The sequence below is a fragment of the Paenibacillus sp. FSL P2-0089 genome, assembly GCF_038595095.1.
Lineage (GTDB): Bacteria > Bacillota > Bacilli > Paenibacillales > Paenibacillaceae > Paenibacillus_AQ > Paenibacillus_AQ silagei.
Genome location: NZ_CP152006.1, coordinates 6976329 through 7091671 on the forward strand (window position 1 = coordinate 6976329; position 115343 = coordinate 7091671).

At 53.8% G+C, this 115343-nt stretch carries 105 protein-coding genes and 1 riboswitch (2 of these 106 cut by a window edge); of the genes, 28 read left to right on the forward strand and 77 right to left on the reverse strand.

The features are described from left to right. From NST69_RS29635 to NST69_RS29650, 4 genes are all read right to left on the reverse strand, one after another. Window positions 1-724, reverse strand: the 5' portion of a protein-coding gene (locus NST69_RS29635) for a carbohydrate ABC transporter permease (RefSeq protein ID WP_036728111.1). 368 nt of this gene lie to the left of the window's left edge; only the first 724 of its 1092 coding nucleotides appear in the window; its start codon is at window positions 722-724; its stop codon lies beyond the left edge, outside the window. After that, on the reverse strand, window positions 724-1839 hold the full coding sequence (locus tag NST69_RS29640; RefSeq protein WP_051478249.1) for a sugar ABC transporter permease: 1116 nt from the start codon (window positions 1837-1839) through the stop codon (window positions 724-726). Before NST69_RS29640 ends, NST69_RS29635 begins: the two co-directional genes overlap by 1 nt. A 136-nt stretch (window positions 1840-1975) precedes the next feature. Further along, the gene (locus NST69_RS29645) at window positions 1976-3406 is read right to left on the reverse strand and encodes an ABC transporter substrate-binding protein (RefSeq protein ID WP_036728110.1); all 1431 of its coding nucleotides are present in this window, start codon (window positions 3404-3406) and stop codon (window positions 1976-1978) included. A gap of 367 nt (window positions 3407-3773) precedes the next feature. Next, window positions 3774-4778, reverse strand: a complete 1005-nt coding sequence (locus NST69_RS29650; RefSeq protein ID WP_036728109.1) for a LacI family DNA-binding transcriptional regulator — start codon at window positions 4776-4778, stop codon at window positions 3774-3776. Between the two features lie 381 nt (window positions 4779-5159). Between NST69_RS29650 and NST69_RS29655 the strand changes: the two genes are divergently transcribed. The 4 genes from NST69_RS29655 (at window position 5160) to pepT (ending at window position 10035) form a co-directional block, all read left to right on the forward strand. Then, window positions 5160-6170 carry an LLM class flavin-dependent oxidoreductase gene (locus tag NST69_RS29655; RefSeq protein WP_339311967.1) on the forward strand — a complete coding sequence of 337 codons (1011 nt, stop codon included), beginning with the start codon at window positions 5160-5162 and terminating at the stop codon, window positions 6168-6170. 890 nt (window positions 6171-7060) lie between these two features. Beyond that, the gene (locus NST69_RS29660) at window positions 7061-8035 is read left to right on the forward strand and encodes a hypothetical protein (RefSeq protein ID WP_342547878.1); all 975 of its coding nucleotides are present in this window, start codon (window positions 7061-7063) and stop codon (window positions 8033-8035) included. A gap of 28 nt (window positions 8036-8063) precedes the next feature. Continuing rightward, the gene (locus tag NST69_RS29665) at window positions 8064-8744 is read left to right on the forward strand and encodes a sortase (protein ID WP_340957362.1); all 681 of its coding nucleotides are present in this window, start codon (window positions 8064-8066) and stop codon (window positions 8742-8744) included. 58 nt (window positions 8745-8802) lie between these two features. Further along, window positions 8803-10035 (forward strand): peptidase T, encoded by a 1233-nt coding sequence (pepT, locus tag NST69_RS29670; protein ID WP_342547879.1) that lies wholly within the window; start codon window positions 8803-8805, stop codon window positions 10033-10035. Window positions 10036-10140: 105 nt separating this feature from the next. Here the strand turns inward: pepT and NST69_RS29675 are convergent, their stop codons facing one another. The 4 genes from NST69_RS29675 to hxlA all read right to left on the reverse strand — a co-directional run bounded on the left by NST69_RS29675 (window position 10141) and on the right by hxlA (window position 13084). Next, window positions 10141-11277: an NADH-dependent flavin oxidoreductase gene (locus NST69_RS29675; RefSeq protein WP_036728102.1), complete on the reverse strand. Its 1137-nt coding sequence runs from the start codon at window positions 11275-11277 to the stop codon at window positions 10141-10143. Window positions 11278-11369: 92 nt separating this feature from the next. Next, entirely contained in the window at window positions 11370-11744 is a 375-nt protein-coding gene (locus NST69_RS29680) for a helix-turn-helix domain-containing protein (protein WP_036728101.1), read from the reverse strand. A 143-nt stretch (window positions 11745-11887) separates the two neighbouring features. Further along, entirely contained in the window at window positions 11888-12445 is a 558-nt protein-coding gene (hxlB, locus tag NST69_RS29685) for a 6-phospho-3-hexuloisomerase (protein ID WP_342547880.1), read from the reverse strand. A 6-nt stretch (window positions 12446-12451) separates the two neighbouring features. Beyond that, window positions 12452-13084, reverse strand: coding sequence for a 3-hexulose-6-phosphate synthase (hxlA, locus tag NST69_RS29690; RefSeq protein WP_036728098.1), 633 nt, complete (start codon window positions 13082-13084; stop codon window positions 12452-12454). A gap of 246 nt (window positions 13085-13330) precedes the next feature. On the opposite strand from hxlA, the gene NST69_RS29695 reads away from it, so the two are divergent. Continuing rightward, on the forward strand, window positions 13331-14710 hold the full coding sequence (locus NST69_RS29695) for an MATE family efflux transporter (RefSeq protein ID WP_342547881.1): 1380 nt from the start codon (window positions 13331-13333) through the stop codon (window positions 14708-14710). Window positions 14711-14804: 94 nt separating this feature from the next. Here NST69_RS29695 and NST69_RS29700 read toward each other — a convergent pair whose 3' ends face one another. From NST69_RS29700 to NST69_RS29745, 10 genes are all read right to left on the reverse strand, one after another. Then, complete coding sequence (locus NST69_RS29700; RefSeq protein ID WP_342547882.1) at window positions 14805-16130, reverse strand: extracellular solute-binding protein; 1326 nt, start codon at window positions 16128-16130, stop codon at window positions 14805-14807. Between the two features lie 123 nt (window positions 16131-16253). Further along, window positions 16254-17054 carry a response regulator gene (locus NST69_RS29705; RefSeq protein WP_036728093.1) on the reverse strand — a complete coding sequence of 267 codons (801 nt, stop codon included), beginning with the start codon at window positions 17052-17054 and terminating at the stop codon, window positions 16254-16256. Then, the gene (locus NST69_RS29710; RefSeq protein ID WP_036728290.1) at window positions 17017-18813 is read right to left on the reverse strand and encodes a sensor histidine kinase; all 1797 of its coding nucleotides are present in this window, start codon (window positions 18811-18813) and stop codon (window positions 17017-17019) included. Before NST69_RS29710 ends, NST69_RS29705 begins: the two co-directional genes overlap by 38 nt. A gap of 188 nt (window positions 18814-19001) precedes the next feature. After that, window positions 19002-19244: a hypothetical protein gene (locus tag NST69_RS29715; RefSeq protein WP_209868683.1), complete on the reverse strand. Its 243-nt coding sequence runs from the start codon at window positions 19242-19244 to the stop codon at window positions 19002-19004. 417 nt (window positions 19245-19661) lie between these two features. Beyond that, the gene (locus NST69_RS29720; protein WP_036722714.1) at window positions 19662-19892 is read right to left on the reverse strand and encodes a cold-shock protein; all 231 of its coding nucleotides are present in this window, start codon (window positions 19890-19892) and stop codon (window positions 19662-19664) included. Window positions 19893-20022: 130 nt separating this feature from the next. Next, on the reverse strand, window positions 20023-20223 hold the full coding sequence (locus tag NST69_RS29725; RefSeq protein ID WP_036722718.1) for a cold-shock protein: 201 nt from the start codon (window positions 20221-20223) through the stop codon (window positions 20023-20025). A 278-nt stretch (window positions 20224-20501) separates the two neighbouring features. Next, the gene (locus NST69_RS29730; protein WP_036722720.1) at window positions 20502-20780 is read right to left on the reverse strand and encodes a hypothetical protein; all 279 of its coding nucleotides are present in this window, start codon (window positions 20778-20780) and stop codon (window positions 20502-20504) included. Between the two features lie 69 nt (window positions 20781-20849). After that, window positions 20850-21956 (reverse strand): MBL fold metallo-hydrolase, encoded by a 1107-nt coding sequence (locus NST69_RS29735; RefSeq protein WP_342547883.1) that lies wholly within the window; start codon window positions 21954-21956, stop codon window positions 20850-20852. Between the two features lie 38 nt (window positions 21957-21994). Next, a complete protein-coding gene (locus NST69_RS29740) occupies window positions 21995-23308 on the reverse strand; it encodes a DUF3999 family protein (RefSeq protein WP_342547884.1) in 1314 nt (437 codons plus the stop codon). Continuing rightward, window positions 23274-25844, reverse strand: coding sequence for a DUF2339 domain-containing protein (locus tag NST69_RS29745; RefSeq protein WP_342547885.1), 2571 nt, complete (start codon window positions 25842-25844; stop codon window positions 23274-23276). The genes NST69_RS29740 and NST69_RS29745 overlap by 35 nt, the downstream gene beginning before the upstream one ends. 184 nt (window positions 25845-26028) lie before the next feature. On the opposite strand from NST69_RS29745, the gene NST69_RS29750 reads away from it, so the two are divergent. Further along, window positions 26029-27219, forward strand: coding sequence for a polysaccharide deacetylase family protein (locus tag NST69_RS29750; RefSeq protein ID WP_342547886.1), 1191 nt, complete (start codon window positions 26029-26031; stop codon window positions 27217-27219). Here the strand turns inward: NST69_RS29750 and NST69_RS29755 are convergent. The 18 genes from NST69_RS29755 to NST69_RS29840 form a co-directional block, all read right to left on the reverse strand. Then, a complete protein-coding gene (locus NST69_RS29755; RefSeq protein ID WP_036722726.1) occupies window positions 27209-28783 on the reverse strand; it encodes a diguanylate cyclase in 1575 nt (524 codons plus the stop codon). The two genes, NST69_RS29750 and NST69_RS29755, sit on opposite strands and share 11 nt — an antisense overlap. A gap of 172 nt (window positions 28784-28955) precedes the next feature. Next, window positions 28956-29204 carry a type B 50S ribosomal protein L31 gene (locus NST69_RS29760; RefSeq protein WP_036722727.1) on the reverse strand — a complete coding sequence of 83 codons (249 nt, stop codon included), beginning with the start codon at window positions 29202-29204 and terminating at the stop codon, window positions 28956-28958. A gap of 277 nt (window positions 29205-29481) precedes the next feature. Then, window positions 29482-30336, reverse strand: a complete 855-nt coding sequence (locus tag NST69_RS29765; protein ID WP_036722728.1) for a diguanylate cyclase — start codon at window positions 30334-30336, stop codon at window positions 29482-29484. Continuing rightward, window positions 30333-32417, reverse strand: coding sequence for a cellulose biosynthesis cyclic di-GMP-binding regulatory protein BcsB (locus NST69_RS29770; protein WP_342547887.1), 2085 nt, complete (start codon window positions 32415-32417; stop codon window positions 30333-30335). The genes NST69_RS29765 and NST69_RS29770 overlap by 4 nt, the downstream gene beginning before the upstream one ends. A gap of 42 nt (window positions 32418-32459) precedes the next feature. Next, entirely contained in the window at window positions 32460-33710 is a 1251-nt protein-coding gene (locus NST69_RS29775) for a glycosyltransferase (RefSeq protein ID WP_342547888.1), read from the reverse strand. A 34-nt stretch (window positions 33711-33744) separates the two neighbouring features. Further along, entirely contained in the window at window positions 33745-35301 is a 1557-nt protein-coding gene (locus NST69_RS29780) for a hypothetical protein (RefSeq protein ID WP_342547889.1), read from the reverse strand. Continuing rightward, window positions 35298-36845, reverse strand: a complete 1548-nt coding sequence (locus NST69_RS29785) for a hypothetical protein (protein ID WP_342547890.1) — start codon at window positions 36843-36845, stop codon at window positions 35298-35300. The genes NST69_RS29780 and NST69_RS29785 overlap by 4 nt, the downstream gene beginning before the upstream one ends. A 23-nt stretch (window positions 36846-36868) precedes the next feature. After that, the gene (locus NST69_RS29790) at window positions 36869-38029 is read right to left on the reverse strand and encodes a hypothetical protein (protein ID WP_342547891.1); all 1161 of its coding nucleotides are present in this window, start codon (window positions 38027-38029) and stop codon (window positions 36869-36871) included. A 189-nt stretch (window positions 38030-38218) separates the two neighbouring features. Next, complete coding sequence (locus NST69_RS29795) at window positions 38219-39235, reverse strand: ion channel (protein ID WP_342547892.1); 1017 nt, start codon at window positions 39233-39235, stop codon at window positions 38219-38221. Window positions 39236-39335: 100 nt separating this feature from the next. After that, window positions 39336-39728, reverse strand: a complete 393-nt coding sequence (locus tag NST69_RS29800; RefSeq protein WP_036722734.1) for a DUF350 domain-containing protein — start codon at window positions 39726-39728, stop codon at window positions 39336-39338. Then, the gene (locus NST69_RS29805) at window positions 39725-40378 is read right to left on the reverse strand and encodes a hypothetical protein (RefSeq protein WP_209868705.1); all 654 of its coding nucleotides are present in this window, start codon (window positions 40376-40378) and stop codon (window positions 39725-39727) included. The genes NST69_RS29800 and NST69_RS29805 overlap by 4 nt, the downstream gene beginning before the upstream one ends. Continuing rightward, window positions 40365-41588 carry a glutathionylspermidine synthase family protein gene (locus NST69_RS29810; protein WP_036722738.1) on the reverse strand — a complete coding sequence of 408 codons (1224 nt, stop codon included), beginning with the start codon at window positions 41586-41588 and terminating at the stop codon, window positions 40365-40367. Before NST69_RS29810 ends, NST69_RS29805 begins: the two co-directional genes overlap by 14 nt. Continuing rightward, window positions 41585-42268 carry a hypothetical protein gene (locus NST69_RS29815; protein WP_342547893.1) on the reverse strand — a complete coding sequence of 228 codons (684 nt, stop codon included), beginning with the start codon at window positions 42266-42268 and terminating at the stop codon, window positions 41585-41587. The genes NST69_RS29810 and NST69_RS29815 overlap by 4 nt, the downstream gene beginning before the upstream one ends. A 29-nt stretch (window positions 42269-42297) precedes the next feature. Continuing rightward, complete coding sequence (locus NST69_RS29820; RefSeq protein ID WP_036691939.1) at window positions 42298-42516, reverse strand: hypothetical protein; 219 nt, start codon at window positions 42514-42516, stop codon at window positions 42298-42300. Between the two features lie 146 nt (window positions 42517-42662). Further along, a complete protein-coding gene (locus NST69_RS29825) occupies window positions 42663-43799 on the reverse strand; it encodes a response regulator (RefSeq protein ID WP_209868709.1) in 1137 nt (378 codons plus the stop codon). A gap of 43 nt (window positions 43800-43842) precedes the next feature. After that, a complete protein-coding gene (locus tag NST69_RS29830; RefSeq protein ID WP_342547894.1) occupies window positions 43843-46914 on the reverse strand; it encodes an ATP-binding protein in 3072 nt (1023 codons plus the stop codon). Window positions 46915-47051: 137 nt separating this feature from the next. Continuing rightward, on the reverse strand, window positions 47052-48350 hold the full coding sequence (locus tag NST69_RS29835) for a nucleobase:cation symporter-2 family protein (RefSeq protein ID WP_209868711.1): 1299 nt from the start codon (window positions 48348-48350) through the stop codon (window positions 47052-47054). Then, window positions 48344-48949 carry a xanthine phosphoribosyltransferase gene (locus tag NST69_RS29840; RefSeq protein ID WP_341166668.1) on the reverse strand — a complete coding sequence of 202 codons (606 nt, stop codon included), beginning with the start codon at window positions 48947-48949 and terminating at the stop codon, window positions 48344-48346. Before NST69_RS29840 ends, NST69_RS29835 begins: the two co-directional genes overlap by 7 nt. 183 nt (window positions 48950-49132) lie before the next feature. After that, window positions 49133-49236, reverse strand: a riboswitch (purine riboswitch). Between the two features lie 245 nt (window positions 49237-49481). On the opposite strand from NST69_RS29840, the gene NST69_RS29845 reads away from it, so the two are divergent. From NST69_RS29845 to NST69_RS29860, 4 genes are all read left to right on the forward strand, one after another. Next, window positions 49482-53087: a response regulator gene (locus NST69_RS29845; protein ID WP_342547895.1), complete on the forward strand. Its 3606-nt coding sequence runs from the start codon at window positions 49482-49484 to the stop codon at window positions 53085-53087. An 8-nt stretch (window positions 53088-53095) separates the two neighbouring features. Then, window positions 53096-54271, forward strand: a complete 1176-nt coding sequence (locus NST69_RS29850) for an ATP-binding protein (protein WP_076081452.1) — start codon at window positions 53096-53098, stop codon at window positions 54269-54271. Between the two features lie 146 nt (window positions 54272-54417). After that, window positions 54418-55278 carry an AraC family transcriptional regulator gene (locus NST69_RS29855; protein ID WP_342547896.1) on the forward strand — a complete coding sequence of 287 codons (861 nt, stop codon included), beginning with the start codon at window positions 54418-54420 and terminating at the stop codon, window positions 55276-55278. A gap of 80 nt (window positions 55279-55358) precedes the next feature. Next, window positions 55359-55742, forward strand: coding sequence for a VOC family protein (locus NST69_RS29860; protein ID WP_342547897.1), 384 nt, complete (start codon window positions 55359-55361; stop codon window positions 55740-55742). Window positions 55743-56176: 434 nt separating this feature from the next. Here the strand turns inward: NST69_RS29860 and NST69_RS29865 are convergent, their stop codons facing one another. The 4 genes from NST69_RS29865 to NST69_RS29880 form a co-directional block, all read right to left on the reverse strand. Then, window positions 56177-57394 carry an Abi family protein gene (locus NST69_RS29865; RefSeq protein WP_342547898.1) on the reverse strand — a complete coding sequence of 406 codons (1218 nt, stop codon included), beginning with the start codon at window positions 57392-57394 and terminating at the stop codon, window positions 56177-56179. A 122-nt stretch (window positions 57395-57516) separates the two neighbouring features. Further along, the gene (locus tag NST69_RS29870; RefSeq protein WP_342547899.1) at window positions 57517-58443 is read right to left on the reverse strand and encodes an AEC family transporter; all 927 of its coding nucleotides are present in this window, start codon (window positions 58441-58443) and stop codon (window positions 57517-57519) included. 248 nt (window positions 58444-58691) lie between these two features. After that, the gene (gene greA, locus NST69_RS29875; protein ID WP_036691918.1) at window positions 58692-59174 is read right to left on the reverse strand and encodes a transcription elongation factor GreA; all 483 of its coding nucleotides are present in this window, start codon (window positions 59172-59174) and stop codon (window positions 58692-58694) included. 116 nt (window positions 59175-59290) lie between these two features. Beyond that, complete coding sequence (locus NST69_RS29880; protein ID WP_342547900.1) at window positions 59291-60757, reverse strand: MDR family MFS transporter; 1467 nt, start codon at window positions 60755-60757, stop codon at window positions 59291-59293. 226 nt (window positions 60758-60983) lie between these two features. Between NST69_RS29880 and NST69_RS29885 the strand changes: the two genes are divergently transcribed. The 3 genes from NST69_RS29885 (at window position 60984) to NST69_RS29895 (ending at window position 63447) form a co-directional block, all read left to right on the forward strand. Then, window positions 60984-61415, forward strand: a complete 432-nt coding sequence (locus NST69_RS29885; protein WP_342547901.1) for a MarR family transcriptional regulator — start codon at window positions 60984-60986, stop codon at window positions 61413-61415. Between the two features lie 96 nt (window positions 61416-61511). Further along, complete coding sequence (locus NST69_RS29890; protein WP_342547902.1) at window positions 61512-62681, forward strand: ATP-grasp domain-containing protein; 1170 nt, start codon at window positions 61512-61514, stop codon at window positions 62679-62681. A gap of 13 nt (window positions 62682-62694) precedes the next feature. Next, window positions 62695-63447: an alpha/beta hydrolase-fold protein gene (locus tag NST69_RS29895; protein ID WP_339252193.1), complete on the forward strand. Its 753-nt coding sequence runs from the start codon at window positions 62695-62697 to the stop codon at window positions 63445-63447. A 99-nt stretch (window positions 63448-63546) separates the two neighbouring features. Here the strand turns inward: NST69_RS29895 and NST69_RS29900 are convergent, their stop codons facing one another. The 10 genes from NST69_RS29900 to NST69_RS29945 form a co-directional block, all read right to left on the reverse strand. After that, window positions 63547-63834: a DUF6509 family protein gene (locus tag NST69_RS29900; RefSeq protein WP_340980682.1), complete on the reverse strand. Its 288-nt coding sequence runs from the start codon at window positions 63832-63834 to the stop codon at window positions 63547-63549. Window positions 63835-63867: 33 nt separating this feature from the next. Further along, window positions 63868-64956, reverse strand: coding sequence for a 23S rRNA (adenine(2503)-C(2))-methyltransferase RlmN (gene rlmN, locus NST69_RS29905; protein ID WP_036722765.1), 1089 nt, complete (start codon window positions 64954-64956; stop codon window positions 63868-63870). Window positions 64957-65147: 191 nt separating this feature from the next. Then, on the reverse strand, window positions 65148-65504 hold the full coding sequence (locus tag NST69_RS29910; protein WP_036722768.1) for a nucleotide excision repair endonuclease: 357 nt from the start codon (window positions 65502-65504) through the stop codon (window positions 65148-65150). A 211-nt stretch (window positions 65505-65715) separates the two neighbouring features. Continuing rightward, the gene (locus tag NST69_RS29915) at window positions 65716-66903 is read right to left on the reverse strand and encodes a nitric oxide synthase oxygenase (RefSeq protein ID WP_340980684.1); all 1188 of its coding nucleotides are present in this window, start codon (window positions 66901-66903) and stop codon (window positions 65716-65718) included. A 47-nt stretch (window positions 66904-66950) separates the two neighbouring features. Continuing rightward, a complete protein-coding gene (locus NST69_RS29920) occupies window positions 66951-67799 on the reverse strand; it encodes an EcsC family protein (protein ID WP_340980685.1) in 849 nt (282 codons plus the stop codon). Between the two features lie 162 nt (window positions 67800-67961). Continuing rightward, the gene (locus NST69_RS29925) at window positions 67962-68243 is read right to left on the reverse strand and encodes a hypothetical protein (protein WP_036722771.1); all 282 of its coding nucleotides are present in this window, start codon (window positions 68241-68243) and stop codon (window positions 67962-67964) included. Between the two features lie 572 nt (window positions 68244-68815). Beyond that, window positions 68816-70237 (reverse strand): hypothetical protein, encoded by a 1422-nt coding sequence (locus tag NST69_RS29930; protein ID WP_340980686.1) that lies wholly within the window; start codon window positions 70235-70237, stop codon window positions 68816-68818. Window positions 70238-70398: 161 nt separating this feature from the next. Continuing rightward, window positions 70399-70944 carry a hypothetical protein gene (locus NST69_RS29935; protein WP_340980687.1) on the reverse strand — a complete coding sequence of 182 codons (546 nt, stop codon included), beginning with the start codon at window positions 70942-70944 and terminating at the stop codon, window positions 70399-70401. Window positions 70945-71020: 76 nt separating this feature from the next. Further along, a complete protein-coding gene (locus tag NST69_RS29940; protein ID WP_340980688.1) occupies window positions 71021-73012 on the reverse strand; it encodes an FAD-dependent oxidoreductase in 1992 nt (663 codons plus the stop codon). Between the two features lie 139 nt (window positions 73013-73151). Next, window positions 73152-73973: a MerR family transcriptional regulator gene (locus tag NST69_RS29945; RefSeq protein ID WP_340980689.1), complete on the reverse strand. Its 822-nt coding sequence runs from the start codon at window positions 73971-73973 to the stop codon at window positions 73152-73154. 85 nt (window positions 73974-74058) lie between these two features. Here NST69_RS29945 and NST69_RS29950 point away from each other — a divergent pair, with 85 nt between their 5' ends. Both NST69_RS29950 and NST69_RS29955 read left to right on the forward strand, forming a co-directional pair. After that, on the forward strand, window positions 74059-75282 hold the full coding sequence (locus tag NST69_RS29950; RefSeq protein WP_340980690.1) for a UvrB/UvrC motif-containing protein: 1224 nt from the start codon (window positions 74059-74061) through the stop codon (window positions 75280-75282). A gap of 96 nt (window positions 75283-75378) precedes the next feature. Beyond that, window positions 75379-76206, forward strand: coding sequence for a GNAT family N-acetyltransferase (locus NST69_RS29955; protein WP_340980691.1), 828 nt, complete (start codon window positions 75379-75381; stop codon window positions 76204-76206). A gap of 17 nt (window positions 76207-76223) precedes the next feature. On the opposite strand, the gene NST69_RS29960 is transcribed toward NST69_RS29955, so the two are convergent. The 10 genes from NST69_RS29960 to NST69_RS30005 all read right to left on the reverse strand — a co-directional run bounded on the left by NST69_RS29960 (window position 76224) and on the right by NST69_RS30005 (window position 86394). Then, a complete protein-coding gene (locus tag NST69_RS29960) occupies window positions 76224-77459 on the reverse strand; it encodes an alpha/beta hydrolase (protein WP_340980692.1) in 1236 nt (411 codons plus the stop codon). A gap of 132 nt (window positions 77460-77591) precedes the next feature. Next, window positions 77592-78026 (reverse strand): DUF3021 family protein, encoded by a 435-nt coding sequence (locus tag NST69_RS29965; protein WP_340980693.1) that lies wholly within the window; start codon window positions 78024-78026, stop codon window positions 77592-77594. Window positions 78027-78042: 16 nt separating this feature from the next. After that, window positions 78043-78498, reverse strand: a complete 456-nt coding sequence (locus tag NST69_RS29970; protein ID WP_340980892.1) for a LytTR family DNA-binding domain-containing protein — start codon at window positions 78496-78498, stop codon at window positions 78043-78045. A 181-nt stretch (window positions 78499-78679) separates the two neighbouring features. Then, complete coding sequence (locus tag NST69_RS29975) at window positions 78680-79480, reverse strand: ABC transporter ATP-binding protein (RefSeq protein WP_340980694.1); 801 nt, start codon at window positions 79478-79480, stop codon at window positions 78680-78682. Further along, window positions 79480-80511, reverse strand: a complete 1032-nt coding sequence (locus NST69_RS29980) for an iron chelate uptake ABC transporter family permease subunit (protein ID WP_340957281.1) — start codon at window positions 80509-80511, stop codon at window positions 79480-79482. The genes NST69_RS29975 and NST69_RS29980 overlap by 1 nt, the downstream gene beginning before the upstream one ends. Beyond that, on the reverse strand, window positions 80508-81548 hold the full coding sequence (locus NST69_RS29985; protein WP_036722784.1) for an iron ABC transporter permease: 1041 nt from the start codon (window positions 81546-81548) through the stop codon (window positions 80508-80510). Before NST69_RS29985 ends, NST69_RS29980 begins: the two co-directional genes overlap by 4 nt. Next, on the reverse strand, window positions 81545-82636 hold the full coding sequence (locus NST69_RS29990) for an iron-siderophore ABC transporter substrate-binding protein (RefSeq protein ID WP_209868755.1): 1092 nt from the start codon (window positions 82634-82636) through the stop codon (window positions 81545-81547). The genes NST69_RS29985 and NST69_RS29990 overlap by 4 nt, the downstream gene beginning before the upstream one ends. Window positions 82637-82843: 207 nt before the next feature. Then, a complete protein-coding gene (locus tag NST69_RS29995; protein WP_340957277.1) occupies window positions 82844-84472 on the reverse strand; it encodes a copper amine oxidase N-terminal domain-containing protein in 1629 nt (542 codons plus the stop codon). Window positions 84473-84826: 354 nt separating this feature from the next. Next, window positions 84827-85681 carry an SDR family oxidoreductase gene (locus NST69_RS30000; RefSeq protein ID WP_036722790.1) on the reverse strand — a complete coding sequence of 285 codons (855 nt, stop codon included), beginning with the start codon at window positions 85679-85681 and terminating at the stop codon, window positions 84827-84829. Window positions 85682-85809: 128 nt separating this feature from the next. Then, window positions 85810-86394: an NAD(P)H-dependent oxidoreductase gene (locus NST69_RS30005; protein WP_036722791.1), complete on the reverse strand. Its 585-nt coding sequence runs from the start codon at window positions 86392-86394 to the stop codon at window positions 85810-85812. Between the two features lie 121 nt (window positions 86395-86515). Between NST69_RS30005 and NST69_RS30010 the strand changes: the two genes are divergently transcribed. Next, a complete protein-coding gene (locus NST69_RS30010) occupies window positions 86516-86950 on the forward strand; it encodes a MarR family transcriptional regulator (RefSeq protein WP_076081387.1) in 435 nt (144 codons plus the stop codon). Between the two features lie 29 nt (window positions 86951-86979). On the opposite strand, the gene NST69_RS30015 is transcribed toward NST69_RS30010, so the two are convergent. From NST69_RS30015 to NST69_RS30030, 4 genes are all read right to left on the reverse strand, one after another. Continuing rightward, a complete protein-coding gene (locus NST69_RS30015) occupies window positions 86980-88401 on the reverse strand; it encodes a DHA2 family efflux MFS transporter permease subunit (RefSeq protein ID WP_340957275.1) in 1422 nt (473 codons plus the stop codon). A 59-nt stretch (window positions 88402-88460) separates the two neighbouring features. Next, window positions 88461-89210, reverse strand: a complete 750-nt coding sequence (locus NST69_RS30020; protein WP_051477816.1) for an ABC transporter permease — start codon at window positions 89208-89210, stop codon at window positions 88461-88463. Beyond that, window positions 89207-90133, reverse strand: coding sequence for an ABC transporter ATP-binding protein (locus tag NST69_RS30025; protein ID WP_340957272.1), 927 nt, complete (start codon window positions 90131-90133; stop codon window positions 89207-89209). The genes NST69_RS30020 and NST69_RS30025 overlap by 4 nt, the downstream gene beginning before the upstream one ends. A 69-nt stretch (window positions 90134-90202) precedes the next feature. Beyond that, entirely contained in the window at window positions 90203-90673 is a 471-nt protein-coding gene (locus tag NST69_RS30030) for a hypothetical protein (protein WP_340957271.1), read from the reverse strand. 379 nt (window positions 90674-91052) lie between these two features. Here NST69_RS30030 and NST69_RS30035 point away from each other — a divergent pair, with 379 nt between their 5' ends. Beyond that, on the forward strand, window positions 91053-92087 hold the full coding sequence (locus NST69_RS30035; protein WP_342547903.1) for a stalk domain-containing protein: 1035 nt from the start codon (window positions 91053-91055) through the stop codon (window positions 92085-92087). A gap of 65 nt (window positions 92088-92152) precedes the next feature. Here NST69_RS30035 and NST69_RS30040 read toward each other — a convergent pair whose 3' ends face one another. After that, window positions 92153-92494: a zinc ribbon domain-containing protein YjdM gene (locus NST69_RS30040; RefSeq protein WP_076081365.1), complete on the reverse strand. Its 342-nt coding sequence runs from the start codon at window positions 92492-92494 to the stop codon at window positions 92153-92155. Between the two features lie 214 nt (window positions 92495-92708). On the opposite strand from NST69_RS30040, the gene NST69_RS30045 reads away from it, so the two are divergent. Next, a complete protein-coding gene (locus NST69_RS30045; protein WP_342547904.1) occupies window positions 92709-93671 on the forward strand; it encodes a catalase family peroxidase in 963 nt (320 codons plus the stop codon). A gap of 128 nt (window positions 93672-93799) precedes the next feature. Continuing rightward, complete coding sequence (locus NST69_RS30050; RefSeq protein WP_076081359.1) at window positions 93800-94687, forward strand: diacylglycerol kinase family protein; 888 nt, start codon at window positions 93800-93802, stop codon at window positions 94685-94687. 63 nt (window positions 94688-94750) lie between these two features. Here NST69_RS30050 and NST69_RS30055 read toward each other — a convergent pair whose 3' ends face one another. The 3 genes from NST69_RS30055 to NST69_RS30065 all read right to left on the reverse strand — a co-directional run bounded on the left by NST69_RS30055 (window position 94751) and on the right by NST69_RS30065 (window position 97046). Continuing rightward, on the reverse strand, window positions 94751-95626 hold the full coding sequence (locus NST69_RS30055; protein ID WP_036722806.1) for a phosphotransferase: 876 nt from the start codon (window positions 95624-95626) through the stop codon (window positions 94751-94753). Window positions 95627-95940: 314 nt separating this feature from the next. Continuing rightward, a complete protein-coding gene (locus NST69_RS30060; protein WP_339252243.1) occupies window positions 95941-96423 on the reverse strand; it encodes a DinB family protein in 483 nt (160 codons plus the stop codon). Between the two features lie 77 nt (window positions 96424-96500). Further along, window positions 96501-97046 carry a hypothetical protein gene (locus tag NST69_RS30065; RefSeq protein ID WP_036691837.1) on the reverse strand — a complete coding sequence of 182 codons (546 nt, stop codon included), beginning with the start codon at window positions 97044-97046 and terminating at the stop codon, window positions 96501-96503. Between the two features lie 118 nt (window positions 97047-97164). Between NST69_RS30065 and NST69_RS30070 the strand changes: the two genes are divergently transcribed. Beyond that, a complete protein-coding gene (locus tag NST69_RS30070) occupies window positions 97165-98079 on the forward strand; it encodes a phosphatidate cytidylyltransferase (RefSeq protein ID WP_036722812.1) in 915 nt (304 codons plus the stop codon). A gap of 74 nt (window positions 98080-98153) precedes the next feature. Here the strand turns inward: NST69_RS30070 and NST69_RS30075 are convergent, their stop codons facing one another. From NST69_RS30075 to NST69_RS30085, 3 genes are read right to left on the reverse strand one after another with little or no spacing between them, the layout of a single operon-like run. Further along, window positions 98154-100367, reverse strand: a complete 2214-nt coding sequence (locus tag NST69_RS30075; protein ID WP_342547905.1) for a carbohydrate-binding domain-containing protein — start codon at window positions 100365-100367, stop codon at window positions 98154-98156. Window positions 100368-100394: 27 nt separating this feature from the next. Beyond that, window positions 100395-101078: a DUF4956 domain-containing protein gene (locus NST69_RS30080; RefSeq protein WP_339252248.1), complete on the reverse strand. Its 684-nt coding sequence runs from the start codon at window positions 101076-101078 to the stop codon at window positions 100395-100397. Continuing rightward, window positions 101071-101814, reverse strand: a complete 744-nt coding sequence (locus NST69_RS30085; RefSeq protein ID WP_339252250.1) for a polyphosphate polymerase domain-containing protein — start codon at window positions 101812-101814, stop codon at window positions 101071-101073. Before NST69_RS30085 ends, NST69_RS30080 begins: the two co-directional genes overlap by 8 nt. A gap of 165 nt (window positions 101815-101979) precedes the next feature. On the opposite strand from NST69_RS30085, the gene NST69_RS30090 reads away from it, so the two are divergent. After that, window positions 101980-102657, forward strand: coding sequence for a response regulator transcription factor (locus NST69_RS30090; RefSeq protein ID WP_036722818.1), 678 nt, complete (start codon window positions 101980-101982; stop codon window positions 102655-102657). Further along, entirely contained in the window at window positions 102657-103940 is a 1284-nt protein-coding gene (locus tag NST69_RS30095) for a HAMP domain-containing sensor histidine kinase (protein WP_339252253.1), read from the forward strand. The genes NST69_RS30090 and NST69_RS30095 overlap by 1 nt, the downstream gene beginning before the upstream one ends. 62 nt (window positions 103941-104002) lie before the next feature. Here NST69_RS30095 and NST69_RS30100 read toward each other — a convergent pair whose 3' ends face one another. After that, on the reverse strand, window positions 104003-104221 hold the full coding sequence (locus NST69_RS30100) for a hypothetical protein (protein WP_342547906.1): 219 nt from the start codon (window positions 104219-104221) through the stop codon (window positions 104003-104005). A gap of 71 nt (window positions 104222-104292) precedes the next feature. Continuing rightward, window positions 104293-105558, reverse strand: coding sequence for a YncE family protein (locus NST69_RS30105; protein ID WP_036722822.1), 1266 nt, complete (start codon window positions 105556-105558; stop codon window positions 104293-104295). A gap of 146 nt (window positions 105559-105704) precedes the next feature. On the opposite strand from NST69_RS30105, the gene NST69_RS30110 reads away from it, so the two are divergent. Next, window positions 105705-106352: a Vat family streptogramin A O-acetyltransferase gene (locus tag NST69_RS30110; protein WP_339252256.1), complete on the forward strand. Its 648-nt coding sequence runs from the start codon at window positions 105705-105707 to the stop codon at window positions 106350-106352. A 68-nt stretch (window positions 106353-106420) separates the two neighbouring features. Here the strand turns inward: NST69_RS30110 and NST69_RS30115 are convergent, their stop codons facing one another. Next, entirely contained in the window at window positions 106421-107488 is a 1068-nt protein-coding gene (locus NST69_RS30115; protein ID WP_342547907.1) for a polysaccharide deacetylase family protein, read from the reverse strand. 540 nt (window positions 107489-108028) lie between these two features. Here NST69_RS30115 and NST69_RS30120 point away from each other — a divergent pair. Continuing rightward, window positions 108029-109684, forward strand: a complete 1656-nt coding sequence (locus NST69_RS30120; protein WP_342547908.1) for a cellulase family glycosylhydrolase — start codon at window positions 108029-108031, stop codon at window positions 109682-109684. 138 nt (window positions 109685-109822) lie between these two features. Here NST69_RS30120 and NST69_RS30125 read toward each other — a convergent pair whose 3' ends face one another. Next, window positions 109823-110407 (reverse strand): TetR/AcrR family transcriptional regulator, encoded by a 585-nt coding sequence (locus tag NST69_RS30125; protein ID WP_342547909.1) that lies wholly within the window; start codon window positions 110405-110407, stop codon window positions 109823-109825. A 219-nt stretch (window positions 110408-110626) separates the two neighbouring features. Here NST69_RS30125 and NST69_RS30130 point away from each other — a divergent pair, with 219 nt between their 5' ends. Next, the gene (locus NST69_RS30130; RefSeq protein WP_342547910.1) at window positions 110627-111736 is read left to right on the forward strand and encodes an NADH:flavin oxidoreductase; all 1110 of its coding nucleotides are present in this window, start codon (window positions 110627-110629) and stop codon (window positions 111734-111736) included. Between the two features lie 192 nt (window positions 111737-111928). Here NST69_RS30130 and NST69_RS30135 read toward each other — a convergent pair whose 3' ends face one another. Both NST69_RS30135 and NST69_RS30140 read right to left on the reverse strand, forming a co-directional pair. After that, window positions 111929-112675, reverse strand: coding sequence for a sugar phosphate nucleotidyltransferase (locus NST69_RS30135; RefSeq protein WP_342547911.1), 747 nt, complete (start codon window positions 112673-112675; stop codon window positions 111929-111931). Then, window positions 112672-113367 carry a TetR/AcrR family transcriptional regulator gene (locus NST69_RS30140; RefSeq protein ID WP_342547912.1) on the reverse strand — a complete coding sequence of 232 codons (696 nt, stop codon included), beginning with the start codon at window positions 113365-113367 and terminating at the stop codon, window positions 112672-112674. The genes NST69_RS30135 and NST69_RS30140 overlap by 4 nt, the downstream gene beginning before the upstream one ends. Before the next feature lie 311 nt (window positions 113368-113678). Here NST69_RS30140 and NST69_RS30145 point away from each other — a divergent pair, with 311 nt between their 5' ends. The 3 genes from NST69_RS30145 to NST69_RS30155 form a co-directional block, all read left to right on the forward strand. Continuing rightward, entirely contained in the window at window positions 113679-114476 is a 798-nt protein-coding gene (locus tag NST69_RS30145; protein WP_342547913.1) for an SDR family oxidoreductase, read from the forward strand. A 236-nt stretch (window positions 114477-114712) separates the two neighbouring features. Next, window positions 114713-114970: a hypothetical protein gene (locus NST69_RS30150; protein WP_076080793.1), complete on the forward strand. Its 258-nt coding sequence runs from the start codon at window positions 114713-114715 to the stop codon at window positions 114968-114970. An 8-nt stretch (window positions 114971-114978) separates the two neighbouring features. Then, window positions 114979-115343, forward strand: the 5' portion of a protein-coding gene (locus tag NST69_RS30155; RefSeq protein WP_340827684.1) for a retropepsin-like aspartic protease. 7 nt of this gene lie beyond the right edge of the window; the window shows 365 of its 372 coding nt (coding positions 1-365); it begins with the start codon at window positions 114979-114981; its stop codon lies beyond the right edge, outside the window.

Genomic DNA, 115343 nt, shown 5'->3' on the forward strand with positions numbered 1-115343 from the left:
AGTACGTAACCAGCGGCAGCCCGAAGGCCGTATGTGCCAGCCAGATTCCAAGATAACTGCCGTTCAGCCCAAGCGCCGTGTAATCCTTGAGTACCGGAATGAGCGCAACCTGAATCGGAATGACCAGCATCGCAATAATAATGACGAACAGCGTCTTGCGTCCGGGAAACCGTAACCAGGCGAAGGCATAGGCGGCAAAAGAGGCGATCAGCACAGGAATCACCGTCGCCGGAACAGCAATCGTCAGTGTATTCCAGAACGCCTGCGACAATCCGCTCCCCTTTTGCACCGTTTCACTGCCGTCCGCTTCCTTGAGTGTGTACTCCTTGCCGGACAGCACATTCTTATAGTTGTCGAGCGTGAGGTCAGGCACCGCCTGCCAGCCCTGCTCTTGCATATTCACCGTGCGTGCCCTGCGGTTCTCCCACATCAGGCGGCTGCCATCCGCCTTCACCCCTGCCTTGAGCTGTTCATCCGTATAGGTCTTGCCGTTCACCTCAATCGGCTCCCGCAGATCAACCTCCTTGGGAAGCTGCACCGTCCCGCCCGCTTTCCATTCCTGATGGGGGAACACCTTCCACCAGCCCGTCTGCAAAATATCCGCTGCGGGACGGAAGGAGGAGGCGAAGAGTCCGAAGGTCGGCAGAATCCAGAGGAAGCAGATGACGCCCAGAATCAGATTGACGGCCGTTTTGCTGCCCTTTTTTTTCTTGGTGCCCACCATTAGAATCCCCCCTGCTTGCGGAACTGCCGCAGATTAATAAGGATAACAGGCAATACCGCGATCAGGAGCACGATAGCCAGCGTAGAGCCGTAGCCGAAGTTGCGGTACATGAAGAATTGCCGGTAGAACTGCGTCGCTACAACCTCTGTATCGTATTGACCGCCTGTCATCACCATGACAACGTCAAATATTTTCAGCGTAAAGACAATAATCGTGGTGGTCACCGTCAGAATCGTCGTAGAGATGTAAGGAATCATGATGCCAAAAAAGATCTTCACCTCACCCGCACCATCCACCCGTGCAGCTTCCAGAATATCCTCGGGCACTCCTTTGATGGCCGCTGAGAAAATAACCATCGCAAACCCCGTCTGCATCCAGATCAGAATGATAATAAGGAAGAAGTTGTTCCACGGCTGCAGCATACTCGTCCAGGCCTGCGGTTCACCGCCGAAATAGGTCACAATCGCATTCAAGAGTCCAATCTGCTCATCGCCCGGCTGATAATAATAGACGAACTTCCAGATGACCCCGGCGGCAACAAAGGAAATAGCCATCGGCATGAAAATAATCGATTTGGCGATCCGCTCATAGCTGCTCCGGTCGGCAAGAATGGCAATCAGCAGCCCGAAGCAGACACAGGCCAGCGTGCCCACGAACACCCAGAGCAGGTTGTTGCGCAGAGCCGTAGCCATCAGACGGTCGCTGAAGATCGCGGCGTAATTGCTGAGTCCGACGAACTTCTCGGAGGAAGCGTTGAAGAAGCTTAAGTACAGCGTCCGCAGGGCAGGCAGAATCAGCAGCCAACCGAGAATAAGGACAGCCGGTCCGACAAAAACATATGGCAGCACCTTCCTGCGGACATGGTCCGGGTACTGCTCCACGGCCCAGGTCAAGGTGTAGTAGATCAGATATACGCCCAGCACGCCCCACAACACTGCGAGCACCGCTGTCAGCAGCGGTTGAAGCGTTGAATCGCGGAAAAACAGGAAAATCAGCCCGTTGACCACAATATTCGCAAGCAAAACGCCCAGCGATAGCAGGACTGCCCTGCCGCTGATTCTCTGATTGGCCTGCGCCCCGGCGGCACCCGGCTCCGGCCTTATTTGTGCATCCATATCGGTTCCTCCTATAGGCTCTGTTAGAGCAGAGCCCTCTTCATAAGCACCCTTTACCACCAGCTGAGGGGCAGGCCTGATTGCTCAAGACCGCCCCTTCAACCTCTTGGTGTCTAAGCCCCGTGCTGCCTGCTTCTTAGTTCTTCCAGCCTGACTGAATCTGCTCCAGGGCCTGATCCAGCGTAGCGGTTCCGCTCACATAGTCAGTCATGCCCTTCCAGAAGGTACCTGCACCCACCTTGCCTGGCATCAGGTCCGAGCCATCGAAGCGCAGGGTCGAAGCGTCCTGCACCAGCTTCGCCATCCGGCGGTCGGATTCGGACTGGTACCAATCCAGGGAAGCATCATTCATCGGGGCAATGACACCGCCGGATTGCACCCAGCTTTTGATCGATTCGCCAGTAGTGAAGAACTCCATTACAGCGCGTACTTCAGGGCGGTCATTGAACATAGCGTAGATGTCGCCTGCCACCAGGACCGGCTTGCCGTACTGCTCATCAATCGGCGGAAGATAGAACCAGTCATAGTCTGTATCCACCTTAGCCGTTTCCGGGAAAAAGCTGGTAATGAAGTTCCCCATCAGGTTGAACCAGGCTTTGGGCGGATTCTCGAACATCGGCTTCGGAGCATCGCCAAATGCAGTAGTGACAATGGATTTAGCACCGCCGTAGACATAATCCTTATTCAGCCAGATCTTGGACATCACTTCCACCGCGTTCTTCACTTCAGGAGAAGTGAACGGCAGCTCACCGCTTACCCACTTATCGTAATTCTCAGGCGTCGTGGTCCGCAGCATGATGTTCTCTACCCAGTCGGTTGCCGCCCAGCCGGTTGCCGCGCCGCTCTCAATACCGATTGCCCAGGCTGGATCACCGTCTTTGGCGATTTGCTCCGTCAGGGCCATCATTTCATCCCAGGTCTGCGGAACCGTGTATCCCGCTTCGTCAAATTGCTTCTTCGGATACCAGACCAGGCTCTTCACATTGCTGCGGTTCCAGATCCCGGCCATAATCTTGCCATCCTTGCCGTCCATGGTGGACATATCCAGCCAACTCTTATTGTAATTGGCCGTCAGCTTCGCCTGATCCAGCACCCCGGTCAGATCGATGACCTTGCCGGTCTTGGCAATAGAGGCCAGCAGGCCCGGCTGCGGGAAGTCCGCGATATCCGGCGCATTGCCGCCATCGACCCGGATATTAATCGTAGCTTCGAATTCCTTGGAGCCTTCGTATTGAATATCAATGCCGGTTTTCTCTTCAAATTCCTTAATGCTGCTCTCGAACTTCACCTGGTCCGCATCGACAAACGGGCCGAACATCGTGACCTTCGTGCCTTTATATTCACCCTTCATTGCCAAATCCAACGGGCTTCCTGCCGCAGCGGGATCTGGACTATCTGTTGATTCTGCGTTGTTATCTGCCGATGGTGCTGCTGTGGGAGCTTCTGTAACCGCCGGGGCCTTCGTTGGCGCAGCGGTGTTATTGCCGCCGCAGCCGCTGAGCATCATGGTGAAGGATAGACACAACACCATCGCAAGTGACAGTTTACGTGCTGGAGCTTTCTTCATTGTTTCATACATCCCCTTTAATTGTTTTTAGAGACTGCATTGAACCAGCTTCATTACCGGAACCCCTTCCGGCAGAGCAGTAACTCACCCCCTTATAGTAATTCACAGACAACAGGCACCCACACCCATTAACAACGCTAATTCAAACGTACATTCTCCATATCCCACAATAATGTATGCGCTTCCAATAGTCAGTTAGTACCTTCTTCTGTGGATAAGGTTTCTGAAACAGTTCCTGAAACGGTTCCCGAAACGATTCGCTCACATTCCTCTAACGCGTCACTCTGAAAAGCTTTTCAGAAGAGCGTGAAGAAACCGTGCTGCCCTATCCCCAGGCAGCCGTGCTTCAGCCCGCAGGAACTACATCTCATTTCTCACGCGAGGATTCTCTTACGATTAGCTTATGCTCCATCTTCTCTTTCATGACAGCCACCTTGCCGGTGGTCAGCAATTCATGCAGCTTCTCGGCCGCCCGGTACCCCAGCTGATAGATAGGCTGTGCGATTGTTGTCAGCTTCGGAATGAACATCCCCGACATCCGCAGATTATCGAAGCCGATGACCGACACTTGCCCGGGAACCAGAATATTGCGGTCCTTTAAGTAAGAGATCGTTCCCATGGCGAACTCATCCGCTACACAGAATACAGCTGTTAATTCCGGATATTCAGTGAACAGCTCGTGCGTTGCCTGATAGGCCTGCTCAAAGCGGTGGTTAGCGTACTTGATTTTCCCGATATTACGCTCCAGCCCCGATTCGCTCAAGGCTCTCACGAACCCCGCCATCCGCGGTGGCCCGGACACCGAATTATCATGATTGAAACCAATCATCCCAATCTCTTGGTGCCCCAGCTCAATCAGGAATTTCACAGCATCATACGCCGCCTTCTCATCATCCACCTCGACCGACGCTACCTCATACTCATCGGAATGGGAAGAGACCAGCACGAATGGAATTCTGCAGCCTATTAGCTTCTCATAATACTCAGGGTGCAGAATATCACTGGCGAACACAACACCATCCACCTGCTTCTCATGAAAAGTATCCATATAGGACAATGTCCGCTCCTTGTCACGGTCTGTATTGCAGATCATCAGACTGTAACCGAGCTTAATGCAGGCATCCTGCATTCCCCGGATCACCCCTGCGAAATACAGGTTCTCAATATCGGGAATGAGTAGCCCGAGAGTAAATGACTTCCTGTAAATTAACCCCCGTGCGAATGCATTAGGCTGATACTTGAGCGCTTCTATCGCTTCAATGACCCGGCTGCGCTTACTCTCCACGACCGTATCCGGGGCATTCATTACACGGGACACAGTGCTGATGGATACTCCGGCCATCTTGGCAACATCTCTGATTGTTGGCTTCATAGTCTGACTTCCTTCTTGATTCTTTTAGCCCGAAACGTGTGCCCTCCTTATCAGGATTGGCCTAGCCGCTTAAGTTAGAAAAGCTTTTCAAAGCGATTATAGCAAGGCTCCCTTAAATTGGCAAGCAAATTGTTATGCGCTTACATCTCTGCCTGCGGAGCCCTTGCAGTACGGTTGTAAGCGTCCAAATTCAGTCCAAATACTCCAAATTCATCCCTTCAGTAACTGGACCTTTCTCCCTTCACACTCCCTCTCCCCGTCATGCCGCTTACTTAAAGTGTGTAAATTATATTATTTCATGTTATAATTGGCGGGTATATTGATTCATGGCTGCAAATAATGCTACTGATGCGGAATGCATCTACTATAGGAGGGATTCATGTGAAGCAATTGCACGACATACCATTCTCCGTACTGGATTTAGCCCCTATCCGGGAGGGCGGAACGGCGGCGGATTCTTTTCATAACACCCTTGATTTGGCTCGTCATGCTGAGAAATGGGGGTATAACCGTTACTGGCTGGCAGAGCATCATAATATGACCGGCATTGCCAGCTCCGCCACCTCCGTTGTTATCGGACATGTTGCAGCTGGAACTAACACCATCCGCGTAGGTTCAGGCGGCATCATGCTCTCCAACCATGCCCCGCTGGTGATTGCCGAGCAATTCGGCACGCTGGAGTCCCTGTATCCGGGACGGATAGATCTGGGTCTGGGCAGAGCCCCCGGCTCCGACCAGGCAGCCGCCAGAGCACTGCGCCGCAGTCTCGGCAGCGATGGCAGTGAATTCCCTGAGCAGCTTAGCGAGCTGCGGGCGTATTTCGACCCCGAAGGATCAGGCTCCCGTCCGGCCGGTGTCCGCGCCGTCCCCGGTGAAGGACTGAACATCCCGATCTGGCTGCTCGGCTCCAGCGGCTTCAGCGCCCAGCTTGCGGGCCAGCTGGGTCTGCCTTTTGCTTTTGCCAGCCACTTCGCACCGGATTATCTGCTGCCGGCTCTGCATCTGTACCGTACCAGCTTCAAGCCATCAGCAGTACTCGACAAGCCTTATGTTATGGTGGGTCTGGGAATTACGGCAGCGGATACGGTGGAGGAAGCGCGCAGACTTGCCACTTCCCAGCAGCAGCAATTCCTGAACATTATTCGTGGCCGCACCGGCAAGCTCCAGCCGCCTGTAGACAGTCTGGACGGAATCTGGACCTCCCAGGAGAAAGCATTGCTTATGAGTAAACAGCAATACTCCATTGCGGGCGACCAGGCCTTGATCGAAGAACGGCTGCTCCAGATTCTCGAAGAGACGGGTGCCGATGAGTGGATTATCGCTTCACAGATCTATGATCACTCTGCCCGCCTGCATTCGTATGAGCTTGTGGCCGACCTGTTGAAGAAGTAATAAGGCCGTAGTAGTTCATCAGATTTAAAATAGTGGAGCAGAAGCAATTACCCTTCAAATTACATCTTTTCCAAGCGGGGATTGTTCTTCAGGGGCGTTTGGCTTAGCGTAACGGACTGAGGTGCTCTTATTTGGGAAGAAAGTCGCCAACTGGGCGAGTAACGGACTCCATGGGCCTTATCCTTTACACTTCGGCTCCAAAACGTCTCGTAGGGAGACAATAAGGCCGCCTGAGTCCGTTACGCTGCAAAAAGTGGCGTTTTCGTGGGGATAAGATCTCTCCGGTCCGTTAGATTTCGGGGTGGAGTTTAACAAGCTTATCCACCCTTTTAAACCTGACACTGTACTAGTCTGATTACAAGCCAGTCTATATAATTAGCCCATTTAACTACCTATGGAGAACTCCATTGAGGTAGCTGAATGGGCTATTTTAGTCTTGCAGCAAAAGACGAATGTGTTCGGAGTAGAAATGATGGAGCCGGGCCTTTACAGCCCAAATCGTTCTTTATAAAATACAAAATCCAGTAATATACAGAGAAATAATGAGTTAACCGCAGTAAATATTAAATAAATGCCGTTAAGTTATAATAAACGCCCCAATTCATTCACTTAAAGTATCTTTTCCGGTTTTTCTTTATGCCCATTTGAGATTATACTGTAATTAATATTCGTTATAACGAACGTCAGTGTATTTTTACCATTCCGCCTCATTCACGCACGTTCAGGCTCATCCAGATCCGTTCATGCTCGTTCTGATTTATACTATCGTTTTAATGTGTAGTAGTTCTTCAAGAAACCACTTTATTCGACAAACTATGATTCAGAAGGGCGAACCGGGGCGGATTGTGGCTGGTGGCTGCCGAAGGTCTGCACAGGAAGGGGCGGGGAGAGTGAAGAAGAGACATACATCTATAATTGGCGCGTATATGTTGGCCGTTCTGGCAGGTGTAATCTGGCATGCCGGAGGGGTCAGCGCTGAGGATACGATCAAGCTCACTGTCAACTCACATACGACCAGTACGGCAACCATGAACAACATGCAGCCGGGAGATACGATGGCTTCGGATTATAAGATTATCAATGACGGAAATGATCCGTTCGATTATGCAGTAGCCTTTCAGTTCCGCTCCGGGGACGCAGATCTGTACAATATCCTGCAAATGACCCTGCAAAAAGAGGGAGTAATCCTCTACTCAGGGGTAATGAGCGAGGCCCCGGGGGTAGTGACCATCGGCTCGCTTGCCGGAGGGGAAGAGGAAGCTATCGAAATGAAGGTATTGTTCCCGCCGGAGGCAGGCAACGAGTTCCAGGAGAAGACGGTAAGTGTCGCCTTTGAATTCACGGCAACTGCTGCGCCTGCGCCGACAGCCAGTCCGACCTCTACACCGCAATCCACAGAGGAGCCAACGGCTACAATAACGCCTATGCCTACGTCAACGCCGGGGTCCACCAGCAGCCCTGGCAGTACGCCGCCTGCTGCAACAACAGTCCCTACAGCCTCACCGGCCGGCAGTGCATCGCCTGGCAGTTCAGCAGCGCCATCACAGGCACCGGCAACTGCTACGGCAGCACCGGATGGAGTGAGCGTAAGCGAAGAGCCTGTTCCGCTAGGGGCAGGAGAGGAAGACGGCGGCAACCGTCCGTCCGCGACGCCGGATTCCGGAGCCGCTTCACTTGGCAGCACACCAGCCCCTTCACCAGGGAAGGAGGTCAACCTCACTGATGACGCGCTTCCGCTGGGCGGGCCGGAGGAAGACGGCAGACTGCCCGACACAGCCAGCCCTTGGTACAATCTGATTGCGGCCAGCCTGGTTGTCGCCATGATTAGTGTGCTTGTACTCCGCAGGCTGGGCCAGAAGAAGTAACTTTATGTATATGTAAGGAGGAGAGAGCATGAAGATACGCAGCGGGTTCACTTTAGCCGTCAAGCTGATCTTCCTGCTCTCCTTGTGCGTTATGCTATATTCCGCCTTCCAGATCCTCAAAGCGCCCGCCGAAGCCCGCGAAGCCCTGAGTATCTGGGACAAAAAGAGGGAGGAAGCCCAGCTTCCCGTAAGTTCCGAAGAAGAAACGCCCCTTCCTGAAGGTATGGTCAGCAGCGCAGAATCACCAACAGGCGACAAACCTGCTTATATAGCAGGAGAGGTAATCGGGGAGATCTATTTTCCGAAGCTTAAAAAGCGGGTCGCCATTCTGGAGGGAACCGGACGGGCGGAGCTTAAGCGGGGCGCCGGACACGATGAGGCAAGCGCCGCCCCGGGCGCCTCAGGCAACAGCGTGCTGGCCGGACATCGCGATACCGTCTTCCGAAGTCTCGGCGAGCTGGAGACCGGAGACCGGCTTGAGCTTGCGACAGCGGAAGGCACTTTTACCTATGAAGTCACCGGGAGCCGGATTGTTGACGGAGATACGCGGGGAGCGATTAAGCCCAGCAGAGACCCCGTACTCACCTTGATTACCTGTTACCCATTCTCTTATGTAGGCGCAGCGCCCGAGCGCTACCTGCTCTCGGCCAAGCTAGTCTCCAGCCAGCCCCCATCCCCTTTCACTCCTCACCCTCCGCCTAAAGTATGAGACCCGGGCCGGATCGTGATAATATAGACATACGAAGCTGAAGAGGAGATGACCCGCATTGAAGGAAGAATTAATTAGACGTTTTGTATCGTATGCTGAAATGGATACCCAATCCAGCGAGGACAGCGAGAGCTGCCCGTCCACTCCAGGCCAAATGGTACTGGCGCATAAGCTGGCAGAGGAGCTGCAGGAGCTGGGACTGACGGAGATTACGGTGGACGAGCATGCCTATGTCATGGCCTCGCTGCCCGCCAACACAGATAAAGAGGTTCCGGTGATTGGCTTCCTGGCCCATCTGGATACCGCTACGGATTTCACCGGCACGAATGTGAAGCCGCAGATTGTAGAGAACTATGACGGGCAGGATCTGGTGCTGAATGGAACCCAGAATATTATCATGTCCACGAAGAGCTTCCCGGAGCTGAGCGGTTACAAGGGGCATACGCTGATTACGACCGACGGCACCACCCTGCTGGGGGCAGACAACAAGGCAGGCATCGCTGAGATCATGACGGCTATGGCCCATCTGCTGGCGCATCCGGAGATTAAGCATGGCAAGATCCGGGTCGCTTTTACCCCCGATGAAGAAATCGGACGCGGCCCGCATAAGTTCGACGTTGCCGCCTTCGGTGCTTCCTATGCCTACACCGTGGACGGAGGCCCGCTTGGAGAGCTGGAATATGAGAGCTTCAATGCCGCCGCCGCCAAAATCACCTTCCACGGAGTCAATGTCCATCCCGGTACAGCCAAGGGCAAGATGATCCATTCGTCCAAAATCGCCATGGCCTTCCATCTCCGTCTGCCCGCCGGTGAAGCCCCTGAATTCACAGACGGCTACGAGGGGTTCTACCACCTGATCTCCATGCAAGGCAGTGCCGAGCACAGCAAGCTGCATTACATTATCCGCGATTTTGACCGCGGGCAGTTCGAGAACCGCAAATCGAATATCGCCGCAATTGTGGAGGAATTCAAATCTACATACGGGGCGGACAACATCATCCTGGAGATGAATGACCAATACTATAACATGCGCGAGAAAATCGAGCCCGTCCGGCATATCGTCGATATCGCCCGGGAAGCGATGGAGGGCCTCGGAATCACGCCGGTTATCCGTCCAATCCGCGGAGGGACTGACGGCTCACAGCTCTCTTATATGGGGCTGCCTACACCGAATATTTTCACCGGAGGCGAGAATTTCCACGGCAAATTTGAATACGCCTCTGTAGACGTAATGCTGAAGGCTGTACAGGTTATCGTTGAGATTGCCCGTCTGGCGGAACATAAAGCGTAAATAAGATTATATTAAAAACAGCAAAAACCCCGTGCCGCCCTGGAAACAGGGGCGCACGGGGTTCTTATATTGCTTTGGTCACAGACCGTTATCCGTCTGCCTGCTTTATTGCTTAACCGGCAGCCAGCCCGGTGTATGGATCAATGCTCTCCAGAGCGGGTCCGGAATCACAAGCTCTGCCTGGGCAGCCGGATCAAGCTCTGTCTTAATCTCATCGGCCCGGCCCCCGGCCAGCTTCTGCACCCAGTCCGGTTCAATCAGAAGCGGACGGCCCAGCGCCACCAGGCTGATGCCGCTGTCCAGACTCTTTAGGGCATCGGCGGCAGAGTAGAGCGAGCCTACGCCAATTACCGGAGCTTTGTCTCCCGCCCGGTCTACGATCTGCTCAATACGCGGACGGCTGTCCTCCGTTCCCCGGCGTGGCAGTGACCACAGCTCCATGAGGGAGGCGTGCAGGTAATCCAGCCCCTCCGCTGTCAGCGCATCGATTAGGGCAAACGTGTCAGCCATCGTAATCCCCGGCGTTTCCGGCTCTTCAGGCGAGAAGCGGTAGCCTACAAGGAATGCACCCTCTGCATGCTGCTTCACCGCAGCCTTGACACTGCGCAGAACGGCCAGCGGGAAGGCGAGACGCTTCTGCAGATCCCCGCCCCAGCGGTCTTCGCGTCTGTTGGAATGCGGCGAGAAGAACTGCTGCAGCAGATATCCGTTCGCACCGTGAATCTCGACGCCATCGAAACCGGCCTCGATCGCCCGGCGCGTCGCTTCACCGAAATCAGCGATAATTCCGGTAATCTCTTCGTCTGTCAGCGGGCGCGGAACCGCCCCCTGTCCGCCGCCCGGCAGCTCAGCCGGCACATCGCTTGCACTGACAGGCTGTCCGTCAACCAGCTGCTCCGGCGGGCATTGGCGTCCGCCATGGAAGATCTGGAGCACGGCCTTCGCTCCTTCGCCCTTGATGGCCTCCGCCAGCTCACGCAGGCTTGGAATCAGCCCGTCATGGTCAGCTCCGAATTCACCCGGGAAGCCCTTCCCGCCGCGTGAGACATAGACACACGCGGTAATGACCATCCCCGCCCCGCCCGAACGGCGGATATAATAATCCAGCTCCGGCCGGGAGACAGTTCCATCCTCATTGGAGGAGAAATTAGTCATCGGCGCCATGACCACACGGTTCTTCAGTTCAATCCCGTTCTTGAATTTGAACGTCTCCAGCAGCGGGCTATATTCTGTCTTCAGCATACCTATCAGCCTCCATTTATTTAAATCTTCACAAATGTTAGTATACAACTTAATTTTGCACAATACAAATAGAACGACTTCGTTTACAGTTGCTACCTATCACAGTGAGGTGCATCTTTCCAGATCACCTTGTCCCCGTAATTCTTGCCCCAGTCATACATCATGCGCAGCACCGGCATCAGAGTATGTCCATACTCTGTCAGGGAGTACTCTACCCGCGGAGGAACCTCCGCATATACCTGCCTGAATACCAGCTGATCCTCCTCCAGCTCGCGGAGCTGGTTGGTCAGCATTTTCTGGGTGATATGGGGGATCAGCTTCTTGAGTTCACTGAACCGCTTAGTCCCTTCCAGACCCAGGTGCCACAGTATAATCAGCTTCCACTTGCCGCCGATCACAGCGAGCGTAAGCTCCTTCTCGCAGTTGATCTCCTTCAGGTTGATACGGTCTTTAATTTCAGTCGCCAATATTTAGCCCCCTTCCGGCTATCATCATAATACAAATCCATCGCCCACCGCACATAAGCAGCAAAGGATGCCCTCCCGTCAAGGAAAGCATCCGTGTGATAGCTTTATTGTATTCCAAGCTCTATTCTATTCCAAATCGTATGCTATTCCAAATTGGCATGCTTGCCGAACATCCGGCCGGAGGTCTGCCCCGTCTGCTCCATGATCCGCAGAATAACTGCATCATAGAATACAAGCAGCGTCTGTTCAAACAAGGAGGCCATCGGCTGCAGCGTAGTATAGCCGCCGTCCGGCCGTTCCTTGGGAGCGCCAGGCAGCTTGACTTTATAATCTGCGAGACGTCCGATCGTCGAATCCGGCTGAATGGTTACGAGGACTACAGCTGCTCCGATTGCCTTGGCTTTCTCAGCCATGGAGACCAGTCCCTTCGTCTCGCCTGAGCCGGAACCCAGTACAAGCACATCGCCGGGGCCAATGCCCGGCGTTACTGTCTCTCCGACCACATAAGCTGTCCGCCCGGCCTGCATCAGCCGCATGGCGAAGGCCCGGCCCATCAGGCCGGAACGACCGGCACCGGCCACGAAGATCTGCCCTGCGCGCAGCAGCTCCTCCGTCAGCGCCTCACCTTCTCCGGCATTCAGCCCGGAGACGGAGCCCTCCAGCTCCTTCACAATTTCCTGTGCGTATTGCTGCGTGTCCATGGCTGCTTAAGCCTGGCTTACAAGGCGCTTCATTTCCGCAGCAGTTGCCTTCATGTCGGCTTCGCTAGTAATACCGCCGCCCACGATTACCAAATCAGGCTGCGCAGCAATCACTTCAGGCAGCGTACTCAGCTTAATGCCGCCGGCAATTGCAGTTTTGGCCCGGGTAACCACGCTCTTAATATCTCTCAGATCTGCGAAGGAATTCTTGCCCTCAGCCTGATGGTCATAGCCGGAATGCACGCAGACATAATCCACGCCCAGCGCATCCACTTCAGCGGCTCTGGCCTTGAGATCCTTCACGTTAATCAGATCGACCAGGATCTCTGCACCTGTCTTCTTCGCTTCCTCCACCGCACCGCGGATCGTTGAATCATCAGATACACCCAGCACAGTTACGATGCCCGCGCCTGCTTCCACTGCCTTCATGACCTCATATCCGCCAGCATCCATGATTTTGAGATCGGCCAGCACCGTAAGCGCCGGAAAAGCTTCCTTGATCGCTTTCACCGCATGCAGCCCCTCATTAATAACGACCGGTGTTCCAATCTCAACGATATCTATAGATTCGGCAACCTCTGCAACAACCGCCTTGGCTCCGGCAATATCCACCAGATCGAGTGCTAACTGTAATTTCATATGTGTAAGTTCTCCTTATCCGTAATATATTTTAGGAAGTGCTGCTTCTCAGTTTAGGGATATACTGCCGATTAGGGAAGTAGGCACTTTAAAGTGAGGTAGTCACCTGGAGGATACTATTGGGCGACGCCGGCGGATTTTCAGGCAGCATGTCTTAAATCCTACTGCATTTTCACAACAGCTGTGCTACCATACATTTGATTCAAAGATTCACAGCCGCAAGGAATCCTAATAAGAAGGTGTATGATGGAAACAAGCAAGCCCAAGACATTCAACTTAATGAAGCTGACCTGGCCGATCTTCCTGGAGCTGTTCCTGTTCATGCTCATGGGCAGTATGGATACCTTCATGATCAGCTCGGTGTCCGATGATGCGGTCTCCGGTGTCGGAGCAGCCAATCAGATTATTGCCATAGCTATTCTGGCGCTTAGTGTCATCGGTAACGGCGCGGCGATCGTCGTGTCGCAGTACCTCGGCTCCAAGCAGCCCAAAGAAGCCGCCAGAGTGATCGGCAATGCAGTTACCCTGAATCTTGCGGTAGGGATCATACTTAGTACAGTGATGCTGCTGCTCGGAGGCCACCTGCTGCAGGCGCTGAACGTGAAGGGTGACATTCTCGCCTACGCCCGCTCGTATATCAACATTGTCGGAGGCGCGATCTTCCTGCAGGCCCTCATCAACGCGCTGGCGGCCACCATCCGGACCCATGGCTTCACCAAGCAGACGATGGCGGTATCGCTGCTGATGAACGTTATCCATGTCGGCGGTAACTATCTGCTGATCTTCGGCCATTTCGGACTGCCTGCGCTCGGCGTGGAGGGTGCGGCCGTGTCAACCGTAATCAGCCGCTCCATCGCTCTCTTGATCTTCTTCCTGCTGCTCTACCGGATTATGGAGGTACGCGTGAAATGGAGCTATTACGTTCACCTCTCCAAGAAATACGTGCTGCAGATTCTCAAAATCGGTATTCCGTCCGCCTTCGAATCCGTAATGTACCAGTGCTGCCAGCTCGTCTTCACCCTGTACATCACCTATTTGGGGGCCGAGGCCATGGCTACCCGCCAGTATGCGGTTAATATCTCGAACTACATCTTCCTGTTCAGCGTAGCGGTAGCGATGGGGACCTCGATTATTGTCGGGCACCTTGTTGGCGCAAGACGGACGCAGGAGGCTTACTCACGGGTGTTCACCAGTGTGAAGTGGGCGCTGCTGGTCACAGTCATCATGGACCTGATCGTCATTCTGTTCCGCAAGCCGCTGCTGGGCCTGTTCACGGATAATGAGCTGATTATCACCATGGGCGCCCAGGTCATCCTGCTCAGCTTCTTCCTGGAGACCGGACGGACCTGCAATCTGGTCATTATCAACTCGCTGCGCGCGTCGGGCGATGCCAAGTTCCCGGTCTACATGGGCATGATATCCATGGTGTGCATGAGTCTGCCGCTGGGCTACTTCCTGGTGTTCACACTTGATCTGGGTCTGGCCGGGGTATGGCTGGCCACAGCGTTCGACGAATGGGTGCGGGCAGTCATTATGTACTTCCGCTGGAAAAGCAGAGCCTGGGAGAAGCATGGCCTGATCCAGCACGAACCGCCGGAAGCCGCTCCGGCCGCTCCGGCGCACTAATTCTGCGGCAGCTCCTCACACAAATAAGGGATGCTAATCAGCCACCGGAAATACGGCTGATTAGCATCCCTTTGTCTGTGCGCTTGTCCCATGCTCAGTTCCCCGTGGCTACTGCAACCTTATGTCTGGCTGCGAACTGCTCCGGCGTGACTGCTTTGCCGAACAGCGCCTGGATCATATCCAGATGGACCTGGGCAGCATGCGGCTTCATCTCCACATCCGCGAACAGGGTAATACTGCTGGCATTGTTCAATTCATTCAGCAGATCCACGTATAGCTGCGGCAGCTCCTCATTCGTGGTATCGACCTTGGTCGCCGGAATCACCCCCGCACTCGTCACTGAAGCCTCGCCCCATTTGAAGACGAAGTATTCGACAAAAGCCTTGGCCTCCTCCTTCACCCTGGACGATTCCGCTACGAACAGTCCGACACCCGGACCGCCTACCCAGTCGCCCGAATTCCCCTTCCCGCCTTCAACCGTAGGGAATTTGAAGAAGCCGACCTTGTCCTTGAAGGCCTGCGGAATCTCCGGGTTGGTCGTGAAGTTGGGCAACTCCCAGGTACCGGTCAGGTACATGGCCGCCTTTTCTTCCATGAATTCCGATTTGCCCTCATCATACGACAAGCCGTTGAAGCCGTTGTTGAAGGCGTTCATATCGACAAGGTTCTGCACTTCCGCTGCAGCCTGCACCAGTCCGGGATCATCGAAATAGCCCGTCCCCTTCGTTGCCCGCTTGAGCGTCTCACTTCCGGCAATACGGTCCGCCAGATACATATACCAGAGCGAGCCTGTCCACCGGTCCTTATTGCCCAGCCCCACCGGAGGCACACCATGACTGGAGAGCGCTCTCACAACTGCCTTGAACTCCTCATACGTTGAAGGCACCTGAAGATTATATTGGGCGAAGATCTCTTTATTATAAAAGATCGGAGAGATGTTCATCTCCAGCGGCAGCGCATAGGTCTTGTTATCGACAACATAAGACTCTGTAGTACTCTTCAGGAACTTATCCTTAAGCTGCCCGCCATGCAGGATGTCATCCAGCGGAGCGAATAATCCGCCTCTTACATAAGGCTCCATGAAGCCGGCTGCCCAGGTTATGCCCACATCGGGAAGGTCATTGGAAGCGGAGAGCACCTTGAGCTTGCTTTTATACTGCTCATTCTCCAGCACGTCCTGCCTGATGATGATACCCGGATGCTCCTTCTCATATTCTGCGATAATCTGGCTGACCAGCTTATACTGCTGCGCGGAGAGTCCGGCGGGCCAGATGTGCATCATATGAATGGTTATTTTGGGGGAAGAGGCACCGGTAGCTGCAAGCTCACTATTATTCTCTGCCGCAGAGCTGCAGCCTGTCAGAACAAGCAGCCAGATGCAGGCCAGGAGCAGCCCCTTGGTCATGTGATTCCTTCGCATTGCCATTGCCTCCCCATCTCACATTGCAAAAGGCCGTAATTATCCATGTAATCGCTATCATTCAAATTCTAGCATCGTACTCTGAGGCAGATAAGGGCACATTTATTGGCTAAAATACCACATTTATTGGATTTCCTGCGCTCCGCCCTTCATCTGCTGACGGTACCGGCTCGGGCTTATCGCCTCCAAGGACTTGAAAACCTTAATGAAATATTTATCCGTCCGATACCCTACACGCTCTCCAATCTCCCCGACCGGCAGCGCGGTCTGGAGCAATAACTCCTTCGCCCGCTGAATCCGCAGACGGGACAGATATTCAGTGAAGGAGACCCCGGCCTGCTCCTTGAACAGCACGCTGAAATAGCTGGCATTCAGGTGAATCATCCCCGCTACCTCAGCCATCGTCAGCTGTTCGTGCAAATGCTGCTCCACATAGGCAATGGCCTCCTTAACCGGCTGCCCCATCCCGGCCTGCTCCGGGTCAATCTCCAGCAGCTTGTGATCCACCAGCTTCTCCAGCTTCACATGGCGCTGCTGCTCCTCCTCCCGCTTCAGCGCATCCTCGACCACTGTCAGCAGCTCGGACTTGTCCAGCGGCTTCAGCAGATAATTGACTGCCCCCAGCCGCATCGCCTGCTGCACATAATCGAACTCCGCATAGCCGGAGATGACAATGATCACCGGCTTCCGGGGAGCTTCCTGCAGCGAATGGATCAGATCCAGCCCGCTCACCTCCGGCATGCGCACATCTGTGATCAGCAGATGGACGCGCTCCTGCCGCAGCCGCTCGCGCGCTTCCACCCCGTTGTCGCAGGTCTCCACGATATACCGGCCTGCCGCCCATACTTCCAGCGTCTGCTTAATCCCCTGACGCGTTCTTGGTTCATCATCTACGATTAGAATCGTCTTGTTGCCCAGACTCATAGGTATCTCCTCCATTGCTTGGAATCTCAAACCTTATTACAGTCCCTTCAGACCGCCGGCTCTCTACGATCAGCCCCTCCGTCTTCATGCCCGCTTCCGCATAGTACAGCTTCAGCCGCCGCTGCACATTCACCAGCCCGACTCCGCTGCCCTTGGCAGAGACCGGGGGCCCGCCATCCAGCGCATCACGCAGCGCCAGCAGCGTGGCCTCATCCATACCCGGCCCGTTGTCCGACACCTCCACTGAGGTCCAACCCTTGCGGGAGGAGGGGGTGATGATTACTTCAATCACGCCCTTGCCGACGCGGCTCTCCACTCCATGCAGAATTGCGTTCTCGACAATCGGCTGAATCAGCAGCTTAGGTACCGGTACAGCAGCCTCATGCGGGTCAAGCCTGATGTCCCAGGACAGCCGCTCTCCCATCCGCATCTCCATAATCCGCAGATACCGCCTGATCTGCTCCACCTCTTCACTCAGCGTGACCCATTCATCCTTGTTGTGCGGGCTGCCCATAATGTAGCGGAATAGCCTGGACATCATGACCACTAATCCGGCCAGCTCCTCCTCTCCCTTCTCCTCCAGTGACCAGTTGAAGGCCTCCAGCGTATTGAACAGGAAATGGGGATTGATCTGCGCCTGCAAGGCTTTAAGCTCGGTCCGGCTCTGCAGGACCTCCTTCTCATAGACCACCCTGATCAAATCATTAATATTAGCCACCATACCGTTGTAGGTATTATTCAGCTCCCGGAGCTCCATGGTCGATACCTTCTGCGAATTGGGGGTCAGCACCCCCATACGGGATTTGCGCATCGCCCGGATCAGGTGAATAATCGGCCGGGTAATCATTGTCGACAACAGAAAGGATATAATCAGGAACAGCAGGGTTCCGATTCCGCCTGAGACCAGCAGCACCGTCCGCAGCACGGACAGTCCCTTGGTGACATAGCTGACAGGTGTCAGCACCAGCAGCGTCCAGGAGGTCTTGTCCGAGCGCAGCTTGACCTGCACATACTCCTTGCCCCGGAAGCTCACCGTCTGATCCCCACTCTCCAGCAGCGGCAGCAGATCCTCCTGCGGCGTTCCGCTGCTCCCAAGGAGCTGTCCTTCATCATTCACGAGCAGCACAGACTCCCCGCTGTCACTGCCGGAGAACGGATCGTCGAGCTGGAAGTAGCTGCGCTGGATGCGGGCCATCAGGTAGCCGCCCCGCGAGAACCAGCGGTCCATCAGGCTGACCTGGCGAATCGCCAGCAGGCTCTGATCATCATGCGGATCAACGCCGATCCAGACCAGCCGCCCCTTCTGGGCATTAGCCTCACTGATATGCTGCTCGTTAATTCTGCTCTCCAGGCTGCCTTCCTTAATCGGGAACAGCAGCCTGTAATCAGCGGTATATAGCTCCAGCGAGCCTACACTCGGCATGTACGCCTGATAGCTGGAGACAATTTGCAGCAGCGACTGGCGCTGATTGAAGGACACCTCATTGCCGTCCAGCTCCTCCAGCAGCAGCTGTTGAACGGTAGGATGATTGGCCACCTGCTCCATCAGACCGTCAATCTGGCCGGTCAGCGCATCCAGCCTTCCGTTGGCCTGAACCGCCGTCTGCTGGATGTGCCGCTCGGCATTATTTTTGAGCAGAATCGAGACACGGTCATACACAAATGCCCCGGACACCAGAATAATAATGAGCATCACCAGCAAAAAACCGATGAATATCTGATTGCGCAGTGTGTTGAGCTCTCTGAACCTCTGAAGCATCAGAATTCCCTCTTTCGTTGGCAGCGTTTCCAACTCTATTCTCCAAACCCCGGGAGTTTTGTCAAGATAAATCATTGCCCGCAGTGGAGAGACGGCTACGAAGTCCCCAAGGATACCAGCAACAAAAAACCCTTAGCACAGTTCTCCCGGTTCGAGGAGCTGCCCTAAGGGCTTACACAGAAGACTACTTAGATGAACATTAACGGAGTGATCCATTCGAAATGCAGGGCCGCCCACAGCAGAGCCAGCAATACCGCGCCGATGCAGTAGCTTATCACCTTGCGGCGGGTTGGCTCCAGATAAATATCCAGCGGAATCAAGATCAGAATCAGACCAATCGCGATAATGTTAAGCATAGGCTTATGATAAAAAATCCCCGCTGCATTCAAGGCAACCGCAAGTAACGTCAGGAGCAGAAAATATTTTCTCATAGCTCCATCATCCCTGTATTATCCATTATTGTCAACCCGCTGATTCGCCGGCGTTTAAGAATGGCTTTGCCGTCTTTTTCATGGATAGTACCCTTTTATAAAAGAGGTACTAAAGAAATTAACGAAAAGCAAAAAGAAACGGAGGGGAAATTTGGAACTGTAGGAGCGATAGCGTCCGCCTTTGTCACCGGATTTCCACCGCGATTAGCGGTTAAAATCAAGAAATCTGGTGACAACAGCGGCCGGAAGTCCAGATGTTCACCGCAGTGACGACCAAGCTTCGAGTTCAAACTTTAAATGCCTTTTATATATAGAGGTAAAAATCCAAAAAAAATAGCCCATTGCGGGCAAGAAACGGACAGCGGTATAGGGTTACTCTCCTCTAATTTCGTATAAACCGGTCAAAGAGCGACAGCCTTAGTGGATAGTCACACTCTTCTTAATAGCCTTCGCGTCCAAATTCTTATTAACGAGCGTAGGCAGCATCTTCATGCTCCGGGTCATGGGCGAATTACATTGCCAGCAGGTAGGCACATGTTGAAAGGCAAAGTTGTCGCGTATCCATCCGGTGCATTCTTCCTTGGTGCAGGACCAGATAGCCGTCTCTTCCTGCGGAAGATCTACCATTGCTTTTTTACGAAAATACATAAGTACCCCTCCTAATAGCTTGGTTAGTGCGTCCAACGGACTGTTATGGCAGAACGGAAGCTTGTTCTCTACTACATGGTCATAAAAAAAACTACCCTCAACTGGTGTTAAGGGCAGCTTATTTGTGGAATTACAGTTTTACAACGTTCTCAGCCTGTGGTCCACGAGCGCCTTGAGTTACGTTGAACTCAACGCGTTGGCCTTCGTCCAAAGACTTGAAGCCTTCGCCAGTGATTGCGGAGAAGTGTACGAATACGTCGCTTCCGCCTTCAACCTCGATAAAACCGAAACCTTTGTCTGCGTTGAACCATTTTACTGTACCTGTTTGCATGATATTACCTCCAAAGTTTATTTAACACATGTCCTTTTATTCCTACGTATTGTACGAACAAATAAAAATTCACACATTGGAAAAGGCTTCATACACAAATGCTAACCTTTTACAATATGTGAATTAAGGGTTAAATTTATGATTAACTTCATTGTAGCACACTATTTTCCCAAATGCAAAGGGTTACTGCCAATAACACAAAATAAATTTTAAATTTTAGAGAACCTTTGCCAGGGGCACGGCTTTGGGGGATCAGCCGCGCACCACCGGCTAAGGCTTCAGTCGATATATCCGGCCAGTCCCTTGTCCATCAGGTAATCCATTTCCGCATCCAGAATGGTCTCCACCGTCAGCTCGTCCAGCTTCACATCGCGCTGCGCAGTCACATAGTCAACCAGATCATCATTATCGATATCAACCTCGCCTTTGGCATTGGCCTTGGCCTTATTAATAAACGTCTGCTCATGCTTCAGCACCAGCCGGATAACGGCCGGGTCCACCTTCGTCTGTGCAGACAATACCTCCACCAGTTCCTGCTCGTTCACTTCATTGCTCATCTTCGTTCGTCAGCTCCTTGGTATATATGAACCCTGATTGTACCACAAGTCCCCTTCAGGCGGGCAGCCTCATCTCCACCAGGGAAGAACCGGATATCCGGCGGCCCCCGCGGTTACAGTCTCCCCGATTCTCGGCGTGGCCAGCCGTACCCCTCTCAGCGCCGCAGCAGCCGAGATCCGTTCTGCCGGATCAGTCCAGTCATGCATCGACAGGGTGAATGCGCCCCAATGGATGGGAATCAGCAGACCTCCCTGCACATCGATGTGCGCCTCTACAGTCTGTTCCGGCAGCATATGGATATCCGCCCAGCGCGGATCATATTGGCCGCATTCCATCAGCGTGAGATCGAAGGGTCCATGGGTACGTCCGATCTCGGCAAAATGCGGACCATACCCGCTGTCTCCGCTGAAGAAGACCTTGGTCTTCTCCCCTTGAATAATCCAGGAGCACCACAGCGTGGTGTTGCGGTCCAGCAGACTCCGCCCCGAGAAATGCCGCGCCGGAGCGCAGGTGAAGGTTATCCCCTCATAGGTAAGCGTATCTCCCCAGTCCTGCTCGCGGATCTTATCTGCGGCCACCCCCCAGCGGCGCAGATGAGCGCCGACACCCAGCGGTACAATGAACAGTCCTACCTTATCCTTCAGCTGGCGGATGGTTCCATAGTCCAGATGATCATAATGATCATGGGAGAGCAGAACCGCATCCAGCTGCGGCAGGAGGGCAGCCTCCAGCGGAAGCTGCTTGCTGTAGCGGCGGCCGCCGATGAACGGAAACGGGGATGGGGCACGGCCCAGCATAGGGTCGAGGAACAGAGTCAAGCCGTCCATCTCCAGCAGCACCGCTGAATGCCCGAACCAGGTAACCCGGGTGTCGCGTCCTGCTCCTATAGAGGACGGCAACAGCGGCTGCGGCTGAAGAGGCTCGGCAGGTCTGGAGTGGGGGTTACCCTTAATGAAGTCCTTCAGAATGGAGAGTCCGCTGCTTCCAGCCTTGTCACCGCTCAGTTCCGCAGTCTGCGGATAAGCAAATTTGCCCTTGCTGTAATGGGCGGAGCCGAGGTTACGGGCCCTCTCCTGCTCCCCGGCCCTGCGCCCGAACGCCGGATAGACAGTCATGATAAGATACGCAGCAGCAATAAGCAGGAGCAGTATAACGAAAATGGTAATCAGGGTCATGCAGTAATCCTTCTTTCTGCGGACTTGTGCCGCATCTCCTATTTCGCCTGGCCCAGCTTGCGGGCTACGATAAGAATAAGCAATAGCGAGACTACAATAATAATGGCATTGAAGCCCCAGCGGCCCTGAAGCCACCAGCTTGTGCCGGGCGGCTCTGCTGCCATTACCGGTACCCGGGTCTCTGCGCCAAGCGCAGCCTGCACAAGCTTCTCCCCGCTGATCCGGTCTTTGAAATTAATAATATCATACTGCGGAGCGGTTGCCAGCGTGTTGCCATAGCGCAAGGAATACGGCGTCCTCTCCCCTCCCGCAAATACAAGCCGGTCTACCAGATATTCGATCTTAAGGTCCGTGATGGAGATGGGGGCATCGTCCAGATTGTAGATAACCACCCGCAGGGAATCCGAAGAGGCTGGCGTAACCGGCTGAATCTCTGTCCGGGAGATCCGGGTATCCTTGAAATCCAGCCGGTACAGCTCCCCGCTTCCGGTGACCGGGAGCTTGCTCCCGGCACTGTCATACAACTCATAGCGCCGCAGGAAATTCCCGGTGCTGCCGAGCATCACCTTCCCAATCTTCAGCCGGTCCGTGTTGCTTATCATGATCTCGGTACGGTTCTCCACCTGCGTAATCTCCGTCTGCGGTGTCTTCTGCCGCATGAATGCAGCCGTGCTCCACTCCCGGCTGCTGTCCACCAGCGTCAGGCCGGGGAACTCCAGCCCCTCCGGGTTGTTCTTCACTACAAGCCGGTAATAGCCGAACTTGTAGCTGCGCTCCAGCGTAATGCTGTCCGCACTTAACCCGTTCGTGGCATACAGATCCCCAGTGCCGAGCTTCTCCCAGGCCTGCCCGTCATAACCGCCCCACACCTCCACATGCTTCAGGAAGGATTCTGCGGGCAATTCGAACACCAGGCGGTTCCCCTGAATATCGACATGCTCGGCAAGCGGCTTAATCTGATAATCCAGCAGGGTATCCGTCCCTTTCACTGCCTTGTGGATCAATTCCGAGGCATAGATCGCGCTATGCTCCTCCACCGTCTCCGCTCCGCTCTCCATATAATAGGGAACCGGAGCGCCGGTGCTGTCCTGTATACGCAGATCGCGCAAGTCCGCTGCCGCCGAGCGGTACACCGCTTCATCCAAGTACAATTCATAGTAAGGAGCCGTCTCCGGGACGGAGATTTCGCGTGAGAACTTCCATTGTCCGCCGCCCGTCTTCTCCGCTTCGCCGGATGCCGCTGCTGCACTGTGCGCCGGGAAAGCGGCGGGACCCAGCAAGAGTCCGCCCAATACAGCGAGCAGCACAGCCGCCACTCTAGCTCTCTGTCCTGTCTTTCTCTTCGAGTGCATAAGCTTCCTCCATTCTGACCGATATCCGCTGGTAGAGGTAGGATATTCCCAGCAGGCAGAGTCCGAAGCTGAAGTACGCGATGATCTTGCTGCCGGTGTTCAGCAGGGTCAAGTCATAGAGCAGCAGCTTGCCGGTTGCCAGCAGGGACAGCGCCAGTCCGAAGCGGCGGATATACAGGTATCTTTTCCAGAAGCCATACATAATGAACATCACGGCCAGCAGCAGATAGAGCAGACTGAAGGCCAGCCCGCCGTCACGCACCTGCATCTGCACCCCCAGGAACGCCGTAACCATCACCAGAAGATAGATGCCCATAGCTACCGGGTACAGCTCTATATTCTTGTAATCGCGCAGCAGCGTCGTCCGCAGCAGCCTTGTACTGCTGAACCACACGAACACATTGAACAGAACAAGCAGACCCAGCGCCACAACATCTGCGGCAGTGCTGCCAGACCATCCTTCCGGAAGACTGGGCAGACCGAACGTGATGCCGATACAGACCGCATAGGCAATCCCGTGCAGCACCAGTACCATGATGCCGACCACCTTGTCATACAGAACGTTCACCTTCGGCAGCGCATAAGCGAGTCCAGAGGTAAGCAGACCTGCCAGCAGCAGCTTGTAAAAGGCATTGTGCGCCATATCCCCCGGCACCATCCAGTCATACAGGCGCAATGCTTCATACACCACATACCCGTAGAAATTGACGATAGCCGCATATTTGAACCAGACGGTAGCCTGCACCTCCGCAGGTGTGCTGCGGAGCAGCGTCTCCTGATTCGAATAACGGATGGCATACAATAAGGCTACAATCACCATACCCGCGGTAATAAATGTATACTTCAGATCGAAATAGGAGTTCGTGTAGTAGATTACCGCATTATAATCCGAGAGCTGCAGCAGAACGTCGAATCCGAAGAAGGTTAGCAGACAGAGGGAAAGGATGCCCCAGCCTGCACGTTCTACCATTTTGAAGCGGTACAGATGTCCGTAGACCGTAAGCGCCACGCCTTCCACCAGCCAGCCGATGGACCACCAGGCCGCTCCCAGCTGGAACGGAATCATCAGAATGGCGAAGGTCAGTGAGGTGACATAGAACAGCAGACGGCTCTCGCGTTCCTGCGGCATCTGTTTCTCCAGAAGGACACCAAGCCCCAGATACATGAGGCAGAAGGCCAGCGCGAGCGCGCCTGTGAAATCATCCAGCCCGGCATTCAGGAACAGAAGATACAGTGTCATGCAGCTAACGAGCGTGTTACAGCCCAGCAGGCCGAAGTCCAGCCAGTTAAGCTTCGTCTTGAACTTGAACGGATACCAGAGTGTAATCCCCAGATACATGGCGAAGGTCAGCACAGTGCAGAGAATGCCCGCAGCGTAGCTGTCTGCCAGATAAATCAGCACCAGGATAGACGGCGTGTTGAACAGGAAGCTGATGTAATTGACCACCACCCAGCGCTTGCGCAGAGAGATCAGCAGAATCAGCAGGTTCAGCACAAACAGATACCCCATCGCCGCATACACTGCACTGCCCTCCAGCCCGAAGGCTCCCATATAAGAGAAGAGCGGCAGATAACCCCCTACAAGCCCCATGGAACAGATCGTCCGTGACTCATAGCGCAGCGACAGCAGCACAGCGGACAGCGTGACCAGCACCGACAGGCCGATCCCGGCCCATAACCCGATAATCTCCAGCAGAAAATAACTGTAAAATATCGAGCCGTACAGCACCGACACCCCGCCGCCAATCAGCCCCAGTGCGAAGGCTCCCCGCCCCTTGCGGAACAGCCACTCCCCGCCCGCCAGCATGACTGCCCCCAGCAGGAAGAAGGCACTGCCCTTCATATAATCATTGAACCAGGTGGAGTAGGTGTATCTGAACCCGGCGCCCACTGCCAGGATCAGCAGCAGAATCCCCAGGCGGTTGATCCAATTCAGGCCAATCTTCATTTCGATCCGGTTCTGCTTGCGGCGGCGCAGCAGGGTCTCCTCATCAACCCCTTCAGCAGCCAAATCATCCAGACCGCTGTCCATCGTCCCCCTGAGCGAACGCTCTGCTTCCCGCTGCCATTGCCTGCGCAGCAGGATACTCTCATTCAGCTTCGCCTGCACCTCATCCAATATATAAGTGATCTGGGTCTTCTCCTGGCCCAGCTCGCGGGCCCCGATACTGTACATCTCCTCTATCCGCCGCTTGGCGTCCTGCTCGAAGGATGTCAGCCGGTCGAGATACGCATGATCCCGTGAGGCAAAATAAGTCTGCAGCTTCTGCCGCGATACCCGGAGAATGCCCAGCTTCTCATCCAGAATCTGCTCCGCCAGCGCAGTCCGCAGCTCCGAGTTGTCGCGCTCAAGCCTCGCGGCCTGCGCCTTCAGCTCCGCCAGGCTCTGCCTGTTTGCCCCATTTTCCCGTCTTAACACTTCGTTCTCGCGGACGAGATCACTGCTCTCGTATTCTTCAATTAAAGACTGGTATGCCTTCAAAAGCCCGTCCTGCTGCTGCTGCACAGCCCTCATCCGATCTCTGAAATCCTCCATAGCCGCCCCCCAGTATCTGCTAATCGGCAAATTGTTAATATATTGATATTACTATATTTCTAATTACCACCACAGACCTTGCAAAAACCACACCGCTTAGTTAAGATCCTGTCACATTTTTGTCTTGGCAGACGTTATAGGTTTATTATTATCTTAATATTCGAGAGATGGGGAGAATCGGACATTGAAACTGAACCTGCACAAACCGCAAACACGTTATATCCTCATCCTGCTGCTGGTGGTGGTCTTCCTGCCTGTGCCTTTTAGACATAAAGCAATGACCAAGCTGAGCATTACCGGCCTTGATGGAGTCGAATTCAAGACAGATGCCTATGCACTGACAGCGGATCATAAGCTGATGGTGGATAAAGACCTCGCTGAACGTATTCTTAATGCGCGTATTGGCTGGGAAAAGGAGGCTCCGCTCCCCAAGGGGGTGTACTATAAGGATCATGTGGCGGTACTCATGTATCACCATCTGGCGGAAACGCCGTTAACACTTTATCCCGGCGTATTACCCGCCGCACAGTTCGATGAGCAGATGCAGCTCCTGAAGCAGGAGGGCTTCCACGTCATCACGATGAAGCAATACCGCGAATTCATGCTGGACCGCGCGCCGGTTCCCGATAATGCAGTTCTATTGACGTTCGATGACGGCTATGAGAGCTTTTACAAGCTGGCTTTTCCCATTCTGCAAAAGTACGGCTACACCGCAGTGAACTTCATCATTGTCTCTGATGTAGACAACACTAGTAGGCGTCAGGTGCCAAAGCTGACCTGGGAGCAGATGCGGGAGATGAAGCGCGCCGGAATGGGCTTTTATAATCATACGTATAATTTGCATTATTATGCAGTGGTCGATGCAGAGGGCGGCACCCGCCCGGCGGCAAGCTCCCTGCTGTACATTCATGATGAGAACCGGAATGAACTGAATGAAGAATACTACAGAAGAGTAACCGGGGACCTGGCTCATGCAGAGCGCAGGCTGAAAGAAGAATTGGGCAATACGGATTCGGCTATCGCTTTCCCTTACGGCTCCTATAACGACAAGCTGCTGGAAGTCTGCGATTCACTCGGCATCCGTCTGAAATTCAATATCGGGCTGGGCCTGAGCTCCAGAACCACACTGAACGCTCCACGGATTAATGAAGGGAACCGGACACTTCCCCCGGCGCTGTCCATCCAGCAGCTGAAGCAATTCGAGCCGCCGATGATCCTGACCGTGAACGGGAAGAAGGTTCTCCTAACCGGAACTCCGCCGGAGCTGCGGAACGGAAAGGTCATGGTTCCACTGGATGCGCTATGCTCCGAGCTAGGCGTAGCGATGCATTATGACCGCAGCAGCGCGGTCCTGAAGCTGACGCCTACCCCTTAGCTGCCTGACGCACCATAGGCTCACGGCCTAAGGTTACCCGGTTCTTCCCCGTGGCCTTGGACAGGTACAGCGCCTCGTCCGCCTCGCGGTACAGGTCCTCGAAGGTCACATCTGCCTGATCCGTAAAAGCGATGCCGATGCTCACCGTAAGCTGGATGTGATGCCCCCCGTCCAGCTCCACGATGTGCTCGCCCATAGCGGTGCGGAAGCTCTCCGCCTCCTTCAAGGCCGCGGCTTCGCTGCCGGCGAAGAAGCAGACGGCGAACTCTTCGCCGCCTACGCGCCCGGCAATTCCTTTGTCATGATATACCTGCATAATCTTGCCCGACAAATCCACCAGTGCCTGATCACCGGCCATGTGTCCGTATGTATCATTAATTAATTTGAAATCATCGATGTCGAATAGCAGCAAGGCCATGCCCGCGCCGATCTGTGCGGAGTAACTCTGCACCAGCCTCATGAAATGCCTGCGGTTGTACAGCCCGGTCAGATCGTCCACCGTGGCCTGATGCAGCAGCTCCCGCTCATACCTCTTCTTCTCGCTAAGATCACTGAAGACCAGCAGCATTCCCGTACTCTTCGCCCGGACCTGCTCTGTGGCAATGAGCGCAACCCCATAACAGGACCCGCTCCGGCCGGGAGGCTCGATTTCGAACTGTCCCTCCCTCCGCTGCGCATAGCAGGCCGACAGCTGCCCGTGCTGCCTCAGCAGCGGCTGAATGCTTGTGCCCATCCAGGTCTCCGGCTTCTCCTCCAGCAGCTCGGAGAGCATAGCATCCGCCGCCTCATTGACATCCATTATGTAATCGTAGCGGTCTGTCAGGACGATGCCGTCCTTCATATTCTCGAAGATTTTATTCTTAGCCAGCGGATATAAGGACAGTCTGGGATCGCGGAACAAGGTGAGGTAAGCGGCCACGATGGGCGGCAGGTAAGTGAAGGCCGTGAAGCCTGTAATCGTAATCTGCAGCAGCGGAAGCAGGAACACCGACAGGACCGGGACCAGCAGACTGAATAACAGCAGCGCATTATGGCGGAAATAATACTTAGGCCCATTCAGGAGAGAGATGGCCAGCAGATATACAGCATACAGTCCGAATAACTGATCGTACGCGATGAGGATCATGCTGAGCACCGTGGGCTTCACTACGATTCCGGTAACACCGGCCACCGTAGCCAGTCCGACCTCACTGCGCATCAGATGATGGTAAGAGTCGGTGAAGATCAGCAGCACATCCACCGCCACCGGGATACAAAAATAAATAAGCCTCTTGGACAAACCCTCAGAGGAACGGGATACATACTCTTTAATAACCGCATAAGTGAAGATCGCACTCAAAAAAAGCGGGCCCTGCTGCACATTCTTCCACCATAGCTTCGCCTCGAAGGAATCCGTTAGAATCTCTCCGGCCGTAGCCGCGAAGATCATGCTGACCAGCAGCATCAATATCCATAAATAGCATCTTCCTGGTGTATGACGGTGCTTGTAAGAACCGATGCCCATGTAGAGACTTAGAACGCTGCCCATTACCAAGTAAAACGGATAACCCTGCATCCACGGCATGTCATATTTCTCCTATTTTTGAGATTGCTTTGCCTTATTATATCCTACTCTTTCGCACAAATGAATCATTCTGCCAAAAAATACTACCGGTACCTAAGGTTCCGGACAAAACAAAAGAGGATACTCCTTCACCATCTGCATGGATGCGGGAATATCCTCTATAGCAATACCATTATTTCTTCTGAGCGAGACGTTGTTTGAACTTGTCAACGCGGCCGCCAGTTTCGGTATCTCTTTGTTTACCTGTGTAGAACGGGTGGGATGCAGAGCTGGAGTCTACACGGATCACCGGGTAAGAGTTGCCGTCTTCCCATTCCATAGTTTCACCGGATGATTTGGTGGATGAGCTAAGGAATTTGTAGCCTACGCTAGCATCGAAGAAAATAACCTGGTTGAACTTAGGGTGTATGCCTTGTTTCATTGTAGTAACCTCCTTTCCATACGGATACAACTTATGAAGAATTATTGAAGCCATCTCTTGGTCTATTTAAAAATCCGGTTAGACAAAGGGAGATGCGTAAATCTTCCGATTTTTACACGCCATACTATCATACGTGAAATGAGCCGCTGAGTCAAGAGCCTGTCCTAGAGGGATTTCACCATTCCGCCGTCGATCAGCAGGGACTGTCCCCTCAAGACCCAAATCCATCGTCCATTCCTCCTGTCAGATTGGTTGCAGGACTTCCTGCTCCCACTCATTATACATCGTATTCCAGTTCCTTTTTGGCCTGGACGATGAAATCCAGCGGATTCTCGATGGTGTCCGCCGCATATTCCACTGCACCGATCTTCAGCCCCAGGGTGACCTTGTACTTGCCGGAGAACTCTGAGTCATTCAGCTCCTGCAGCCGCTGTTTGATCCGCTCAATGACAATCTTGGCCCCTTCCCGGTCCGTGAAGAGCAGAAGGCCCCAGGTAGCATCCTCCTTGTCCAGCAGATACAGCGCATCATTGGTACGAATGCTCGACTGGCTGAGCTGGGAGACATCATAGATGGCTTCGGACAGCTGCTCTTCCGGAATCAGGCGGCGGATTTCATTCCAGTACTTCACCTTCACCACAAGCAGCGTCAGCGGGATTTTATAACGGACCGAAATTCCGGTGAACAGGCTGGCGTCCTTCTGAAAAGAAATACTGTTGCGCAGATCCGTATTCTCATCCACCGCAGCCAGATTATTCGTGCGCTTCAGCAGCCGTTCATTCTCCGCCTGCAGCTCACGGGTGCTTGAGGTGAAGACCCACAGCACCACCGTAAGCAGCGGGGTCATAACCAGCCAGAAATACGTCTCTACACCGATCGATGCGCCCTGCGATACCGTCTGATAGACCACGAAGAAGCCGTAGCCGAAGACAAACGCCAGATTCAGCGTCAGTCCCGCCGTGACCGTGGTGAAATACGTGACCAGCGCCAGGATGAACGATACATTCAGAATAATAATGTTCTGGACGTAGTTATCCGGTGAGCCCGCGATATATACGATGCAGGCGAAGATCAGAACCAGAAAGGCCAGGAAGCCCAGATCCGAGGTTAGACTGCTGCGGTTACGTCTCACGCTTGATCACCACGTTTCTTCTTATGTTTGCGCAGCATCAGAATCAGCGCCACGACCACCAGCGTCACGATCATCACCGCTGCGGTCACGAAGCCCAGTACATCGCTGCGCTCCATCACCCGCGAGACCAGAGAGTCCGGCTTAGCGCCGGAGACCGTCTTGAAGCGGTAGGCATTCACCGTGCCGTCCTTATCCGCCACAACGCCGTCACCGTACACCCTCCACCTGTCCTTCTCGCTCCCGATCAGCTTGGAGACTACGAAGTAGCTCTCAGAGCTGACCGCAGTGACCGCAAGCAGGCCGCGTCCGCTATCGTAAGGGGATTCCAGGAGCTGGAGCGTGCCGATGGCGGCTCCGTACTGCTCGTCGAGGGCGATTTTCTCATTGGAGAGGAGGGTTGACCCGTCCTTGTTATACTTGAAAAAGAGCTTGCCGTTGTTGTCACGGATCACCTTATTATTCTTATAGCTCCCGATCGCAATAATATTGTTGTCCTTCAGGTTATCCGCTCCTGCGTTATCGCTGTAAAAGTGGACATCACCGGTATTTCCTCCGGCAAACTGCCCGAGCATATTGAAGACATTCCCGAGGCTCCTGTAGGTGTAATCATCCCTCTCCTTCGGCAGCACCACCGCCACACGGTTGAAGATGCCGTCCCGCAGGAACGGATACGGGTAATTGCTCAGCAGGAGGTCGGTGCGGTCCTTCGTGTTCAGGCGCATGAGCGATTCCTTGCTGATATAAGCCCACGGCATCTCCTCTTTGTTCGGAGTACAGAGCATGCTCGCAAGCTCCAGATCGAAAGCCACCGTCACGGTGAAGTTGCCGGAGATATTCAGACTCTGCGGCACATTCAGATTCAGCACATCACCGTTGGCCAGCTCCTTCGTCAGCTTCTTGCTGCCGATGGGCGTATTATTGATGCTCACGGTCACCAGGGAACGGTTGAAGTCCAGATTCGCCGCATACCGGAAATCCAGGCTGATTCTGCCGTCATCCGCAATGGAGCGGTTGGACGGGAGAGAGACGAAATACGTCTGCTCCTGATGGTTGGGCCCGGTGAGCTTGTCCCCCGTCTCCGTGAACGTAATGTTCGAGCTGATGGCCGGCGCAGGGTTCACTACATCGGTAGCATTCGTAACCACCTTCAGATCCTTGCGGAGCTGGCTCATCAGCTCCCGGCTTGCCATCAGCCGTCCGGCCTTGATCAGCAGGCTCTCGTCCCTCGAGGTCACCACCAGTGTAGGCAGGGAATCCTTGTTCACCAGCTGAATGACCGCATGGGTGCCGAGGTCGTCCGCCGTACTCACCAGCTTCTTTATTCGTTCCGGCAGATGATCATACGTAGCTACCAGCACTACTGCACTCTTGTCCTTGACGGTATCTTCGCGATAAGGCAGCAGCGGAATGGTTCTGTCGTTCAGCGTGTTGCCTTTGGCGAATCCCGAGAGGGCGTAGGTAGCACTTTCCAGCTCTGCCCCGCTGGCATTCTGCGGCACGGCGAGCAGGCTTTGTTCATTTTTTACCGTATCCATTCCTGAGAATCTGGCACTGAAATCCTGAATGCCTCCAGTAATGGGCTTCGGTGTATAATTCACAGCAATGTTCGAGGTGTTGAACAGATGCAGCCAGCTGTCCTGCATATCATCGATATTACACAGTTCATAGCCGCCCGTCGTGGTTCTTAAGCTCCCTTGTATCCGCAGTGTATTGCTGCCCTTCGTCAGGAAGCCTTTGGGCGCCTCTACACTCAGGCTCTGCTGCCCGTTATTGTCCAGGGACGGCCGGAAGGAATAGAACGGAATGCCGTTCAGCGACAGTGTGACGCTCGACAGCTTATCCTCACTGATCTGTGAGGTCTGGAATTGCAGATTGATCATCACTTGATCCACATTCCAGTAATCCATGACTGTGAAGAACTGCTGCTGGGAGCTGGAGCCCCTCAGCGAGACATCGCTGGTGAACAGCGTCTCATACGTTGCTCCCGCTTCACCGGGAAGCACCGCCGCCTGTGCCGCAGGGATTTGAACCAGGAAGAGGGAGAGGCAGAGCAGCACTGTTAGGATCTGTTTTTTCATCATGTTCCGTATCTCCTGACATCTTATTTCTGGACCTCCGGCGCACTAGTACCGCTCGGTTTTGTACCACTTGGCTTCCCGTTTAAAGATAACGTCTTTGAAATAGTTGTACAGCCCGTAAGCGGCCACTACCATCCAGAGCTGGCAATACGAGACGTACATCAGCAGAATAATCCACAGGTTCGACAGGCTCATCTCACCCTTCTCTGTGGTCAGGGTAACGAAGATCCCCACCACGAACAGCACAATAGCGAGCAGCCACAGGAAGCTGCTGAGCCCGGCGATGGTGGTATGTACATACCCCATGGCATGCAGCACGAGCAGAATATCCGAGGTGACCAGCGAGATCAGCAGGAGGAAGTAGATCGAGACATAATACAGAATATCGAAGCGGATCTTCGCCGCCTTCCGGTCGATGAGGAGCGGAAGGTTCTTCACAATGACATAGATATTGCCCTTCGCCCAGCGTGTCCGCTGCTTGAACCATACCTTCACCGTCTGCGGCTCCTGCTCCCAGGTGACCGACTTCGGCTGGAACTTGATCCGGTAGCCCATCATATAAATGCGGAAGCTGATCTCTGTATCCTCGGCAATTGCCTTCACATCCCAGCCGCCGATGCTCTCGACAATGGTCCGGCGCATAATGAAGTTTGTTCCCGGGATCGTACAGAGCTTGAACAGCTTCCAGCGCCCTGCTTGCGCCATCCACTGGAAGGATAGAGTCTCGATATTAATGAACCGGGTCAGCAGGCTGGCATCCCGGTTGCGGGTTCTGAACTTGCCGATAACCGCCCCCAGGGAGGCATCATTCATAATCTCTGCCACCAGGTATTTCAGCGCCGTGCGCTCCGGCGTATTGTCGGCATCATAGATCGCAATCAGCTCCCCGCTACTGCGGGTGAAGCCGATGTTGAGCGCATTGGATTTCCCTTTGCCGCCTGTGACGGCGTCCGTATTGATAATGATCAGCTTGCGCTGCGGATTCCGCTGCTGGATAGCATCCAGCAGCTCAGCGCTGTTGTCTGACGAATTATCATTGATGACGATAATCTCATACCGGTCATGCGGGTAATCCATTGCCAGCAGGGATTCCACGGTTTTGCTGATGACGACCCCCTCATTGTGAGCAGGAACCATAATCGTCACCATGGGATGCTCCCCGGTAATCTCAGGCACCGGTTCGTTTTCCGTTTGAATGTAGTACAGATACCCCGCTATAATCAGCATCACATTCACCAGCAGCAGGGACCAGATACAGATGACCGCGATCACCATCAATACGTCTGAGATCGTCATAGTATTCTCCTAAACTCGCTATATTTTTCCCGGATTACTTGTTCAAATATTTCCTGCGGTACATTCTGTAGCCGATAGTGAGCAGGCCGCCGAACAAGAGCAACGCAGCCAGGATCACGATGATGAAGAATTGATTCTGCACGCTGAACAGCCTGTTGAAGCTTGTCGCCTGCTTCTCCTTGTACTGGAAATCAACGGCGACCTTCTGCGGGGTATAATCGACATCCAGTGTGTTGCCATCCAAGCGGATCACCCCGTCAGCAGATTCAAGAGTGTGCTTATCCGTGCGGACCGTATGCGCCTCTTGCTTATAGTCTGCGAAGGTATACCATTCCGCATTCAGATTCTGCAGAAGTTCCTCCAGCCCGCGCTCATCCTCCGGCAGGTCCAGCGTCACCGCCGTATTCAGCGGAAGCTCCGGCATCGCCTTTCCTGTTCTGCCAATTCCCTGCAGCAGCGCCGGGGGCAGACTGTACAGAGAAGAAGAGAAGGCCGCTGAGGTGTCTGTCTGCTCCATATAATGGGTCTCTCCGTCCGGGAAGAGCACCGCCGAATTGAAGAACCCCATGCCTGCGGCCGAATACTCCTTGTCATACGTCCAGTAGCTCTCGGCAGCAACGCCGAGCGGTGCCACGCCCCCTTCCGCCAGCACATTAATGAACTGATTCATCTTCCCGCGCAGGGATCGGTCATTCGAATTAATCGGCGGTCTGACCGCAGGGGCATTGACCACGATGCTGCCGTTGCGGGACTGGACGGCTCTGAGCGCCTCCAGATACCGCTTCATAGCGGGGAAATCCGTATTCGCGAATACCGGACGGACACTGGCGATGAAGGGAATACCGCTTCTATACAGGTGGTCTGCCATCTGCTCCAGCAGATTCAGATCCGAGAAGGGATAGATCTCCTTGATGACCAGATACATCTGCGACTGTGCCGTATAGTGCAGCCAATCCTTCAGCACATAGGCCGCAGCTATGGCTGTGAAATCGCCCTGCTTCAGATAAGGCAGGTAAGCGGAGCGGCCGCTGCTTACCGCAAACGGCACCTGTGCTCCCGCATCCGATGAGGACCACGTTCCATAAGAACGCCCAGCATCGGAAGCTGTTATATAAGGCATCCCTTCGACCTCCACCGGGATTCCGGTGAATCCGCCGATGGAGAGGCTTGCGCCCGCTCTATGCCATACCCCGGTCTTCAGCCGCAGCGTCTGCTGCATCCGGGCAGGCGGTCTATATCCAACATGCAGCATAGCGCCCTTATACCCGGCTGCTTCCTGAAGGTAGGCTTGATTCGTAATCTCAAGCTCATCATTGTTAATCACAGTGATCACGCCGGAATAGCCCTTCATGCCGCCCGGCTCATAAGAGGAAATAGGCTTCAGCGTGACCTGTGCGCTGTAGGCGGCAAGCAGCCGTTGCAGCTCGGCCACATTCCCCTGCTGGCCTGAATTCTTCGCCAGACTGTCGAACAGCAGCAGAATCCGCTGCGCCGGAGCCGGAGAAGCGGCAGCGGATGCCGGACCGGCAGACGGCAGCAGATCGCCCGCCAATACAATGAACAGCAGAATGACGATTCCTCTGCGTCTCACATGCCCACCCCTTTATTCAGTGCCGGATATTCCTTGAGCGGCCGTGCAGACGGCGCAGACGGCACCGATCTGCGTGATGAGATTCCGCGGCCGATTACGCTCGCAGCCGTCTGGAAGATGATCAGGTCGAAGGCCAGGGTGAACAGGAATTCATGCTTGGCAATATCCGCGTCACCCGCCCCGATAATGGAGACTACGATACCCGACAGTCCGACCAGCATCGTTGCCAGAATCACCAGCAGACGCTGCATCCCCCGGAAACCCCGGGTACGGATGGACCGGACGAACGATGGCATATAGACCCCTATCGTTACGGCCATCCAGAGAAGAATGAAGGCGAAGGGACGAGGGGCCAGCTTCTCCTTAAGTGTGCTGTACAAGCTGAAGAAATGACTCTGTGCCCGGAACTCCTTGCCTGCGGACAGCTCATAGTTCCCCATAGCCGCCGGCTTAATTTTATAGGCACTCTCAGCAGCCGTATCCAGGATTGAGCCCAGCTCATTCGGGTGAGAAGCATAATAGGTCAGAATGGAGACGAAGCCGTAACGGCTGTAGAAATTTTTATCCAGCAGCTCGGATTTCACATCCACCGTCCCGTATTGGTCATAGTACGTATTCTCTTTGAGAATCGCGTACTGTTCATTGATCCCGAAGGAACCGAGCGCGGTCTCCGGATTCTTGGATTCCATCAGCACCCCGCGCGTCATCGCATGATACTGGTTAATATTCACGAACTCTTTGGAGATATTAAGATACGTTGCAATTCCGGCGAACATCATCAGACCGGCCGACAGCAGTGTCACCCAGCGGAACAGCTTGTCCCGGCGGATCAGCACCAGCGGAATCGAGAGCAGGGAAATCACCATCCCCACCGGAGCATTCTGCTGCTTGGAGGTGGTCAGGATCAGGGTACTGATCAGCAGGATCGCCAGCATGGCATAATCGTTGTATCTCTTCCGGTACAGCAGCAGCCAGGAGGCGAACACCAGAATCATGGTCACCATCACCAGGCTCTCGCCGAAGAAGGAGCTGAAGTAGTTGGTGTAGCCTGTATCCCCGAAAATGAACACCGCAAGCGCCGCGACTGCCATCCCCCGCTTAAGTGACATTTTCAGCGTGATCGCTTCAACCAGCAAGTAGACTGCGGCAACATACAGCAAGGTGTAGATTGCAGCCTGGAAGCGGATATCGAAGACCTCGCGGCTGAAAAACAGCTTGTTGACGAAGATCGCCAGCTTGATAAACAGGGACTGGGAGGAGACCACCATCGTGCTGTTCTCGTTGAAATATTGAAAGATTCCGAACTGCTTCACGAAATAGCCGAAATACTGGCTGTCATAGTCCGGAGCATTGAAATAAAGGCCGTTGCTATAGATAATCCGGTAAAAGTCTCCATTATCCGCCATGCCGATATAAGGGGAAGTAAACAGCGAAATAGCCGTCACCAGCAGCACGCAGAACGCGGCGGCAAAGGCCGGAGTAATCCGAAAGCCAGCCAACGTGATACCAGGCCGGGTCGATGTAAGCTCTAGGTTGTTTATCATTCCGATTCCCCTTTTTGGTTATATTATGGAGCCTTATAGGAGTAAGCCAGCAGTGCCATCAGGTTGTCAAAAGAGTAGGCCTGCCCGGAGGCAGGATCACCGAAGCCGCCATATAGCGGACTCACAGGATCTGTCACCCTGAATTCATTCATCCGGTCCATACTGGACTGATAGAGCTCACCATCCTCCAACACAGCTCCAATCATGGCTGTGAGCGCGTAGACCGCTGTTGAACGAATATCATTAGCCGGCTTGCCCTCACGTGTATATTGTCCGAACAAGGTTCCCGCTGCGACCTGAGCTTTGATGTAGCTGATGCTTGCCGGCCGCTCGCGGCCGATCTCTGCCAGATGAAGAATTGTCAGCAGAGATTCTACTGAGTTGATGCCTTCAGAGCTGTACTGTCCGCTCTTGTAATCGAAGCGGGTCTCATAGAATGGAAAAGAATCGGACAAATATCCTTCCTCCAAAATACCGCTCATATTCTTCAACAAATTCTCTTGTAATTCGCTAGATATCGACAATTTCTGCAATACACTCAGATCAATATAACACAAAGTTACGAATCCGTTGACCATTTTCAAATAATTGTCATAGATGTCATAAATGTAACCTTTTTTAGTGTTGTTTTTATAGAAACGTTCTCCATATTTATCGGCTTCCCTGGTATATTCCGGCTGGTTAAATGCCTGCCCCGCCTCATATAGCGCTCCGATCATCCGCAGGTCATCCACCGCTGCATTCACGGGATAACGCTTCTGCTGCCTGGGACTGTAGCGGTAGCTGAAGCCGCCCTCCATATCGAAGATTCTGCGGGCCGTCTTCCACTGCCGGTCGAACAGCTCCTGATTGCGGGTCCGGACCGCAGTCTCCATCAGGAGAGAAGCGGACTCGCTCAGAATCTCATGACCGGTAGCCACCTCTGCCGATTCAGAGGTCTCCTTCAGATTCGTATATACCCCGTCGGGTCCTGTAAGCTGCGTATTTATGAAATGGTATAATTCCTGCTGTTCCAGTGTAGGCTCAAGCTGCGGCGCTTCATCCGGCCGTGTAGTCCCTGCGGGAGAGACCGCCGGAGTATAGACGGGAGAGGATGGCGCCGGTCCGGCCTGATTGCCGCCGCAGGAGGTTAGCAGGAGCAGCGACATCCCCAGAACAGCAGCCTTGCTATATCTGCTTTCCAATCGATCACATCCTTAAATGACAACTACCAATTGATCCATACTAATATAACGGTAATTATTGTCACATTATTTACTGTTTGTCCGAACATTATGTGTCGCCTTCACATATTTCTCCTTTTCCGCCAAAAAAAAGAGCCGCTCCAGGTCTTAACGACCGGAACAGCTCTTATGAATGCTTAGGTATTATCTCTAGCTCTCTTTAATTCTCCGGTACGTGGCCTCATCGGCGACGATGTAGAGTCTGGCGTCTGCCGGAATCGGCCGGTCAAGCTTGCGGTTAATGCCCAGATCGCCCCGGTCGGACAGCAGAGTCGCCCCCTGGCGCAGCAGATCCTGAAAGGCCTCCCCATAGGTTGTCCAGCCGCTGCGGCGGGGAATCTCATAGATATCATCCCCGTGCTCGCGGCTGAGCAGCTGGGTGATCACCTCAGAATTGCCCTCCTGCAGCGCAGAGCGTACCGCCAGTCTGGAGATCGCATCATGGGAGAGCACGAACTCGTTCACCTGCACATGCTTGAAGTTCTTAATGTTCTTCTCCTGCATAATTTCTACGGTAGTATGTACCTGCGGAGCAATCCGCTCAATGCTGGAAGCAATCAGCAGCGACTTGCCGTCGCTTAAGGAAGCTTCGTCGATACGGGTGTCGCTGAACACAATCGCTGCTCTGGCGCTCCCGATATTCGCCTTCAGCAGAATGTCATCGCTTGCGGCATCACCGCTGATGAAGTGGACCTGCTCCATGGCTTCCAGCGGATGCCGTCCGTTCTCATCGATAATGACCACTTTGCATTCCCTGTCGTAACACAGAATCTCATCTACTGCCGCCTGTGTCTTGCGGCTCCAGTTAATCAGCAACACATGATGTTGTCCGTGAAAGGTCAACGTTCCGGCTCCTCTCCTGCGCTGCATCTCGCCCATGGCCTCAACAACCTTGCCGATCACCAGACTGAGCAGACCGATGCCAAAGATATATAAGAAAATCGTAAACACCTTGCCGGTGACGGTAGCGGCAAAGTAATCGCCATACCCGACGGTAGCCATGGTGGTCATCACCCAATAAAAGGCGTTGAACCAGCTATGAAACGTGTCCGGCTCCAGCAGGAAGGCGATGGTTGCGCTGAGAAGAATGAAGGCCAGAATAATAAAGGCAATGGACTTCTTCTTGAGATGAAGCAGCTTGCCGGATAATTGGATTAGAAAATGCAATGCCCATCCCTGCCTCCCGGGTGAATTGAGCCGGCGGGCAGCAGCCTGCGCCGAGTCCCTTGCGGGGCACAGCCGCCGCCCGCCTGCCAATCGAGTCTACCTAAATAATCAGACTGCTGACCGCGAAGGCCGTCCCGATGAACACCATGCAGAGCATGACGCCGACCGCAACATTTCCCTTCTCCAGCTGCTCTGAAATCCGGAAGCCGGGCGTGAACAGCTCGAAGATCCAGTAAGAAGCGATCAGGCAGACATACCCCACAGCGAACCAGAGCATCATGAACCAGATGGAGGTATTGGTGTAAGCGGCCACGCCTAGAATTACCGCCGTAGCCAGGAACTTGCCGCCGAACGCCAGGCCTACCGCAATATTTCCCTTTTTCAGCTCCTCCATATCCTTGAATGGAGTCATGAGCGCGAAGATCACCATACCCAGCACCTGAAGCAGAACAATGGTCAGAATACTAACCACCAGATTAATTACGATCGTCATTTAGCCCACCCCCGAAATTTCGCATAGGCCGAATCATAGTCGGCGAAATCATGTACTTCCTCCAGCACCACTGAGACTTTCTTCTGCTTCTCCAGCGCGGTATAGCGCTTGTCGTCAATCGGCTGCTTGATCCGGTTGCCGGAAGGCAGCTCCAGCACTGCGAAATTTCTGGTCTTGCTCTGGTATTCCGTCTTGTACACCCCAACCAGGTCCACATCCGTTGTGATGGATACCTTAAGATTAGCCAGATCCTCCGTGGCCGCCTTCTGGTCGGCGTAAGACTTAAGCGTCGTCCAGGCGGACAGCTTGATCTCATTCTTCTGGTCAGCGTCCGTTATCAGCTCGGCGTCCATGAACTGGAGCGTCCAGACGGTGTCGCCTGTAGCATAATTCCCGTCGTTCGGGAGCAGCTCATTATCCGGCAATATAGTCATATCGCTGCCGACCAGATCGCCAACCTTGCCCTCCACCACCCGGTAATCCCAGGGTACACGCGATACGCTATCCGACGTATCAGTGCCGGTATGAAATACACTGCCGCTGTTCGCTGAGCATGCACTCAGCACCATAACCGCCAGCAGCAGCACTGTAGTCAGCAGGGTGCCCCGGGCTCTGCGCCCGGCAGCATGCCCCTCTCTATCCTTGAACATCTTCAAGCCCCCTCACTCCTAGCGCGATAAAATGACTGGCATTGCCTGTAATCGGCCCCCCGGCCCGGCCAAGCAGCCCGCAGGGCGTTCCGTTAATGACGAACATGCCGGTCAGCAGGTGCAGCTCACCCTCCGCCGTCATGATCCGGGCCATTTCGGCCCTTTTCTGATAGACCACGGGGAAGAGCTGGCTGCTGTCGTAGCCCTCCTCGTCCTCGATCTCAAGCGCGCCGCTGTCATCAAAGATCCGTACCGATCCGCCTTCGCGGCCGAATACAGATTTGGATACAAAGCTCTCTGAGAACACCGCCTTATTGTACGTCGGCAGGATGTACCGGGAGATTGCCTCGCGTTCCGGCTCCGTGAACAGCAGGCCAAGCTCATACATTCCCCAGACAGCGGCCATCAGCCCCTTGGACTGGAGGATGATGCTATGCGGTCCGTTGAACAGCTGGAGCTTCCCGCTCTCAATGGCGTAGGCCAGAGCCTCGCCGCCTTCATCTACGGCCATCCACTCCTTCGGATACAGCGCGAACATCCGCTCTATGATCCGGTTCTCTCCGTCCTTGACCACACCCTCATCAATCGACAAATCCAGGCAATCAACACAGCGGACATCCAGTCCGCTATGCGCGGCCAGAGCCTCAATCGTTCCGCTGTCCTCCTCATGGCTGCCATAATCCACACAGGCTACCGTGTCGGGGCGCTCCACGCTCCAGGCTGCGGCAAGCTGCTGCTTCATGGCCGCATTCGCGCTTCCGACGCCTGCTTCCGCGCAGATCCACGGCGTAGCAATGGATGCTTCCACATAGCCGGTCGGAGTATCCGCATTCAGCTCCAGCAGCTTGATCGTACCATCCCCTGCCACGGCAAAATCGAACCTGGCATACCGGCTGATCAGTCCCGGCTCCGGCAATGGGCAGTCATCCAGCATCTGCCACAGCACCGGAGGAATCCCCAGGAGATCGTACAGATCATGTCTGAGATGGACATAACGCACGGCCTTATCCAGAATCGCCCAGAGCGCGGCGGCGGCTTCCTTCAATTCCTGATAGGTCTCCCTGCGCATCACAGCCACCGCATCCAGCCAGTATTCCTCGTCCTCCAGATCGGCCCAGGTGAAGCCCAGCTCATGCAGCCGCTCAACACGTGGAGCACGCTCCAGACCAGACTGGTCTATATACTCGAATGCCTGCTCCGCCCGGATCATCCGCCGAACCCGCTCTTGCCGGAGCGCACCGAGCTTTTGCCGGAGCTTTTAGAGCCGGATTTGGATTTGCTCGAACCCAGCCCGCTGGAAGTACCGCCGATGCCGCCCGATTTGGAAGAGGTATTCCTTCTGGTAATGGAACCGGTGGATGAAGTTGAGGTCTTCGGCTTCACCACCGAGCCGGCCACCGGCTTGTTCTGGAATCGTCCGCTATTATAGGAGGGCGGCTTATAGGTATTGCGTGTACCTCCATAATAAGTAGGCCGGTCATTGTACCAGCCTCTGGAAGAGTAGAACGAACCGCTATTGAAAAGCATGTGGTACAGAAGCACATCATCCCATCCGAACCCTGAGTTATACCCGCCGTAGTTGTTAATTACTGTCGTGCCGCCGGAGGTTACAGCCCCCTGCCCTTCCTGGACCTTCTCTTCCTGGTCTTCCGGATATGGAATACTCCAGTCTACATTCTTGTCGAAATATTGCTTAACCTCCTCGGTAGACCAGGAGACCAGCTTAGGCTCCTCGCCGCCTGTGCCGCTTGCGCCTGCGCCTCCCGGAATAAATAAAGCGTTAGCCAGCAGCGCAATGCCGAGCGAGGTGGATAATACGCGGACCGGTTTGCCGTCCGGCGTGAACAGCCTGCTGATTGCGGGTTCTTTAGCATCTTCGTCTTTTGCCAACTTGGGGCCTCCTTTCCTGGTATTCATCCTTAACCTTCTGTACGCATAGGAACCAGCAGAAGCTCCAGCTTCCCTTCATCCACATTCAGCCTTCCCTCTACCGCCTCGAACTCGCGGCCGCCAACGACAATATAATTGACATGCTCCAGCGCTGTAACCATATTCATGCTCCAGACGCGCTCTTCAATCATTTGCAGGTCGCCTTCAGGCAGCTTCTCGAACAGGATGACCTTCAACCCGTTATCCATTCCCACTCCATCTCCTCTTGAATATTCGTATGCTTCTGATACGCTGTCATTACGCTTTCGTTTCAATTCCCGCAGCCTTGAATATGTATACCACAGCATATAAATAATAATGACAACAAGCAGTTTTGCAGTGGCCGGCTACGGGCTTACAATACCTTCTGGACCCAGCTGTCCATGACCTGGTCAGGGCGGATGCCCAGCTCATTCTCCAGGAGCTCCTTGTATTTATCGTAGTGTGTCCTGAATCCGATGAAATCCCCCAGGTCGGCGTAACTTCGCAGGATCAGCCTGCAGAGCTGGTCGGAATAAGGATCGGCTGCCTGCAGATCCAGCAGCCGCTCCAGCGCCAGCCGGGGACGCCCGGAGGACAGCTCATATTCGGCGGAATGCAGCGCCATGCGGATATACCGGACCTGCAGCTCCTTGCGCCGGATCTCTGCCCAGTCGTAATGATGCTCCTGCAGGTAGTCTCCACGGTACAGCTTCAATATCTTTTCCCGGCGCAACCATTCCTCTTCTGACTCCACAGGCGTACCGGCATAGCCCAGCTCGAACTCCTCCACATCCAGCAGCACCTGCTCCTTGGTCAGCCTGTACCGCTCCTGTGAGAATTCGACAAGCACCTCCATATCCCAAGCCTTCAGCAGCTTGCGGATATGGTATACCGTGGTATGCAGGTTCGTTACAGCCTTCTCGGGCTTGAAATCGGGCCAGACGAGATCCACAATGGTGTCCTTGAGTATCCACTGGCCGCGGTTATGCAGCAGCAGGGCGAAGACCTCCTGCGCCTTGCTTGTTCTCCACTGCATTTTGCGCCCCGGCTCCGTGCTGTCTGTGAATTCAAGCCGGTGAAAGCAGAGGATTGACAGCTCCTTGACAGGCGCCGCAGACGCCGGTGCAGGCGGCATCTTCACTTCAGCGCTCTCCTTGCCGACTTCCAGACGCTCAAGGGTTTTGTTTAACCGCTGGGAGGTCACCGGCTTCAGCAAATAATCCGCTGCATTGAGTTCAAAGGCTTCGATCGCATACTCGCTGTATGCGGTAATATAGACAATCCGTGTGTTCCGGTCCATACCGGCAATGTATTCACCTGCTTCCAGCCCGTTCATCTCCGGCATCCCGATATCCAGGAATACAATATCCGCCTTCTCCCGTTCCAGATGCGCAAGTCCCAGGCGTGCCGAGGTGAATTTCCCGGTGATTGTAAGACGCCCATCCTTCAGGAGCATACGCTCCAGATGCTGCAGCGCCGGCTTCTCATCGTCAATCAATATGGCCTTCATCAGTCGGACTCACCTCCTCTTCGTTCGTAGTTCTCAAATACCTTTAGGTGGGGATGGTATATGATATAGCGGTTCCCCTTCCCGGTACACTGTCGATATTCAGGCCTGCTCCGTACATCTTGAGCAGACGGTGCTGAATATTGCGCAGCCCTATGCCCCCCTCTGTCCGCTCTTCCGAGAGGACCTCCGCAATCTTCTCCGGAGTCATTCCTACACCGTCATCCGTGACTGCTACCTTGAGGCAGCCGGGCAGCAGCTCAACTGTCAGCCGTACCGTCCCTCCGGCCTCCTTCTGCATCAGGCCATGATTAACGGCATTCTCCACAATCGGCTGGATGCTCAGTGGCGGAACCATCGCCATCACATCCTCCGGCACCTCGAACTCGATGTTCAGCCGTTCATCGAACCGTGCCTGCTCCAGCGCAAGATAGGATTTGACGAGGCCCAGCTCCTTCTCCATAGAAACCGTCTGTCCCCGGTTCTGGAAGTCGAAGCTGCTCCGCAGGTATTGGCTGAGGTCCAGCAGCAGCTCCGTGGCCTTGTCCGGGTCCTCCGGACAGACCGAGATAATGGCATTCAGCGCATTATATAAGAAATGCGGCTTAATCTGCGCCTGCAGGAAGGCAATCTCCGACTGGACGGATACCCGGATCGACTTGCGCATATCCAGCAGGGTCTGCATCCGTGCCTTGAATTCGCGCACTTCCACCGGCTTGCTCAGATAATCATTCGCTCCGGCCTCGAAGGCTGCGAGGATATCATCAGGACGGCTGCTCGCCATCAGCACCAGAATCGGCAGCTCGGATAAGGTGAACCGTTCACGGATGGCCTTGCATAACAGAAGCCCGGGCATTTCCGGCATTACCCAGTCGGCAATCACCAGATCAAGCTCAGGATGCTGCTGGATGATCTGGATCGCCTCAGCCCCGCTGCTGGCGGTAATCACAGAATGGTTATCCAGCTGCAATACGCCTACCAGCACGCGGAGGTTAACGGGATCATTATCCACTACCAGAATGGAGCAGCAGTCTTCAGACGGCAGCTGCACAGGTTCTTCTCCGGGAAGCGGGTACGAAGGCGCCGTCTCCCAGCCGTGAAGCTCTCCGAATTCCTCCTCCAGCAGTGCATTACTCCTCTGCAGGATCGGCTGGGTGAAGCAGAAGACGGAGCCTTGCCCCAGTTCGGAATGTACCTCAATCTCCCCGCCCGTCAGTTCTACCAGCCTCTGGGTAATGCTGAGGCCAAGCCCGTTCTCACGGTAGACCTTACTGGCGGCAGGACCGCTTGGATCATTGGCATCGAAAATCGTACGCAGACGCTCAGGCGCGATACCCTGGCCAGTGTCTGTTATGATGATGGCAACATACTCTTCTTTAACCTCAGCAGACAGCGTTATCACGCCTCTGGGCGTATAATTCACTGCACTCGCGAGTAAATTATGCAGAATCTGAGCGAACCGCTGCTCATCCGTCTCCAGTAGCGGAAGCTGCTCCGGCAGACTCAGCCGGAATTCCAGCTGGCTGTTGCCGTAGACCTGACGGGTGACCGCCATAATGGAGGAAGCTGCCATGCGGAGATCGACGGCCTGCCGGCGCAGGAAGAGCGAGCCGTGATTCAGCTTCGCGAAGTCCGACATATCATGGATCAGGGCTGTAAGCCGCTTGCCCGTGGAGACAATCGTGAGCAGCTGATCCTGCTGGGCAGCGCTGATGGAGCCGGCCGTCCCCTGAGCCAGCACCTTGGCCATGTTGACAATCCCCTGCAGCGGCCTCCGCAGCTCCTGCGAGGTATCAGAGATGAAGTCATCCTTCAAGCCGTCAAGCGACAAAAGGCGGCGTGAGAGCTGTTCCACTTCGCGGAAGGAAGCTGCGTATTGCCGGGTCATAAGGATCGCCTGCACGAACCCGAACAGGAGTATCTCGTAGGAGATGATGAAATAGCTGAAGGTCATGCCCATGAAGCTGACCAGATAATAGATAATGACCACGCTCAGGCTCTCGATACTGACCATCATCAGGAACATATTCTTGGGATTTCGCCGGGTGCCCTGGACCATGGAGTAGAGCACGAAGCCCAGGCTCACCGAGCCCCAGGTCAGCAGCAGCACCTCCAGATAGCTGAACAGATAGGGCGGGACGAAGACAGCAATCAGCAGCAGGAATGCCGTAACCAGCCTGGAGGCCTTAATCATCCCAATGGACATCGGGTAGTTCACTGAATTGGCGACATAGTGCAGCAGATAATAATAGACCAGTGTAGAGGACGCAAGCTGCAGCTTGAGTATAATCTCGTAAGGGAAGCCGGGCAGCGCCGCCAGGATAAGCTTTTCGCCATGCGTAAAAATGTAGACAAAGGCCGCTATGCAGAACAAGCCCAGATACAATGTGACCCCCCGGCTCTCTCTTACCTTGGAGAACATCAGCAGGAAGAGGGCTAGTACGAAGAATCCGATCAGGGCAGCCCCGTCTACAAACAGGGCAAATTCCCTGTGCTTCAAAATAGCAGCCTGATTACCGATCACAATCGGCTGAACGATCCCGCCTGAGGAGTAGCTGTAGTTAGCTGCCTGCACAATAATCTCCATGGTATCCCCGGTTACCGAGGCGAATCCCATAAAAGGCATGTTATTCTGTCTGCCCTCAGAGGCCGAGGCTGCCGGGGTTCCGCTGCTTCCAATCTCCTGCCCGTTCAGATAGACCTTGCCGGCACTGCGGATGTTGCTGGTGCGCAGGCCGTAGACCATGGCTTCCCCTGGGGTAATCTTCGCCTGGAGGCGGTATGTAGCATAGCCTTTGGCTCTGCGCCCGCCCTGTTCAGAGATATCGTCGTTCCACTTCCCCGGGACCTGAATCATCGTAGAGGCGGCGGGGACCTCCTTACCAGCGTTCACCGGATGGAAATCCTCAGGCGACAGCAGCACATCCCGGTACAGCTCCCACTCTCCATCCAGCTTCATAATCCCGTCGTGGCGGGCGTCCCAGGAGCGAAGGTCAATCACACCCTGCACCGCCTGCGGCCTGTCTCCCTTAATCTGATGTGTCTGGAGGACCGAGAGCAGCGGAACGATCAACACCAGCACCAGACTGCCGAGAATGCTCAGCCAATACTTTCTCATGTCCTCTGCCAGTCCCTTCTAGTTGTCATTGTATAAATTATACAACAGGCTCCGTTCATCTGAAGCAAAAAAAAGCCGAGTTCCATTTATTTCGGAATCGGCTGTTCATCTTATTAGAGCTACGCGGATGGAATATTTTACTTTGTTTCCGGAGCGGCTGCGGCAGGAACCGCACTCTCCTGGGTCTTCGACAAGAAGATATTGAGAATGATCGCTGTCAGCGACCCGGACACGATTCCGTTCTGCAGCAGCATCCGAGCGAATTCCGGCAGCTGGTCGAACATGGACGGAAGCACTGCAGAGCCGAGGCCCACCGCGATGCTGCAGGCAGCGATCAGCAGATTGCCGTCCTTGCGCAGATCCACATCGGACAGAATCGACATGCCGGAAGCAGCGACCGAGCCGAACATGACAATCATCGCCCCGCCCAGCACCGCATTCGGCACCACTGTAGTCAGTGCTGCCAGCTTAGGCAGCAGCCCGAGTACGACCATAATTCCGCCTGCTGCAAAAATAACATTCCGCGTCTTCACCCGCGTCAGCGACAGCAAGCCGACATTCTGGGAGAATGCGGTGTACGGGAAGGCGTTGAACAGGCCGCCCAGCATGATGGCCAGTCCCTCGGAACGCAGGCCGTTCACGATCTGCTTCTGCTCCACCTGCTGGTCCGTCGCCTTACCAACGGCAAAGTAGACCCCGGTCGATTCGACCATAGACACGATATTCACGATAATCATTGTGAAGATTGCGGTGATGCTGAACTGCGGCCAGCCGAAGTAGAACGGCTGTGCAACGCTGACCCAGGAGGCTGTGGTCACGGTAGAGAAATGCACGATGCCCATGGCGTAGCCGATTACAGTACCCACTACAAGTCCTACCAGCACGGATACGGAGCGCAGGAACCCTGTAGTCAGCCGGTTCACGGCCAGAATAACGAGCAGAGTGATCAGAGCCAGCAGCAGATTGCGGGGCTGCCCGAAGTCGGCGCTTCCTTGGCCGCCAGCTACATTATTCATCGCAACAGGAATCAGCGACAGCCCGATAATTGTGACTACCGAGCCGGTGACCACCGTCGGGAAGAACTTCAGCAGCTTCCCGTACACCGGGGCTGCCAGCACCACGAACAACCCGGAGATAATGATCGCGCCGTAAGCTGTCGCCAGATTGGAGCCTGAAGCGATGGCGATAATCGGGCTGACCGCCGTGAAGGTACAGCCGAGCACTACCGGCAGCCCGCTCCCGAAATATTTGCTGCCCATAATCTGCAGCAGGGTCGCCAGCCCGCAGGTGAACAGATCCGCTGCTATCAGGTACGCCATCTGCGTACCGTTCAAATTGAGTGCTCCCCCGACAACCAGCGGTACAATGACCGCTCCGGCATACATCGCCAGTACATGCTGAAGCCCTAGGGCCAGTATCTTCTGTTTGCTTAACATCCTGCACGCTCCTTGATTAATCCTTCATTATCTATGAAATGAATCTCACCCGGCGACATGGAAGCAATCCGTGCCAGGGAATACACCGGAACTCCGCGCTGCTCCAGCAGACCGCGTCCCTCCTGGAAGCTCTTCTCAATGACACAGCCGACCCCGGCCAGCTGCGCCCCGGACTCTGCTACGATATCGCATAGCCCTACAAGCGCCGCGCCGGTAGCCAGGAAATCGTCAACGATCAATACGGTATCGTCCGGCCCGAGATATTTCTGTGAGATGCTGATCTGGTAGTCCTCTTGACGGGTGAAGGAATGAACCGGTGCCGAATACACCGCTTCGGACAAGGTGACTGCCTTCTTCTTCTTGGCATAGATGAACGGCACGCCCAGCGCAATTCCCGCCGCCATGGCGAACTGGATGCCGCTGGCCTCCACAGTCAGCACCTTGGTGATCTGCCGGTCCCCGAAGACCGCAGCAAATTCCTTCCCGATCTCCAGCGCAAGCGCCGTGTCTACCTGATGGTTCAGAAATGAGTCCACTTTCAGTACAGTCTCCGATAGAATTAAGCCCTCTTGTCTAATGCGTTCTTCCAATACTTTCATTACAGCGGATCTTCCTCCTTAGAAATAAAAAAGACAGATAAAATAAAAAGGACAGATTCCCTGAGTGTTTCTCTCAAGTGAATCTGTCCTTCTGGGTTTTTGTCCCTTGGTGGTGTAACACATATACGTGTCCGCATCGCTTGGACCAGTCTTTCCCGTGCCGCAGTACAAGAAACGGAACCCTAGATGCGCTATTTCACTCATAGTCGGATAATTACAGTGGCTATCCGGTAGAAACTTATGGGCCATATTCCCAAGATTATATGAGTTATATGAAATCTGTTATAAGAAATCTAATATGAAGCATGTCTGTTATCTTACACGCTCTACCCGCTGCTTACAAGCAAAATTTTAAGTAAATTGCGGTGATTTCAAAGTTTTCATGAAACCTCCTGCAAAAGCGGGCCCGCCTCCGGGAAGCCTTGTAAATTTTAGGTTTAAGGTGTTTTCTTCATGTCTTCTATATCACTGAAGCTCCATAAAAGCTATAATTATATAGCTAAACATTCTAACTGAACAAAGGCGGCGAACAATGAGAATAAAACAACAGGTTTGGTTAGCAACTTCAGCTACTATACTGCTGTTAGGCAGTATGATTACTATATCTTTCCTCTTTATGGAGGGAGGCTCGCGCCTGCTTGCAGCAGGATTAGGCGCAGGCGGCATTCTGGTCAGTATTGGACTTCTTTACAGTATCGGACGGAATGTTGACCGCGGCCTGAAGCAGATCAAGGAGATCTCGCAGGATATCGCCGCAGACCGTCTCAACCCTGCGGCGGCGGCTACTGTGCGGACGGATGAATTCGGGCAGCTGGCCGCTTCCTTTTTCAGGCTGGCGGCTGACCTTCACCATAGAACCGCCGATGAGCGCGAGCTGCGGCTTAGAGCCGAAGAACAGGCCTGGATTAATACCCAGGTATCTGAGATGGCGCTGCTGCTTCAAGGCTCTGTCCAGCTGAGGACGGCCTCGCGTGTGTTCATCGGCAGGCTGGCTACCGCTGTCGGCGGAAGCTACGGGGCGGTCTATCTGAAGCAGGGCGGTCAGCTGAACTTCGCGGCCGGCTATGCCTTCGATGATTCCGCCGGACAGCAGGAGTCCATACCACTGGGCAGCGGCCTGGTCGGACAATGCGCACTCGATGGGCAGATGATTGTTCTGCAGGATCTTCCAGAGCATTATATCAAGGTCCGTTCCAGTCTGGGGGAGGCTGCGCCTGCCTCACTGATTATAGTTCCTATTAAGCATGAGCAGGAAATTGTTGCTGTCATGGAGCTGGCGGCACTACGCCCGTTCAGCTCCAAGGAGATGCAGCTGATTGAACGCACCGGACAGAATATGGGCGTGCTGATTAATACACTGGCGGATGTCGCCCGGATCGAAGATCTGTTGAGTGAGACTCAGCTGCAGAAGGATGAACTGGAAGCCCAGACGGAAGAACTGACCGCCCAGACCCAGGAACTGGAAGCCCAGACCGAAGAGCTGATGGCCCAGACAGAGGAGCTGCGCCTGCAGACCGACCAGTTACAGGACCAGAAGACTGAACTGGAGGCGCAGTCCGAGAGCCTGCTGACCTCCAATGAACAGCTTCAGACACAAATGAAGCTCACAGAGGCCCAGAAGGACGAGATTGAAGCCCAGACGGAGGAACTGCGGCAGCAGACGGAAGAGCTGCATGCCTCCAACCTGGAATTGCAGAATCAGATGGAGATCTCCCGCCGGCAAACCATGGAGATCAAGGCCCAGGCCGACGAGATCTCTGCGGCAAACCGCGATATGCAGAAGCAGCTTCAAATCACCGAAATGCAAAAGTCCGAGATCGCAGATCAGGCCGAGGAGCTGCAAGCCCAGACGAGTGAATTGCTGGAGCAGAAGGAGCAGCTTCAAGCCCAGACAGAAGAGCTTCAGTCTCAGACGGAGGAGCTTCAGGCCCAGACCGATACATTGCAAACTCAGGCCGATGAACTGCTGATCCAGAAGGAGGAGCTGGCTGCCTCCCATGATCAGCTGCTGCTTCAAGTCGATCTTACTGAGAAGCAGAAGGAGGAGATCCAGGCACAGGCGCAGGAGATCTTCATGGCCGCGCAGTACAAATCGGAATTCCTGGCCAATGTCTCCCATGAGCTGCGCACCCCGCTGAACAGCCTGCTGATCCTCTCGCAGATTCTTGCCGAGAACAAGGACGGCAATCTGGAAGCGAAGCAGCTGGAATACGTTCATACGATCTTCTCGGCAGGCAAGGATCTCCTGCAGCTGATCGATGAGATTCTCGATCTGGCGAAGCTGGAGGTCGGCAAAATGACTCCGGTCATCGAGTCGGTCTCCCCGGTGGATCTCAGCAATCATATCCACCGCCATTTCGAACAGCAGGCCAAGAAGAAGAACCTGCGGTTCGATGTCCATTCCGACAACCGGCTGCCGGATTATCTGATGACCGACGGTCACAGATTGCAGCAGGTCTTGAATAATCTGTTATCCAACGCCATCAAATTCACACCGGAGCAAGGCTCCGTCTCCCTGTCGATCCGCACCAGCGGCGAAGAGGTCATCTTCGCCGTCAGCGATACCGGTATCGGCATTGCCGCCTCCAAGCTGGAGAGTATCTTCGAGGCGTTCCAGCAGGCAGACGGCACCACCAGCCGCAAATACGGCGGCACCGGTCTCGGCCTCACGATCTGCCGGGAGCTGGCTACCCTCCTCGGCGGAAGAATTGAGGTTGATTCCGTGGAGGGCAAGGGCAGCACCTTCTCCCTGATTATTCCCGCTGTAGAACCGGGTGAGGATGCCCAGACCCTTGCTGCCGCAGCCTATTCAGCAGCAGCCTCTCCGGAGATTCCGGCTTCGGAGCCTATCCGCCGCGAGAATCCGGCCTTCCGCGAGTCCTTCGTGCCCGACATTTCTATCTCCAATCCGAAGCTGCTGCAATATGCAGAAATGGATGATGACCGCAGCAATTTGCTAAGCGGGGATATTACCCTGCTGATTATCGAGGAGGACGCCGAATTCGCCGCCCGGCTGCTGGAGCTGGCGCGCAGCCGGGGCTTCAAGGCTATCGTCGCCTTCCAGGGCGATCAGGGGCTTGCCCTGGCCCATGCCTACAAGCCTGATGCAATCCTGCTGGATCTGCATCTTCCCGTTCTGGACGGCTGGTCCATTATCAGCCGCCTGAAGAGCCGGCCGGAGCTGCGGCATATCCCTGTGCATGTGATTTCAACAGCCGAGGAGAACCAGCAGAGCCTGTCGATGGGGGCTTTATCCTTCTGGAAGAAGCCGAATGATTATGCAGAGCTGGAAGCAGCCTTTCTCCAGATTGAGACTTATATCCGCCGTCCGGTGAAGAGTCTGCTGATTGTCGAAGACAACAAGGTTCTGCGCGGCAGTCTTGTCGAATTCATCGCCCATCCCGATGTGAACATTATTGCAGTGGGCACCGGAAGAGAAGCGATGGAGCATCTGGCCAGCCATCATTTTGACTGTATGGTGCTGGACCTGGGTCTCTCGGATATTTCCGGCTTCGACCTGCTGGAGCAGGTCAAGACCAACCGCAAGCTGCAGACCCTGCCGGTGATTATTTATACAGGCAAGGATCTCAGCAAGACAGATGAGCAGCGCCTTAAGCACTACGCCGAGAGTATTGTGATCAAGAACGTGCGTTCAATGGAACGTCTCTATGACGATACGGCCCTCTACCTCCACCGCAAGCATGCAGACCTGCCTTTGGATAAGCAGCGCCTGATCGAGAACCTGCATAATCCGGAGTCCGCTTTTGCCGGGAAAAGCATTCTGCTTGTGGATGATGATATGCGTAATATTTTTGCGTTATCCAGTGTGCTGGAAGGTTATAATATGGAGATCAGCTTTGCCCAGAATGGCAGAGAAGCCCTGGAGCATCTGGAGACCCACCCGGGCGTAGAGCTGATATTCATGGATATTATGATGCCCGAGATGGATGGTTACGAGACGATGAAGCATATCCGGCTAAACCCAGACTATGATCAGATCGTCATTATTGCGCTGACCGCCCGCGCCTTGGAGGAAGACCGGGTCAAATGCCTCGAAGCTGGGGCGAGCGATTATATATCCAAACCGATTAATACCACACAGCTGGTGAGAGTGCTGAAATTATGGTTGATTCAATAGGAGGCAGCATGGAGTATCCGATTAATATTTTGGTTGTAGATGACCGGGCAGACGAGTTCCTGTCCATTCAGGCATTGCTGGCCGATTCACCCTACCGGCTGGTTCAAGCCCTCTCGGGCCTGGATGCTCTAAAATGTCTGCTGGAGCAGGAATTCGCCCTGATCATTATGGATGTGCTCATGCCTGGCATGAACGGATTTGAAACGGCGAAACGGATTAAGATGCGTCAGAAGTCACGGGATATCCCTATTATTTTCTTAACCTCGCTGACCTCGGAGCTGGAGAACTATATGTTGGCATACTCGGCCGGGGCCATTGACTATCTGACCAAGCCGTTCCATCCGACCGTGTTAAAAAGCAAGATTGACGGCTTCGTCCGTCTCTACCAGACCCGCAAGGAGCTGCAGCTCAAAACGCAGGAGCTGGAGAAGGCCAACGGCATCCTGACCGAGCTGAAGGAGACGGCCGAGTTGGCGTTGCGGATCAAGAGCGGCTTCCTTGCCATGATGAGTCATGAGATCCGCACCCCGCTGAACGGGATTATTGCCATGTCGGATGTGCTTCGTTCCTCCGAGCTGTCCGCTGACGACCAGGAGATGGCCGAAATCATTCATACCAGCGGTCACGCGCTTGTCTCTGTCATTACGCACATCCTGGACTTCACCAAGATCGAATCCGGTAAAATGGAGCTGGATTACGAGCTGTTCAATCTTCACTCCTGCATCAAAGAAACGGTCGATCTGTTCAGGGCTCTGGCGAAAGAACGCAGCCTGACCCTGGAGACCTCTATTGATTCTGACATTCCTGCCCTGCTTATTGGTGACCCCAACCGTCTGCGCCAGGTACTGAATAACCTGATCGGCAATGCCATCAAGTTCACGATCACCGGCGGCGTCAAAGTGCATGTCCATCTCCGGCAGGCTATGGATAAGCTGCTGGAGCTGGAATTCATTATTGAAGATACCGGCATTGGCATTCCAGCGGATAAGATGAACTATCTGTTCCAGCCGTTCACCCAGATCGGAGCCACCATCAACCGCAAGTTCGGCGGAACCGGCCTCGGGCTGTCCATCTGCAAAATGCTGGTCGACCTCATGGGCGGAACGATCTATGCCAAGCCGGGTCTAGTGGGCGGAGCTACCTTCATCTTCACCATCCAGGTCGCTGAAGGCCAGCCGGATTGAGGGTTCAGCCTATTGTTCAGCATGAAGCAGCCTCACTGTATACAAGAAGCTCCCCCTTCAGATCATGAAGAGGGAGCTTCTTTGTTATTGCTGTGGACTATTGTAGAATGGAATGAACCAACTGTGGAAGGGGATGAACTCTATAGATGGGAACCTCCAGATTCCCTTTGTTCCAGCGGAACTTCGTGCTGCAAGCGCGAAGTACAACTCATCATTGGGAAGGCACTGGCCCCCTTTCCTTAAAGACATTTCGGAATGGCCGAGCCTATTACAAAACAAAACTCGGCCATTATGCTGTTGAGCGAGAGGGCTACCTCCTGCTAAATGAAGGGGAGCAGTACGCTATAGCCATTGAGTCAGAAACCGAAGTCGACTCTTTTTGTGTATTTTTCAAGACTGGCTTTGCTGAAGAGATTCATAGAGCCGTTCATCTAGGAATAGAGAAGTCCTTAGACGATCCATTTTCAGAAACAACGCACCCGTTGCAATTTCACACCAAGTCATACCGCAATAGTCATCTGATAACTCCACTTCTCGAGAACTTCAAGAATTCCTTACCTGCACTCGGTAGCGAGAATCTCTGGGTCGATGAACAATATCAAAGTCTAATTCAGGCAATGCTTAACGTCCACCAGAAGATTTCTCAAGAAATTAATACCGTCCCCGGCACGCGCCCGGCCACCAGAGAGGAGCTGTTCCGGCGGTTGACCGTAGCATACGAGTACTTACATGCGTATTACAACCAAAACGTGTCCCTTGAAGAAGTCTCAAAGGTCTCATGTCTCTCTAAAAACCATCTGATCCGCAACTTCCGCCACTTTTTCAAAAGAACGCCACACCAGTTCATCCTCGAAAAAAGGATACTTGAAGCACAGCGTCTCCTTGCTCAAACGGAAAGCAGTGTAACCGAGATTAGCCTAAGTGTTGGCTTCGACAATGTCTCTTCCTTCAATAAGGTTTTTAAACAAAGAACGGGACTCTCACCCCGGATGTTTAGAAAAAAGTGATTTTGGAAAAGTAACGCTTCATCCGCACATGTTACATTTACTGCGTGGAACATACACTATAACAAGGGAGCGATATTCACATGAATTCAGAATTTCAAATCAAAGGTATTGGGCAAATATCCATTCGGGTACATGACATGGAGGCAGCCACCCGGTTCTATCAAGATACTCTAGGACTAAAGCTGTTATTTCAGATCCCAAACATGACCTTCCTGGAGTGTAACGGAATTCAGATGGTCTTGAGTATTGCTGAAGACCCGCGGTTCGATCATCCCAGCTCGGTATTTTATTTCCAGGTTGACGATATTCAAGCATCGTACGAAACGTTAGCCGGGCGGAATGTAAATTTCCTGGACAAGCCGCATAAAGTGGCTGAGATGGGTCAAACCGCAACCTGGATGACGTTCTTTCAGGACCCCGACCAGAATGTACATGCCTTGATGAGTGAAGTACCTGTGTCTTAATAATTAGCATTCTACCCTATTTGAAAATTCCACTTGGAAAATAGGCCTAAACTCTGAATTTGGTCTAATGTAGTAATTTTGTTTTGCACACTCTCTCGTTTCATTATTACGGTGGCACGAAAAAAGCACGCAGACGTCTGCGTGCTGTACTGGCCGATGTATAATTTACCCTGTTCTTCTTCCAGATAGCTTGCCGCTATTTATGATACGGATCACCGTAACATTGTAAAGGCGAAAGAGAATATATGTATTCCTTAAAACAAACGTCGTTAGGTGATAGATATTATGGAAATATTAAAATACAAAGCCACCTTAATTTAAAATTAAGGTGGCTAGGGACTTTTAGCAAGCTACGCAAGCTTGGCACGCCGTCTTGGCTATTCGTTATTATATGTATTTATTTTAGCTTATATTCGTACTAAAGTCAATCCAGCCTATATCCATTCATCTATTCTTGAATTTCCCATCCTTTCAAACAAAGCATGCGTAATATCATCATTACCATACTTAATTTCATTATTCCAAAAACTATGTAAAAACAACTTTATTTCTGATAAATCAATATACATTCTTAACACATTTAATACATCAAATAATTTAATTACATACTGTGATCTCATAGGTAATAAGTGTAACTCTGAAATTAGATGGTTATTTATTTTTAAGTTTTGAGATGTCCTGAACCGATTGACCAATTCAAAGTGTGCGCAGGAATTTCGTAACTCTCTAATTATCTCTAGAGAGTTTAAGAACTTCTCCTTCTCGTAGGGCTTCAAATTAAAATCTCTTAAAATGGCATCAAGAGTACGCTTTTTAAATCCATACATTAATATAATTAAATCGTTTAACATGAGTGTTTTAATAACAACCCAGAATGGTGGATTATTATATTCATTAATATAAGGGAATTTCAGCTTACAATCATCAATATAGTTTAGACCTTGTATGGTTTCTTCTCTTTGTATATTTATGTTGAGGGATACAGTTGATCCAGAAGTTATACTTACAGTATGCAGTGCGGCTAAAAGCGTTCTTTGGTTTGAATTATAGAATGTACAGATACCCGCTTTAACTTCTCTTATTGAAAAAGATCCAAAACGACCGGTAAAGACTCCCTTTAATATTGTCTTTGAAGGTTGATACGTTACAGTTCCGTTAAATGTACCTTTAAATTTCCCTCTGTACTTATAATTACTTCTAAATAATTTATGTGTTTTTTCTTGATCCGTTGAATTGTAAAAATAATTTACATATTGTTTTGGGCCGTCGGTCGATCCTGGTTGATTATAATAATTAATGTCTATGTAATTATTATTTTCTGCTAAAGTTGAGCAATGATTTTTACAAAAATTATATGAAATTGATGTTTTTAATTTTGTTTCAAATTCAGAAATTTTCTTTAGTATTAGGCTCGATAATTGTTTATCAAAATCATGCAGCTTTAAAAAATTATCAAATGACTTTTTAGTATATTTCTTAGGTAAATTTTTTGGTTCATCAAGTAATAATGTCTCATGACCATTTATAAGCTCAAAATAGTTCTTATCTGTAAGATGTTGTTTAGCAGAACTCAAATTATTAATTTGCAAACCCCTATTTTTCAATAACCGAATCTGATCAAAAATAGTATTAAATGCTTTGTCTCTTGGCACCAAAATCCCCCCTTCTAACTATTCTACAAAAATTTAGAATCTATTAATAGACAATGTAAATACTATAATAAATTGCGCCCTACTTATGAATAGCTTCACCCTAACAGCAGTCCCCTGTCACCCTATCCCCCCACCACCGCAATCAGCACCGGCAGAACCAAGAAGGAGGCCAGCGTCGTCCAGACGATACAGCGCGAGACCAGCGCAGGCGAGCTGCCGAAGCGTTCGGCCAGGACGACGGAATTGACAGCCACCGGCATGGAAGCCAGGATCAGCAGCACCGAGAACAGGGTGCCTGTGATGTTCAGGGCGAGCAGCACCAGCGCGGCCAGCAGCGGAGCCAGCACCAGCCGGACGGTCAGCCCTGTCCAGAAGGCCAGCTGCACATTGCGCTCCGTGTGTGCGGCTCTGACCTTCACCATCTGTGCGCCGAGAATCGCCAGCACAACTGGCGAATACGCACCGGCGACCATTGACACTCCCGAAGCCAGCTCATGCGGCATATGCAGGCCAAGCGCCCGCAGCAGCAGCGCCAGGATGGCGGCGTAGATGGCCGGCAGCGAGAAGACTGACTTCAACGCGCTGCGCACGGAGAACTGTGACCGGGCGGCAAAATACACGCCGATCGTATTCACGATCACCATCTGGGCGATGACATAGACCGATGCCTTGTCCAGGCCCAGCTGGCCGAAGGCCAGCAGCACCAGCGGCAGGCCATAATTGACGCTGTTCGTAAAGGTGGAGATGAGCGTAAGACCGGCGGCCTCCGGCGGAGCCAGCTTCAGCATTTTACCGATTAGGGTCGCCACACCCCACAGCATAAACAGGTTCATGAGCGAGAAGCCCAGTGTCTTATAGACATCATCGAAGGAGATATCCGCCGTAGCCAGCGTGTCCAGAATAATAGCCGGACTGAGAAAATACAGATACAGCGTCAGCAGAGGCTTCGTATCGAGCTGCTTATACCGTCCAAGCAGCGCTCCGGCGGCCACCGGAATGGACAGCGGTACGATGACCTCAACAAGTGTCGTGAGTACATTCTGAATCACAAGCCAGGACTCCTCTATGTAGTAGTTATTTTCTACTATAACCCTCCTTGGCAGGGAGCGTCTAAGACAAGGAAGCAATATCCTTGATAGCAATTGCCTATGACTCCCGCCGCGTGCAGACAAAATAACCCCACAAAGTGGAGCTTTAGCGTAGGTGTTGACTCAGGTACTTTGCGGGGACCCCAAAACATAAAAAAAATCCCGCACCCTTAAATTAAGGGCCACGGAATTTCGGTTAGGTCTTCCTTTTATAGCATTTTGATCTCAAGCAGCTCGTATTTGATGATCCCCATCGGGGCATTGACGCTGATGATATCGCCTACCTTTTTGCCGATCAGCTCTTTGCCGAGCGGGCTCTCGTAGGAAATCTTGTTGTCCAGCACATCGGCTTCCGCCGGGCCAACCACTCTATATTCAATCTTCTCCGAGTACTCCACATCGTTGAGGATAACGATGCAGCCTACGCTGACTGTACTCAGATCCATATTGCTGGCATCCACGATCTGCGCCTTGATCAGCATCTTCTCCAGAATCATAATGCGGGTCTCCATGAAGGATTGATCCTCCTTGGCGGAGTGGTATTCGCTGTTCTCCTTCAGATCGCCGTAGCTGATCGCCAGCTTAAGCCGGGCTGCAAGCTCCTTGCGCCCTGCTCCCTTCAGTTCCCTCAGCTCTTCCTCCAGCTTAGCCAAGCCTTCTTTGGTCAAAAATACTTCGTCATTATTAGACATGTATACAACTCCTATTATTTGCTCACTTTATAGTATTCTAACTCATAATCGCCCAACATGCGAAGAGAAAGCGCTATAACGCATTATTAAGGAGTATTTACGGCAGAGTCCCGGCTTCAAGCCTCTGCCTGCGGAGCAGGGGCCGCTGCAGGCTTGCCGCTGCCGCTTCTCAGGAGAAAGGTCAGCGGAATAGCCAGCAGCCCCACTGCCGTAGCGATCAGGAAAATATCCTGCACGCCCATCGTCATCCCCTGCGCCTTCAACAGAGAACCGGCTGCCCGGGCTGGCCTATCCGCCAGCTCCTGCTGGTGGGCCAGCGATCTGGAAGCAAGCAGCGAGCTGAATACGGCAATGGACAAGGCACCTGTAGCCTGGCGGACCCAGTTGGTCACGGAGGAGGCGTGGCCGGTGATGGCCCTTGGCACCGCCGACATTCCGGCATTGGTCACCGGCATGAAGGCCAGCGCAATGCCGACATTGCGCACCGCCATAAGCACCGCCACACGGGTATGGGTCACGGCCAGCGTGATGTGGGCAAGCTCCCAGGTTGAGGCGCTCAGCAGCAGAATACCGCCCAGGATCAGCCAGAACGGTCCGATCCGGGAGTACAGCTTGCCGACCACCGGTGACAGTACAGCCATCACGATAGAGCCTGGCAACAGCACCAGCGCGGTCTTCAGCGGGGTAGACTGCTGGATATCCTGCAGGAAGACCGGGATCAGAAAGGTCCCCGAGTATAACGCAACGGTAATAACACAGTTGATGATCAGGCTGTAGGTGAACCGGCTCTGCCGGAATACCTTCAGATTCAGCAGCGGCTCCTGGATCGACAGCTCCCTGCGGATGAAATACGTTAAGGCCGCCGCCCCAATCAGCAGCAAGGTCAGGGTATTCCATGACGTCCAGCCCCAGGCGCCCCCTTTATTGAACGCCAGAATAATGAAGGCGCTGCTTAGAATGACTGTGACGAAGCCCGGCAGATCAAAGCTTCTGCTCCCGGTGTTCTGCCGCTGGAAGGGTAGGCACTTGAGAGCTACGACAATGGCAATCAGGCCAATCGGCAGATTGATTACGAACAGCGATTTCCAGCCGAAATATCCGGTCAGCCAGCCGCCGAGTGTCGGGCCGAAGGCAGGGGCCAGCATCGAGGACAGGCTCCAGAGACTCATGGCGAAGGCCTGCTTTTCTTTTTCGATAAACTGATAAATCATCGTCATGGTGGTAGGGATGATCAGACCGCCGAATATCCCTTGGATAATGCGGAAGGTAATCAGTGAATGAATATTCCAGGCCACCGTACACAGTGCCGAGAACAAGGTGAAGCCCGACAGGGCGAATACGTAGAGAAGCTTATAGCTCCATTTATCCCCGAAATAACCCACCACAGGTGCAATGACGCCGGTAGCCAGCAGATAGCCGGTAATCATCCACTGTACGGTGCTGATCCCGGCGTGGAAGTCCTTCAGGAAGACCGGGAACGCTACGTTAATGGTGGTTGTACTGAGAATAGCCATGAAATTGCCGAAAAAAATGGCCAGAATAATCAGCCAGAATGATGAATGTTTTGCCGCCGGACTGCTCAAGGGCGCTCTCTCCTCTATTTTGCGGTTCACCCCAATATAGGTGTATGATACAATTAATTTAATATATGTGTATTATACAACTATATGTTTGAAAGTCAATGTGACTTATTTCATGATTCTTTCATGATAAGGCGGCAATATCCGGTGATCTTAGCATAAGGCCGGTGTTATCACTTATACTAGGGAGACATATGACAAAGTAACCGGTAAAGGACGGAATCTAACTATGGCTGATGAACAGAAGGATAAGCACCTCGAAGCTCTGAACCAGGAGCTGATCACGCTGATCCGCCTCGGCTCGCTGGATAAGAAGCATGGCGGGCTGGACCGCTCCTCGTATACCCTGCTCCACCATCTGTCGATACACGACAAGGTAGGCGTTAAGGCGCTTGCCGAACAATTCGGCCTCGACACCTCTACCATCAGCAGGCAAACAAGTGTCCTGGAGGCGAAGAACTATGTGGAACGGGTGCCTGATCCGCAGGATGGGCGCTCCAGCTATTTTCAGCTTACTGCGCTTGGTGCACAGACCTTCGCCGAGGCCCGGGACATCCGGCTTGCGCGCTACGGGGAGATCTTCGGAGACTGGTCCACGGAGGACTGCGGACTCTTCAGCGGACTGCTCGCCCGGCTCAACCGTACCCTGCAGCAAAAATAGCACCAAGAGGATTGACGAATACTGACGAAGCTGGTAGATTGAATTAATCATACAAAATAACTCGGAATTATATTTTAGTCAAAGGGGCCGGTCTGCATGAACTTTATTTTCTTTTCCCCGCATTTCCCCAAGAACAGCGCTGAATTCTGTACGCATCTGCGGGAGCAGGGAGCCACAGTGCTTGGGATTGGCGATGCAGCCTATGACCAGCTGGAGGACAAGCTGAAATCGGCACTGACCGAATACTATAAGGTAAGCAACCTCGAGAGCTATGAAGAGATTCTGCGGGCTGTCGGCTATTTCACCCATAAATACGGCAAGATTGACCGCTTCGAGTCGCTGAATGAATACTGGCTGGAACAGGATGCTGCGATCCGTACGGACTTCAACATCTACGGCACTAAGTCGGATTTCGTCCATAATCTGAAGCAGAAGTCCAAGATGAAGGAATTTTTCCGCAAAAGCGGGGTAAGCACCGTCCAGTTCTCCACCGGCACAACGCGTGAGAGCGTCGAGAGCTTCATCCAGAGCGCCGGCTTCCCGCTGGTGGTGAAGCCCGATCTCGGCTCCGGGGCCAGTAACACGTATAAGATCAATAACGAAGAGGAGCTCCAGCACTTTTTTGACACGAAGCCGGAGGATGTAGCCTTCATTATTGAGGAATTCATAGACGGGGTCATCCTCACCTATGACGGGCTGGTAGACAGGGACGGGAATGTACGCTTCGCGGTCAGCCACCTGTTCGAGAACAGTGTGATGGATGTCGTCAATACGGACAATCACCTCTACTACTTCTGTCTGCGGGAGATCAGTCCAGAGGTCGAGGAGGCGGGCCGGAGCATTTTGCAGGCTTTTGACATCCGGGAACGGTTCTTCCATATCGAGCTGTTCAAATCGCACAAGGATGGCCGGATCATTGCCCTGGAAGTAAATATGCGCCCGCCCGGCGCTTGGATGACTGATGCGATTAACTTCGCCTATGATGTGAATGTGTATAAGGAATGGGCCAGCATGGTTGTGCATAATGAGGTCGGCGGTCCATACGAAGGCAAATATTATACCGGCTATGCCAGCCGCAAGAATCATAAGCATTACGCTCACAGCCATGAGGACATCTACAATGCATTCGGCGGGAAGATCGTCAATTATGACGAGATTGAAGAGGTCTTCAGCAGAGCAATGGGCAACCGCGCTTATCAGTTCCGTTCACCCGAGCTTTCGGAGGTCAGAGACATTAGAGGCTATATTCAACAAGAAGAGGGATAGGATGTGTTAACGGATGAGGATAAGCTACCATAAGGAGTACAGCCACAACCTGGGCAGAGACATGGAGTATAAAATTTACGGCCACGCCGGCAAACCGATGCTCGTCTTCCCCACCTCGCTTGGACGCTTTTATCAATATGAGGATTCGGGCATGATCGATACGCTCTCGTCCTTCATTGAAGCGGGCAAGCTGCAGATCTGGGCCTGTGACAGTCTGGACGAGGAGACCTTCTTCTCCACCCACTGGAACAATGAGGACCGGATACACCGTCATGAACAGTATGACAAATATATTGCGCATGAGCTGATTCCCGGCATCCTCCATGAGAGCAAGCACAACAACGGCGGGACCGACCAGCGCATTTTGATCTCCGGCTGCTCGATGGGCGCTTATTACAGCGCCAGCTTCTTTTTCCGTTATCCGCACTATTTCGATACCTTGATCGCCCTGAGCGGCGTCTACTCCACCTACTACTTCTTCGGCGACTATATGAGCGGGAACGTCTATCTTAATTCACCGCTGCATTACCTGCCGGGCCTGACGGATGAGCATTATCTGAACCAGTACCGCAACAGCACAATTATCGTCTGTGTCGGTCAAGGGGCGTATGAGGATGAGATGCTGCATGAGACCCGGCTGCTTCAGGAGGTGCTGGGGCAGAAGGGCATTCCGGCCCGGATCGACTACTGGGGCCATGATGTCAGCCATGACTGGCCATGGTGGAACAAGCAGATTCATTATTATGTGGAAGGCTGCCTGGGCTAGTGAAGCGGGGCTTGAACGCGAATCCAGTTGTAGATTTGCACAAAAAAAGGAACTGCTGAAATCAGCAGTTCCTTTTCTTAAGACCGCTGCCGCCCTGTCCTATGCAGGAACATGCTCCGAACAGAATTGAAGCAGCGCGGCTTCCTCATCTTCTTCCATATCGAAATCGAGCAGCTGGCCTGACGAGGTCTCCAGCAGATCGTAGCTGACAATGCTTGTCTGCTCTTCTTCCACTTTGACAATCACGCGGGCGGACACGCCGTTCTCCACGTACAGCTCATCCTCCTCCGGCACATCAATATTCACGACGAACTCATATCGCTTGCCGCTTAGGATATTAAATGGATCTCTTACGTTCTCCACGGTGTAGCTTGTAAATGTCAACAAGTTGCATTCCTCATTTCTCAATTCACTGCCAGATTATTGTAACACAGTATCTGCGGCTTTGCCTTTGGTCTTCTTAATCTGCTTGCTGCGCAGCTGTCCGCAGGCCGCATCAATATCGACGCCCTGCTCCAGCCGGGTGCTGACACTGACACCCTGCTTCTTCAGCGTATCGAAGAAGGCACGCACCGACTCCCGACTGCTCCGCTGATATTGGCTATGCTCATCTACGGGATTATACGGAATCAGGTTGACGTTCGCCAGCTGGCGGCGGTCTCCAATCAACTCGGCCAGCTCCAGCGCATGCTCCTCGCGGTCATTGATATCCTTCAGCAGGATATACTCCAGCGTGATTCTCCGGTTCGTCTTCTCCAGATAGTAATCAATCGCCGGCATTAACTTCTCTATAGGAATCGCCCGGTTAATCTTCATAATCTGTGTCCGCAGCTCATTATTCGGGGCATGCAGCGAGATCGCCAGATTGACCTGCATATTGGCGTCGGCGAATTCTCTGATTTTGTCCGCCAGACCGCTGGTGGATACTGTGATTCCTTTGCCGGCAATCGCCAGACCCTTGTGATCCTTGATGGTAATCAGGAAGTTCAGCAGATGCCGGAAGTTATCGAACGGCTCGCCGATCCCCATAACCACGACATGGGTGACCTTCTGGCCCAGACCAGCCTGATCCAGATAATGCTGGACCTTCATAATCTGCTCCACGATCTCGCCGCTGGTCAGGTCCCGGCTCTTCGCCAGCAGCCCGCTTGCACAGAAGCTGCACCCGATATTACAGCCGACCTGAGTGGTGACACATACGGACAAGCCGTACTTCTGCCGCATCATCACTGTCTCAATCAGGTTGCCGTCCTGGAGGCGGAAGAGGAACTTCACCGTACCGTCGGCCGATTCCTGCTTGACATGCTCTTCCATCGTCTGAAACACATAATGCTCTTCCAGCAGCTCTATGCATTCCTGATTCATTCCGTCCATCTCGGCGAAGCTGGTGATCCGCTTGCGGTACAGCCATTCCCAGACAGCAGCGGCCCGGGATTTCTTGTGGCCATGCTCCAGCAGCCATGCCGTCAATTGCTCCAAGGTCAATCCATAAATGGATTCTTTATTCATTTCATATCCTCTTTTCAAAACATTAAAGTTCAATCTATCTATTCTACCTTGACAGGGACATTAGCAGCAACAATACCTTATTGTCTCAAATTTCGTTTATTAAAACAAGAGGAAACGCTGCGGAGTTGGGTGCTTGAAGCAGGAAAAATAAAAAGCGCAGTCCGCAGGGACCACGCCTTTTCCATCAAACCTTATTTATACAGAACCTTCTCGACATTGTACTTCGCGCGAAGCTTGTTCACGATGTAGGTCTCATAAATCTCTCTGTCCACCGGATCTTCGACGAGGCAGACTTCGATGCGGGTAACCTCATCACGGTGGGGCTTCATCACGGATACATTATCCTCGAAATGCTTCTTGATCCGCGGTCTTAGCTTGCGGGCCTTGCCCACAAACAACAGCTCGTCCTGATCATTGTAGAACATGAAGATGCCGCCGGCTTCGCGGGTAATCAGGTGGAAATCGGTGAATCCGTAAATATGGCTCAGCTCAGGGTTAGCTTGCTTGTAAATAATAACTTCCGGTGACGGAATGGTAATGCTGATCATTAAGCTTCACTTCCTCATTGGATATAGAAATAAATAGTATCACAGAAAGGGTAACATGACTATTTCTATCTTGTGCAGATTGGCTCATAGGTTACTTGCGCTTCGGCTTCAATTCCGGCATGCCTAGCGTAAGCGCCATATTGCACAGCATCGAATTAGCCAGGAAGGTGCTCACCTTCACCTCAGGATGCGCAAACCCGGCAGCTATTGATCAATCACTCTTCATGGACTGATGAAAAGGGCAACCCTTCACTTCTGCACCCTCAGCGCCATGCTGCTGAGAATCAGCCTCCTTCTTCCGGTAGACGAAGCGCGGGCTTAGCTGCAAATCACGCAGCTTGTTGTCATTCCAGATCGGCGTGGAGGAAGGCGACATCGGCGGAATCAGCCAGCCCCACTTGCCTGACACTTCCCGACCCTGCTGCTGCTCCTGTTCCTGGAAGCGGACGAACTGGTCTGCGGCTGTATGATGATCCACAATACTGACCCCTGCCTGCTTGAAGGAATGGAGGACCGCCCGGTTCAGTTCCAGTAGGGCCCGGTCTTTCCACAGCGAGGTGTTCGTAGAGCGGTCCAGGCCCAGAAGATCAGCCACCGCAGGCAGGCGGTTGTAGCGGTCCGTATCGCCGAAATTCCGCGAGCCGATCTCCGTCTCCATGTACCAGCCGTTAAATGGCGCTGCCGGATAACGGATGCCGCCGATCTCCAGGCACATGTCCGAGACAATCGGAACGGAATACCAGCGCAGGCCCAGCTCCGTGAACTGCGGGATCTCCGGGTGGCTGAGCGGCACCTCCTGTACAAGTCCTGCCGGGATAGGGAAGCAGCGGGGTTCCTCCCCGCCGATGCTGATTACGAGCGGCAGAATGTCGAAATCCCCGCCCGTGCCCTGCCAGCCCAGCTTAAGGCAGACGGCGGTGAATTCATCCGAAGCCGGATCACCGGCACGCGGATGCTCACCGTCCCCGGGATAACCGGCATAGCGGATCAACTGATGATTCCAGATCCGGATAGCACGGCCTTGCTCCTCTTCACTGCGGAAGACGGTAATGACCGGCCGGATACGGCCGCCGTTATTCGCATGTTTCATATGATGCAGCAGCGCCTCAGCGACCTCCGCTACTGTCTCTGCTCTGCGGGCGTCAATCACATCTAGAGAATGCCAAAACAGTCTTCCGATGCAGCGGCTGTTATGACGCCAGGCCATCCTTGCCCCGTGCGCCAGCTCTTCTCCCGTGTGCCTGTATGTACCTGTGCGCTGCAACTCTTCGCGTATGTCCGCCAGACGCAGGTCCCGTTCATCCTCTGTTAACCCCAGTTCCTGATAGCAGGCCGTAATGAAAGACTCCGCCTGCCCGATCAACTCCTGAGTGTTATGCTGTGGAGCTGTGTGTTTCATCTTCTCTCTCCTATCCAAGCGTTGCCTGCTACAGTTCCCTCAGCGTATCATCTCTGTTCCAGCTCTGCCAGCCTGGAGATAATCCGTCTTTTGCGGTAGAGCATCCGCGCAGCCTCTGTGACCTCTTCCAGCGTCTTGCGGTTGAGGTATGCGCCGAAGAACATGCCTGCAACCGGAACGGTTTGGAGCAGCTTTTTCCAGCCCCAATTGTCGCGGTATACAGTTACTACCTCCTTCCAGCCCTGAATCCTTGATACGGTCTCCTGGGTCGCGGCGAGAATGTTGCCGTCCCCGCCTGCCTGCAGATTCAGCTCCTTCAGCAGCGTGCGCTTTCCGACCACATCGGAGGAGGCGAACTGCATCACCTTCACGGTGAAGATCCGCTCGGCCTTATCGGTCGGATCGTAGCCATAACACAAGCCGATCTCCTGAATCGCCTTCAAGGAGAGGCCCAGGACAGCCGGAATATCCGCAGCCAGTGTAAAAATCCCGCCGAAGCCGGTGGTCGCCCCCTGAGCCGTAGCCGTATTCCGGCTCCGCTCCGCGAGCTTCAGTGCCGCTGCATCCATGACAGCCAGCTGGAACGGCCCAGTAGAGGGAGCGCCCGCCGCCCGGCTTGTCTCTTCCATCAGCTTGCCCACCTTGCGCCCAGCCACCAGATAGTTGCCGCCGTTCTGGATGTAGCCGCCCAGTTCATCGAGCAGCCGGCCCACCTTATCGTGGATAACCTTTGGCGTAATTGCATCTAGCAGCTTGAACGGCAACCGGGTAATCCGGTCCCAGATCATCAGCCTATTCTGCTCTTTCTCCCACCTGGTAATTTCCTTAAGCGCAGCATGCAGCATCTCCGGTGTCTCCGGAGGACTCCATGAATCAGTGTTATCCGCTTCCGGCATAGATATGTACCTCCTCTGAATGGTCTCGTCATTACCTTATAACCTATTTCCCGGCAAATGATTGCACAAGCTCCCCCCATTGCCCCTCGGGTACCATTAAAAGCAAACAGGCACCCCGGATCAACTCTGGGAATGCCTGTTCAACATAGCCTGTTCCAGGCTCTAATCCTGGGACTCGACAACCTGCCCATCCAGCGAAGACAATCTGCGCTTCTCTTCCTCCAGTCTCTCTTGGACCAGCTCTACCCCTTGTTTCCCGACCGAACCTTCCGGGGCATGGCGCACGGCTTCCTCAGCGTGCTCCAGGCTGTTCTCTGCCTGATCCATCATCTGCCCGGTCGGATGACTCGAAGCCTGGGTTACAGCGTTGTGCAGCTTCGTCACCGCATCGTGCGCCTGATCCACCGTACTGTTGGTGCGCAGACTGGATTCATAATGCTTCATAAGATCCTTCCCCCTCCATCACAATGTCCGTTCTTCTGTAGGATGGATTAGGGAAGGAAATCTTATGCGGATTGTAGGCGCGGGGTTCACCCGGAACGGATATTTATCTGGTTGTGGCGGGCAGCAACTGGTGCTACGTGTGATTTTGGGGGACAGGCTGGTTTCCGCAAATCTCAGTACTGGGGGCTGTATGCGCTTGGACGGGTGGAGGTCATTATCCCTTTTCGCACACTCTTGTTCCATGCGGACCGTACGGACGTTATTACTCTCAAAACCGTGGCCTTTCGCTCCATGCGGACTGGAGAGACCTTATCCCTCCATAAGCAAGGCCGAATTGGGCCAAATGGGAGCAATAAAGGCTCTGGAGTCCGCATGGGTTCAAAAACAGGCTGAATTCTGGAAATAACGGCGCTGGGGTCCGTACGTACCTGAGTGGAGGAGGTTATGAAGTTTACAACGCTCAGGTCTGTGTGTACTCGAGTGGTAGTGGCTATGGAAAAACGGCGCTGGGGTCCGTATGCGCCGGGCCGGTGGAGGGTATGGTACCTTAAGCAGTGCCTATTAAGCGGTGCCTACACCAGGAACATGGCGACAATGGTCATTGCCGTAAGGCCCAGCAGGACCGGCTTCAGATTGCGCCGGGCCAGCTCGAACGGGCTGACGCCGCAGATCGCAGCGGCGGGAATGAGCGCCCACGGGATCAGGGTGCCGCCGCCGACCCAGATGGCGGCCACCTGCCCAAGGGCGGTCAGCGTTGCCGCGCCGGAGTGGATCGCGGCGGCGAACAGCCCGGCAATCGAGCCGGCCAGCGAGATGCCGGAGAATCCGGAGCCGTCGAGGCCGGTAATCGCCCCGATTACCGTCAGCGTTACGGCTCCCACCACCCCGTTCAGCGGCACGTGATTCGCCAGGGCCACGCCCAAGTCGTTCACGATGCCGTGCGAGCCGTCCGGCAGCACCTTGCCGTACAGCTCAGTGAAGGCGGCGTCGCCCAGATAGAAGAAGGCGGCAATCGGGATGACCGGTCCGAAGACCTTGAAGCCGAAGGTAAATCCTTCGATAAGATAGGCGGTGATCTTCTCCAGGCCCTGCCCCTGGCCGCGATGGGCCAGCAGGGTAATGACAATCAGGATCAGCACGGCGGTTCCCCCGACCAGCGCGGTAGCATCTCCGCCTTGCAGGTGAAGCACGAACATGCCGATCACATCCAGCAGGAAGAGCAGCGGAATGGCGATCGCCAGCCCTTTGCGCAGACGGTCACTCATGAGCACTGGCTGGTCATCATCCGTCCCCGCATCAGCCAGCGGCTCTGCTGCTCCCGGGGAAGCGACCAGGCCGTCTCTCCAGGTGCCATTCTTCTGGTCGCGCTTCATCATCCAGAATGCGCTCACCGTCGTGACTATCCCCATCACAGCAACCAGGGGGATACTGGCTTGCATCACGCTAGACACTGGAAGACCGGCGGCATCCGCCGTCAGTTTCGGAGCGCCTTGAATAATATAATCGCCGGAGAGGGCGATCCCGTGCCCGAACAGGTTCATGGCTACCGCTGCGCCCAGCGCAGGCAGACCGACCCGGACCGCCACCGGCAGCAGAACCGCCCCGACCAGCGCTACCGCAGGGGACGGCCAGAAAAAGAATGAGGTCACCATCATAATCAGTCCGATTCCCCAGTAGGCCATCGCCGGTGTGCGCAGGAACCGGGTGAGCGGAGATACCATCGTCTCGTTGATGCCTGTTATAATCAGAATCCGGCTCATCGCCACGATAATGGAGATAATCATTATGGTGCCGAGCAGTTCCCTGGTTGCATAGACAAAAGAATTAAAGATCCCCGACACCGACCCGCTAAGCGTTGCCGTCGCCAGCAGCCCGAGCGCCAGAATCCCGGTCACACAGATCATTGTCGTATCACGCCGCTTGATCAGCAGCGCCAGAATGAACACAATAAACATCAGATACACCCAATGAATCGCAGTAAGCTGGATACCCATTAGCCATGCGCCCCCTTTCCACTTACAAATAGCAAGCAGGTGCTATATGCTATGCAGGAGGATAGGCCTTTGTTCGCCTCAGGGACGCGCAGAACCTCACAAAAAGACCCCTGCCTCCACCTCATATGGATTCAGGGATCTTATTTGCGGATTACACTCTGTTACCGGTGCCTGCCTGCTCTTCTGGCCCGGAGGAACGCAAGCTGCTTCAGTCTGTCCTGATCGTATAAGCTGCCCGCGATTTCCGGTTGCCCGGTATGTAGATGGGTAATCTCCTGTACGGCTGCTGGTCTGGAGGCGGCAGGAAGAAGGGAGGAGGTTCCGTCCCTGTGAACGATCAGACTATGGCCGGGTGAGGAGTGCGGCTCGCGCACATACTCGTCAAGATAGCCATACACCTTACGCTGCATCACAGGATCTTTGCTCATCTGCTGCAGAATATTCGGAGCGATTATAAGCTCCCGCTGATCACTCCGGTCTCCTGCGCCGGTCTTCTCCCCCTTGCTGCCGTCTTTGGCTACCGCCATAATGCGGACGGACAGACTGTACCTTGCCTTGATTCTGCGTGCCTGTTCCTCAATTGCCGCTCCCACAGCTGCCATCATCTCCGGGAAGCTGAGCGAAGATGAACCGGCAGAAGTATGGTCCGCTTGTTGCGGTGAGCGGGTCAGCGAAGCGGCGTTGATTCGTGATATGGGAATATACATCGGACGCTCCTCTTCTCGCGCGTAAAGTTCAGGACAACTCTTTATCGGCAAAAAGAGGAAAATTACTTATAAAGGGCTATTCCTTAGCCAATGCGCCCGCTGCCGCATCCTCGCCGCCAAGCCTCCCGGAGGTGAAGGAGTAGCCCAGTCCAACGCCGTTGCCTACATAGGTATCATTGAAAAGCACCCCTTCGGACTCCACGCCCACGGCGTACAGCCCTTTGACCGGCAGACGCTTATCATTCAGTACCTGGAACTTGGTATTGACCAGCAGACCGCCTACTGAACAGAGGTTGTTGATCTCGGCAATAACGGCGTAATACGGCCCGCTGCTGCCCATAGGAACCAGATATTCCTTCGCCTTGCCGAACTCCGTATCGGTGCCCGTCTTCGCTGCTTCCTCATAGAGCTTGAACTCAGCGGTAAATACTTCAGGGTCCATCCCTGCATTCTTCGCCAGCTCCTCAAGTGTATTGCCCTTGAAGCCGTCGCCGTTCGCTACCATGGATTCGAAGACTTTATCGGCATCCTTCCATGGCTGCTCCAGTGTGAACTTGTCTGTATAGGAGGCATAGAATTCCGGCGGCATACCCGGCAGCTTAGGCGCCTGAAGCCCCTTCATTCCCTTGGCCTTAAGGGCATCCAGCTGCGCCTGCGAGACAATCACCAGATGATATGCTCCGTTAAAAGCACTGGTATTCGCTGCCGCAACCGCTGTAAGCGTCGCCGCTTCATCTCTGAATCTCGCGCCCGAAGGGCCGACATTCATCAGGGTTGGCAGGTAAGACAGCATCATCGGATAGCTGGCTTCAAACGGCTCATACTGCGTCTTCAGCTTGTCTGTAGCTCTGGCCAGCGTCTGGTGCAGCATCTGCCCGCCGAAGTTGTCCGGCACCTTTGCGCCGATCTCCCAGGACATCTTCAGCCCCTCGCCAATGTTCTGCCCAAGCCCGCCATTGACGCCTTCGAAGCCAAAGGCTTCCTTAACCATCTCTTTATTCCCGGCATACCCGCCGGTAGCCATTACAACGCTTGCCCCTGCAATCTCCAGCGTTGTTCCGTCAGACTTCTTGGCCACGACTCCGGTCACCTCTCCATTAGCGCCAGTCATCAGCTTCTGCGCGGTGGCCTCCGTGATCACCTGTCCGCCGCCCTTCTCTACGGATGCTGCAAGCATCTTGCGCAGCAGCTCCTGGCGGGTCTCATAAGGAGGCAGCATATGGAGCTGTTCCCCGGCGAAGTTCAGGAAGGTGGTGGTGTAGCCCTTGCCGGTCAGCCAGTCATAGGTCTCGCCCGACTTCGTAACGTATTGGCGGATCGCCGCCGCATCCACACGCCAGTGATTGTTCACGATCCAGTCGGCAATCTCCTTCTCGACTTCTACTTTCAGCCCGCTGCTTAGCGCGGCCGAGGAGTTGTAGAATTTGCCCGCCCAAGACAGGTTGCTCGCGCCGCCGATCGTCGCTGTTTTCTCGATCAGGATCACCTTCGCGCCCTTATCAGCTGCCGATACCGCTGCCGACACACCGGACGCACCTGCACCAACCACGACCACATCTGCGGACAGCTGCTCGGTCTTGCCTTCTCCCGATTTCACTACAGCCTTTGTTTTAAAAGCCTCCACATTGCCGCCCGCCTGCTTAAGCGCATCCTCCACAGCGGTCAGAATCGCCTTGCTGGACTCAGACGCACCGCTGACGGCATCAATATTCAGGGTCTGGCCGGATAGAATCTCCTCCTTGACCTTGTTGATCGCCTCTACCCCGATTCCGGCGGTTTCGTTCTGGCTGACCACATCGATTCCGGTAATGACCGAATGATCGTCAAGAGTCACCTCAACCTGAATCTTGCCATCCTTGCCTTCAGCCTCTGCTTTATAGGTTCCCGCTTTGAAGTCTGCCGGTACAGCACTTGTATCCGCTGGCTGTGACGCCTGCGGCGAAGCGGACGGCTGCTCTGAAGCTGCCGGTGCGGCGGAATTGTTACCGCTGCAGCCGCTTAGTAGCGACAGGACCAATACCAGACATACGGTGATTAGGAACACTCGTTTTGTTGCTTGCTTACGCATCAATTTCTCCCCCTGTGTGGTTAATGCAGCCCCGTTTCTCTCTAATGGGACTGTTGACTACCGCACAAAGTGTAAACCTTGGTACTGTACCAAGGTCAATGAACAATATGTGAAACTTTTCTCAAAGTAGGGTGAACGCTTACTCCGCTTCAACCGGAATATTAATCTCCAAATACGTTTTGCTGCCGTTACCCGTGCGCTCAGTGAACAGGATTTTACCGCTGATATCCCCGCTAATCTTATAATTCCTTGCCTGCACATACTCTAGCATGAACCCGAAGGCTCCCCGCTCCAGGTAATCCTCATGGCCGCTGACAATTACGGCAGAGATGCAGGTCGCCGGCTCCAGAACCTCCACACTGTCATTCAGGCAGACCCCGAGCTTCATCTGATCCTCCGCAAGCAGGCCAAGTCCCCAGCTATACTCCAGCTCCCCTAGTCCACAGACGCATTCGCCTGCCTTATTCTCAACCCGGAAGGAATAAAAGGTGAACGGCAGCAGCTCCATCCATGCCTGGACCGTGTCTTTGAGATCCTCCTTTTGCAGCAAATGATTCTTGTTCGTCTGCTGAATCCGGTACATCCCCGGCACCTGCTTCATCTTGCACGTATATAGAGATGCGCTGACCTGCGCCAGCTCCGCCTGAATATCCTGAATCTTGCCGAGCAGCAGCCTGCTGCGCCGGATCTCCTCCTCCAGCTGCATACCCGCGGCAGCAATCGACTCCATCACTTGCTCACACGGCGCGTCCTTAATCAATCCGGCTACATCCTGAAGCGGAATCTGCATGCTCCGGTACCATCTGCTCGTCAATAGATTCCGCGCATCCAAATCATTGAAATACCTGTAGTTATTATGCTGATCCTTCATCGGCCGGACAATATCATGTTTCTCATATAAGCGCAGTGTATCTGCCGTCACTCCCAGAATGGACGCGAATTCACCGATCGAATACTTCATCAGCAGCCCCCCAGCTTACTTGATCGCATACGCTCATGCCTATCGTTCATGCAGTTAATGATAGAGGGTTTGGCCGGGAGACATTGTGGATTATGTCACACCGCTGCTGCCGGAGCACCGGGAGGAGCTTTTCCTGTCGCAGGTGGCGGCAGCATGGTCTATACTTGAAAGATACGGAAGAAACTCACGAACGGAGGCGGCTGCCATGCCCGCACATCTAACAGACAAGGTCGCCAGCCTGCCCTTGACGCCTGGCGTATACCTGATGAAGGACGGCCTGGGCCATGTGATTTATGTCGGCAAGGCGAAGCAGCTGAGGAAGCGGGTCCAGTCTTATTTTTATAATAATAAGGGACATTCTCCCAAGGTGAAGCAACTGGTTAAGCATATCCGTGATCTGGACTACCGGCTGACCGACACGGAGCTGGAGGCCTTCATGCTGGAATGCCAGCTGATCAAAGAGATCAAGCCGATGTATAACCGCAAAATGAAAAATCCGCTCGCCTACAGCTACATTTCCATCGTGGACAAAGCACCTTACCGGCAGATTGAGATCGGCTACGAGCCAAGTACAGAGGCGGGCGGCCTTGTCTATGGCCCTTATACCAGCCGGAGTACGGTCGAGAGAGCGGTGCTGGGCATCAAAGAATCACAGCGTATTCTGTGCAGCAGCCCCCATTCCCGCAACTCACGGTGCCTGAACCACTCGCTGGGCTTATGCATCGGCATGTGCGGAGGCGGGGAGGCAGCTGTGGCACAGTATGAAGCAGTCATAGACGAGATCATCTGCCTGCTGGAAGGCAGGGACAGCCGGATTGTAGCCGGACTGGAAGCCCGCATGGAGGAAGCTGCGCTGCGGTTCGACTTCGAGACCGCCGCCAAATTCCGCGATTATCTGGGGGCGGTTCACTCGCTGCTGCAGAAGGAGCAAGTGATCGAATTCACCGGAGCCAACAAGAATATTATCGTGCTGGAGCCAGTAGACGAGCACTCCCATAAGCTGATCCTCATCAAGGGCAGCGTGATCCTCTACCGTACCCTGCTGGCAAGGGACGCCCTGAACGAGGGGCAGCTCACCGGGATGATCGCTGCATCCGCCCGGGAGGTCTTCCACAGCAGTAGCCAGACCGCCGCTACGGAAGAGATGAGCCGCCACAAGATCGACGAGGCACAGATCATCTACAGCTACCTGAAGAGCAGCTCCAGCCATTATCTGCTCGTCCCGCTAGAGTGGCTGGAGGATGAGGGTTTGACGGGGTTAGAGGAAGGGATAGCGGAGCTCGTTCAGTCTTCTGTCTTGGATATGTAGCAATTGATTATAGAGAAACTCTACCATCAGTCCCCTGATGAATCATGTCATAATTTGTATGATCGTTGAAGATTCGTTGAGTACAGGAGGACATTGATGAACATACAGATTATTCATCCCGAAGCAGACCAGTACGGGAACAGCAGAGAGAATATCTTCATTGCTTTGGGTGAGCAAGGAGATTACCTGGGCAGTGCCTATACCTATCCGGCGATCAATCATCACCAGACACCGGACACCCCATATCTGATCTATATAAGCGTTGACCCCGCTGAACATTCGGATGAAATTGTACAGCAGGAAGTTAGCCGGGAGCTGTTTAACCAAGTACTGATCCGGGCGAGAGAGCTGCGGGCATTACGGCCGGACTTAACCGCCAGAATCTACGGCGAATTCCAAGCAGACCAGAAGCAGCGTGACTTTTACATAGGGACCCAGTTCGAAGCAAATTACAGCATAATTATGGAGGCCTCTATTGCGGAAGGCTTCACTTACAACCTGCCGGAAGAGATAACCGTGCAGCCGGAGGACCTTCATTCAGAGGACAGACGGATAGTCTACAAAGAGCGGTACGATACCATATTTATCACCCCACTCAATCTGGACACACTTGCGGAGCAAGGCAGACATCCCCATTTCCGCAATCTTTCGTTTAGGCGGGACGGCAGGCTGCTGGGAGGCTGTACCTTTTGGGCGGCAGATGGCTGCGGTTATATTGAAACGCTGTATGTTATGCCCGAAGCCCGGGGAACCGGAATCGCCAAGGTGATCATGAATTATATATTTGATTATTTCTTGGCAAATGGGATGAATCTGGCCAGACTCGAAGTCTGGGAGCTGAACACCTGCGCAGTTGCGCTGTACCGGTCCTTGGGCTTCACTAGGGTGGAGCATAAAACTGCGTTTCCCGGAATCACCTTATAGCCGCCGCTGCATCCCCTTTAATACACCGCCTGCGGCGCAAACCGGCCGGTGCCTTTTAACGTATAGTCATAGAATTCAAGAATTAGCCTGTTCATGGTCTCAATACAGTAATACTTATCGATATCCGCCTGCCCGCGCTGCAACATATTCGCCAGGATGGGGGAGAACAGCGGCAGATCGGTCAGGCTCAAGTGCTTGGCTCCCTCAAAATGAACGGTATACGCATCCTTGAAGTTCGGATTGCCAGTGTTATTCGCTGCGTAAGCCGAGTTCTTCCCGAGCTGTCTCCACACATCGTCCGTGTATATGTTCAGCAGCGGTACGCGGTAAGGCTCATCTTTGGCCGCCAGATCATTCATCTTCCGGTCATACACCAGCTCGGTGAAGAACGGGGCATCCAGATTGACAACAGCATCCACATCGCTGCGCTCCCGGCCAAGCGCGACGCTTGCCGCACCACCCATGGAGTGGCCGATTACGCCAATATGCTCCGTATCAATTAGTTGGTACACGGGGTCCTCGCTACTGGCGGCTTTCTCCAGGATATGATCGATTACCAGATTCATGTCTCCGGTCCGCAGCTTCATCCATTTTTGCGTAAGGCCGTATAGCTCCTCCATGGTGTAAATCCCGTCTTTGTTGGAATCGTTAACTTCCCGCATATAATCAGCATTAATCATAGTGACCTTCCCGTCCACGCTCTGTGTATAAAAGGAATGGTAAGGATGATCGACGGATGCCACAACATAGCCGTGACTGGCCAGCTCCGTGAAGGTTGAAGCGTTGCTCTCTCTAACCCCAAAGGCGCCATGGGAAAAGACGATCAGCGGGTACGTTCCCTCCGCGTGGCCGGGATACCAGAACTCCACATTCACCCTCCGGCGCTCTCCGGTATCCGTAAATCCCTCCATCCGGTTAGGGTCCGTATAGGTGTACACAGCCGTTCTGACCTCATATTCCCCGGTCACTTCAGGTGCACGGTACTGCGGGAATAGAATAGGCGGGATAAGTGAGATTAGCAGCGCCACAGCGGTTAGCAGCCTTTTACACACCCGGGTTGAACGTCTGGACGGTCTCACGCCTGTCTTCTTGCGGAGCAGATCAACCGAGCCTTTCAGCGCAAAAATAAACAGCAATGCCGCCAGCAATCCCCAACTAAAACCCCACTCGATCACAGGGGACAATGTCAGAATAACGAATACGATAAATAGGGTAATTCTAATCCAGCTTAAGAGCTTGATGCGGCTGTACATAGGGATAATTCTCCTTTTCGCGTGAGGTGATGAATTCATCATAAAAAACTGCGAAAAGGGTGTATACCCATTTACGGTAAGCTGTAGCTACAGGGCAATAAGATGCATAAAAGCGCGGCATTACCTACGGAATCACCCGCGAATGTCCTGCTTCACAGCCTTCAGTCTCTCATTAATCTGCTCCGCTTCCTTCTTATCCTTCTCATAGGACAGCAGACGGACAATGGCATAGACTACAGCGATTTGCAGGGCAAACAGAAGTGCAGCGGACAGACTGGCTATAACTCCGATCAGGCTGGCAAGGGCAATCAACAGAATCTCCAGCAGGAGAAAATGAATCACAATTCTAACACGCATCGCCTGCTCGCTTACCTCGTTAGGAGCGTACAACATCATGCCTGTCAAGGCTCCAAGCAGGGAGAATCCCATAATTGTATAGATGGATATCAGATCAAAGGCGAGTTCCGGCATAAAAATCTGCCGCAGCACCGTAATGATAATGATGATGGATGCGAAGATAACCAGAAAATCGCGGATGATATCTTTAACAACCTCAGAACGCTTCATGCTGTGATCCCCCCCTTTATAATCCAAGTCTTTGTTTCAGTACGGGCACATACTGTCTTGAAATGACTACACGTTCCCCATTATCAAGCAGTGCTGTGAACCTGCCGCTGAGGGACGGACGCACACTTTCGATCTTGGAGATATTCAGAATCGTGGATTTGGAGGCGCGAAAACAGTTCTTGTCCCGGCACAGCTCCTCCAGCTCATACAGCTTCTGCTTCACTTCATACACCTGGTTCTCGCTGTAGACAAATACTTTACCGTCCACAGCTTCGAAATAATAGACATCGCTGAGCTTAATGCGGCTGACCCGCTCTTCCTGAACTCCCAGGAGGACAAGAGTCTCTGCCTTAAGCTTATGTACAATCTCACTGATCTCTTCAGTTGCTTCATAGCATCTGATGATGATTTCCTCTTGCTGCTCCCTGCTGATATGCTCGATGGAAATTTTGATAGGATCACCTGCGTTAATTCAGATTGGAAGGTCTACCGCCTAATTCATGTTCATGATAAGGGAATGGATCTCATGCGGCAAATATAATTTCTATGGGTACACAAAAGGCTGCCCTCCGGTGGACCGGTCGGACAGCCTTATATGCAATGTGAAACTGCCGGAAGTATGACATCTGCAGTCCTTACTCTAGCGCATTCGCCTACCTGTTATGATACCGCCCCCGCGGCACAACCAGCGGGGAACCGGAGACCGGGTCAGGGATGACTGTGCTATCCAGTCCGAAGATCTCTTTGACCCGCCCGCTGGTGATGACCTCTACGGGTGAACCCTCCGCCACCAGCCTGCCGGAATGCAGTGCAAAGATATGGTCGGCATACCGGGCGGACAGGTTGATATCATGCAGGACCATCACAATGGTGGTTCCGTGCTTGCGGTTCAGATCGGTCAGCAGGTCCAGAATCTCCACCTGGTAGGTGATATCCAGGAAGGTGGTCGGCTCGTCCAGGAACAGGATGTCGGTCTGCTGAGCCAGGGCCATCGCAATCCAGACCCGCTGCTGCTGGCCGCCGGAGAGCTCATCGATATTACGGTTAGCGAATTCGGTAATATTCATAATCTCCATCGCTTCGGCCACGGCCTCGTAATCCTTCCGGGACCAGCCTCCAAGCAGGGACTGGTGGGGGAATCTGCCGCGTCCCACCAGATCGGCAACCGATATCCCTTCCGGCACAATCGGGGATTGCGGCAGCAGACCAATGACCCGCGCCAACGCTTTGGCCGGAATCTGCGAGATCGGCTTGCCGTCCAGCGTCACCTGGCCTGCGGTGTGCTTGATCAGCCGGGCCATGGTTTTGAGCAGGGTGGATTTCCCGCAGCCGTTCGCTCCGATAATCACGCTGATCTGCCGATCGGGGATCACCAGGTCTACCCCATGAATAATCGTCTTATTCTCATAGCCTGCTACAACCTGTTCAGCTCCAAATACATGTGCCTTGTTCATTATAACTCTCCCTTTCGATTCATGCGGATTAACAGGAAGATCAGATAAGGCGCTCCGAGTAATCCGGTAATGATGCCTACAGGGAATCTGTACTCAAAAGCAAATTGTCCAATCAGATCGGACGCCAGGACCAGATTCACGCCGACCAGACCTGCGGGGATGATGCTGGAAGCGCCGGTACCCACCAGTCTTTTGGCAATCGGCCCTGACAGGAAGGAGACAAACGCAATAGGTCCGGTAGTAGCCGTAGCCATCGCCACCATGCAGACAGAGCTGACAATCAGTGCAATTCGGGTCCGGTCGGTGCGGACTCCAAGCGAGGTAGCCGACTGCTCCCCCAGCTCGAGAATACTCAGATGCTTGCCCAGCAGGATGATGATTGGCGAACAGATCAGCACGATGATCACCAGCGGCGGAAGCTCGCGCATCTGTGAGCCGTTGAGGCTTCCAGTCAGCCAGCGGACCGCTGAAGGGATGTCCTTCTCGGAGCCGATCAGCAGCAGGTAGGAGATCACGGCATCCAGCATCGCCTGAAGGCCGATTCCGATCAGAATTAACCGCCCGATGGAGAAGGTTCTTCCCCTGGAGAGCACGTAGATCAGCAGCACTGTGGCAAGGCCAGCGATTACCGAAGCAACAGAGACTACAGCTCCGCTGGATTGAAGGATCACGATACAGTATACCGCAGCCGCACTCGATCCTGAGGTAATGCCAATGACATTCGGATTCGCCAGCGGATTGCGCAGCATCGTCTGGAAGGTGTACCCGGCAATCCCGAAGGCGAATCCGGCAAAAAGACCCGCCAGCATCCGCGGCAGCCGGATCACATTCACAGCGAAGGAGACACCCTTCAGCTCTTCGCCGGAAAGTGCGCGGATGACCTCCGAAGCAGGATAGATGGTATTCCCGAGCAGCAGCATCGCGCAGCACAGTACACAGGCAAGTACGGCAAGCAGGCTGGTAACAATCAAGCCCCGGCGCTGTCTCTGACGTCTGCCCGCCATAATGAATTCAATCGTTTCATTTCTCATAAGGACCGCACTTTCGACTTCATCGCTAATAGAATCAGGATCGGTGCCCCTACAAAGGCTGTGACTACACCGACTTCAAGCTCTCCGGGGCTTCCAATCAGCCGGCCGCCTACATCGGAGACCGTGAGAATAATAGCCCCGGTGACCGCTGACATCGGGATCACGAACCGCAGGTCCGAGCCGAGGATCAGCCGGATTACGTGAGTGGACAAGAGGCCAATGAACCCGATAGGCCCGGCCAGTGCCGTCACTGCTCCGCATAATAATACCCCGGCCAGCGCTGCTATAAGCCGCAGTGTCCCTGTGCGGACCCCGAGTCCGGTCGCCACATCATCGCCCAGGGCCAGCGCATTCAGGGCCGGAGCCGTAATGAAGGCAATCAGCATGCCGATCAGCAGGAACGGAAGGAAGGTTGTAATGCCGCTCCAGGTCCCCGCACCCACGCTGCCCACCTGCCAGAACCGGAACTGGTCCATGACGTAAGCGCGCGGAATCATGATAGCGGTAACCAGAGAGGACAGAGCCGCGCTGATGGCAGCACCCGCCAGAACGAGCTTAATGGGCGTGGCTCCGCCACGCCCCATCGAGCCGATTCCGAATACGAAGACCGCTGTAATTGCAGCTCCGGCTAAGGCTAACCATATATATTGGCCCGCAGTGCTTATGTTCAGGAAAGCAATTCCGCAGACTACGAACAAAGAGGCTCCCGTGTTCACCCCGAGGATGCTGGGATCGGCAATCGGGTTACGGGTCACCGCCTGCATCAAGGCTCCCGATACACCCAGCGCCCCGCCGCACATCAGGCTGAACACCGTCCGGGAGATCCGCTTGCGCACCACGTTTGCCCCATAGCTGTCCACTTCTGGACGGAAAAGCCCGTCCATCAGCTCATTCCAGCCTACATGACGGGCTCCCAGTACCAGTGAGGCAATGATGCACAGGACCAGCAGGACCATGCAGCTCACCAGCACCAGGATAAAATTCTTCGGCATATGCAATTTTAGCTTGTTATCGTCCGAGACTGGTGAACTCATCATTTTATTTTATCAATAGCTCCCCCAATTAAGGCAAGGTATTCATCAATCGTATACGCAATGGACAGCGGGTTCGGTGTTCCGGCAGCAACCAGCGGAGTATCACTGTCGATAAAAGCTACCGATCCCCGTTCAATGGCCGGAATTTTGCCGATCAGTGAATCTGCCTGAAGCGTCTTAAGCAATTCGTCATTGCCATAACCTACGATCAGATCTGCATCATACAGGGCTTCCACATTCTCGGAGCTTAAGCTGAGCGAGTAGCTGGTAGGGTCTGTAATCTGTTTGGTAATGCTCTCGGGATATATCATCCCCAGCTCATACAGGAATGCGACCCGGGAATCCACAGGTGTATAAATATGCAGTTTCGACAAATCCTCAGCGGAGAAATTGACCCAGACTACTTTTTTGCCGGCAATTTGCGGATATTTGCTCAGCTTGTCCTTAACCAGGGCTTCGGTGTCCTTGATGAGCTGCTCGCCTTCAGGCTTCATACCCATGCCTTCTGCGTTCAGCAGCACCTGCTCACGCCATGTCGTAGCCCAAGCAGCCGTCGGGTAAGCTACCACTGGAGCGATCTGGCTCAGGGTCTCATAATCTTCCTTCGTTAGGCCCGAGTACGCGGCCAGAATAACATCCGGGTTGGCGTCAGAGATTGCCTCGAAATCAAGACCATCGGTATCCTGGAACACATTCGGATCAGTTACATTCAGCTCCTTGAGCTTATCAGCGGTCCAAGGCAGCAGCCCGCTGCCATCCTGCACACCGAAGTTCGCAGCCGAGAAGCCTACAGGGACAACGCCCAGAGCCAGAGCCACATCATGGTTAGCCCACTGCACAGTAACTACGCGTTCCGGCTTGCTTTTAATTACAGCTTCACCAAGCGCATGCTTGATGGTAATCGGATAGGTCACAGCATCCTGCGCCGCTGGTGCTTCTGTGCTTGCCGCTTCGCTAGTTGCAGCTGCTGTAGGTGCCGGGGAAGGTGAAGCAGCTGAATTCGACTGGTTGGAGGAACAGCCTGCCAGCACTATAGTTAGCGCTAATGGAATAAATAATGTCTTGAAAGAGAACTTTTTGGTACGGTTCATGTGTGGACCCTTCCTTATCTGAATAGGTTTTTTATACGATAATGAGAATCATTATCGATAAATATATACGTGTCTGGACAGGTTGTCAATGTAAAATCTGGATTCCGCGCTCAACAAAAGCCCGCAAGCGGCACTAGTTACAGTGAGCCGCTTGCGGGCTTGGTCTAATCCTGGCCTAATATAGAAGGTTAACTTCCGTTCACAAAATCACATGCTCTTAGTCAACGTAATAGACTGATCGGCGTTGCCCCATTGTACGTTCCAGCCCAGTAATTCGGTGATGAAACGAAGGGGAACTACGGTTCTGTTGTCGTCGTTCACAAAGACCTTGGCGCCGACGGATTTTCTCATGCCGTTGACTTCCATGAAGTCTTTGTTCATCCAGAATACCAGGGTGTCGCTGCCTGCTGTAATGGTAACCTGCTGCGCCTGCTTGTCCCATTTCACCTCTGCCCCGATGCCTTCACTCAGATAACGAAGCGGGATGTAGGTCATTCCGCTCCAAATGAACGGCTTGGTATCCATTTGAGTTACTTTTCCGTTAATGTTCAGGACGCCGCTGCCCACCTTCATCCAGACTTTCATCATGGAAGCAGGATCTGCTGGTGTTGCAGGTGCAGGTGCTGCTGCATCCTGGAACTTATCGTTGAACTGCGTAACAATCGCATTGCCCAGCGCTTGGCCTACCCCGAACATCGTCTTGTAGCCCTCGCGGTTCGTCTTGTACGATGCGTCATAGTTGCCCGCTGCATATTGCGTAAGCACCTGCTGCACTTGATTCTCGTGGGTGGTCAATGCGGATTGTCCCGCTGACTTCGGCAGGTTGCCTGCTGTAGCCGAATCAAGGAAGGCTGCAAATTCAGTGGTGAAGCCTGCGATACGCGCTTCGACTGCCGCTTTTGCCGCTGCATCATTGTTCTTCACTGCCGCTGTGAAATCAGCCTGGGCATTCACATGATTCGTGACCCAGATCTTCTCGAAGGCCGCCGCCCCGTCTGCACCATAGATAGAAGCAATTGCTGCCTTGAAGTCTGCTGTATTCATGGCTTCAGCTGCAAGCAGCGCATTGGAAGCCGCTCTTCCGTCATATTGCTCCTGCATTTGCAGGACGGACAGAGCAAAGTGTTCACCCGCTAACTGGTTGAGTGCGGATCTCAGATCAGCAGCTTTGGTATCTGCCTTGGTATTCTCGAATTTAACAGGCATTTGCGTAGTAATCGCACTGGACAAGGCTTTGCTGATACTGAACATTTCTGCATAACCCTTACGGTAAGCTTCATACGCGCCCTTGTAATCACCGGCTGCATAATCCTCGAACACTTCCTGGACATGGTTCTCATGACTGCGGATAACCTGCTTCGCGGCAGCTGCCGGAAGCTTGCCCTCTGTTGCCGTGCCGAGGAAATTTCCGAACTCGTCTACAAAGCCGCTTACTTTGTCTTCTGCAGCTTGGACGGCTGCGGTATCCTTGTTCTTCGTCGCCTTCACCAGATCGTCGGTGTACTTATTATGTGCGCGGAAAATCCGTTCAAACTCTGCTGCACCTGCATCGCCGTACAGTGAAGCAATGGCGGGCTGCATATCGAGCGCGTTCTGATCAAGCGCCTGGTAGGCCGCTGCCGCATCCTTAGTACCGTCATAAGCCTTTGTCATTGCGGTTACGGCAAGGGTGAAATGCTCGGAAAGCAAATAATCCAGGCCCGCTCTCAGCTCGGCAGCCGGTGTATTCACCGAAGCCTTCATCATGGTGGCTGCCGGGGCTGCCTCCGCACCTGCCAGCGCAGGTATCATCAGGGTCAAGCTTAACATCGGAACGACTAATTTCTTCATCTTCATCTCAATTCACTCCTTAGGTTGGGGTAATATGTGGTGTTCACGTTGCCTGTCTGCCTGTTTGTCTGTACATACACTGAAACGCAGGGGATTCAGGTTTGGATCACAATCCCGGCAAAAAAAATAAACACCACCCCCAACCTTCGTCCCCCAACCCGCTTGTATCTCTAGCCGCGGCGCGGCTTACACCGCATTTTGCTCCCTCTGATCTACATCCAGCCTGCGCGTCTCCCGCTCAGATCATGCAAACGCAAAAAAAGGCTGCCTGCCGGTTGCCGAACAACCGGTATAGGACAGCCTCTTCTCATAGCAGGCCCTGCCAGAGTATAACTGGCGGGCTTGTTCAACCAACAGTAATTACCCCAGCAACGCGCGTACGCCTTCACTCAGCGGGGTAAGCGGACGGTTCAGCAGCTTCACGAGGTCGCCGCTCTCGATATTCAGCGCGCCATCACGGATGGCTGCCTGAATGGCAACGACGATTGGCAGCGCCGCTTCCGGGACGCCTGCACCTGCCATAATCTTCGCATAGGCGGTGTCATCCACCTGCTGCACAGCAACCTCCTGGCCCAGAACCTCGCCGACCACTGCTGCCAGCTCTGCCTGGGTAAGCGGAGTACCGGACAATTCGTAGATGACACTCTCACGGCTCTCTCCAGCCAGAACAGCAGCCGCCGCTTCAGCATAATCACTGCGCGTAGCCCAGCCTACCTTGCCGTCTTCGGCAGAGGTCAGCCATGGAGCGCCGGCCTTCACGGCCTGAATGGAGCCGACTTCGTTCTCCAGGTACCAGTTGTTGCGCAGGAAAGCATACGGAATGCCGGATTCACGGATGAACTCTTCTGTGGCACGGTGTACCGGTGCCAGGAACAGGGAGCTGTTATCGGCATCGCCTACACTGGTGTAGACGATGAAGCCTACACCTGCACGGACAGCTGCGTCTACAGCTGCCTTATGCTGGCGGATACGGGTGTCGTTGTCGCCGTCAGCCGAGACGATCAGCAGGCGCTCCACTCCGGCAAAGGCGGTGTCCAGCGTCTCCGGCTGATCGAAATCACCATGACGGACATCGACCCCGCGCGCCTTCAGGGCTTCTGCCTTCTCCGGGTTTCTGACACTGGCTACAATATTCCCAGCGGGTACGGTCTTCAGCAGAGTCTCTGCTACGATGGAACCAAATTTGCCTGTTGCTCCTGTTAATGCGATTGTCATCTCATATTCCTCCATTTGGGTTCTTGTATTTCAATCTCAGCTATAAGCTCTCGTTGACATCGGTAATCATCACTCATGTAACCATTGTAGTTACAAGTTGGCCGGATGTCAAATAGATTGTTCAAGATTCACCCCACTGTCTTGAAATAGCGGTAGATCTGCTCCAGCTTCTTGCTATGTTTCCCCTTCTTGCTCTCCATGTTACCGAATTCGAAGAACTTCACCTTACGGATGCCCACGTAGTTGAACAGGGCTTTGCGCATCAGTATCTTATGCGAGTTCCCCAGCCACAGCAGCGGGTAGTGGGTCGGCCCCTTCATGCTGGAGATGCAGATCACGCTCTTCCCCTTGAGCAGCCCCTCCGGCAAAAGTCCGCCCTTATCCCGGTAGGCGAAGCCCGATGCAAACATCCGGTCGATGTAGCCCATCAGCATCGCTGGCGGGCGTCCCCACCAGATCGGATAGACCAGGACGATCTGATCGGCCCACAGCAGCTGCTCCCTGTACTCTGCCAGCTCCGGTTCCCGGTACATATCCCGTCTGCGCCGATTCTCATTGAACACCAGGACCGGATCGAATCCGGCCTCATACAGATCAAGCACCTTCACTTCCGTAATCTTCGCATTCTCCTTGCTGCCGCGCAGCACTTCCTCCAGGAAGGCGTAGCTCAGGCTCTTATGGTTCGGATGGGTGTAGATCACAAGTGTATTCATCAGTGTTATTCCCCTTTAGTTGTCATTTGATAACAAAAACATACCACAGCCGCAAATTACTTGTCAAATGATAATTGTTTTTTGATAATTATTCTGGTATTGTGACCTCTGAGGTGATCTTATGGACAACAACCATCTTTTTCAAAAATTCATTGCCTTCACCACTGCCGTCCATCAAATAACGAATGATATTTCCAAAGATGTGAACTCAGACGGCTTAACGCCGCTGCAATATAAGATTGTTGAATACATCGCCGTCAGCCAGCCTGTTACGCTCAGCGAGATCAGCGACTGCATGAACATGTCGATGCCCAATACGAGCCGGGAGCTGAAGAAGCTCAGCGCAAAAGGGCTATGTACCCGCATCACCGACCCCGCTGACCGCCGCAGGCAGGGAATTACGCTCTCCGCCGCAGGTGAGGCGTTGATGAATGAGGCCTTCGGACAGATCGCTGTCCGGTTCGAGCAGCGTATTGCGGCCCTGAGCGCTGAGGAACGCAAAGAGACCGAGCGGGCCCTCGATCTCTTGCAGCAGAAGGTATTTTATTTGAGCTGAGGATACATCCTATATCCATATACGAACGGTTATTTCACAGCAACGCCCTTCGCGGGAATCTCCGTAGAGATCTCTTCCTTTCGCCGGATGAAGAAGGACAGAATCAGTGCAACCACTGCGGCTCCTGTGGTGACCATAGAAGCGACATTCATTCCATGAATTAAGCTATGGACATCGCCCGTCTGTTTCAGGCCGCCGCCGCTGTAGGTCATGATCGTCACAAGCAGCGCTGTCCCGATGGAACCGGCGACCGTCCGTAGCGTAGTGTTCACGGGAATGCCGTGGCGGATCAGAGCCGGCGGCAGGGAATTCATTCCACTGGTGACGACGGGCAGCAGGGTCAGGCTGACACCGACCATCCGCAGGGAGTAGCCCACTATCAGGAACGTATAGGACGTATGCTCCGTCAGATTGGAGAACAACAGTGCAGAGATGACCGTCAGGCTGATTCCGGTGATTACCATCGTTCTGGCACCTATTTTGTCAAAAATCTTCCCCGCGATAGGGGACATAATACAGATCAGAATCGCACCGGGCAGCAGCATCAGACCCGACTTGAGCGCGGTGTAGCCAAGCATGGTCTGCATATAGAGCGGCAGCAGGAGCTGCGCGCTCAGCATGATAATCATCAGGATCATACTGATTACAGTAGCCATGGTAAAAGCAGGACTGGTGAACACCCGCAGCTCCAGCAGAGGATTCTCCATCGTTAACTGCCGCCAGACGAAGAGGCCGAGCGCGATGAACCCCGCCGCAAGGGAGATCAGCACCTCGGTGCTCCCCCATCCTTTGCTGCCGGAGACGCTGAAGCCATACAGCACGCCGCCGAAGCCGAGCGAGGACAACGTCATGGATAAAGCGTCGGCTTTGCTTTTTACCTGTGGCGTAACGTTCTTCACGAGAAATACCCCAAGGAGCGTAAGCAGCAGCGAGCAAGGAGCCAGAATATAGAACAATAGCCGCCAGGAATGATCCTCCACGAGCCAGCCGTTCAGCACAGGTCCGATCGCCGGAGCGAAATTAACCGCAAGTCCGATCATTCCCATCGTGAACCCCCGCTGGGCAACCGGGATCAGGATGAACGTCAGGGTCTGCACCAGGGGAAGCATAATGCCCACTCCGACCGCCTGGATGATCCGTCCCGTAAGCAACAGACCGAAGCCGGGGGAGACCGCACACAGAAGCGTCCCCGCAGTCAGCATCCCCATCGCAAAGACGAATACCTGCTTGGTGGTGAAGCGCTGAATAAGATAAGCTGTAATCGGAACTACAATTCCCGTAACCAGTGCAAAAGCGGTCGTTAACCACTGCACAGTGCTCGCAGACAACCGGAACTCACCCATAATGTTCGGCAGCGCCGTATTCAGCGAGGATTGATTCAATAGCCCTGCCATTGTCCCGATAATTAGAATAGCCATGATAAGAATAGTGCCTTTTGGTGCCTTCTCCATTTCTGTTCCCCTCCACTAATTAAAATCTACAATAATAAAACTCTGCAATTCCACCCGACTTAGGTCTGGTCGGCATACCTCCACCAGACAAGCGTGCCTATGAGGCCAACAGCGCCGGTGAGAAACGGAAGCAAACGGCTAACCAGCTCCAGATGTGCGCTCTCCTCTCCTGAGGCACCGCTGAGCAGTCCGGGAATGGCCCACGGAATATACTCTACAATGCCCAGCGCCCCGCCGAACTGAGCGATCACAATGGTAAGCAGGACGATGCCCAGGGGATACAGGAAACCGCGCCCGATACAAGCCATCCACGCTACAGGGATGCTCAGAACAACCACCATGAGACAGATCTGTGCGTACCCGCTGAAGCCCTGAACAATGACCTCGAGACTCCATCCGTCCAAGCCAGTAAACCATGCCGTGATGCACCCAGCTATGAACATGAACAAGGATAGAACTTCACATAATAACGTAGAAACAACGATCTTCGCAGCGGCCACCCCATACCGGGATAGCGGCAGGGCCAGCAGATCCTTCACCGTGCGGTCGGAGTATTCCCGGCCGAAGCTCCAGCTGTACACGAACCCGAAGCCGATCAAGCCTCCCATGGAGACGACAATGCCCAGCTCCTTCAGAAACCCTGCCACATTGATCTCACCCTCAAAGGCGCTCTGGGAGCCAATGGTCCCGGAGAACACCAGCCCGATCATTACCGGCACCAGGATGCTGACCACAAGCGATATCACGAACAGCCTGGAACGGCGAAGCTTCAAGACCTCCACCCACAGGGCCGATAGCCATTGATTCATGGTCTCACTCCTCCTTCAGATCCAATGACTCTTAGAAAATAATGCTCCAAATCCTCTTCCTCCACCTGAATCAGCGTAGGCGGCATATCCGCATACACCAGCAGCTTGGAGATGTAATCCGGGTTCGTTACGGCACGTTCCTCCTGAAGCAGCAGTGTGCCCTCTGCATTCTGCTGCACCACATAGCCTGCCTGAGTAAGTCTGCTGCAGGCACTTGCCGGATCGCGGGTCTCTACCCGCAGACTCCTGCAGAGCAAGGGATGAAGATCCTTCACATCCGTCTCTTGCAGCAGCTTCCCTTGATGCACGATGCCGATTCTGCTCGTCAGCCTGGAGACTTCGCCAAGAATATGGCTGGAGATAAAAATCGTCACTCCCTGATCTGCCGCAAGCTCCCGGAGCAGTTCCCGCACCTCCACAATCCCCGCCGGATCCAGCCCGTTCGTCGGCTCATCCAGAATCAGCACCTGCGGATGATGCAGCATGGCCTTGGCGAGGCCCAGCCGCTGCCCGTTACCGAGGGAGAGCGTCCCGGCTTTGCGGTCCCGGTAAGCGGTAAGCTGGAGCCTGCCGATAATACTGTCAATGGCAGAGCGGTCCGGGATACCCCGCAGCCTGCGGATAATCTCCAGGTTCTCACGGACCGTAAGCTCAGGATAGGAGTAGGGAGTTTCGACCATGTACCCTACCTCTGCCCAAAGCTTATGGCTGCCCGCATCGACCCGCCGTCCGAACAGGTAGGCCGACCCGGAATCGGGGCGGATCATGCCCAGGAGCATGCGGATGGTTGTAGTTTTGCCTGCTCCGTTCAGCCCAAGGAATCCGTAGATTTCGCCCGGCTTCACCTCGATCGACAGCTTATCCACAGCATGATGGCTGCCGAAATGCTTGGTTAATCCTTCTGTCTGAATGATTGCGTTCATCATCATCACTCCTATGCCACTTTTAAAACTAACTAGTTGTTTATATTTAGTCCAAAGAAACAGCCGCCCTTACAGTAAAGACGGCTCCATGACGCCATGGATAATAAATTGCACAATCTGCTGTGTGGTCTGTTCTCTAATCTGCGGAGAGTCCGGGCTGCCGAACAAGTGCTCAAACCTTGAAGACAACTGCAGTGTCATAGCAATCACGTTCATGATCAGCATCGGAAAGAGCGCGGGGTCCAGATCCTGACGAAGGATACCGTTCCTCTGGGCGGCCATGGCAAGTTCATGCATCTGAGGATCATCTTCCGGACGATAGGTAATCTGATTCCAGGTCTTCCAGCCCTCCGCAGCTTCCCAGAAGAGGATTCTCAGGTAACTCCGGTGCTCAAGCAGGAAGGAGACGGTCTGACGGGTCCAGTACTCCAAGAAAGTCTTGAATGCGGATGCGTCCTGTAGTACCTGCTCATCCTTCAGCAATTCGCTGATGAACGAGCCTGTGATCTGTTCGCCAGTCTGGTCCGCCCGCTTAACCACTTCCGTATATAGCCCTAGCTTGTCGCCATAATACTGATAGATCAGGCTTTTGTTATACCCGGATGCTTTCGCAATGGCATCGATCCGTGCTGCGGAGTAACCGGATTCGGCAAAAATCTCCTCCGCTGCATCCAGAATAATCGCCCGGGTGCGGGCGGCGTCGTATATTTTGGTGCTGCGTTTGCCCCCTGTTGTGGTTATGGTTTCCGCCTCCTTATTTCTAACTAACTGGTTGGATTATAATCTGTATTCTGGCGGACGTCAAGCGCAACTCCTGCAGCCTTGTCTGATCCTCGTTACCAACAATTGGCACAAAACCAATTCACACCAATCGCGTCTAACTGGAGAGAGTTAAATCTATCCATAAGGTGATGAATCCATGACAACAAGAACCACTATGCTGCTGTCTCTGCTTGGACTGGCCCTGTTATTGCCAGAGCGCGTCCATGCAGATGCAGCCCCTTCACCTCAGCCCATCTCCATCTACCTGGACGGGCAGCAGCTCCAGCCGGAGACTCAGCCGCTCAACATCAGCGGGACTGTACTGGTTCCTATGCGTGGGCTGTTCGAAGCCCAAGGGGCCGAGCTCTCCTGGGACAATGCCAGCAAGACGGTAACTGCCGTCAAAGGCGGCACTGCACTTACCTATACCTTAGGCTCGTCCACAGCTCTGCTGAACGGGAAGACCGCTCAGCTGGCAGTACCGGGACAACTGTCGCAAGGCTACAGTATGATTCCTCTGCGCTTCGTTAGTGAAGCACTGGGCAGCCAAGTAACCTGGGAGCCGGCTTCGGGCTCCGTCCTTATCTCCTCGGCATCCGCCTATGAGACTTCGGTCACCTGGGGAGTCAACCTGCGCAGCACCCCGGATGCCGGGAGCAGCACCACTAGCCTGGGCCTGCTGCCCGCCGGAAGCAAGGTTCATGTCATCCGTGAGGTTGATGCCCTCTGGCTGGAGGTGCGGACCGCAGATCATGTGAGAGGATATGTATCTTCCAAGCCGAAATTCACGGATTACAGAAGCCCCTCCCTGCTGCAGAAGCAAGGGGAAGCCCTGATTGCCTCAGGTAAAAAATACCTGAATACCCCTTATGAATTCGGCGCTTCTCCTGACCAGACAGATACGTTCGACTGTTCTTCTTTTGTGAAGCGTGTATTCGGGGATACGCTTGGGATTGAGCTTCCCCGCGTCTCTTATGATCAGGCACAGGAAGGCCGGAAGGTTGGCGTGGGCGAGCTGCGCACCGGAGATCTGCTGTTCTTCACCGCCAGGGGTCTCGACATCGGACATGTAGCCATCTATGCCGGAAATAACCGGATCCTGCATACCTACTCCAAGGAGCAGGGTGTACATATGGAGGATTTCAGCAGTAAATGGAAGCAGCGGTTTGTTACCGCGCGGCGGATTCTATAGCGGGGAGAGTTGGCGGACCGGAACCTGCTGCCTGCCGGGCAGCGGACTTCCGGTCCTGCTTCATGCTATGCCTTGCGCACAAACTCCGATTTCAGCTTCATTGCGCCGAACCCGTCGATTTTGCAATCGATATCATGGTCGCCTTCCACGAGCCGGATGTTCTTCACCTTGGTGCCTATCTTCAGAACGGACGAGCTGCCTTTGACCTTGAGATCCTTAATCACCGTTACAGTGTCCCCGTCAGCCAGTACATTTCCGTTAGCATCCTTAATAACCTTCTCTTCCTCGCCGCCTGCACTTCCAGCATCCAAAGACCATTCATGTCCGCATTCCGGACAGACCAGAAGCGCTCCGTCCTCATAGGTGTACACAGAGCTGCACTGCGGGCAATTTGGCAATTCATTCATGATTTCATTTCTCCATTCCTGCTTAAGCATGTTTATAGGGATAAGTCTGTCTAAGTTTAACATATAAATCGATTTCACTCCGCCTCCAGCCTGAATTCAGCCTGGTAACCAGGTGGATGTCTACGAGAAGCGGTTTGAATGAGCAGTAAAAGTGGTAATAATTAGAAAATAGCTTGTATATGTTATAAATCATCGTGGAGGAGTGAATGAGGACATGAATGAATCGGAGCACAGCAGCAGCCAGTCTGCCGCAGACACCAGGGAGCATCCAGCGCTTGCCGCCGAGGCAGTAGACGCGATCGAGAACCTGTCCGGTGTCCATCCCGGATACCGCCGCGCCCATGCGGCGGGAGTCTGCTGCCGCGGCTTCTTCCGGCCGAGCGGACTGGGGAAGGAATTCACGGAGGCGGAGCACCTTCAGGAGCAGCAGGTAAATGCCATTATCCGCTTCTCGGGCAGCTCGACTGATCCGGCACTTGCGGACCTGCTATCCCCTGCCAAGGGGATGGCTGTCCAGTTCATCCTCCCGGATGGCGGGGTTACGAATCTGGTTGGAGTGACCGTGCCTGTCTTTTTTGCGCGGACCCCGGAGTCCTTCATCGACATTATACAGATGGCCCACAGGCTGCGGACCGGGACACTCGGACCGATTGAGCTGATGAAGGAAATTGTCAGCCACTTCAGCGAGAGCAAAGAGGCTCTGCTCGCGGTGCGGCGGCTCAAGCCGCCTGCCAGCTACGCCGAATGTCATTACCACTGCATACATGCTTATGTGCTGGTGAATGCAGAAGGCAGGCAGCAGCCTGTCCGGTTCGAATGGGTTCCAGAGACGGGCGTGCGCACACTGACGCTGGAAGAGGCTGCGCAGCAGCCGGACCGCTATCTGGAGGATGAGCTGGAGCTGCGCTTCAAGGATGAGCCGGCTATCTTCCAACTGGTCGCTGTTCTTGGAGAGGAAGGCGATGCTACGGATGATCCTACCCGTGCCTGGCCGGAGGACCGCCGCAGAATCGATCTCGGGCGGCTGCATATTTCAGAGATCTACCCCGATCCGACATATCTGCTCATGGACCCTACGATCCTTACAACCGGTATGCTCCTCTCGGATGATCCGATTCTTAAGTTCCGCAGTGCGGCCTACGCCGAATCTTATGGGCGGCGGATTGAAGGAAGATAGCTGCTGCCTGCTGCGGCATATGTCGTTCAGCGCCAAAGGGACACTGCGCCCTTTGGCGCTTCTGATTCAAACGCTATACTTAGTTGGTTAATGGTTATTAATCCAGTTACAAGAGAGAGGAGTGCAGTATGCAGCAGGCCATGGTCATCATGAACCCGTCGTCCGGCAAGGCAGAGGCGCGGGATTATATTAGAGCAGCGGAAGAGGTGCTGCAAGGCGCAGGATATCAGGTTACCGTCCAGGAGACCGCAGGGGAAGGAGATGCAACCGCCTTCTGCCTCCAGGCCTGCGCCGAGTGCTATGATCTGGTGGTTGCCATTGGAGGAGACGGAACGCTCCACGAGACGATGAACGGCCTCACAGATCAGCAGCACCGCCCTACACTTGGCATTGTGCCAATGGGCACCGTCAATGATTTTGCCCGCGCGCTACAGATTCCGCTTGTCCCTGAAGAGGCAATTCAGAGCCTGGCTTCGCCCCGGACCCGAAGAGTCGATATGGGCCGGCTGAATGACCGGCTGTTCGTCAATGTGGTGGCCGCAGGCTCTCTGGCAGGCTCCCTCTCCTCGGTTAGCTCCGAAGACAAGAGCCGGCTCGGGTTCCTTGCTTATCTAAAAGAGGGCATTAAGGAGCTGGCCAGCAATACTGCACATACCCTGACGATTACTCACGACGGTGAGATCTGGGAAGGCTCCTCCCCGCTGTTCATTGCTGCACTGACGAATTCCGTGGGCGGCTTCGAGAAGCTTGCCCCTGCTGCCGCCGTAGATGACGGCCTGCTCCATTGCTTCATCGTCAAGGACTTGCACCTGCTGAATTCCGTTACTGTCAGCATCTCCCTGCTGCTCGGCAATCTGCGGAATCATAAGGATGTCATCTACTTTACAGCCAAGGAGGTCTCCGTCCGCTCCACCGAGCCGGTACAGACGAATGTGGACGGCGAGCAAGGTCCGCCGCTGCCGATCCGCTTAAGCACCATTCCGCGCCACATTCAGGTCGTGGTGCCGGAGGACTGAGCAGCTCGGGCGCCTCAGGTGCTCCAGGCTACAGAATACAGTCATCCGGGAGAAGCCTCTTCCTTAGCTGATTCCGTGCAGCTCTGCGAAGTCCTCACCGAGTGTCCATTCCAGACGTCTGACCCATTCACGCTGCACCTCCTTGGGCGCGATCTGCAGGCGGTGCAGGATATTCCATACCCTGTACAGACTCGCCGCCTTCATCTGCTGCGGCGTGAAGGATAACGGGTTAACAGACAGATAGCCCTGCATGAAGGCAGTATTGAGCAGCACGGATTGTACGGGATAATGGTGCTTCGTGAACCAGCAGACCCAGGCTACATCATTCAGCGGGCTGCCCCATTCCGCCCATTCCCAGTCCAGCACATGCAGCAGATCATCGGCTTCACAGAGCAGATTATGTACTCCGTAATCGCCATGGGTCAGGACCCACGGAAGCTCCCCGGCCTCCGCCGCAGACAGAAAGTGAAGCGACTGTCTGCCGAGAGCGGCGGGAACGAATTCCAGCTTCTGAACCACCTGACTCAGTGCAGACCTGTTGCTGAGCCGGATCTCTGTCTCTTGCGGCTGATAAGGGCGGGAATGAATCTGGGCAGCCAGCAGCTGCCCCATTCTGCTGTAGATCCGCTCGGCTCTTGTCCAGTCCCTGGCATCCAGAACGGACTGGGCGTTCCCGCCCTGCATGCAGTCCATGATGATGATGCGCTTCCCGTCCATCTCTGTCACCTCATGCACCACCGGGGTATCACAGCTTCCCTGCACCAGCCGCATTACATGAACCTCATTGAGCGTATCTTTATTGGACAGATTTGTTATTTTGGCTACAAGCGGCGGCTCGGCCCCCGCCATCAGATAGGTTAGATTCGTATATCCCCCTGTCAGCCGTTCCAGCCGGCAGGCATATCTTGCTTCCAGACCTCTGATGATGTTCTCAATCATGATATGAATCCCTCTCTTTTCCCTTCAGTAGACCCTATGCCAAGTGGAAACGACTTTGCCATCCTTTTAGGGACGGCACCGTTTCAGCGAGAAATAGAAGGATAAGTTATCGTGTGCAACATATAAATCCTTATATTTCAAGAATATCACATGCTCCATTTCATTACAGATTAAGCTATTCTGCACAAGCAGATCTATGCTGCGGCCCTCACTGTACGTATGACAAAGAGACCGGCGGGAGAATCCCGGCCAGTCTGCTTGAGCCATGCCTCATAGCGGTCTCCTGCACAGCCAATGCCTGCCCTGGAAGGGGCTTATGCTTGTGGCCTGGCCGGGACGTACAGCTTGTGGATCAACACCATTTGACCTATATGATAGGCATTATGAGTTGCCGCATTGCTGATGATCTCCCACCATGCAGCCGGTACCGGGAAGCCGTTCACCTGCTCCTCCAACCCTTCCTCAGACAGCAGGCTCTGCCAGTTCAAGAGCGTCTGCAGCAGCCTTCCGCGCAACTCACTAAACGCAATATCTGCCGGAAGCCTGAAGCTGAGGTTATTATCCTTAACCGGAGGCACAGCGTCCATATGCCCCTTGCGGTACCGGCTCTGCCAGGCTTCATTCCAGTACAGCAAATGCTGGGTAAGCTCAGCTATGCTGCTGACTCCTTCACCGGGCTTCCAGAACGCTTCCTCCTCGGTCACGTTCTCCACAGCCTGCATATAGGGAAGATGCCAGCTGGGGTCGTTGGCCCCGGCCAGCAATTGATTGGCAAGCACATCCTTGGCATGAACCATTGCCTCACTCTCCTCTTCTTCGCATTCCGTTATATTTGAAGTGAAGCCCCCTTTCCCTACCGGGAACGAGGGCTTCTCTACTGGCTGGAGGGCTTGTATTCGCTCAGCTTGCCGTAATAGACCAGATGCAGCCGGTCGCTCTGCCGGAAGTCATCCGGGGTGACGAGCGCAGGCAGCTTGTTCCACAGCTTAATGCCGGAGCGCTCCAGAATCTCGGCAACGAACTGTGAGCAGAAATAGGAGTTGCTGAACTCCACCGGCTCCTTCAGTGCAATGCCGATGACGCCGAGGATATTGTAGAGATACTTCTGGCGGCTGCGGATGAAGACCTGGAGCACCCGCTTCATTTTCTCAACCTCACGGTCCGTGACCTGAAGCTCGTAGATGACGCAGGTCGTCTCCGGGTATTTGCTGTAGGTGCCTGTGCGGATATCCTCCTTCACGAACCCGCCGTTCAGCGGATTGGCCGGATGCTTCCTTCCAAAACTATATAGCTCTGAGAGCTCCCGGTTAAACGAGATCGACGCATGGTTATACGGCGCTTTGGTATAGCCCTGAATGAGCTTCGTGAACAGCGTTCCCGTATTGGTGAGCATGATGTACACCGATGGATCTGCTGACATTTACAATATTTCCCCTTATCAAGTCGGTTGTTTTGCTTCATAATAAGCTGGACGCTCTGTCTATTTTAGCATAAAATTCCTATATTGAAATGATACCCGAGACAAGTTGGTGATTGTATTGAACCGTTCTTTATTCACACTAGTTCTGATCTTTGCAGCTCTATCGGTGATCCATGTGCTGTATCTTGTAGTCAGCAAATTACAGAAGGACAAAGATTATACCGGAATAGGCTTCCGTATCCGAACCTGGTGGGGCATGCTGTTCATCTTCTGCCTGGCTACCCTGTCCAACTCTGTCGTGTCCCTACTGTCCCTGATGGTTCTGAGCTTCTTCGCCCTCAAGGAATACTTCTCCATGATCCGCACCCGAAAAGCAGACCGAAGGCTGTTCCTCTGGGCTTATCTGTCCATTCCGCTGCAATTCTACTGGATCTACATCGAATGGTACGGGATGTTCATTATCTTCATTCCAGTCTATGTGTTCCTGCTGCTGCCGATTCCCCGGCTGATTAACAAGGGGACGCTCGGCTTCCTGCGCGGTGTCAGCGCGGTGCAGTGGGGACTGATGCTGATGGTCTTCGGGCTTAGCCATCTGGCCTATTTCCAGTTCGCCACGCCGGAATACGGCGCAGGGCTGGTTCTCTTCCTGGTGGTGCTGACCCAGCTCAATGATGCCGTGCATTATCTGGCCTCGCTCTACATCGGCAAGCACCGGATCGTCCCGACCGCGAATCCCCATCTGACTTGGGAGGGCTTCGTCTGCGCGTTCGCGGTGACAACAGCCGTCTCTTACCTGATCTATTCTCATCTTACACCGCTGAATCCGGCCTTTGGCTATCTCTCCGGTATGCTGATCAGTCTCAGCGGCTTCTTCGGCAGCCTGACAGTCTCCGTCCTGAAGCGGGATCTGCTGATCGGGGACGATGACAAATTCGCTGCCCTTAAGCAAAGCTATCTGAGCCGCGTAGACAGTCTTGCCTACACCGCACCGGTATTCTTCCATGTCATCCGCTACTATTTCGACTTCATGTAGCCGCTGATCACACTTATATTTGTACAAAAGCAGAGACTATCCGCTAATGGATAGTCTCTGCTCTGCTGGACCGCTTAATTCGTGCTTGTACCTGCACTGTCTGGAGCTGTAGTGCCCGCATCGGCTGGCTTCGTGGTACCCGCATCGGCCGGCTTCGTAGTACCAGCGTCCGCAGGCGGCGTTCCTCCCTCTCCGCCTGGTCCGCCTCCGGCTCTGTTGCCTCTGCCGCTGCCGAAGCCTCCGCCTCCCGGCCCGCCCATCCCGCTTCCGCCTGTGGTTACACCCGATGCATTCACCCATGTCACCGTACTGGCGATGTCAAAAGCAACGAATTTGCTGCCCCCGCTGTATGTCCCGCCGGTATACAATCCATCTGCTGCTGTTCCGGTAGAGCTGCCGCCGGTATAGACGGTATAAGAGCCGTCCGTAAGCTCTGGAGCGCTGACCACTACGGTCTGGAAGCTCTTCGCCGGAGCAAAGGTCAGAATGGCATTACCATCAGCGTCTTCCAGATGAACCATGGTTCCTGCCTGCTGAGTAGCTGCGAACTCCACGCTTACTGAATACTGGCCGGAGTCCTCTCCCGGAGCCTGTGCCATGCCGGAAGCGCCTGCGGCTACCAGGAATCCGCCTGTGATGTTGAAGGCCCCGTCATAATCCAAGGCTCCGTTGCCGGAGTTCTCGGGGCCATTCACAATGACGGTGCCTCCGGTCATAGTTACCGAGCCGTTGGAGTCCAGACCATCGCCTGCGGCATCTACAATCAAGGTGCCGCCGCTGATGGTCAGCAGGTTGCTGCCGGTGCTGCTGAACGAATCCTGAGCCTGCGTTCCTGCTGCCGTATTAGTATCGTTGCCTCCAGCCACATTTACGCCATCGTCTGTAGCTGTCACATGGATCTCACCGCCGGATATGGTGATGTCCGCCCCTTCTATCCCTTCATAGCTCCGCGTAATATTGACGGTGCCGCCCGATATCGAGACCAGAGCATCGGCGTGAATCCCGTCATCCCCTGTAGCGATCTGGAATTCCCCATCCGTTACAGAGAGGCTGCTGTTGCTGTGCAGCGCATCATCTGCGGCATCCACTGTGAAGCTTCCGCCGTTCACCGTCAGGTCGCCGCCTGCCTTAATCCCTTTGGCGCTGACGGATTCTGTCTCCGCCGCTGCTGTGGTGTCTGTCTCCGCCGCTGCTGCGGTGCCACTCTCCGCTGCTTGGGGCTGGTCAGCAGCCGGCGCAGCATCCATCGCAGGCGGCGTACCCCCTTCTTCCCCGGGAGCAGGGAAGGCTCCACCCTCCGGACGCTGGCCGAAGCCGCCGCCCATTCCCGGCCCTCCCTGGTCGCCGGTCTTCACTTCGGCATTCACATAGCCGCCGCCAGTCACCAGTGTATACGTCCCGCCGTCGATGACAGCAGCGGTCTCCGCCTGAATCCCGTCATTACCGGCCGTAATGTCGAAGGTTCCGGCGGCAATAGCGATGAAGCCCTTGGCGGCATCCTTGTCATTCGTTGATTTGATGCCGTCGCCCTCTGCATGAATTGTAATACTACCGTCCTGTATAGCTACCAGATCCTTACCGACAATACCGTCATCTGCTGCCTGCACTTCGATGGTGCCGGACATGATTTTCAGATCATCCTTGCCGGTGATGCCGTCGTTATAGTTGCCGGTTACCGTCAGCTTGCCGGTGCCGTTAACCGTCAGGTCTGCTTTGCTGAAGACCGCCGCGCTTGGCTCATCCTCAGCCCCGTCTCCGAATACATAGGCGGCTCCATCCGTCACACTGTTATCCGTCCCTTCCTGCAAGGTGATGACCACTTTGCCGGCTTCCTTGATGTAGACCGGAGCATTATCGCTGTCCGTCAGATGAGCGCCATTCAGCACCAGCCTTACGGTCCCTTTGGCCTGCTCATCTACGATAATCCGGCCGTCACTCAGTGTGCCGCTAAGCACATAAGTTCCTGCTTCCGTAATGGTTACTGTGCCTTCTTGCGCTGTGGCGCCTGCACCGTCTACCACAGCAGCAGTGCCAGCCAGAGTTATAGCAGTCGAATCTGCTGCCGTCCAGGCGGTTACAGCATCCTCTTCCTCCCAAGTCACAAGATCCGCCGCCTTCACACTTGCCAGCTGCACAGCGGCAGAGGAACTGCTCTGCACAGCCGCAACTGATGTACCCGCGTTGTTACTTGTATCTGATGGCGTAGCAGCTTTTGCACTGCATGCCGACATGACTGCGGCGCATAGCAGCACCAGTCCTATTTTGCTAGCTGTTAATCCGTTCTTCATCAGTCATCATTCCCTTCCTGTAGCGGATTAGTATTCATTCATGACAGGTGCCATGGTTAGTGAGAGATCAAGGTTCCCGTTACGTGTGCGGATGGCGTCCAGCAGCTCCTTCTGGCTCGTCTGCTCATCAATCGTTACTTCGTAGACCAGCTCATACAGGCTGCCCAGCTCCGTGGTTCTGATCTTCTTCAGCTCGTAGGCAACTTTGAAGGTATTGAAGACCTCCGCGAAGGCCTCCTCATAGCCCAGGTTCTCAGGGATCGTTACCTTCAGTGTCTTGTGCATCGACTTCTTAAGTCCAAAGCCTGTACGGTTAAGCAGGACCATCAGAGCGCAGAGGATAAGGGTGAAAAAGACCGCGTAACCAAAGGCCCCTACCCCGCAGGCCAGCCCGGAGGCCATAGTGAACAGAACGAAAGTGATATCCTTCGGATCACCGGGGGCGCTGCGGAACCGGATGATCGAGAAGGCGCCCGCCAGGCTGAAGGCCCGGGCCACATTGCTGCCGATAAGCAGGATGATGATCGCTACAATCGCCGGCAGCAGAACCATGGTCAATGTGAAGCTCTGCGAGTATCCGGCGGGGCTCGTCTTCATGTAGGTGAAGCTGATTAGCCCGCCGAGGATAATGGCAATGACGATGGTTAAGGCAGCATTCGTGAACGTTAGTTCCGAAGTAGACTCCGCTACGGCAAAAATCGAATCAAGCATATAGAACACTCTCTCTTTCTGATTGGCTGTTTCGCAGCATCTTTTTATATTCGTTGCCGTATTTGGAGAAGCTGGTGCGGTACATCTGATGCTCCGACAGCATCCTGGCGAGCCAGACCGGTATGGTCTTCTCGGCCTTCACTTCCATCAGCCATTGCCCCGGCTCCAGCAGCTCCTCGCCATAGACGCCGTGCTCCATCTTCAGATCATACCGGCGGCAGCGGATGTTGGTGTCGAAGGTGATGCGCAGGTCCCTGTTATTTTTACAGAACATGGCTTTGCGGTCATAGGACAAATACAGCTTCGGCTCCAGCTCATAGCGGGTCAGCAAGTACTTGATCTCCTCAATCACCTGCTTGTTCATATAGCTCTCGAATTCAGGCTCTCTGCCGCTCTCGATGAACGCATAGGCCTCTTTCAGCGTCAGTGAGGTTCTCCTCTTGTTGACCAGACCCAGCACCTTCTTCTTGATCTCCAGATAGACTCTGGTGTCGCCTTCAGGAATGCCGTAGGCTCTGATGCGGAGCTTCTCCTTGTATTTCGGCTTCGCCAGGCTGCTGCGGATCAGTGAGTTCTGAGGGGTGTCGTAGTACAGATTGGTGATAGAATAAAATTCGTGCTGCTTGTTGTAAGCATCGGGCTCCATATATTCCAGCAGTTCGTAATAGAGCTTCAGATAAGATTCGTGGTCGAACAGATACTTGTTCTCGTAGCGGTTGAAGACCTCGATCGCCATAGGGTTCAGATCCTTTCGGGTGAGTATGGGGTGCGCTTGCTTATGAATGTATCTTAGCCCCCGAACCTTTAATGAATCTTAAATGGATTAAGGTTGATTAAAGGTACCCTTGATATAATGTCACCAGCAGCAAGTACATTACTTAGGAAGAGGATGAGCCATCCCATGAGAATATTAATTGTAGAAGACGAGGTCCATCTGGCGGAGGCCCTAACCCAAATCCTCAAAAAACACAATTATTCGGTAGACGCGGTGCATGACGGCAGAGCCGGTCTCGATTATGCGCAGAGCGGGATCTATGACCTGCTGCTGCTGGATATTATGATGCCGGAGCTGGATGGAATCAGCGTGCTGAAGGAGCTGCGCAGGGACGGAGTCTCCACACCGGTCATTATGCTTACCGCAAAAGGGGAGATCACCGATATGGTGACCGGACTCGATCATGGTGCAGACGATTATATCGCCAAGCCGTTCGCTTCGGAGGAGCTGCTGGCCCGTATCCGGGCTGCGCTGCGGCGTAAGGGCGAGGTGATTCCTGACGATGCCCTGAAGTTCGGGGATCTGGAGCTGAATACCGCCAACCCGAAGCTGACGGTGAAGGGCCGGGAGATGAAGCTGAATCTCAAGGAGACGGAGCTGCTGGAGCTGCTGATCCTAAGGAAGCAGGCGGTCACCTCGAAGGAGCAGATCATTGAGAAGCTGTGGGGGTTCGATTCCGATGCGGAGCATAACAACGTGGAGGTCTATATTTCTTTTTTGCGTAAAAAGCTGGCCTTCCTGAACTCGGAGGTGCGCATCAGCACGATTAGGGGCGTAGGGTACGTGCTGGAGGGGAGTGCCTGATGTTCAATAAACTCCGAACCCGGTTCCTGATTGTCAATCTGGTCACCATCTCCATCATCATGCTGGTGGCCTTCGCCGCCATCTACATCTTCACGTACCGCAATGTGCAGGGAGACATCTATATGGCGCTCCACCGGATTGCGGACATGCAGCAGCGGGGTCCGGGAGATGGACAAAGTCCGCCTGGGGCAGGAGGCGGCGGGGGCAGAGGGACAATGCCCATGGATCAGGGGCCGATCGACCCTTACCAGCCGGAGCGCTCCGTCTCGTTCATGGTGCAGACCGATGCCAGCGGCACGATGACCGGCAAAGAATCGAAGTTCACGATGGACGATGACCTCTATAGCGCCGCGTTGAAGGAGGCTCTTAGCCTGGGCAAGGACACCGGCCGGTTCACGATGGACGGCAGCCGCTGGATCTTCATGGTCAAGCCTGCAAGCAGCGGGAAGCAGTTTGTCTTCATGGACATCACGGCCCAGCAGCAGATCCTGACAAACCTGATCTATACCTTCGCGGCTGTCGGCCTGCTGACGCTGGTCATCCTCTACTTCACCAGCCGCTACTTTGCGGGGCGCTCGATTGCGCCGGTGCGGGAGGCTTTTGACAAGCAGAAGCAGTTCATTGCCGACGCCTCCCATGAGCTGAAGACGCCGCTGACGATTATTAACACCAACGCGGATGTACTGCTGGCGAACAGTGAGGATACGATCCGCAATCAGGCAAAATGGCTGCAGTATATCAAGTCCGAAACCGAGCGGATGACCCGGCTGGTAGGCGATTTGCTGTACCTGACAGAGATGGATGACGCCCGGACCAGGAAGCTCCACAGCAGGTTCAACATGAGCGAAGCGGTAGAGAATATTATTCTGACCATGGAGGCCGTTCTCTTCGAGAAGAATATCTCCTTCGACTATGACATCCAACCGGAGCTTACCGTGCCGGGCAACCCCGAGCAGATTAAGCAGGTGGTAATGATTCTGCTGGATAACGCTGTGAAATATACGAATCCTAAGGGCGCTGTCCATATCTCCCTTCATAAGCAGAACAGCGATGTCCTTCTCTCTGTCTCGAATACAGGGGAAGGCATCGCTGCGGAGCATCTGGCACGGATTTTTGACCGCTTTTACCGTACGGATACCTCAAGAGCACGGAAGCAGGGCGGATACGGGCTGGGTCTGGCTATCGCCAGGTCCATTGTGGACCAGCATCAAGGAAGGATTTACGTAAAAAGTGTGGTTGGAGCGTCCACGACGTTCTATGTACAACTGCCCAGAATGGCGTAAAGTCTATAATTCCATAAACCAGCCACTTCCTTACGGGAAGCGTGCTGATTTATGGACTATCCTTAAAGGTAGGGGTTCCTTGTTAACCCCACTGCCGGCATTGTGCACTCTTCTGCCTCCGCCCCGCTGGTGCGGGCCGGGTCTTCAACGGCACTGTCGTCTGTCTTCAGCAGTACCATCATGAATTCGCCGATCCCGGGAACGTAGATCCGGGATACAGAATTCTCCTGGTCCATGCCCGACAGCTGTATCATGATATCTTCGGCTGATGTTATTTCCATCCTATGAGTCACCTCGCTCGTTAAGATAATGGCCTCAATTGGCATGATACTGAATTCCTGTTCCTGGCTTCCTACGGATTGACGCCCACGGAGAAAGGACGCGCGCCGACCGGTATGACACTAATCACAGCCTGGGTGACCCCATCAATGACCGATACCGTATTATCATCCTGATTGGTAATATAGATGCGGTTCGTCAAGGGATTAGCGCCCGCGCCGTTGGGATTATTTCCGACCGGGATGGTAGTAATCACCGTATTCGTTAATCCGCCAATCACCGATACATTGTCGCTATCCCGGTTGGGCACATAGATCGCATTGGTAGATACGTTCACTCCCGGCTCAGCCGGAGTCGTGCCGACAGGCACGTTGGTGATCACCGTATTGGTCGCACCATCTATGACGGATACGGTGTTGCTGGTGAAGTTCGAGACATAAATCCGGTTCGTCAAGGGATCAACAGCCAAACGGAACGGGTTCACCTGCACGGGAATCTGGGTAATAACCGTATTTGTAGCCCCATCAATGACGGTAACAATATCCGAGTTGAATTCAGCTACATAAATAGTATTGGTTAAGGAATTCACACCGATCCCCGTTGGAAAAGGAGAACCGCCGGCGGGAATAATGGTAGTCACCACAGTGTTGGTTAATCCGTCAATGACAGTGACCGTATTATCATTAAAATTCGCAACATAGATGGCATTGGTAGCGGTATTGACCGCGACTCCGCCCGCTCCGTCCCCGGCAGGAACGGTGGCCAGCACCGTATTGGTTAACCCGTCGATAACGGATACGTTGTCACTGTTCAAGTTAGCGACATAAATGCGGTTGGTTAACGGGTTCACGGCAATTCCAGCAGGATTCACCCCTACAGGGATGACTGCGATCACTGCACCTGTAGCACCGTTGATCACAGAAACATCATTGCTGTTGAAATTGGCAACATAGATACGGTTGACGGAGCCTGTGACTCCCCCCTCTTCAGCACCCAGCAGCTCAGCTGAGACAAGACGGTGGGCGGTAACCAGCCGCCCGGCTGAATCCTTGCCCCACACAGAGACTTCCGTCTGCAATTCAGCAAGACCCCCCGTTGTAAAGACAAACTCATAGGCATTCAGATTGGCAAAGTAATTCCTTGTGATCACCTCGTCCGGGGAAACCGTAATAAGCTCGCTTACGTACAGCGTTCTGGTGAGGGTCAAGTTGTACCCTTGGATCAGAATCGCAGACGGATTCACCGCATCCCGGTTATCAATCTTGACCGTCACCTGTACCGTAGGCCTTACACCGTTCACTGCATTATTCTCAATAGGCCCTGTTGATAGAATAGCCATTCCAGCCAAGCCTCCCTAGATAAGAGATTTGCAAACTACCAGTCTCTCATAATATATGTAAGAACTGTAGCGCCGCTTGGACTATACTATAACTAGATTCAAATTATGGCCCGGCTCCCCATTCATGTGAGAAAGGTGTGATCCTATTGCATGCTACAGGACCAAATCCCAATGACATCCATCCGAATCCACAGATCAAGCAAGTCCGTTTCATCAAAAATACGCTGACCCGCTCCAACATCATCGCCGGAGACTTCTCCTACTATGATGATCCTGACGAGTCGGTATCCTTCGAGAGCCGTGTTACCCATCACTATGAGTTCATCGGGGACAAGCTGATGATCGGCAAGTTCTGCGCCATCGCCCGCGGCACCGAATTCATTATGAACGGTGCCAACCACCGGATGGGCTCGGTGACCACCTATCCCTTCAACATTATGGGCGGCGGCTGGGAGCAGGCAACGCCTGAGCTGGCGGACCTGCCCTACAAAGGCGATACTGTCATCGGAAACGATGTCTGGATCGGCCAGAATGCCACCATTATGCCGGGCGTGACGATTGGTGACGGCGCGATCATCGCCGCCAATGCTACCGTCACCAAGGATGTTCCTGCATACCATATTGCCGGGGGCAATCCTGCCCGGATTCTGCGGCAGCGCTTCGATGACGAGCTCATCGCCCTGCTGCTGGAGCTGAAGTGGTGGGACTGGAGTCCAGAGAAGATCACCGCCCATCTGGAGGCGCTGTGCAGCAGTGATCTGGAGCAGATCCGGGCTCTGGCAGGCCGAAGCTGAACCAGAATAAGGGGGTGCCCGTCAGCCATGCGATAGCTGGCTGGGGCCCCCCCTTCAATGTTGTAGCTTTAATTGATTTCCAGATAATCAAGATAAGCATCCCAAGTCCCGTCATCGGCGGTAACCACCAGCTCAATCACCTGATTGCCGGTTCCATGGCTGACATTGCTGATCGTATAGACCGCAGGGCTGCTTCCGCCATAGTAGAAGGTCCCCTTCGTCACCCCGCCGATCTTGAGGTCCACCCTGGCCATATTGGCGTTATTGGAGGCCCCGCGCAGGGAGAAATTATGGGTGCCGCTGGTGAAATTCTGGGTGTACTTCACGGAATCATTGTTTGCATACAGAGCGACTCCGGTGAACGGGGAACTGATATTCGAGGTGTATTGACCGGCCTTGGTCATGCTCTCCGCCTCTACCTTCGTTACAGCGGGACCAGGACCATTGCCGCCGTCAGGCGCAACCGCCCTGCCCGTGCTTGGCGAGATCATGCCTGAGCATAGGCCGCGGTTCTTGAGATTCTGTGCAATCTGCGGTACTGCCTGGAGTGTGGTCTGGTATTGGTCATGCATCAGGATGACATCCCCATTCTTCATCGTGCCCACAGCGGCAACGATCTGGGCGGTTCCCGCTCCGTTCCAGTCTTGGGAGTCCACGTTCCAGAGTACTTCGGTAAGGCCGTTCTGGGCCTCGATGGACTTGAGAGTTGCGTTAGTCGCCCCGTACGGCGGACGGAACAGCTTCGGAGCTGTGCCGGTAATGGATTGCAGCGTCTGCTGGGTGTTCGTAATCTCCGATGTAATCTGGGAGGTACCCACCTGGGTCAGATTCGCATGCGACCAGGAATGGTTGCCAATCCACATCCCTGCGTTCTTCTGGGCCAGGACGAGCGAAGGATTGTTCTGCGCATTCTGCCCGACATTGAAGAACGTGGCGCGCAGACCATTCTGCTGCAAGGCATTCAGCAGGTTCGTCGTGTTGCTTGGATTCGGCCCGTCATCATACGTTAGAGCTACATAACCGGCCGAGCAATCAGCGGCGAACACCTTCTCCCCGCCCGCTGCAAGAGACCCCATAAATAAAGACACGACAAGCGACCCGATAGCTGCCCATTGTATTGCTTTGCTTCTAAACATTCTCCTAATTCCCCTCTCGGCTTGAATAGTTTCCTGACTGTACCCGTTAAGGCTGTAACTGTATGTATACGCTCCGGTGAAGTCAAACGCTTACATTAGTAATTATAACAATTATTCCCTTTTTAAGCTAGATGTGATTCTTGTAATTTGTGCTAAACAATTGGAAAAATGTATCTTAAATTAGCGGTTTGGGAGAGATGTACGGTAATAAGTGGATTTACAACACCTATCGCTTACTCTTTTTGCTGCTTTGGGTGAATCGGGAAGATTTAAGTGCTGTTTATCCAATTACTGTTGTAACACAGACCATTCGCTCACCAGCAAGTGTACTTAATCCAACTGCTATCTTCGATCCCCCTAGCCACCTGGCTTATCCCATAAGTGCATTGGTCCGTATAGAGTGACTCCAACAGCCCCCCCTCCTGTCTTATTCAAAAATTTTCCATAGTTTAGACCCGTCCGGGATGAATAGGTTTTCATTTTACCCGTATGATATAAAGTTCGACTTTATCATGAATCATATTACGAGGAGGAAGATGAATGACCTTTGGTTTCAGGACACTGGGGACAATGCTTTTGGCTTTAACACTGCTTGCAGGTACAAGCGCTATTGCCGGACAGCCGGTGAAGGCTGAGGGGGCAGCGAAGCTTTTTTATCACACCTCGGGCAGCCGGATTGTAGATTCGCAGGGGAACCCGGCCGTGTTCAACGGACTGAACTGGTTTGGCTTCGAGACGCCGAACTATTCCCCGCACGGATTATGGTCGCGTTCCATGGATGATGTGCTCGATCAGGTCCGCGCAGAAGGGTACAACTTGATTCGCCTGCCGTTCAGCAGTCAAATGTTCGATCCGGCTTCCCAGGCCAACAGCATTGATTATGCCAAAAACCCGGACCTGGCCGGTCTGACTCCCATCGAAATTATGGATACCTTAATCGAAAAAGCCGGCCAGCGCGGCATTCAAATCTTCCTGGACCGGCACCGTCCCGATTCCGGCGGGCAGTCGACGCTCTGGTATACCGCTGCATATCCTGAATCCCGCTGGATCAGTGACTGGGTGATGCTGGCTGCACGGTATGCGAATAATCCTACGGTAATCGGTGCCGACCTGCATAATGAGCCTCATGGCCCGGCAAGCTGGGGGACCGGTGATCTCAGCACAGACTGGCGGCTCGCGGCCCAGCGGGCTGGGAATGCCATCCTTGCGGTGAATCCGCACTGGCTGATCATCGTCGAAGGGATCGAGCAGAATGTGCAGGGTAACACCAGCAAGTACTGGTGGGGCGGCAACCTTACCGGGGTGCGGAATTATCCGGTAACGCTTACCGTGCCGAATCAAGTGGTGTATTCTCCGCATGATTACGGTCCCGGGGTGGCGGAGCAGCCGTGGTTCAGCGATCCGGCTTTTCCGGCGAACCTGCCTGCTATATGGGATCAGACCTGGGGTTATATCAGCAAAGAGAACATTGCCCCTCTAATCATGGGTGAATTCGGAGGCCGCAGCGTGGACACCCTCTCGGTTGAAGGGAAGTGGCAGAATAAACTAGTCGATTACATCGGCACGAATGATCTCTACTGGACCTACTGGACACTGAACCCCAACAGCGGGGATACCGGCGGTCTGCTGCAGGATGACTGGGCAACCTGGAACCGGCCGAAGCAGCTCATGCTGAACCGGATCATGAAGACAGTCACCTTCCCTCCTATTGAGGAGCCCGGCGGCCCCGGGACAGGACCTGTAACCGCCACTCCGCTCTACCGCAGTGATGAGACCGGCAACAACGTGGGCTCCATCCGGGCAAGTCTTCAGCTGAAGAGCACCTCCACCGTCTCCGTCCCGCTCAGCCAATTCACGATCCGTTACTGGTTCACCCAGGACGGCAGCTCCGCCCACACCATGGAGATTGACTACGCCGTAGTCGGCAAAAATAATATCCAGACCACCATCGTCCCGCTCGCGGTCCCGGTCCCGAACGCGGATGCCTACGCTGAAATCTCCTTCAAGGACGGGGCGGGCAGTCTGGCGCCTTCCGGCTCGACCGGAGATATCCAGTTCCGTATTCACAAGGATAACTATGCGAATTATAGCCAGGCCAACGATTACTCCTTCCGGCCGCTGCTGACCAGCTTCACCGCCAATGACCGGATCACTGTATACCATAATGGAACGCTCATCTACGGGGTAGAGCCGTAACCAAGCGGAAACGGCTACAAGGCTGTCCCAAAAGCAGGTTTTCTACGGAGGAAGGCAGTTCTCTTCATTCTTAAAACCACAAAAAGTGAGCAGAGCAGCGATTCCCCCATTCGGAGGATCGCTGCTCTGCGTTTTTGGTCATTGGGGGCTCATGGGAAATCCGCCCGTGATCAGCGGCATTACCCGCTCCGCCAGTTTGGAGGAAGACTCTGATCTTCCCTCCAGATTCCAGCGGTAGGTTACGCCATATAAGGACCAGCTTAGCAGGGTGGCGGCAGTTGCAAGCGGCTTCGAATCTGTAGCCGCAGCTGATCCGGAGATCAGCTGCAGGATAAGTTTCTCGAGATGCAGCTTAATATTCTCCTCAAGCAAGAGAGCTACAGAATCATATCTTTTGAAACAGCGGTGGCTGTTTTCATGATAATTACATAATGCTACTATCAGCTCTTGAAGGGTTTTCTCAGTCAACGGTCCTTTTGCATCGACTTTATGGAGGACCATATTCGTAAAGGCATCTAACAAAAAGGCTTCGAACAGCGCATATTTATCCTGGAAATGTGCATAAAAGGTGGTCCTGTTAATCGTAGCTGCTTTGGTAATGTCGCCGACGGTTATCGAGTTGAAGTCCATGATATTCAATTGCCGGACGAAGGCATCCAGAATTAATTGACGGGTCCGAATCACCCGCGGGTCGTTCGGATTGGGGGGATGTATGCCAGCCATCCAAGGAGCGCCCCTTTCAGAAGAGATTATAATCCTCTTAATTATAAACATGTGCTCTGTACACAACAAATAGGATCTGCCAATACGACAGTTTTTCCGGCTTTTAGCTTAAGCAACAACTTGGGCAGTTTGTTGGTTGAAGGGAGGATTGGAGCTTGTTACTATTGCATTCATACCCCGCTTTGAGAATAATCATTCAACCTACAGGAGGCGTTAACCATGGCTAAACAACAGGAGCAAATCCATTCACTGGAGACCTTATTTGAACCGTACACGGTTCAACAATTAACTATACCTAACCGGATTGTAATGTCACCGATGGCGCGTGCTTTTTCACCGGAGGGAGTACCGGGTGAGGATATGGCAGCGTATTACCGCCGCCGTGCTGAGAATGGGGTGGGGCTAATCATCACCGTTGGTATGATTGACCATCCGGCAGCAAGCAGTGATCCGGGACTGGCTAATCTCTTTGGTGAGGCCGCTCTGAACGGCTGGCGTGAAGTCGTTAGACAGGTTCATGAGGCCGGCGGTACCATTTTTCCGCAGTTGGCACATATGGGAATGATTCGGCCCATGGGTTCCCAGCCTCACCCGGATGCACCATCAATCGGGCCATCAGGACTCGACATGCAGGGGAACAAGATAAGCGAGCCGATGACAGAAGAAGAAATTGCCGGGGTCATTCAGGCCTATGCCGATGCGGCAGTGAATGCACAGCAAGCTGGCTTCGACGGAATAGAGCTCTCCGGCGGTCACGGCTTGTTGATTGACCAGTTCTTCTGGGAAATAACCAATCAGCGGACGGACCGCTATGGCGGCGATTTCCTGAAGCGTACCCGGTTTGCAGCCGAAGTTATCCAGGCCGTCCGCGCTGTAGTCGGACCGGATTATCCGATTTCCATCCGGTTGTCCCAGTGGAAGATGGCGGATTACACGGCGAAGCTGGTGGATACACCGGAGCAGCTGGAGCAATTCCTGGATGTGCTGGTACAGGCAGGGGTGGATATTTTCCACATCTCGACCCGCAGGTTCTGGGACCCGGAATTCGCGGGCTCGGAGCTGGGTCTCGCCGGATGGGTGAAGAAGCTTACCGGGAAGCCGACGATTGCCGTTGGTTCCGTAGGCATGGACAATGATCCCGCTGAAGGCGGGGATGCAGACCATCAAGGGATGGAGGAGCTGCTGAAGCGGCTGGACCACCAGGAGTTCGATCTGGTAGCGGTTGGACGCGCACTTCTGGGTGATCCGGCATGGGCGAAGAAAATCCGTGAGGGCAGGTTGGAGGAAATTCAAGCCTTTACTCCAGAGGCGGCGGACCAATTGTACTGAATCATAGATAATCTCCAAGAACCGCTCTACTACCCGTTCTCTGCCATATCCGTTTTCTGCGTCCGGAGCACCGGGAAGACACCCCTTAGGGACTCCTTCAGCGGAGGACGAATATTATTCTCTTCAAATAAAACGCACGGGAATGAGAAATGCTCTCTGTACCCCGTGCGTTTTTTTGATTTTTAACCCAGGTCACTCTGCCTGTTCCCCCAGCCTGGCCCGCATCTCCGCATAGGCCTCCGGGGTGCCAACATCATCAATCGTCCCCTCCGTATAGTAGGCCCGCAGCTCCTGACGGGAATGCAGCCATTCGGGAAAATAACTCGGCGCATCCGGGTTGCCCCCCTCAGCCAGATAACGGAAGAACAGCGGCAGCGTAGACCGTTTGTAGATGTACAGCGCGAATACGCCAATGTTCGAGCGGGGCGCCTGCGGCTTTTCCTCCAGAGATAAGACCCGATTCTGCGCATCCAGCTCCGCCACACCGATACTGCGCAGCTCTGCCGGATCATCCACCGTCCGCACCAGAATACAATCGGTATCCACCTTGTGAAAATAGTCCAGATACCCCGCCAGGCCGAAGCCCAGCACATTATCGCCTGCCAGCACCAGCAGATCCTCCTGCGGCTGCTCCCGCTCCAGCACAAACTGGATATCGCCAATCGCGCCTAACCGCCCCTCAGGAGAAGAAGTTCCATCGTTCAGGATACGAACCGGCTTGCTCCCCTGGTACTGTCCGGCCCACTGTTCAAAAGCATGGAAAAAGCGCTCATTCGTCACCACAAGAATCTCCGAAATCTCCTCCAGCACCTCCAGCCGCGCGGCCAGCAGATCCAGAATTGTCTTGTTCCCTTGCACCGGCAGCAGCGGCTTAGGCGTGTCTAGCGTTAACGGATACAGACGGGTGGCATACCCCGCAGCTAAGATTAATGCGATCATCTTCGATCCGCTCCTCTGTCCGGTGTAGATGCTGCGAATAAGGCTCTGGACAGCAGAACCATGGTTTGTTTGTATATGGTATGGGCGGCATCGGCATCGCCAAGGAACCCGCCCATATACAGGTGAATTACACCGTGCAGCGATGACCATATGGCGGCGACAAGAGCCCCGGTCTCTTCCTGGTCCGAAATCAGTCCCTGCTGCTGGGCGGTAATGATTAGAACTTGTAATTGGCGTATGGCGGTCAGTGTTCCCTGCATACTCTCCGCATCCGGCTTGAACTCGGCAAAAGCTCCTCCAAACATCAGCTTGTAGTAGCTGCTGTGCTCTTGTCCGAACTGCCAGAAGGCTTCGCCTAGATCCAGCAAATGCTGCAAGAGATCAGATGAAACCGGCACTTCTTCAAACCGCTGGGCCAGTATTTTGCAGCCCTCCAGATATAATTGCTGGGCCAAACCCTCTTTATTGACAAATAAACTGTAGATGATCTTAGTGGAACAGCCCATCCTTTGCGATACTTTACGGACAGTAACGGCCTCCGGCCCCTCTTCCTGGAGAATGGCAGCGGCCGCATCCACCACAAGCTTACGGAGATTCTCCGTATTTTGCAGACGGGCTTCCTGATATGTTTTTAATACCCGCCCCGTGGAGGGTGCAGGTTTGTCTTCGCTACGGATAAGAATCACCTTCATTCGGTTATCATGTTATTGACCAGCAACAGAGTTGCCGGGTTCTAACAGGAATTCTAAACATTTGAACATAGGTTGTCAATTGAACCCTCATGCGAAAAAAACAGATTGACACAGCAGTATTCTTTTGGTTACTATGATTCATATAAGAAACAGTGTTACCAATTGTATTAACGCCGCCGAACACGGACGTATACGGCTGAGAAAGAACTTATGCCACTACGAACGAACTTATGCCCGCTAGGATCGGTCATATTTTTTTCGCAATTTGGTAACGTTGTTTCCATAACACCGTTGTAGAAGGAGCAAAAACTATGAATATTAAAGGAAAATGGTCGTTGATCACCGGGGCCTCTTCGGGAATCGGCGAACAGTTCGCAAGACAATTAGCCAAGGAAGGCAGTCATCTGGTGCTGGTAGCCAGATCCAAAAACAAACTGGATGCGCTCGCAGCCGAATTGACCCGAAGCCATGAAATTCAGTGCCGGGTGATTCCCCAGGATCTATCGCTTCAAGGTGCTGCCGGAGAGTTGTATCAGACCTGCCAGCAGTTAGGCCTGAGCATCGATCTGCTGGTGAACAATGCAGGCTTCGCCACTCATGGCCTGTTCGAGCAGGTCTCCGGGGAGCGCCAGCATGATGAGGTGATGCTGAACGTCGCCGCTGTAGTGGATATGACTCATTTATTCCTTCCCGCAATGCTCCACAATGGGTCAGGCGCCGTTATCAATGTCTCGTCTACGGCAGGCTTTCAGCCGCTGCCTTATATGGCCGTCTATGGGGCGACCAAAGCTTTTGTCTTGTCCTTTACCGATGCCCTCTACTGGGAAAATCGTGATCGCGGTGTGCAATTCTTCGCCCTGTGCCCAGGCTCAACAGAGACGGATTTCTTCAACGTAGTGGGTACGGAGGATGCTTCCGTCGGCGGCGCGAAGGACTCGCCTGAGCGGGTAGTGACAATTACACTGCGCGCTATGGCCCGAGGAAAACAGTACATTGTCCCCGGATTCCGCAATTACCTGGGCGCCCAGATCTCCCGCTTCATGACCCGCAGACAAAGCCTGCGGCTGGTCGGGAACATGCTTCGCCCGGCAAAGCCTAAGCAAGTTTAGTAATGCAAACGGAACATAATAAACGCAAATGAGCTACACGCCATTGTGTTGGGATGCGGGGGCAATAGTCTGGTGATTCCAACCATACGGGTCTTGTCCCCTTGTCCATAAAACACCACAATGGTTAATCTGGACAGGGGTTCATCATGGTTTAAGCCTAGCCTTAACATTCTCTGGTTGGGCTTTTGTGCTATACTGGGAGTAAATGCAAGTTAGGTTATCCGGAGGTGATGAGGATGCGATGGGAAGATGTCCGCGAGCAGTTCCCTGATGAGTGGGTGGTCTGTGAGGCGTTAAAGTCTCGTTCGGAAGACGGGTACTGGCTTATTGACGAAGTGGCTCTCATTGATCGTTTCGACGATTCAACGGTTGCCATGAAACGCTACTATGAATTGCATCGTGAACAGCCATACCGGGAGTACGGCTTTTTTCATACATCCCGCGAGGAGCTGAAGCTTCGGGAAAAATGGGCGGGGGTACGCGGGCCAAGATGAGGATTGACGTGAGATACGGGCTGCCTTTTATCGAAGTGATCATTTGTTACCACGGTGAAGAGCTTCATTTGAAGAATGTCTTGCTGGATACAGGCTCGGCAGGAACTATTTTCAACGCTGATGTGGTAGATGCCATCGGGGTTCAAATTGAACCTGGCGACTTTCTGAACAAAATCAGGGGTGTAGGCGGAGTAGAAGTCGTCTATTCCAAGCAGTTTGATTTTGTGAGTACGGGAGAGGTATCTCTGGGAGGGTTTGAAGTAGAAATTGGGGAAATGGACTACGGCATGGAGATTGATGGTATTCTTGGCTTTGACTTTATCCAATCTGCCGGGTTAGTGATTGATTCCAAAGAGTTGATAGTGGCGGCAAA

Excerpts from the sequence above, each read along its gene's own strand:
- NST69_RS30055 (WP_036722806.1), bottom strand. The coding sequence starts at position 95,626 with ATGATTGAGAACATCATCAGAGGTCTGGAAGCAAGATATGCCTGCCGG.
- NST69_RS30080 (WP_339252248.1), bottom strand. The coding sequence starts at position 101,078 with ATGCTTGATTCGATTTTTGCCGTAGCGGAGTCTACTTCGGAACTAACG.
- NST69_RS30065 (WP_036691837.1), bottom strand. The coding sequence starts at position 97,046 with ATGTCAGCAGATCCATCGGTGTACATCATGCTCACCAATACGGGAACG.
- NST69_RS29755 (WP_036722726.1), bottom strand. The coding sequence starts at position 28,783 with ATGCCGTGGATGCAGGGTTATCCGTTTTACTTGGTAATGGGCAGCGTT.
- NST69_RS30035 (WP_342547903.1), top strand. The coding sequence starts at position 91,053 with ATGACAACAAGAACCACTATGCTGCTGTCTCTGCTTGGACTGGCCCTG.
- NST69_RS30120 (WP_342547908.1), top strand. The coding sequence starts at position 108,029 with ATGACCTTTGGTTTCAGGACACTGGGGACAATGCTTTTGGCTTTAACA.
- NST69_RS30020 (WP_051477816.1), bottom strand. The coding sequence starts at position 89,210 with ATGAATCAATGGCTATCGGCCCTGTGGGTGGAGGTCTTGAAGCTTCGC.
- NST69_RS30095 (WP_339252253.1), top strand. The coding sequence starts at position 102,657 with ATGTTCAATAAACTCCGAACCCGGTTCCTGATTGTCAATCTGGTCACC.
- NST69_RS29940 (WP_340980688.1), bottom strand. The coding sequence starts at position 73,012 with ATGCGTAAGCAAGCAACAAAACGAGTGTTCCTAATCACCGTATGTCTG.
- NST69_RS29930 (WP_340980686.1), bottom strand. The coding sequence starts at position 70,237 with ATGGGTATCCAGCTTACTGCGATTCATTGGGTGTATCTGATGTTTATT.
- NST69_RS29840 (WP_341166668.1), bottom strand. The coding sequence starts at position 48,949 with ATGAAAGTATTGGAAGAACGCATTAGACAAGAGGGCTTAATTCTATCG.
- hxlB (WP_342547880.1), bottom strand. The coding sequence starts at position 12,445 with ATGGACACGCAGCAATACGCACAGGAAATTGTGAAGGAGCTGGAGGGC.
- NST69_RS29715 (WP_209868683.1), bottom strand. The coding sequence starts at position 19,244 with ATGAGAAAATATTTTCTGCTCCTGACGTTACTTGCGGTTGCCTTGAAT.
- NST69_RS29695 (WP_342547881.1), top strand. The coding sequence starts at position 13,331 with ATGGAAACAAGCAAGCCCAAGACATTCAACTTAATGAAGCTGACCTGG.
- NST69_RS29890 (WP_342547902.1), top strand. The coding sequence starts at position 61,512 with ATGAACTTTATTTTCTTTTCCCCGCATTTCCCCAAGAACAGCGCTGAA.
- NST69_RS29925 (WP_036722771.1), bottom strand. The coding sequence starts at position 68,243 with ATGAAGCATTATGAATCCAGTCTGCGCACCAACAGTACGGTGGATCAG.
- NST69_RS29640 (WP_051478249.1), bottom strand. The coding sequence starts at position 1,839 with ATGGATGCACAAATAAGGCCGGAGCCGGGTGCCGCCGGGGCGCAGGCC.
- NST69_RS29645 (WP_036728110.1), bottom strand. The coding sequence starts at position 3,406 with ATGAAGAAAGCTCCAGCACGTAAACTGTCACTTGCGATGGTGTTGTGT.
- NST69_RS29935 (WP_340980687.1), bottom strand. The coding sequence starts at position 70,944 with ATGTATATTCCCATATCACGAATCAACGCCGCTTCGCTGACCCGCTCA.
- NST69_RS29665 (WP_340957362.1), top strand. The coding sequence starts at position 8,064 with ATGAAGATACGCAGCGGGTTCACTTTAGCCGTCAAGCTGATCTTCCTG.
- NST69_RS29745 (WP_342547885.1), bottom strand. The coding sequence starts at position 25,844 with ATGGAGGATTTCAGAGATCGGATGAGGGCTGTGCAGCAGCAGCAGGAC.
- NST69_RS29945 (WP_340980689.1), bottom strand. The coding sequence starts at position 73,973 with ATGAAGTATTCGATCGGTGAATTCGCGTCCATTCTGGGAGTGACGGCA.
- NST69_RS29975 (WP_340980694.1), bottom strand. The coding sequence starts at position 79,480 with ATGAACAAGGCACATGTATTTGGAGCTGAACAGGTTGTAGCAGGCTAT.
- NST69_RS30040 (WP_076081365.1), bottom strand. The coding sequence starts at position 92,494 with ATGAATGAATTGCCAAATTGCCCGCAGTGCAGCTCTGTGTACACCTAT.
- NST69_RS30010 (WP_076081387.1), top strand. The coding sequence starts at position 86,516 with ATGGACAACAACCATCTTTTTCAAAAATTCATTGCCTTCACCACTGCC.
- NST69_RS29735 (WP_342547883.1), bottom strand. The coding sequence starts at position 21,956 with ATGACCCTGATTACCATTTTCGTTATACTGCTCCTGCTTATTGCTGCT.
- NST69_RS29920 (WP_340980685.1), bottom strand. The coding sequence starts at position 67,799 with ATGCCGGAAGCGGATAACACTGATTCATGGAGTCCTCCGGAGACACCG.
- NST69_RS30025 (WP_340957272.1), bottom strand. The coding sequence starts at position 90,133 with ATGAACGCAATCATTCAGACAGAAGGATTAACCAAGCATTTCGGCAGC.
- NST69_RS30045 (WP_342547904.1), top strand. The coding sequence starts at position 92,709 with ATGAATGAATCGGAGCACAGCAGCAGCCAGTCTGCCGCAGACACCAGG.
- NST69_RS29700 (WP_342547882.1), bottom strand. The coding sequence starts at position 16,130 with ATGCGAAGGAATCACATGACCAAGGGGCTGCTCCTGGCCTGCATCTGG.
- NST69_RS30090 (WP_036722818.1), top strand. The coding sequence starts at position 101,980 with ATGAGAATATTAATTGTAGAAGACGAGGTCCATCTGGCGGAGGCCCTA.
- NST69_RS29885 (WP_342547901.1), top strand. The coding sequence starts at position 60,984 with ATGGCTGATGAACAGAAGGATAAGCACCTCGAAGCTCTGAACCAGGAG.
- greA (WP_036691918.1), bottom strand. The coding sequence starts at position 59,174 with ATGTCTAATAATGACGAAGTATTTTTGACCAAAGAAGGCTTGGCTAAG.
- NST69_RS29835 (WP_209868711.1), bottom strand. The coding sequence starts at position 48,350 with ATGTTAAGCAAACAGAAGATACTGGCCCTAGGGCTTCAGCATGTACTG.
- NST69_RS29725 (WP_036722718.1), bottom strand. The coding sequence starts at position 20,223 with ATGCAAACAGGTACAGTAAAATGGTTCAACGCAGACAAAGGTTTCGGT.
- NST69_RS29800 (WP_036722734.1), bottom strand. The coding sequence starts at position 39,728 with ATGACGATCGTAATTAATCTGGTGGTTAGTATTCTGACCATTGTTCTG.
- NST69_RS30130 (WP_342547910.1), top strand. The coding sequence starts at position 110,627 with ATGGCTAAACAACAGGAGCAAATCCATTCACTGGAGACCTTATTTGAA.
- NST69_RS29990 (WP_209868755.1), bottom strand. The coding sequence starts at position 82,636 with ATGAACCGTACCAAAAAGTTCTCTTTCAAGACATTATTTATTCCATTA.
- NST69_RS29675 (WP_036728102.1), bottom strand. The coding sequence starts at position 11,277 with ATGCTGAAGACAGAATATAGCCCGCTGCTGGAGACGTTCAAATTCAAG.
- NST69_RS29965 (WP_340980693.1), bottom strand. The coding sequence starts at position 78,026 with ATGAAGCGTTCTGAGGTTGTTAAAGATATCATCCGCGATTTTCTGGTT.
- NST69_RS29895 (WP_339252193.1), top strand. The coding sequence starts at position 62,695 with ATGAGGATAAGCTACCATAAGGAGTACAGCCACAACCTGGGCAGAGAC.
- NST69_RS30145 (WP_342547913.1), top strand. The coding sequence starts at position 113,679 with ATGAATATTAAAGGAAAATGGTCGTTGATCACCGGGGCCTCTTCGGGA.
- NST69_RS29705 (WP_036728093.1), bottom strand. The coding sequence starts at position 17,054 with ATGAGTCTGGGCAACAAGACGATTCTAATCGTAGATGATGAACCAAGA.
- NST69_RS30105 (WP_036722822.1), bottom strand. The coding sequence starts at position 105,558 with ATGGCTATTCTATCAACAGGGCCTATTGAGAATAATGCAGTGAACGGT.
- NST69_RS29955 (WP_340980691.1), top strand. The coding sequence starts at position 75,379 with ATGAACATACAGATTATTCATCCCGAAGCAGACCAGTACGGGAACAGC.
- NST69_RS30140 (WP_342547912.1), bottom strand. The coding sequence starts at position 113,367 with ATGAAGGTGATTCTTATCCGTAGCGAAGACAAACCTGCACCCTCCACG.
- NST69_RS29980 (WP_340957281.1), bottom strand. The coding sequence starts at position 80,511 with ATGAGAAATGAAACGATTGAATTCATTATGGCGGGCAGACGTCAGAGA.
- NST69_RS29985 (WP_036722784.1), bottom strand. The coding sequence starts at position 81,548 with ATGATGAGTTCACCAGTCTCGGACGATAACAAGCTAAAATTGCATATG.
- NST69_RS29845 (WP_342547895.1), top strand. The coding sequence starts at position 49,482 with ATGAGAATAAAACAACAGGTTTGGTTAGCAACTTCAGCTACTATACTG.
- NST69_RS29720 (WP_036722714.1), bottom strand. The coding sequence starts at position 19,892 with ATGTATTTTCGTAAAAAAGCAATGGTAGATCTTCCGCAGGAAGAGACG.
- NST69_RS29785 (WP_342547890.1), bottom strand. The coding sequence starts at position 36,845 with ATGATAAACAACCTAGAGCTTACATCGACCCGGCCTGGTATCACGTTG.
- NST69_RS30115 (WP_342547907.1), bottom strand. The coding sequence starts at position 107,488 with ATGTTTAGAAGCAAAGCAATACAATGGGCAGCTATCGGGTCGCTTGTC.
- hxlA (WP_036728098.1), bottom strand. The coding sequence starts at position 13,084 with ATGAAATTACAGTTAGCACTCGATCTGGTGGATATTGCCGGAGCCAAG.
- NST69_RS29820 (WP_036691939.1), bottom strand. The coding sequence starts at position 42,516 with ATGGATAACGGGTTGAAGGTCATCCTGTTCGAGAAGCTGCCTGAAGGC.
- NST69_RS29960 (WP_340980692.1), bottom strand. The coding sequence starts at position 77,459 with ATGTACAGCCGCATCAAGCTCTTAAGCTGGATTAGAATTACCCTATTT.
- NST69_RS29775 (WP_342547888.1), bottom strand. The coding sequence starts at position 33,710 with ATGACGATCTCAGACGTATTGATGGTGATCGCGGTCATCTGTATCTGG.
- NST69_RS29850 (WP_076081452.1), top strand. The coding sequence starts at position 53,096 with ATGGAGTATCCGATTAATATTTTGGTTGTAGATGACCGGGCAGACGAG.
- NST69_RS30060 (WP_339252243.1), bottom strand. The coding sequence starts at position 96,423 with ATGGTTCATGCCAAGGATGTGCTTGCCAATCAATTGCTGGCCGGGGCC.
- NST69_RS29830 (WP_342547894.1), bottom strand. The coding sequence starts at position 46,914 with ATGAGAAAGTATTGGCTGAGCATTCTCGGCAGTCTGGTGCTGGTGTTG.
- NST69_RS30005 (WP_036722791.1), bottom strand. The coding sequence starts at position 86,394 with ATGAATACACTTGTGATCTACACCCATCCGAACCATAAGAGCCTGAGC.
- NST69_RS30135 (WP_342547911.1), bottom strand. The coding sequence starts at position 112,675 with ATGATCGCATTAATCTTAGCTGCGGGGTATGCCACCCGTCTGTATCCG.
- NST69_RS29650 (WP_036728109.1), bottom strand. The coding sequence starts at position 4,778 with ATGAAGCCAACAATCAGAGATGTTGCCAAGATGGCCGGAGTATCCATC.
- NST69_RS30075 (WP_342547905.1), bottom strand. The coding sequence starts at position 100,367 with ATGAAGAACGGATTAACAGCTAGCAAAATAGGACTGGTGCTGCTATGC.
- rlmN (WP_036722765.1), bottom strand. The coding sequence starts at position 64,956 with ATGAATAAAGAATCCATTTATGGATTGACCTTGGAGCAATTGACGGCA.
- NST69_RS29910 (WP_036722768.1), bottom strand. The coding sequence starts at position 65,504 with ATGATCAGCATTACCATTCCGTCACCGGAAGTTATTATTTACAAGCAA.
- NST69_RS29915 (WP_340980684.1), bottom strand. The coding sequence starts at position 66,903 with ATGAAACACACAGCTCCACAGCATAACACTCAGGAGTTGATCGGGCAG.
- NST69_RS29805 (WP_209868705.1), bottom strand. The coding sequence starts at position 40,378 with ATGTTCAAGGATAGAGAGGGGCATGCTGCCGGGCGCAGAGCCCGGGGC.
- NST69_RS30085 (WP_339252250.1), bottom strand. The coding sequence starts at position 101,814 with ATGGCGATCGAGGTCTTCAACCGCTACGAGAACAAGTATCTGTTCGAC.
- NST69_RS30150 (WP_076080793.1), top strand. The coding sequence starts at position 114,713 with ATGCGATGGGAAGATGTCCGCGAGCAGTTCCCTGATGAGTGGGTGGTC.
- NST69_RS29855 (WP_342547896.1), top strand. The coding sequence starts at position 54,418 with ATGGGAACCTCCAGATTCCCTTTGTTCCAGCGGAACTTCGTGCTGCAA.
- NST69_RS30050 (WP_076081359.1), top strand. The coding sequence starts at position 93,800 with ATGCAGCAGGCCATGGTCATCATGAACCCGTCGTCCGGCAAGGCAGAG.
- NST69_RS29810 (WP_036722738.1), bottom strand. The coding sequence starts at position 41,588 with ATGATCCGGGCGGAGCAGGCATTCGAGTATATAGACCAGTCTGGTCTG.
- NST69_RS30000 (WP_036722790.1), bottom strand. The coding sequence starts at position 85,681 with ATGACAATCGCATTAACAGGAGCAACAGGCAAATTTGGTTCCATCGTA.
- NST69_RS29825 (WP_209868709.1), bottom strand. The coding sequence starts at position 43,799 with ATGAAGGCCATATTGATTGACGATGAGAAGCCGGCGCTGCAGCATCTG.
- NST69_RS30015 (WP_340957275.1), bottom strand. The coding sequence starts at position 88,401 with ATGGAGAAGGCACCAAAAGGCACTATTCTTATCATGGCTATTCTAATT.
- NST69_RS29730 (WP_036722720.1), bottom strand. The coding sequence starts at position 20,780 with ATGAGCAATGAAGTGAACGAGCAGGAACTGGTGGAGGTATTGTCTGCA.
- NST69_RS29740 (WP_342547884.1), bottom strand. The coding sequence starts at position 23,308 with ATGCACTCGAAGAGAAAGACAGGACAGAGAGCTAGAGTGGCGGCTGTG.
- NST69_RS29710 (WP_036728290.1), bottom strand. The coding sequence starts at position 18,813 with ATGCTTCAGAGGTTCAGAGAGCTCAACACACTGCGCAATCAGATATTC.
- NST69_RS30100 (WP_342547906.1), bottom strand. The coding sequence starts at position 104,221 with ATGGAAATAACATCAGCCGAAGATATCATGATACAGCTGTCGGGCATG.
- NST69_RS29995 (WP_340957277.1), bottom strand. The coding sequence starts at position 84,472 with ATGAAGATGAAGAAATTAGTCGTTCCGATGTTAAGCTTGACCCTGATG.
- NST69_RS29770 (WP_342547887.1), bottom strand. The coding sequence starts at position 32,417 with ATGATGAAAAAACAGATCCTAACAGTGCTGCTCTGCCTCTCCCTCTTC.
- NST69_RS30125 (WP_342547909.1), bottom strand. The coding sequence starts at position 110,407 with ATGGCTGGCATACATCCCCCCAATCCGAACGACCCGCGGGTGATTCGG.
- NST69_RS29860 (WP_342547897.1), top strand. The coding sequence starts at position 55,359 with ATGAATTCAGAATTTCAAATCAAAGGTATTGGGCAAATATCCATTCGG.
- NST69_RS29760 (WP_036722727.1), bottom strand. The coding sequence starts at position 29,204 with ATGAAACAAGGCATACACCCTAAGTTCAACCAGGTTATTTTCTTCGAT.